Source organism: Chryseobacterium salviniae (assembly GCF_035819015.1).
Classification (GTDB): domain Bacteria; phylum Bacteroidota; class Bacteroidia; order Flavobacteriales; family Weeksellaceae; genus Chryseobacterium; species Chryseobacterium salviniae.
On record NZ_JAYLAA010000022.1, the window covers coordinates 1 to 115,343 of the forward strand.

The following is a 115,343-nucleotide window of genomic DNA, read 5'->3' on the forward strand; positions in this document are numbered from 1 at the left end:
GAGGTGAGGAAGTAAGAAGTGAGAAGTGAGAAGTGAGAAGTAAGAGGGGGATGTTCAGGGTTCAAGATTTAAGATTCAAGATTCAAGGTTCAAAGTTCAGGGTTTTAAGTTGAAGTTTAAGGTTCAATCAAGGTTCAGAGTTTTAAAGTTTAAAGTTTAAAGTTCAGGATATATTGTAGAAAATAAGCTGGCATATCATCATTCACTGGTTTACTTTTTATATTACCCAATTACCAATTACATATTACCCATTACTTATCAACATCCGATACCATTATTCATTCCTATAGTTCAAGGTTTATATCTTACCTTTCACTTCTTACTTCTCACATCTCACTTCTCACCTCTCACATCCTTAGCCCCGATAGCAGCGGTTACCCCACAGCAGGAGCCGGAAAGAAAGGCCTTTGGCAACGCAAAGGCCAGGCGCGAGGAGTAGAAGCGGATAGCAAGAGAAAGCTCCTGAAAAAATGGTGATGCTTTTTTATTGAATTCTCTTCGGGAGATTAGATTGTTGATTTGACTTATAATTTCGAATAAATAAAACAAGTAAGTAAGCTTACTAATAAGTTATTTATTATACTTCAGCAGTTTATTGATCTTAACTCTTGTTTTTAAAGAAACTTTATATGCTTCTTCTCTTAGTTTTTGTATTTTACCCACTGGCTGAAAAAAAGCTTTGCTTTCGTAAGGATTAAACGACAAAAGTTCATTTCCACAGGAAGCAGGATCTAATACATCTTTTTTTTCAATTCTAAGTTCTCCAATTTTAATGTATGGCGAGTTTTTCCACATAACATTTAGCTGATTAACAGGCTGGTTTTTCAGGTTGTAACAAAGCTGTATATAAACATCAGCCGTAAATGGATTTAATTTCAAATAATCTTCAACTGCTTCTTTCATCATTTTATTTTTATTAAATCTTCTATCAGCAGATTGAGGACTCAATTTAATTTTCATCATATAATCTCCAATACGGTATACACCCACGGAATGAAAATCAAAGGAAAGAATAAAATCATTTTTCTTACGCCATAGTTTAATGATGTTCTTTATAAATGAAGGTGTACAAGCAGAAGGAATCACTTTTGCAATTTGCGCAATTAAAGAAAAGCTGCTCCATTTTTTAACATAAAACTGATTTATTGATGTAAAAAGTTTGAGGAAAGTGCTTACGGAATTAATTGGAAATAAAGGGAAATTTACCAATGGATAATTGGCAATAAGATCACCTCGTTCATCTTTTATTTTTACGGCAAAACCGTAAGCAGGAATGTTTTTTTTACTTTTTGTAATTTTCAAATGCGCATTTGACATACGGATGGTAAGATCATAAAACTCTTTATCAAAAAATTGCTGAAGTTCTTGGGGAATTTCTTCACTGATTATTAATCTGCCTTTAGCAACAGCATACGTCTTAGCATGGGCATTTCGCGTGGCATAATTAACGTCGCTTAAAGAAGCAGACTGTTCCACAAAATCGGAAATGCTTTTTTTATTGATTTCAAAAAGTGCTCTTTCCTCGTCAGTCAGCTTATCATAGTCTTTATTATATTTCAATGGGTATGGCATCAGTTTTTTAAATCCAATTATAACGCCAACTTTCGGAAGTTCTGTTAACATAGTATTAAACATATCTGAATTTTTACTGGTTAATTTGATGAACAAAGTCGTATAAGTTTAAGCTGTTGATAATAAACATTTTAGTTCGGTATGGTTTTCAAGCTTAAAAAAAACTTACTGCACCATTTCCCCCGGCATGAAGCTGTAAAATCATATCTTTGTAAAAAATATTTAATTATGGGAGTAGCAGATATGTTATTTAAAAGAAAAAAAGAGCAGGCTGAAAAAAATCTGAAAGAAGGAAAAGAATATATGGAGGAATATGGCAAAAGGGAAACTGTTGTTCAGTTGCCAAGCGGATTGCAATATGAAATCATAAAGGACGGTGAAGGGGAAAAGCCTGGGCCAAGATCTACCGTAAAGTGCCATTATCATGGAACAACGATTAAAGGAAAAGTTTTCGATAGCTCTGTAAAAAGAGGAAAGCCTGCATCTTTCCCATTAAATAAAGTGATTGCGGGTTGGACAGAAGCATTGCAGCTAATGTCTGTCGGGAGCAAGTGGAGGCTTATTATTCCACCTCATTTAGCATATGGAGATCAACAGATCAGTAAAGAGATCGGGCCGAACAGTACACTTATTTTTGAAGTGGAGCTTCTTGAAATTAAGTAAATTCGTTAATATTTGATAATTAACTTTTACGGTATTTTTTTAAAGCAAGAAATTAAATAATAAATGTAATAAAATTTGTTACAATTAAAAATTTATTTATATTTGCAGTATAATTACGATGAACAATACAAGATTTGCTACGGCGATACATATTATGACTTTACTGGCGGAATCTGATCAGGAATGGCTCACTTCAGAATGGCTGGCCGGAAGTATTAATATTAATCCTGTAATGGTTCGTAAAGAAATAAGCGTACTTAGAGAAGCCGGACTTATTATCAGCAGGCAAGGGAAAGAGGGAGGAAGTCACCTTGCAAGAAAAGCTGATGATATAAAAATATCTGAAATTTATTTAGCAGTAAAAAATACAGAAGTATTGGGTAAGAAAAATAATAATCCGAATCCTGCGTGTCCCATAGGAAAAGAAATTAATAATCATCTTTATATATTGTTTTCTGAGACAAATCAGCTGGTTCTTAATTTCTTGGGTAATAAAACACTTCAGAAGTTTCTCGATCGTTTTAAATAAAAAATTTTGTGTATAAATGTAACAAAATATATTACAATTGATTTAAATATAAATATTATGAAAAAAGTAGCAGTAATTGGTGCCACAGGATTTGTAGGAAAACAAGTGGTCAATGAATTATCAAACAGAGGATACGAAGTGGAAGCTATTGTAAGAGACACTTCAAAAGTTCAGGAAAATGAACAAGTGAAAGCAAAAAGTGTTGATATTAATAATATCGACGAACTGGCAGAAGCACTGAAAGGCAATGACGCTGTTATTAATGCTTTTAACGCCGGCTGGACTAATCCTAATCTTTATGAAGATTTTCTGAACGGATCCGTTAATATCGAAAAAGCTGTTGAAAAATCAGGAGTTAAAAGATTTATTACCGTTGGCGGAGCGGGAAGCTTATATATTGATGGAAAACAATTGGTAGACGGCCCTGATTTTCCAGCTGAAATTAAGCCCGGAGCTACGGCAGCAAGAGATTATCTAAATAAAATTAAAGAAAATCATACCTTAGATTGGACTTTCTTTAGCCCTGCCATTGAAATGCACCAGGGAACAGCAGGTGTGAGAACCGGAAAATACAGAACCGCTCTGGAAAATCCTGTGTTCGATGAAAATGGAAGAAGCATTCTTTCTGTAGAAGATGTCGCAGTTGTCCTTGTAGATGAACTGGAGCAGAATAATCATATCAGAGAACGGTTTACGGCAGCTTATTGATAATATTAAAAAAATTTCGGCGGCACCAAAGGTGCCGCCGAAATCCTATCAATATAATAATCATAAGACTATAAACTCATAAACAGCTTCGGATTTACCGGGCTGTTATTTTTATGTACCTCATAATGAAGGTGAGGCCCTGTGGAACGGCCTGAATTTCCGGATTTCGCAATCACCTGTCCTACTTTCACTTTATCATTTACTTTGGCAACAAGCTTGGACAAATGCCCGTAAAGTGTCGCAAGGCCATTCCCATGAGAAACAATAACACAATTCCCGTAACCGCCTTTTTGGCCTGAGAAAATAACGGTTCCTGCAGCAGTGGCCACAACATCAGAACCAAAAGGAACAGCAATGTCTATCCCTTTATGAAACTGCATCTGATCTGCTTCAGCAGGCGGATTGTTCTTCTCTGCCGGTTTTGCATTGGCTGCAGTAGTTGAAGAAATATTTTCGGCAGCAGCTGCAGAACTGGATTGCGGTGTTACCATTACCTTTACCTGCCTTTTTTCACCATAGCTGTCGGTTACTTCAATAACTTTTTCTACAGGTTCTGCTTTTACTTCAGATGCCGTAGCTGCAGGTTTTGCCGCATTATTTTTTACAGCAGCAAAAACAGTTTTGAATGGAATAGGATTTTTTCTGATTCCGAAATTAGATGAAATATATCCTTCCGTAGGCATTCCCAGTGGAACCTGGAGCAGCTTTTTCTGAATATCCATCAGATATTGGCTATATCGGTTGGCTTGTTTGGCAAGATAAACAGAATTCGAAATGCTGTCTTTCTCTAAAACTTCCAGTTTCACATTCGGCACATCTTTTGATTTCAGGAAAGAGTTAAGCTGTGCTACCGTCTGATCTACCAATGTAAGATCAGTCTTCATTTTTAAGTAATCTACACTGTCTTTCTCAGTGTTTATTTTTACAAGGTTTACTTCATAATTCTTGTCATCCCGTTCGGAGTAAAGCTTCGCAATGAAGATTCCCTGTGCAAAAACGACAAGCAAAAGAGTTCCCAAAAGCACATTTACATTCTTTCTGGTGCTTAGAAATTTTTTCATTTTCCTTCTTAGTATAATTACAAAACAGTTTTAAGCCTGCAAATTTAATTAAAAATAAATTTCCACTGATGTTTAGCAAAAAATAAATGCTTTCCTGAATAACGGAAAATTAAACATTTCATTGTTCATTTATATTAATTTTTCAAATAAAATAGCTTTTATCATACCCTGAAAAGAGCTCATCATTCTTTGTTTTAATATATTTGCAGTTCACATTTCTATTATGGCTAAAAAGAAAACGAATACAGAATCGAATCCGAAAAAAAGCAAAAATGATGTTGCCGTAGGCGTGGTAGGAAGCGGAAGTTTTGCAACGGCTATCGTAAAAATGCTGGTAGAAAACTGCAAAACAGTACATTGGTGCGTAAGAAACGAATATGTAAAAGGTGCCATTGAACAGAGAGGACATAACCCTACTTATCTTACCGCAGTTAATTTCAACCTGAAAAACCTAAAGCTTACCACCGACATCAACGAGCTGGTAACCGCCTGTGAAACAATCGTTCTGGCTACACCTTCCATTTATCTTTCTGATACGTTGGATAAAATGACGTGTGATTATAAAAATAAAATTTTTGTTTCTGCCATTAAAGGGATTATACCTAAGGTAAATGATGTGGTTGCCCACTATCTGAGAGATGAATTCAAAATAGGATTCCGAAACCAGGCGGTTATTGCAGGGCCTTGTCACGCAGAAGAAGTCGCTATGGAAAGGCTTTCTTATCTTACGATAGCTACCGTGGAAGAAGAAACATCCGAAAAACTGGTCAATATTTTTAACTCAGATTTTATCAAGGTGCATTCCAGCAAAGACATTTTAGGAAACGAGTACAGTGCAATCCTCAAAAATATTTTTGCGATTGGTGCAGGTATCGCCAGCGGTTTAGGCTACGGAGACAACTTCACCGCAGTTTTTGTATCCAATGCCATCCGTGAAATGGAAACATTCCTGGAATCCATTTACGAAGCACCGAGAGATGTTAATGAAAGTGCGTATCTCGGGGATTTGCTTGTAACTGCTTATTCATTATTCTCAAGAAACAGAAACTTAGGAAACCTTATCGGAAAAGGATATACCGTGAAATCCGCAATCCAGTCGATGAATATGGTTGCGGAAGGATATTACGCTGCAGATTCCATTTATAAAACATCCAAAGATAAAGGTTTACAGCTTCCTATTGTTGATACCATTTACGGAATTCTTTATGAAGGGAAAAATGCTGAAAAACAATTTAAGAAACTAACGACAAAACTTAATTAATTCTAATATATAAAAAGTTCAGCATGATATTTTTGCCGATAACATTACATTATTAGTAACGATATCATGCTAATTTTTTTATTATAAAACCCGTTGTGTATTTTGCTGCCGAGTGAATGATAATTAAATCTTTGTCTTTCTTTATTAAATGAAATGCCATTGTCTATCTTAAAAAAAATAAAGATTTATTATAAAATTTGTCTTTCCCAGCGATAAAGAATTGTAAGGTTAAACAAAGAATTATAAAAATACTGACAATAAAGCTAAACAAAACCGTTTCACTTATTTTTCGAAAAACAATAATTCAAATGCACAACGGGTTATAAAACTCAGCTTAAATTTAACCTGATCGTCCAACCTAAAATCATGTTAAATTCCATAAACAAGTCAAGATTTTAAGAACTTTTCCCGAACTTTGAGATAATAAAATTTAAATTATGTCACAATCGCTTACAAGCAGAACGCCGAAACCCAAATATGACGTTGTTCTCATAGGTGGCGGAATCATGAGTGCCACTTTAGCAACATTATTACATGAATTTGACCCGGATCTTGAAATCGCCATCTTCGAAAGACTGGGAAGATTCGCCAAAGAAAGCACAGCTGCCTGGAATAATGCAGGAACAGGACATTCTGCGTTTTGTGAGCTCAACTATACCCCCGAAAAACCGGATGGCACAATCGATATCTCCAAAGCAGAAAGTATAGCTGAACAATTTGAAATTTCAAAACAATTTTGGTCTTATCTCATTAGCAAAGGATACATACAGCAGCCGAAGGACTTCATCAACTCATGTCCGCACATGAGTCTTGTATTTGGTGAAAAAGACGCCGAATACCTGAAAAAGCGCCATGAAAAAATGTCCGAATCAATTCTGTTTAAAGGAATGGAATTCACAACGGATCATAATAAACTGAAAGAATGGATTCCCCTTGTCATGAGTAAAAGAAACGGTTCCGAAGTAATGGCAGCCACTAAAATGGATATGGGAACGGATGTTAATTTCGGTACCCTTACCAGAAAAATGGGAAGGCATTTGCTGGAAGATTCCAATGTTGAAGTATTCTTATACCATGAAGTAAAAGATATTGATCCTAAAGAAGACGGAACCTGGGATATGAAAGTGAAAGACAGAATTCACAACCATAAGCAGGAAGTGGAAGCAGATTTTGTATTCATCGGAGCAGGAGGTTATTCTTTACCACTTCTGGACAGCTCAGATATAAAAGAAAGTGAAGGATACGGAGGTTTTCCGGTTTCCGGAGAATGGCTGGTAAGTCATAATCAGGAATTGGTGGAAAAACATCATGCAAAGGTATACACCCAGGCAACGGTAGATGCTCCGCCGATGTCCGTTCCTCATTTGGATCTGAGAATTATTGACGGTAAAAAAGCTTTACTGTTTGGGCCTTTCGCTGGGTTTTCAACAAAATTTCTCAAAGAGGGAAGTTATCTTGATCTTCCGGAAAGTGTGAATACAAAAAATATACGATCACTTTTCGGAGCCTGGTGGCACAATATTCCTTTAACGAAATACCTTATTCAGCAGGTAGCGATGACCAAGGCTCAACGAATTCAGCATCTGAGAGAATTTATCAAAGACGCTAAAGAAGAAGACTGGGAACTTAAAGTGGCCGGACAAAGGGTACAGATCATTAAAAAAGACGAAAAAAATGGCGGAAAGCTCGAATTCGGAACCGAAGTAGTGGTTAACAAGAAAGGAACGATAGCCTCGTTATTGGGAGCTTCACCCGGCGCATCAACTGCAGTATATGCTATGCTGAATGTACTGGAAAGATGCTTTCCCGAAAAACTTCATGGAGAATGGAGAGAAAAGCTGATGGAAATGATTCCTTCATACGGGCAAAAACTCAAATTCAACCCTGAGCTTACCGAAAAAATAAGAAATTATACAAAAGAAAAATTAGAACTCGAATATTAAGAAAGTAAGAAGTGAAAAGTAAGAAGGGAGTGGTCAAATGCACTGTCAGTTTACTTTTATACAATCAGCTTCTTATATTTTACTTTTCACGGCTTACTACATTAAAAATATGTCAGAAACCATTACAAAACCTGTTATTGTTAAAGAATTGCTGGAATCCCTTCAGACAGAAATCCAGGAAGAGCAGCAGGTAATTGTGCATTGTTGCTTCCCGGCTTCGCCCTTTTTGGGAAATCTGATCAGGATATGGCATTCTACCTATCTTTTCGATAATCAGTCGAATCACAAAAGCAGGCTGATTCATGCGGAAAATATTACCATTTATCCCAATTGGACTCCGGTACCTTTTATGAGAGACTTTTGGTTTACCCTTATTTTTTCAGGACTTCCCAAAGACTGTAAAAGCTTTGATCTGAAAGAAGTTATTCCCGAAGAAGGAGGATTTTTCGTAGAGTCGATCAAAAGAAACGCTTCCGATATCTACCGTGTGAAAATTTCGGAATCATATTAAGAAAATTCGTTTTGATTAATGAGATTTTCAATGCAATATTCCGTAATCGCAACAATGGTTACAAAAGGATTCACCCCAATTGTCCCGGGAATTAAAGAACCATCCAGCACAAAAAGATGATCATGATTTTTAAGTTTTCCAAATTCATTGGTTGCTTCGCCCAAAACACAGCCTCCTAAAGGATGGTAGCATATATTGGCGCCAAATCCATTTTTAAAAAGCAAATGTGCCCGTGTTCCTCCGTTAGCCTTATTCATTTTTTTAATGAAATAATCTGCATGCTCTTTCATTTTCTGCGTATGGCTTTCATTCCAGTCCAGAAGTAATTTTCCATTTTTATAAGAAACAGAACCTTTTTTATCAACTTTATTAATTTGCAGATACAAAGCCGTCGCAACGTCCATCCCCATTGGTAAAGGAGCAATCTCAGCAAAGAAAGGATATTTCGGGTCATCCCAATTATCAACACCGCCTACAGGGATTGTCGATTGTTGGGCGCCGGTTCCTCCTGAAAGCGGTTTCACCCAGTTTCTTCCCGTCATGAAATTTCCGTTATTGCCCCAGTTTTTACCCACATTTTCATGAAGAGGCAGATTGTTTTCAGCATTTGACTTTAACAGCAATTGTAAGGTTCCCATAGTTCCGGCAGCCAAAATCAGCTTTTTACAGTGAAAAACCTTTTCGACGATCGTTTTTCCGGAAGTATCAATTTGGTTGACATGCAAAGTGTACGATTTATCATCATTCAACGCAATATCATTAACAGAATGAAGATCGAAGATTTTTAAATTTCCGGTATCTAAAGCTTTTTGCAGATAAGTTTTATCCAAGCTGTTCTTTCCATGATTATTTCCATAAATAACTTCCGTTCTAAAAGCAGAACGCGGAACTTCGTTTTTATACTCTTTTTCCATGTAGTTAAAATCATAGACATTAGGAACACGTATTGTTTTGAAGCCTGCTTTATGAGCTTCAGCTTCACCTACTCTGGTAAACTTATAATAAGGACAGTCGTTTAAAAAATCTTCACGGATGATATTTACCTTTAATTCGGTTGTAGCTCTCGGAAAATAAGTATTGTAAAATTTTTCGGAATCAAGACGAGGGAAAACTTCTTCAAAATAATTTTTTTTGGGCGTTACGGCCATTCCGCCATTTACCAATGATCCGCCGCCAACTCCCCGTCCTATCCAGATATTGATATGCTCAAAATCCAGCCGGTCCAACACTCCGGTGAAAGGTTTTAGCCCAAAAATATTAAAAAAAGGGGCAATCGTTTTATTCTTAAGCCAGGCCGCACTTTTATCCGGTTTTAGCATACTGGAGTACGGAATTCCGGATTTTCCCCAATTCATGCCCATTTCAAGCATAATAACTTTTTTCCCGGCTTCGCAGAGACGAAGTGCAGCAACCGCACCTCCATATCCTGAACCAATAATGATGATGGGAGCTTCAATTTCTTCTTTGATCAATGATTTTGGCTGAGCAGCTTTAAACAAATTGGATTGTAAAAAATAAAAGCCACCGACAGCGAGAATGCTGGTTTTTAAAAATTCTTTTCTTTTCATATATATGTTTTTGCTTTGTATCCAAAAAATATGCTAAACTATTTATACTTATTATTGGGAATGTTTTTTCTAAGTTCAGGTTATGAACATTCCTACTGAATTGAACGGATTTTGAGCGATATGAAAATTAAAATATATGAAACTTTAAGAAATTTTTAAGTGAATTTTTCATGTTTGGCTTGATCCTTTCAGCTAAATTTGAGTAATATCAAATAATAAAATATGGAAATTTCTCTCAAGAACCAGGTTGCCATTGTCACCGGTGCTTCCAGCGGAATAGGCACGGGAATTGCAAAATCACTTGCCGCCGCCGGAGCTGCCGTCGTTGTAAATCACTCATCGGAACATTCAGCAGATGAAGCCCGTACCGTTTTGAAGGAAATAACGGAAGCTGGCGGAACAGGAATCACTTATCAATGTGATGTTTCCAGTGAAGAGGAGGTGATCAAAATGTTCCAGGATGTCATTTCACAATTCGGAACCGTTGATATTCTCATCAATAATGCAGGCGTACAGAAAGATGCGAAATTCACGGAAATGACCCTTGATCAATGGAACACGGTAATCAATATCAACCTTACAGGTCAGTTCTTATGTGCCCGCGAAGCCATTAAAGAATTTCTTCGCCGCGGGATTGATACCTCAAAATCGGTTGCGTGTGGAAAAATCATTCACATCAGTTCGGTTCACGAAGTCATTCCCTGGGCCGGACACGCCAATTACGCAGCCAGTAAAGGGGCAATCCGGATGTTGATGCAGACGCTGGCCCAGGAATACGGAGCCGATAAAATCCGTGTCAATTCCATTTGTCCGGGAGCCATACAGACTCCGATTAATAAAAACGCTTGGAGCACTCCCGAAGCCATGGATTCCCTGATGAAGCTTGTTCCGTACAACAGAATCGGCCAACCGGAAGACATTGGAAATCTGGCGGTATTTCTGGCCAGTGATCTGGCAGATTACATATCGGGTGCCAGTATCTTTGTAGACGGAGCAATGACGACCTTCGAAAGCTTTTCTACAGGAGGATAAAATTTGGGCGCACATTTCCGGCTTTCACTACTCGCTTTTTTCTGTTTTATCGGCGGCGGCTTTGCCGCCGCCGATAAAACAGAAAAAGAGCTCAAACAGGCCGTTCAATCCGGGGCGCATGTCCGGCAAAATAGAAAAGGAAGCCATTTCAATATTAATAGAAAATCTCTTTACGGCAATTTAAAAAGCTCAAAGAATGTTCCTTGTATTTCAAAAATAAGTGAAACGGCCTTGTTTATCTTAAAATATGAAAGCATATAATAAAATAATTTGTGTAGCCTTGCGGTTAACAAACAATGTTATTCACTTTAATACTTTCAGAACAGAAAGTATTATAAATCCATCGCTATCAATCATCATTAATCAATCATCAACAGCAGCATGAAAGAAAAAAAAAGACTTTCTGACGTCACCTGGAAAAAATGGGGACCTTATGTGAGCAATCGGGAATGGGGACTGGTACGCGAAGATTATAGTGCAGACGGTGATGCCTGGAATTATACGACCCACGACATGGCAGAAGCAAAAACAAACCGTTGGGGAGAAGAAGGCATCTGCGGAATTTGCGATGATCTTCAGAAGCTGGTATTTTCTTTCGGATTCTGGAACAAAAAGGATAAAATGGTGAAGGAAAGGTTCTTCGGGCTTACCAACGGACAGGGAAATCACGGAGAAGATGTAAAGGAATATTATTATTATCTGGATTCCACTCCTACGCATTCTTATATGAAGATGCTTTACAAATATCCTCAGAATGCATTTCCATATGAAGACCTCATCAAAACAAACGCAGAAAGAAGCAAGCAGGAACCTGAATACGAATTAATTGACACCGGGATTTTTGATAAAAATGAATATTTCGATATTTTTATTGAGTATGCAAAAGTAGATTCTCAGGATATTCTGATTCAGATTACGGTTGTCAATAAATCAGAGAATGCAGTTCCATTGGTCATTCTCCCGACTTTATGGTTCAGGAATACCTGGCGTTGGGGATATGATAATTATATTCCTATGATGAATTCTGAAAAGACGGATCATGTTGCGATTCAACATAAAGATTTAGAAATCAGAAATTTTTATGCAGAAAGCTCTGATCAGGTTGTATTCTGTGATAATGAAACCAACAATGAAAAGCTGTATCAATATCCCAACCAAAGTGATTATACCAAAGACGGAATCAATGAGTTCATCATTACCGGAAATTTACAGTCGGTAAATCCGAAAAATATTGGTACCAAGGCCGCTTTTTTAATTGATGAAAATTTTAACCCAAAAGAAGAAAAAGTTTTTAAATTCAGACTCACCGATAAAGATCTCACAAAACCCTTTTTCGATTTTGATGAAATTTTAAGCCAACGAAAAGAGGAAGCTGATGATTTTTATGAAGAAATTCAGGAAGGAATTGAAACGGAAGATGAAAAGCTTGTACAGCGGCAGGCTTTCGCTGGAATGCTCTGGAGCAAAATGTTTTACCATTACAATGTAGAAAAATGGCTGAAAGGAGATCCTGCACAGCCAAAACCGCCAAAATCACGTGAGAAAATAAGGAATTACGGATGGAAGCACCTCAACAATGAGCACATTATTTCCATGCCTGATAAATGGGAATATCCGTGGTATGCAACGTGGGATCTGGCATTCCATACCATCAGCTTTTCGATGATTGATCCTGATTTTGCCAAGCATCAGCTCAAACTATTTCTTTTTGAATGGTATATGCATCCCAACGGACAGCTTCCGGCTTATGAATGGGATTTTAATGATGTGAATCCTCCTGTTCACGCTTGGGCTGTTTTCCGGGTTTTTAAAATTGATGAATATTTAAAAGGAAAACCCGACCTGCAATTCCTGGAAAGTGCCTTTCAAAAACTGCTGATGAATTTTACCTGGTGGGTCAATAAAAAAGACAATAACGGCAATAATATTTTCGAAGGTGGATTTTTAGGATTGGATAATATTGGGGTTTTCGACCGTAATACACCGCTTCCCGACGGTGAGCACCTTGAGCAGTCGGACGGTACCAGCTGGATGGCAATGTTTGCCCTGAACATGATGAGAATTTCTTTGGAGCTTGCGTTATACAATAATGTCTACGAAGAAATGGCCATTAAGTTTTTTGAACATTTCCTGGCAATTGCCAATTCTCTTGCCAACATGGGTGAAGAATGCTTCAGCCTTTGGGATGATGAAGATGAGTTCTTTTATGATGCGCTTTCATTTGGAGAAAAGGATCATATGTACTTAAAAATAAGAACAATTGTAGGGCTTATTCCAATGTTTGCTGTAGAGGTTATTGATGATGAAATGATAGAAAATCTTCCGAATTTTAAAAAAAGAATGCAGTGGGTTCTGGATAATAAGCCGGAACTTGCTGCTTTAGTATCACATTGGGAAGTAAAAGGGGAAGATTCAAAACATCTGCTCTCCCTTCTCCGTGGCCACCGCTTGAAAAGGCTGCTCCACAGAATGCTGAATCCTGAAGAATTTTTGAGCGATTTCGGAGTTCGGGCCCTTTCTAAAGAGTATGAAAAGAATCCGTTTCATTTGCATCTGAATGGCAAAGATTACACGGTGGAATACACACCTGCTGAAAGTGATAGTAGGCTTTTCGGTGGAAACAGCAACTGGCGCGGCCCGGTATGGTTCCCGATAAATTTTTTAATTATTGAAAGCCTGCAACGCTTTTTCTTTTATTACAGTCCGGATTTTCTGGTAGAATGCCCTACGGGAAGCGGAAAGTTTTTAAATCTTGATCAGATTGCAGATGAACTGAGCAACAGGCTGGCAAAAATATTTTTAAAAGATAAAAATGGTGACCGACCTTTTAACAGACAATATCCAAGATTTCAGGCTGATCCGGATTTTAAGGATTATATTTTATTCTATGAATATTTTCACGGAGATAACGGACGTGGAGTAGGTGCATCCCACCAGACGGGTTGGACCGGCCTGATTGCAAAAACCCTCATGCCAAGATATTCAAAGAAAAAAATTGCTGAATCTGAAACCGAAATGCCGGATGATAAAAAATCTTAGTATTGGTAATGTAATTTTACTCAAAAATCTGCTGAATGATTTCCAGTGATGCTGGAATCCTGAAGTCTGTGATGTGATAATGGTAATACACCAGAATGCTGTCAAGAAAATCTTTTCTGTAGGATGAAGAAATTTTAATCCTGTAAGGATCTTCTGAAGAAAGAATTGCCAGCCATATTGCAGAGATCTCTTCATTAAAAATATGATGCATCAATTCGGAAGAAAAGGTACCTGTTTCCGGATCAAGGAATTTTCCACTATTTATTAGTGGAGCAACGCCTTGAATTTTTAGAATTTTGATAAGGAAAATTAAGTGAGACTGATAGTTTTGGTTTTCAAGTTCATTAATAAATTCTTCGAGGCAGAAAAATAAATGATGATTTTTATTTTCATGCTTTAAATTCTGGTTCAAAAAATCCGAAATGAAAAATACCACCGAATTGCAGCGGATATCAGTATAAATATCATTGCTTTTGATCATTTCAAACCGGGAAATGGTCTGTATTCCGTTCCCCCTCATGGGGAGCAGGGAAAAATTAAGTTTACTCAAAGGAAGCAGCAGGGCTTTTTTCTTATTCTTTTTGGTATAAATACCTTTCAGGAAATAAGACTGAAACCCTTCCTCTTCTGTAAAACAATGTACTACCGCATCATTTTCGCCGTATTTTATATAGGATAATAAAAAGCCGTTTTGTGAATTCATTAATTAACTACCGCAATCTTTGCCGTTGCTTTATCCGAGCCGTCTTCATTGGTCATCAGTACAAAATAAATCCCTGAAGCTACTCTTTTACCTCTTTGATTATTAAGATCCCATTCGTAATATCCTCCTCTTGCCACAGCAGAATGTACCACATTTCCGGCGGCATCTGCAATCCTGATATTGGTAACTTCGGCAAGGCCTTTTATAGTGACTTTTCCTTTAAAATTAGAATAAACTACAGGATTAGGATATACAAGAACATTTCCGAATTCTGAAGTAACATCAGCAACATCGCCTTGATAGGTTACAATTCCGTCATAAGAAACAAAGTATACTTTTCCTGTTTTTCTGTCTACCTTGATATCAGTAATACTGTTGGTCGGTAAGGGAGAATTTTCTTTAGTAAAACGTTTTATGGTTTGCTGGCCGTCTGCAGATAAGTAATACACACCTCCGCCGTCCACAGAAACCCACTTATGATCTCCGGCATCTACTTCAATCTGTAAGATTTGTGAATCTCTGAAAAGTTCTTCGCCCAGACCGTTTTGCTCAATAATAATAGGTTCTACCACAGCACTAGCAGGCGTTTTAACTGCTGAAACAGCATTTGGCAAAACTCTTATTCCCAGGTCTCCGCCAATCCATGCATCTCCGGATTTGTCCAACGCTACTGAAATATTTCCTCCTGAATTAGGGTCAAAACCGTTTGACTGATTCAAAATATAGGCGATGTCGTCTGAAGTATTTACCGTCTTTTTGGCGTCATAAGCTATTAGAGAACTTAATCTCGGGTTAGGGATCCACAATAAGCCTTCATAAAATAATGGTTTTTGCACAGCGCCTATTAATGTTGTATTTTTTATCAGAAAATCGTCTGTTGCCCTGTCGTATGCTCCTACTGCATTAAGCAAACCAAAATCCGGCCCGTCACTGGAAAAAGCCATAGTTACAAAAAGATTATTGGCATCATCAAAAGCCAATCCTACAGCACGTCTTGCAAAAAGATTATCTGTTCCTAGATTATAGTTTTTAGTGAAGGTAAAATCCTTACTGGATGCATTGTACTTCATTTTATACACTCCTCGTCCTGGTGCTGTAATATAATTTGTAAAGAAAACATCATCCGGATTTGCAGGATCTGAAACTACATCAAGCACATTAAATCTCGTCGTATTTCCTATAAAGTAGGATGGATAGATCCATTCCATACCGTTAAAATAATAAAAGCCGGGATTTTTCGGATTGTTAACCGCTGTATTAAATCTGTTTTCTCTTCCTCCTGTAGAAACCAGGATCTGATTTTCCCCATAAAGGCTCATTTTGTAAGCATAATTAAAATAAGGTCCATCCGGCTTGAACGTATTGCTGCTTTCATTTTTTATTCCTGATAATACGGTTCCGCCATAGACACTGCTTCCTACGGTAATTGCGGTATTACATTCTTCACCGAAAGCTACTGTATTGTTGAAGTTTCCGTTTGTATTGAAGGTATAAACCCTATTTAAATCTGTTACAACAATATTATTGCTGTTCACGACAACATCCCGTACATTGGTGAATGTTTGTGAAAGTGGAACCGAAGTCCCGCTGTTGTACAGGTATCCTGTTGTTGCGGATGAAAAGCTTAAAATACCTTCAGAATCAATATGTCTGAATGAGCCTGCCAATTCAGTGGTCCAGGTATTGAAAACCGGAAATGTGGTATTCATTTCGTGGCTTTTCAAACCGGTATTGGTTACCGAAAATACTTTATTGCCGAAAATTGTCGCTTCATTACTCGCTTCGTATATGCCCCCTGATAAAAAGAATGCAGAATCTTTAAATTCTTTTTTCTTAAGATCAAAAATGGAAACTCCGTAACCAACAGAAATAACCGCCATATCTCCTGTTATCGAAATATGGTTGATTCTTTTGCTTCCATTGTATCCTGTAGCAATAGGGATATCTACAACATAAGTGATTCCGTCGGGTGAAATGACGTCCAGAGAACCATTCTGATATCCTATAAGTGCAATTTTATTCTGCGGATTGTAATCGAAAGCTGAAATTTTAACCTCATGCAAGCCGTTTGCTTTGGACAGCTTGGTAATTTCACCTGATGAAATTGTATAATAAAAGATCCCGTTTTCTGCTGCTGCAACTATTTTTCCGTTATCTTCCTTCATGGCGGTAACGTTGTTATAGGAAAACAGGTCTGCCCATTTTTTTGAAGAAATAGTCTGTGCATTTGCAATTTGCAGGGATGCCAAAATACCAAGAGAAATTAAAGAGAGTTTTTTCATGCTTATGCTATTATACTGCTGTCAATTACCTGATTGTTCCAGGCAATATGTTTTATGTTTTTATTAGTGTCAAAAAAGAAATCTATCCGTCCTAACAAAAGCCCTGCCCAGCCTACCTGATTGACAAGAACTTTCTTACCTTGTCTGTTCACGAAAGTCTGGGGTTCCGGAAGGAAAGTATGGGTATGGCCGCCTAAAATGAGGTCGATATTTTCGGTTCTGGCAGCCAGGATTTTATCACTTACTTTATCAGGTTCATCCTTATAATCATAGCCGATGTGTGAAAGGCAGATCACAAGATCACATTTCTGTTCATTTTTAAGAAAATTGGAATAGTGCTGTGCAATATCTATCGGATCGGAATAGACTGTTTCGCCGTACTGTTTCTTGCCGACAAGTCCGTCCAGTTGAATTCCGACACCGAAAATTCCCACCTTAATTCCGTTTTTATTAAAGATTTTATAGTCAGATGTTTTTCCGTCAAGAACCGTATTTTTAAAATCATAGTTAGAACAGATAAAAGGAAACTTCGCATTTGGCAGCACCTTTAAAAATCCGTCCAGTCCGTTGTCAAAATCGTGATTTCCCATGGTGGAAGCGTCATATTTCATCATCGACATTAATCTGAATTCAAGCTCGCCGCCGAAGAAATTGAAATAAGGAGTTCCCTGGAAGATATCTCCGGAATCAAGAAGCAATATATTGGATTCCTGATTCCTGATCTGCTGAATCAGGCTTGCTCTTCTTGCAAAACCTCCTTGATTAGGATTTTTAGTGTAGCTTGCATCAAAAGGTTCAATTCTGCTGTGCTGATCGTTGGTATGAAGAATAGTCAGTTTATTTGCTGATTTAAAATCAACAAATTTCAGTTCTTCCGCCATCATCATATTTGGGGCTAAAGCCATTGCCAAAGTCCCGCCGCCTATTGCTTTTAAAAAACTTTTTCTGTTCATTGCTTCTTACCGATAAAATTTAAACGAATGTCTGTATTGGGATGTACTTCGGGGTTCTTCTTGAAATATTCAATAAAAAGATCTCTGAGTTTTATTCCCGTAGGAATCATTTGTCCCTTTGAGAAAAATTTCATGTTGTCGCCTCCCAAAGCCAGATAATCTGAAGTGGCGATGTAATATTCCTGATCTGCATTCACCGTCTTTCCGTTAATGAGCGACTTGGTAAGCTGTCCGTTGTTGGTTTCAATGTATAAATGCGAAACGGGATTGTTAACCTGTGTTTTCGCATAATAATCAAAAAGTCCCTGTAAATCTGATCCTTTCATTTTTACAATAATCACTTCATTTTCAAAAGGCATTACTTCAAATACATTTTTGAGCAGAATATCTCCTTTCCCGATACTGGTGCGGATTCCCCCAATGTTGATCAGGGCGGCATCTATATCTTTATTCAGGTTTTTTTTAGCCCATTCTTCAGCTCCGTCAAAAGTGTAGTCTGCCAGAAGATTGCCCAGATTGCTGTTGTCTCCCTGTTTGCTAAGATCTGCTCCGGTATAAGAGATTTTCTGGTTCATCTCTTTATCGAGTTTTTGCTTATAAGGTTCAATCACTTTTACAAACTCCTCATCATTTTTTAGCTCATTATTAATAGAAATATTCTTTCTGGTCTCCACATTCGCTACCTGTAACGGAGAAGCCGTTTTACAAGCGGAGAGCGCAGCCAGAGCAATTCCTAATAACAAGAATTTATTTTTCATATGCAGCAATTTATTTTTTTAAAGATCATTATGTAATCGCCAGTGTTGTAGTTTTTGTCTAAACAATTTAGGTATAGCGATTTCATATGAACTTTTTTAGTATATGCAAATATAATTATATGGATTTATAATACTATGAATCAAATAAAAAAACCGCAGAAATTTTCTGCGGTTGAAATTATTTTATTTTCTTAAAAATTCTATATAAAAAAATATATTACGACTACGAGGATTAATATAACGACTTGCCATGTAATTAATCATATTTCGGGACTTAATTTCTTTTGTTTTTCATTATTGTAAATTTATTAAATCAATAAAATATTCCATAATCAATATGTCGGAATTTCTTTATGGATTTCATCAAGAATATTAGGGATTTTATTCCAATTTACCCTTTCTTTTTTTGAAAGACTATCCAGTTCTTTACTATTATAGAATTTTATACAATGATTAAATACTTGTCTTTTTTGATAAATTCCTTTTAAGTCTTCGGGATATTGATTGACGGAATTAATTGAATCATACCTTATTTTTTTTACTTCATTATCAATTATTGGGTTCAATGATTTATCGAAAATTGCTATACCTAACGGATTATAGAATGAATGGTCTTTTTCCCAAAAAATATTCTCAATTTTTTTATCTTCAAACCCTTTTAAAACACATAAGCAAAATGCTCTGTTTTTGTACTCATTTTCCCAGTTATTAAAATTCCAGCTCTTTCTTTCTTCCTTCAGCTCTTTAGATACCGAACAGGATGATAAAATGAATAATGCTAGTATATATTTAATTTTAAAAAGAATATTTCTCATTTTCCTTAAACCAATATTACAATTTTAATTAAAACCGCAGAAATCTCTGCGGTTTTGATTAATAATCACTTTTTAAAAACTGTTTTCTCTTTCCCACTATGATATTCTGAAATTAAAACAATATTAAACAGACCGTTCTTTGTCTGTTTATAGACAGATTTAACAGAGTCAGGTTCACTCTCATAGTTTTTGGAATATTTTATAAAAGTATTTACAATTTCTCTTTTGCTTTTTTTTATTTCAATCTTTCCACCACCCGTCACTTCTCGGTCACTAAATTTTAAAAGAGGGTTAGGAGGCAGGTTTTCATCGACTATTGGAGCCATTCGGGATTTTAAAAAAGTTCTATAAGTTAAATAAGGACCTATAATTCTTTCTTTTCCATTCAGGCGTATACAGTAATTAATTCCATATTCATCAACTTCATAATTATAACCCCCTTTTAAGTAGATTTCATAACTATACTTTCCTATCTTAGCTTTATTAGGATAAATTTCTTGTGCGAAAATATTTGAAAAAGTAAGAATGATTATTAAAGAAAATATTGATTTCATGATATATTATGGTTTAAATTCCCAAATTCTAATTGATTTAATTCCTCCTGGAACACCATGTGCATTTGCTCCTCCAGGAATATGTCCATTTTGAATCAAGTCTACATGCCCGGTGTAGTTAGCTTGACTAGCATCATTGTTCACAATAACATATATACCTGTTTTTCCTTTTAAAAAAGCAGCTATCTTATTTGGATTGTTCGCATCAGCCCCTTCTAATTTATGTGTTGGATTTCCAAAAATTTTTTGCATGGCATCACCTGCTGTAACCGCCCTAATATAATAGTATCGGGGCTGTCCATTTATATCTGCGCCTCTCAAACTTAAACTATTTTGTGGAATCAATATTCCTAGTGCGTTCATTGCAAAAGACCATCTTACAGTGCAAGCATTTCTATAAATACCATTATCTCCACCCTTAGAAATATACAAACTTTTCAAAGGATCCCCAACTAATTCATAAACATCTTTTGCCGGCATTTGTTTAAAATAGCCAGGATATCCAGGATAAGGTAATTTTGGAAAAACACTTACAAATTGAGAATATGTAGGCATCTGTTTTGGTTGGTACTGTATTGTATTTTGTATATAATCTAAATTATCAATATACTCTCCATCTCGTCCTTCCGATTTTGTTATAAACCAATTTTCAAACTGCTCCCAAGAGACATTAGTATTCGCTGATTTAAACTGAATTGCCCACGTAATAAAGTCTTTCAATTGTTGATTAAATACATGAGCATAAAAATAATTATTCAGACCCCAGTAAAAATCCTGGCTATTCTCATTATTAATGGTTTGCTGAAGAACAGGAGATAATGTACTAATGAACTTTACATAGGCAAAATTGTTGGTACAGGTATGGTAGGGGTTAATAAATCTATCGTTCCTGGTTCAGAAGGATTTCCTGAACCTCCTCCTATAATTCCGGTACCGCCACCTCCATTGGTACAGCTTACTTCTTCTATTTTAATGTAAGTTTGCGGTTTCTTAGGATGTGTACATTCGCTCCATTGATCTACATTGTTCGCATTATGCTGTCCGGAGCCGCATTGCACATATACAACTGTTTCCTGATAACATTTACCATTCGCTTCAAATTTTCCGCTTACCAAATTAGCATCAGTAAGCACCGAACTCACTTTTCCTGTATAATTGATCCCGTTTCCTTTTAATAAGTTTGATTTCTCACTCGGCGAAAGATCATAGGTTACAACTTTTGTTTTAATATTTCCATCAGGATGTTCAATGACCACAATATTTTGAAAAGAGCATCTAAATCACTATTTAGGATTTTAAAGGTATATGTTTTCAAATTTCCATAGTCTAGGTATTCGACATGGTTATAATCAATAGAAATCTCTTGTTCATTTTTTAAAGAAAGTTTTTTTAATGAAGCTTTTTGAGCCATAGGATCATTTTTGCTCAGATTAATTGTCTTAAGAGAAATTTTTGATAATCCGTCACAATTTCGTCTTCGGAAGTAACAGTCTCTTGCCTGCAATTTAGGAACACTAATGCCAACAGCATTAGGAAATAAGTTTTTTTCATTTTTGGTTTTATTTTTTAAAGTTGTGAAATTATAATTTTTTTTTAATATTTCAATACAGGGAAAACCCCATATTTTTGTTCGCCGTTGTACGGTTTATTTTTTATCCCGATCGGTTACCTGTTTTCATCATTGTACATTTTTAAATTAAAATTCTTTTTCGCAAAATACATTGCATGACGGCAGCTTCTGCCGTCATACTTTTAGTTATGCCTTTAACAAAATTCGGGAGAGAATAAATGGAAAGGCACGGAGCAAAAAGCCAATCTGACAAAGAGGTACTGCGAAGAACCCAAAGGACAAGAAAGACTCCGCCCGTGCCAATATAGGTACACGGGCGTAAGTCTATCATAATTTGTCCTTTTAAAGAAGATTCGCAGTTTTCTTTGTACAAATTGATAGCTTACGCTTGTTTCGTTAAAATTATGGGTGCTAATATAAAAAATATTTCTATACGAAATCTTTAAATTTTAATTGCTTATTCCTTGTTTTGATTTTCATCCGCAGGCTTTTTTCCTTGAGGTGTTTACCTTTACTGCGCTATTCTTTGGATTGTTGATACTGTGTACTATTTTTGCCTTAGTATTCGTATGATACAGCTTTTTGTATAGAAAATTTTTTATATTTTTCTGTGATTTGAAACTGCTGTTCAGTATTTTTTATCCAGTAATCAATATTGTAGCTTTACTGTAGTATATTTTTATTCCAGTATTGAAGATTCAGAAGTATTATTTCAGATAAAAAATAACAAATAAATAAAAAGTTCTTCTTGTAAATCATTAAATTTGAAAAAAATTATTCTAACAGATGAGCATTTTAAAAGGAGTAGGTGTTGCGTTGGTAACACCCTTTAATGAAGATTTATCCGTAGATTTCGAAAGTCTTACCAAATTGGTGGATTACAACATCGAAAACGGAACCAATTATTTAGTTGTTTTGGGAACTACAGCAGAAGCTGCAACGCTTTCTGCGGATGAGAAGAAACAGGTGGTTGAGCATATCATTAAGGTTACAGATAAACGTGTCCCGCTAGTCCTTGGAATCGGCGGAAACAATACTCTTGAAGTTAAAAAACAAATTGAAGAAACAGATCTTTCTGCATTCGAAGCAGTACTTTCTGTGTCTCCTTACTATAACAAACCGAATCAGGAAGGACTTTATCAGCATTATAAAATGCTGGCTTCGACCGGTAAAAATATCATTATTTATAATGTTCCGTCAAGAACAGGACAAAATATTGAAGCGGAGACAACTCTTCGTCTTGCAAAAGAATTCCCAAATTTATTTATGATTAAGGAAGCGGCCCCGAATATTCTTCAGTATTTTGATATTTTAAGAAAAAAACCTGAAGGTTTTAATCTTGTTTCGGGTGATGACGAATTTACGCTTCCTGTTACGCTTGCGGGAGGAAACGGTGTGATTTCCGTGATCGGTCAGGCTTATCCAAAAGAGTTTTCTACCATGGTGCAGCTTGCATTTGACAGAAAAGTGGATGAAGCTTATGAAATTCATAACAAACTTGTAGAGATAACCAGATTGATTTTTGCCGAAGGAAATCCGTGCGGAATTAAAGTTGTTCTGGCTGAAAAAGGAATTATTAAAAATTATCTGCGGCTTCCTCTTGTGGCAGCTTCGGAAGGGTTGCATGCCAAAATAAAAGCTGAAATGGCGAATATTTAAAGGGATAAAGTTGTGAGAAGTGCGTAATGCTTTTAATTTACTGTTCCTTAAAAAATTACCATAATAAGTACAGGTGAAAGGTTTATAGCTTTCACCTTTTTTAATGAATTAAAAAAAGTTTAATTTCAATAATTTTTTAGATTGAATTTTTTATAAAAATTACACAATGAAATTTATAGAAGCTAAAGAAAAAGATATCCCGTTGATTCAGGACCTTGCAAAACGATCCTGGGAAGTTGCTTATGCTACAATACTTTCGTCTGACCAAATAGAATATATGCTCAGGACGTTGTATTCCCAAAATGAAATCAAAACACATTTAAAAAATCCCAATTACCGCTATTATCTGATTTGTGATGAATCCAACAACTCTTTTGAAGGCTTCATTGGTTATGAGCAAGGCTATCAGGAATATACCACAAAACTTCACCGGATTTATCTTGTGCCTGAAAGCAAAGGAAAAGGAATCGGTAAAGCTGCAATTGATTTTTTAAAAGAAAAAGTATCTTCCGGAAGCGATCGGAGAATTATTCTGAATGTGAATAAAAATAATATGGCAAAAAAATTCTACGAATCTCAGGGGTTTTCTGTATTTGATGAGGTGGTTGTAGATATTGGGAACGGCTACGTAATGGATGATTATCAAATGGAGTTTTTATTTCACGGAGATTTGACTTAAAATTATGTAAAAATAAAATATAATTCTATAAAATGTGATCTATTCTTTTTTTACATCTTTGCATTAGAACCAAGTCACATAAAATAACTATTTCATTTGCCTGGTCTCAAGCCGTTTTTTAAGCTTGATCAGTATATTTTTTTTCATCCTTAGTGTTTAAATTCCTGTATTTATCAATGCAGGAGTTTTTTTTATGATACTCCTAACACTATTTTTATTATATCACTTATAAATGATATAAAATGATTATATTTACCATTAGCATTAAATACATATAATAAGGATGAAAATGTATGTGAAATTTGATTTCAATACCCTCTGCATGAAGGTGCTGGAAGAAAAACTAAAAGACTATGGACTGAAATACAGGCTTCTTAATTTCGGAGAGGTTGAATTATATGAGTCCCTTACCCAGGAACAATGTAAAGTTTTCAGGGAAAATCTTGAAGATTATGGGATTGAAATTGTTGAAGGCCAGAAAACTGCATTGGTACAGAAAATAAAAGACACCATCACGGAATTTGTAAGCTCCGACGAAGCGATACCCGTAAAAGCTTCCATTTATATTTCCGAAAAACTCAATCACAGCTATGGATATTTATCAAACGTTTTTTCAGAAGTTGCTCATTCGTCGATTGAAAATTTTATCATCATCCAGAAGGTAGAATATGCCAAAGAACTCATTATCAGCAGAAGTTTTAACCTCACTGAAATTGCTCAGAGGCTAAATTATTCCAGTGTTGCACATTTGAGTACTCAGTTTAAGAATCTCACCGGAATTACGCCGTCTTATTTCCAGAAAATTATTTCCATGAGAAGAAAAATACAACATCAGAATACCCTTTATTCCAAATCATTATGAACAAAGAATATCTCAATGTGGTTCTGGCAGATCCTGATGAAGGTAATCTTATTCTTCTTAGAAATATATTGCAGGAATTTAAAATTCAGGTCAAAATAAAAGCATTCAGTAATGGAATTGCGCTGATGGATTATCTTGCAAAAGATGACATAGTTCCAGAAGTGATATTTATAAATTATCAACTACCGCTTAAAGATTGTCTCGAATGCCTGAATGAAATTAAATCCCACCAAAAGTTTGATCCTATGACAACCATCATATATTCTGAATTTATATCTGCCGAAGAACAAGAACAAATCCTTCTGAATGGAGCCAACGTCTTTATGAAAAAGCCTGATAACTATAGAGATATGAAGAAAAAAGTTAATGATATTATATCGATAGCTTGGCAATACCACACTTCAGGACTAAATAAAAATTATTTTATCATGAAGGTGTGAAAAAAAGTCACGAATTATTTTGGAATTAAAATTAAAGTTCTATATTTGTACATCAAGTTTCACCTGGGGGTGAAAATAATCAGAAAGTAAATTCTGATTTTCTTACCGGACATTTACAGGAATAAAATAAATTGAATGTGCGCTAAAAGTAATTTAATAATAAACTAAATTATATAATCAAAATGTAGTTAAACAAAATGAATTACGTTAATTTCCGGCCATAGAGCGCAGAAGATCTTTAAACAAAACGGTACAATCATGAAAACTCGAAAGATAAAGAATATTGGTTTATCCGTTCTTTATCAAGCCAAGTTAGTTTTTATAAATAAGCAGGTTGGAAGATAATTCATTTTGTTTTTACTTTATTATCAAAAAAACATCACATCACACCAAAATACATTCACACCACATCACAAAATATTATGATGATGAAGTAATTTCTTCAAATAACAGTTTTATAAGGGGAGCCGCGTAAGGATTAATTTCTTTTCGCGGTTTTTTTATGAGATTTTACTCCATTTGTTTTTACCTTTATATTGCTGGATATAATAATTTTTAAGAATTTGGTTATCCGGATTCGACAATAAGGGATCGGTCTGCAAAATTTTTTCTACTGTATTTTTAGTAAGTTTAATAATAGCCGAGTCATTTATAAGGTCAAGCCTTTTGAAATCTACCACGCCGCTTTGCTGAGTACCGAGAATATCACCCGGCCCGCGAAGCTGCATATCAACCTCCGAAATCTTAAATCCGTCATTGGTTTCTACCATCGTTTTAATACGTGTTCTGCTGTCGCTGGATAATTTGTCGGAAGTCATCAGGATACAGTAGCTTTGTTCCGCACCGCGTCCCACACGTCCCCGAAGCTGATGAAGCTGGGACAATCCGAAGCGTTCTGCACTTTCAATAACCATTACCGAGGCATTGGGAACATTTACCCCTACTTCAATTACCGTAGTTGCAACCATAATCTCCGCTTTTCCGGAAGCAAAATAGCTCATTGCAGAATCTTTTTCTTCCGGTCGCATCTGCCCGTGTAGCATGGTAACGTTGTATCTTGGGAAATTATCCATCACATTTTCAAGCCCGGTCATCAGGTTTTTGTAGTCTAACGTTTCAGATTCTTCAATCAATGGGTACACAAAATACACCTGTCTTCCTTTCTGAATCTCTTCACGGCAGAAGTTGTAGACATAGGCACGGTCTTTTTCTCTTCTATGAGCGGTTACAATAGGTTTTCTCCCCACCGGCAATTCATCAATCACAGAAACATCCAGATCCGAATAAAAACTCATGGCCAGCGTTCTGGGAATTGGAGTAGCAGTCATTACTAAGATATGGGGAGGTATTTTATTTTTCGCCCACAATTTCGCCCTTTGAGCAACCCCGAACCGATGCTGCTCATCAATAATGGCAAGGCCGAGGTTTTTAAATTTCACCTTATCTTCCAGTACCGCATGTGTGCCTATCAGAATGGAAAGTTCACCATTTTCAAGTTCTTCATGAATAATTTTACGGTCAGATTTTTTGGTGGAACCTGTTAAAAGCTTAACATTCACTTCCGTATTTTCCAGAAGCTCTTTGATGCCATTGTAATGTTGTTGGGCAAGAATTTCCGTTGGAGCCATGATGCAGCTCTGAAAGCCGTTATCTTTAGCGATAAGCATCGTAAGCAAAGCAACCATTGTTTTTCCGGAACCCACATCTCCCTGCAGGAGCCTGTTCATCTGGATCGGACGTTTCATATCCTGCCGGATTTCTTTCAATACTCTTTTTTGGGCACCTGTTAAATCAAAAGGAAGATGATGGTTGTAAAAATCATTAAAATAATCACCCACGATCGGGAACGGATTTCCTGCGGCATGACTTTTATGATGAATTTTTTTCAGCCCGTAACCCAGCTGGAAAAAGAATGATTCTTCAAATCTGAGACGGTAATCTGCCTTCTTGAAATGCTCCGCATCTTTCGGAAAATGAATGTTGAGATATGTATGCTGCCTGGATAGGAATTTAAAAGCTTTCATCAGGTAATCCGGAAAATTTTCCTGAATGAGATTCGGAATCTCCATACATATATTTCGCAATACATTCTGAAAAAACTTTTGGTTCAGCCCTCTTTTGGTTAATTTCTCAGAGCTTGGATAAATGGGTTTCAGCCGGTTGTCGCCCTCTTTTTTTTCATCAATTTCTATTTCCGGATGAGGCATTGAATATTGATGGTTAAAAACATTGATTTTCCCGAAAATATAAATTTCCTTGTTGATAGGCAGCTGCTCTTTCATCCATTTGGAATACTGGAACCAAACCAGATCCATTGTTCCCGTATCATCATTGAATTTTGCAGAAAGCCTTTTGGTTTTTCCGGTCTGTATTTCCTGTACATTGGTGATTTTCCCTTTCAGCTGAACATCTGTTGATGCCTCATGAAGCTGCGCAATTTTATGGATTTTGCTTTTATCCAGATACCGCAACGGGAAAAAGTTCAGAAAATCTTCCACGGTGGAAATTCCCAGCACATTCCTGATGAGCCTGGCTTTTTCCGGACCGACGCCTTTTACATATTCTATAGAAGTTTCTAATGTCATTAAGAAGGCACGAATTTCGGGAAAAATTAGAAATTAAAAAAGACTTTCAACGCTGAAAGTCCTGTATTTGCTATTCTTTTATTTTGGATTTAAATTTTGTCTGGTAATCTTCCCATTGCTGCCTAGACCGGATTTTTTTAAACAAATCCTTTGAAATAAATTCCAGGTAAGGTTCCAGTTCTTTTGCGGATAATTCGCCCTGAAGAATCGTAATGGGTCCGCCTTTTTCATCCAGAAATACCGTGCTGGGAACTGCTCCTACATTCATGTATTGGGTGAACTCATGCAGCGAATTCCTTCCTTTCTTATGTTCAGTATTGGGATTTGAAAATTTTCTTCCAAAAATATGAACGGTGTTTTTTTCTTCAGCGTTAAATTTTACCGGATAATAATTCTTATTCAGAATTTCAGCAATAATAGGGTTTCCGTAGGTTTTTTTATCCATAGTTTTACAGGGGCCGCACCAGTCTGCATAAAAATCAATCAGAATTTTTTTCGGATTTTCTTTCTGGGCTTTTAAAGCTTCCTCAATGGTCATCCATTTTACCTGGGCAAACTGTAAGGTGAAAACGAAAAGACAAATTATGCTTATAATTTTCTTCATGATTTGATATTTATGTAAAAATAAGCATAATTGTTATGCTCAACGTACCTCCTGCATTAATTTTTTAACGAAAGGTGAAATCAAAATTAATACAACGCCGGCAATTACGGCATATAATCCTAATTGTTTATATCCATCGGTATAAGTGATCAAAGCATCATAATTGGTGGAGCCTTCTTTCGCCGTAGCCAAGCCGGCACCGATGATTCCTGCTACATATTGTCCGTATGCGGAAGCCAGGAACCACATTCCCATCATCATTCCCTGAAGGTTTTTTGTTGAAAGTTTCGTCATGATGGATAAGCCGATAGGAGAGAGGCATAATTCTCCCAAAGTAATAACCAGCAATGCAATCGTGAAGAAATTCAATGAAGTGATCCCCTGAAGATTGGCAAAAAACCGTGTCGCAAATAGAATATAGTATCCTAATCCTAAGAAAATAAATCCTAACCCGAACTTAATAATGGTATTCGGTTCAATTTTTCTTTTATTTAACCATATCCATAATAATCCGATTAACGGAGCCAGGAAAATAATGAAAAAGGCACCTCCTGAATTATTAACGCCATTAGGATCAAGTCCCAATAAGTCATTATTTAAATTTTTAGCGGCAAAAATACTTAGCGAACCTCCGCTTTGCTCATAAATTCCCCAGAATAAGATGGAGAATAAAATGAAGACTAAAGCTGCCAGAAGTTTGTTGCGTTCTGCAGGTGTTACCTTGGTCATTTCATAAAACAGATAGATTAACGTCAGTGGCCCAATGGTCCACATAAAATAATCGGTATATTCTGTTTTGGCAACCATAATCATGATGATCGGGACAAAAATCAGCGATAAAATATAGACGCCGTATTCCTGCCATTTCGGAATGGGCGCAGATTTGACTTCATTCAAAGGATGCCCCGGCTGCAGGCCGATTGTTCCCAAACTTCTTTGTGTAAAAACAAAATTAATGAGACTGATTACCATTACAACGGCTGCTAATCCAAAAGCGATATTCCATCTCAATCCTTCGGAGATAATGTTGGCAAACATTTCTCCTTTTCCAATCGCAATACAGAAATAACCTCCAAGCAAAGCGCCAAGATTAATTCCTGCATAAAAAAGTGAAAATCCTGCATCAGCTCTTGAATCAGTCGGTTTGTAAAGCTGTCCTACCATTGATGAAATATTCGGTTTAAAAAAACCGGTTCCCACGACGGTAAATGCAATTCCTAAAAAGAAAAATTGGTGAGGATCTGCTGCCAGAATTAAGCTTCCGACAATCATCAGAAGCCCACCCCAGAATAAAGATTTTCGGAAGCCCAAAATTTTATCGGCAAATAATCCTCCGATAAAGGTAAAAGCATACACGAAAGCCTGGGTAGCACCGTATTGAAGATTGGCTTCTTTTTCATGGAAGTTGAGTTGAGAAATCATGAAGAAAACGAGCATTCCGCGCATTCCGTAGAAGCAGAAGCGCTCCCACATTTCGGAGAAAAAGAGGCTCCAGATCTGTCTCGGGTATTTTCCTTTAAAGTTTTGTATTTCGTCTAAGGTTAAACTCATATGGTGATTACTATTTAATTAAGTATTCTTGTTATCAATTGAAATTGGATGTGGCTGATAAAGATTTTAAATTTATCAGAAAAATTCTGTCAACATTTTTTACACGAAAAATTATTGCCTGATCAATTATACATACTGTGTGATTGGTGAAAAAATTCAGTTCATGAACAGAGCCGGTTTTTTATCATCGCTAACTTACAAATTTCTAATGAATGTAAATATATCCTACGTTAAAAATCGGCTGAATAAAATGTAAAATACATTTATGGCCTATTATTGTTTACATTAATTTTTCAATGCTGTGGTAATCGATAAATCCTGATAATGTGAAGATTATGTCCTTCGTTTCCCTCTTGGATACTAAAAAAACAAAAAAAATTGTAAGGATTTTAAAAATAACCTGTCTAAGGCTGTAATAACAATTAAATTAAAAAAATGATAAAAAGAATTTCAATTTTAAGTATCGGTGTTTTGCTTTTAAGCTTATTTTTAGTTTCATGTTCTGATGATAATGACAACTTTACTCCTACCATTGAAGAAAAAGATATGGGTTATGTTTTCACCATGACCAATTCTAGTACTTCTAATGATCTTTTGGTGTATTCAAGAGATGAGAACGGTAATTTGTCTTTAAAATCAAGTGTTGCCACAACCGGAGTAGGATCGGGTGGAGGATTAGGAAGCCAAGGCGCTTTAACTTTAAGTACCGATAAAAAATTCCTTTTTGTAGTTAACGCGGGAGATAATTCTGTATCTTCTTTTAATGTATCTGCAAATAACGTTACTTTGGTAGGGAAATATAATCTTGTAGGCCAAAGACCTGTAAGTGTTGCCCAAAGAGGAAATCTTGTTTATGTATTGAACAGTGCAGGAGCTACAGGAGCTGCTTCTGTTGAAGGTTTTACTTTAAATGGCTCAACTGGTGCATTAAGCCCAATTGCCAATTCTTCAACACCATTATCAATGAATACCAATGCTGCGCAGATCTCCTTTGTATACGATAACGTTATTGTCATTGCTGAAAGAGCGACCAATCTTCTTACTTCCTATGTGTTAAATTCATCTTCTATTCCTACCAATAAGCAGTCTTTCCCATCACAGGCTACGCAGCCTTTTGGGTTTGCAGTGGGTTCCGGCGGGAAAATTTATGTTACTGAAGCCAGTGCAAGCAGTTCGGTTTCAAGCTACTCGGTTTCAAGTACGGGAGTGATAACCAATATCAGTACGCTGACTAATAATCAGGGAGGAGCATGCTGGGCTGTTTTAAATAAATCAGAATCGATTGTTTATTCTACAAATGCAGGGGGTAATACCATATCTTCATTTAATATTACTTCTTCCGGAACACTTTCTGCGACACAGATTGCATTTGATATGGGAGCCGGAAACGGCCCGAATGATGCTGGATTGAGCAGTAATGGAAATTATCTGTATGTATTAGCCGGCGGAAGCGATAAGATTTATGGATACAAGGTAAACTCCAATTCTTTAACTTCAGTTTCAGGAGCTACGATGTTTGTTCCGGGTGCTGCATTCGGCTTGGCAGCTTATTAATTACTATAAAAGTTCAGCTTTGTAATTGAAATAAGGATAGCTATCTCATATTAACTTTAATTTCTTAGTTTTTTATTTTACTATTTTCTATGGTTAATTAACCGGTTGATTTTGGTTAATTACAGCAAAAACCCTCTGGATTCCAGAGGGTTTGCTTTGTTTATTTTAATATTGATTAATTGACACCGTGCATCATTTTCTTTAAGATGGGTGAAATTAAAGCTAAGATTACCGCTGCAATACCACACAATACCACGAATACCATGAAGAATTCGAATAAGTTGTGAATTTCAAATCCTGCAAAAGTAGGATTTTGTAAAGGCAACTGAGCCTTTTCAAATGCCGCTGCCTGATCAGCAGTTAACGTCACTTTTTTATCCAAGACATCCTGAAGGTTTACCCCGATTTGCTCAGCTTTGGTAAATTTATCTCCCGTCGCAGGAATAAGCGCTCCTAATGAACCTGCCAAAGCGTACCCTGCAGCATTGGAAATAAAGAAAACACCATATAATAATGAAGCAAATCTCTTTGGCGCAAGTTTACCTACCAACGATAACCCGATTGGGGAAAGGCACAGCTCACCGCAGGTCTGAATGAAATATAAAAGCATTAACCATTTTATCGCCAATAATCCTGAATTTCCAAGATCTTTTACGTTATAGGCAATAATGAAATAACTTAAAGCGATTAAAGCAAGACCCATGGCCTGTTTCATCGGAGAAACCGGCTCTTTTCCTCTTGCTCTTAATTTATCCCATGCTAAACTAAACGGAACAGCAAGCATTACAACGAAAATCCCGTTGAAGATCTGTACCATTGAAGGAGGCATATTCCATCCGAAGATATTTCTGTCCGTTTGATTATCTGCAATAAATGTTAATGAAGAACCTGCCTGCTCAAAAGCTGCCCAGAAGAAAATAATAAAGAAAGATACAATATAAATAACCCAGATTCTTTGTCTTTCCACTTTATTTTCAGCAGAACTCATGATTAAGAATGCCAGGGAAATACCTGCTGCATAGATGAAAGGATAAATAATTCCTTTGATTAATTGCCCCATTTCTACTGCTTTGAAACCGAATTCACCAACAAGGAGATATCTGAAAACAAAGAACAAAACAATAAATAATACCCCTGTAATTCCTAACGCTGCTCCTGAGAATTTGGCAGTCTGCGTTTCTCCTTCTTCAAAATCTTCACTCGTATTATGTTTCGGCAGCCCTCCTATTGGTCTTCCTTCCGGAGTTACTACATATTTGTTTTTAAGGATAAAGAATGTTACTGTTCCTATGATCATTGCGATGGATGCTGCAAGGAAACCCCATTTGAATGCAAAAATATCTCTCACTCCTGTAGAAGCATCTTTTACATCTCCTAAATAAGGACAGATAAACTGACCCAAAAACGCCCCGATATTGATTCCCATATAGAAAATCGTGAAGGCAGAGTCTAGTTTTGATTTTTCCTGTTTCGGGTAAAGGCTTCCCACCATTGAGGAAATATTCGGCTTGAAGAAACCGTTTCCGAAAATAATGATGAACAAAGCAAGCCACATAAACATCTTTGCGCTGTCAATGCTTCCTGAGAAAGTGGATGCACTGATGAACAATAAAAACTGTCCGATCGCCATTAATGATCCCCCGATCAGAATTGCATTTCTGTTTCCGATGTACTTATCTGCAATGAAACCTCCCAAAAGCGGGGTAAGGTAACATAAAGCTAAAAATCCACCATAGATGATTGCTGCATCAGCTTCTTTTATCAATAAGGAATTTACCATGAAGAGCGTTAAAAGTGCTCTCATTCCATAAAAGTTGAAACGCTCCCACATTTCTGTTCCGAATAGAACCCACAAACCTTTCGGATGCCTGGATCCTTTATTCTCTACAAACTCATCCTGTTTCGGACTTAATGCTTCAATATTATCCATTTTTATTGTTAATTTTTGTTAAGACTGACAAATATAGTTTTTTTTGTGTTTTCGGCAAGGTTTTAATTTTATATTTAATAAAAAAGCCGCAGAATTACTCCACAGCTTTGTTTTCATTATTGTTAGAAAAATTAATGTCCTTTTTCCTTCATGATTTTGTTTAATCTTTTCAGCATGGATAAGCCTAAAAGCGTGGCAAATATCAATAAAGCGAAATTCACCAGGAAATAATTCATTTTATTATCATAGCTGTACCATGTACTTGCTAAAATCCCTGAAAGCTTGTTTCCCACAGAGTTTGCCAGAAAAAATCCACCCATCATTAAAGCGGTAATCCTTGCCGGGGAAAGTTTGGAAACAAACGACAATCCCATCGGCGAAAGGCAAAGCTCTCCAATTGTAATTACGCCGTATCCTGCAACCAGCCACCACGGCGAAACTTTCACAGCACCATTGTCTCCTGCCCAGACTGCAAGAACCATCACCAGACAAGACAATGCAGAGATGAACAATCCTAACACGATTTTTGTTGGAGTTAAAGGCTCTTTCCCGCGCCTTCTTAAAAATGCCCAGAAGGCAACAATAACGGGCGTTAAGGCAATTACCCAAAAAGGATTGATGGATTGGAATAATTCAGTGTTGTATAAATAGGTTTTGGCTTCAGGATTTTTTTCTAATGCAGCTCTTTTTTCAGGAGAAATATTTTTAAAATACACATCTTTTCCCTGCATTTTAATGGCTTTTCCGTCTTTATCTTTCTGCGACTGGAACTGATCATCATACACAGGAACTTCCTTGTCTTCATAGCTTTTTCCTTCAACCATATAAATTCCCTCCAATGGCTTTTCCATAGCAGCAGGAACGCTTCTGTCGGTGTAATAATTGGCCCATCTTGTTAAAGCCGTTCCGTTTTGCTTGAAAACTGCCCAGAAAAACATGCTGATTAAGAAAACCGATAATAAGGCTCCGATAGAAGATTTTTCGTCCGGTTTTGCTTTAAAATATAACGATGCGTAAAAATAAATAACAGGAATGCATGCGAAAATAAAAGCATCCGTACTATCACTTCCGAAAATATTTCCGGGAATAATCCAACCGATTACTCCGGCAATAATTGCAGGTAAAAAAACTTTAACCAAGATTTCAGAAAGTTTGGTATCCCCTTCCTGTACAGGTTTCATCTGAGCTGCATGAATATAATGTTTTCTGCCGATGGTGAAAATTACCAGTCCGATCAGCATCCCGACTCCTGCCGTAATGAAAGCTTCACCCCAACCGAATTTATTCCGCATAAATGCCGCAATAATATTACAGATAAATGCCCCGATGTTGATTCCCATATAGAAAATATTGTAACCGGAATCTTTATTGGCTTTATACGGTTCTTCAGAATATAAATTGCCAAGCAAGGTTGAAATGGTAGGTTTAAAAAAGCCATTTCCGATAATGATTAAGGCTAAAGAAGAGTAAAATAGGGTGAGATCTTTGAAAACACCCATCCCAATGTAGCCGGCCGCCATTAAAATTCCTCCCAGATAAATGGATTTGATATATCCTAAAACCCTGTCTGCAAGGAATCCGCCGATGAAAGGTGTTAAATAGGTAAGCGCAATATAAGTCCCGAAGATATCGTCTGCAGTCTTGTCGGGAAGTCCGAGGCCGCCTTTTATTCCGGTTGGCTCAATGACATACAGTACAAAAATTCCGAGGATAAGATAATACCCGAAACGCTCCCACATTTCCGTAAAGAAGAGGAAAGGCAATCCCTTAGGATGTTTAGTCTTCATAGTAGATAAATTTCAAATTTCACAAATATAGAATTTTAAAAATAATAATGGGATTTTATTAACTTTGAATAAAATAAGATGAAATGGAAATTACATTGAAAGATTTGGAAAACAATATCAGAACACTTCCGGAGAACTTTTACGAGGAAGTAAATGATTTTATTGATTTTTTGAAGCATAAACATTTTAAAGACAAACAATACGAAGTTCCAGAATGGCAAAAAGAGGAGGTAAGAAGAAGGATTAAATATTCTCAAAATAATCCTCAAAGTTTTGTTTCTGAATCTGAAATGGATGATTACTTAAGAAGTTTAGAAGATGGCGACTAAATTAATTTATAACCGTTTTGTTAGAGATGATCTTAAGGAAATCAATGAGTGGTATAAAGAATAAATAAAGAATTGTGGAATAGTTTTACTAAGGAATTTCGTCTGAAAATCAATCTCATTAAAGAGAATCCTTTATCGTTTGAATTGAAATATAATAATATTAGAATTGTTTTCTAAAGAAATTTTCCTATGGAATTCATTATTCATACAATACAGAAGAAAACATAATTGAAATATATTCCGTATTCCATACTTCCAGAGATCCGGAAATATAGAAATACAGAAAATAAAAATCCGAATCTTGCATTGAAGATTCGGATTTTTTTAAGGTTAAATTTTTTCTGAATTACAAATTCTCCAAAATAAAATCAGTCATTTTCTGATACAGCTGTGGTCTTGTCTGCCCACCATAAATTCCGTGGTTTTTATCAGGATAAGCCATAAAATCAAACTGTTTTTTGTTCTGAATCAACGCTTCTGAAAATTCCATGGAATTTTGAAAATGTACGTTGTCGTCGGCTGTACCGTGAATCAGGAGGAATTTTCCTTTCAATAAATTTGCATACTCAGTAGGCGAGTTTTTATCATATCCGTCCGGGTTTTCCTGTGGTGTTCTCAGGAATCTTTCGGTGTAAACAGAATCATAAAATCTCCAGTTGGTAACCGGTGCCACAGCAATTCCCATTTTGAAAACATCTGCACCTTTAGTCATCGCTAAGCTCGTCATATAACCACCGAAGCTCCATCCGAACATTCCGATTCTGGATTTATCAATATACGATTGATTTCCGAACCATTTTGCCGCAGCAATCTGATCTTCAATCTCGTATTTCCCTAAATTCATGTATGTTACTTTCTTGAACTTCGCACCTTTATAACCTGTTCCGCGTCCGTCTACGCAGGCTACAACATACCCTTTCTGCGCCAGCATTTCAAACCAAAGCGCGTTTCCATTATCCCAGGAATTGGCCACCTGCTGAGATCCCGGACCGGAATACTGGAACATGAACAACGGATATTTTTTATTTTTATCAAAATTTTTAGGTTTAATAATCCATGCATTCATCTGGTCTCCGGCTTCGTTGGGAATCGTGAAAAATTCTTTTTCAACAAAGTTATCCGCTTTCAGCTTCTGAAGCTGCGCATCATTATTCTGAAGTTCTTTTACTACTTTTCCGTTTCCGTCCTTTAAGACAAAAGTATAAGGTCTTGAAGCAGTAGATGAGGTTTCAATGAAATAATTATAGTTTTTACTGAAATTGGCAGAATTATTTCCTTCGGCATTGGAGATCAGCTGGGATTTTCCATTTTCAATATTTACTTTGGAAATTACTTTATTGATGCTTCCTTTTTCCGTGGTCTGAACGTAAATTTCTTTTGTTTTTGGATTAAAACCATAATAATCGGTTACTTCCCAATTTCCTTTGGTTACCTGCTTTTTCAGCTTCCCGTCTTTTTCGTACCAATACAGATGGCGGTTTCCGTCTCTTTCGGAACCCCAGAGGAAAGAATCGTCTTCCAGGAATTCCAACGTAGGACTGTCGGTATCAATCCACTTTTCATCTGTTTCAGTAAATAATTTCTGTACCGCTCCGGTTTTGGTATTTACTTTCAGAACATCGGATGCATTCTGAATTCTTTCGGAAGTAATTAAAACAATTTCATCTGGTTTTGCGGTCTGAATGACGTTAGGAATATAATAATTTTTAAACGAGCTTAAATTTAAACCCATTGTTTTCCCATTGTCAAGACGATACATCTGTGCCGAAACTTTGGAATTTTTTTCTCCTGCTTTCGGGTATTTATATCTCATTTCCGATGGGTAAAGCGTTTTACCGTAAATCGGGATAAAGATTTCCGGCACTTCACTTTCATCTGATTTTACAAAAACAATCGCGTCTGAATTTTTTGTCCATTCATATTGTCTGGCGTGCCCGAATTCCTCTTCATACACCCAGTCTGCAAGTCCGTTGATGATTGAATTTTTCTTACCGTCTGTTGTAATCTGTGTAATTTTTCCTGAATTTAAATCCTGGTAAAATAAATTGTTATCAGCGATAAATGCAACTTTGGTAGCGTCCGGTGAAAATCTCGGTTCCTGGACAAATTTTCCATCATACAAAGCAACCGTTTTTCCGGATTTTAAATCTTTAACTTCAAATTTTCCAAGAAAAGAATGTCTGTAAATGGGTTCGCTTTCTTTCAGCAAAAGAATTTTAGATTCGTCTTCAGAAAATTCATAGCTTTCAAACTGTCCATCCACAATATTGCCTTCCTTCTGAGAAGTTTTGTAAGAATATTTAGCAATACCTCCCTGCTCAATAACCAGGTAATTTTCCCCGTTTTTCATGGAAGTGATTCCGGCAATGCCTTTTCCACGGTAATATCCTGAATATATTTTATCCAAAGTGATCTCCTGTGCGGCTACGCTTTGAAAAGCAGCAGCGATGGTAAGTGTTAATATGAATTTTTTCATTTTTTATTTTAAAGCTTTCAAATATAACAATTTTATCAATGGCATAAAAAGCATTTAAAATTGATCTTTTGGCAGAAAAATTGAATAGTTAAGGTATAATCAATATCATATAATAATTATGGAAACGAATGCTTTTGACCAAAAACTAAACCGCTACGAATTAGACAGCACCATTGTATACACAGGATTTTCAAGCTTTAAAGATGCCGAGGAATACGCTCAGCAAAAAAATGGTGAATTGGTGGAAGTAGGTTTCAAAGACGGTAATGACAACCCTGAAATTTCTAATGAAGCCGGTTTAATTGACAAAAAGCTGCATTTTTTTGTTGATGCAGGCAAGGAATATAAATTCATTCATTCATCAGATCCCGGATTCAAAGAGTATGCAGATGAATTGCAGAAAATAAAAGCAAAATTAATGCAGTCTCCACCTGATGAAAGATACCTCACCAATTTCGAAATAGAAAATACGGAAGATCCGATTGTGGTAATTAAAAACGATCATTTTGAATCGGTAACTTCAAGAGAACGATCAAAATATCTGAAACACGCTAAAGTGTATGAGATAGCAGTTTCGGTACCCAAATCTTAAAATATAATAATATGAGCAAAAACAAATATTCAGACAAAGCTCAGGACAAAGTAGAGAAAGTAATGCACGAATTCAAGGAAGGAAAATTAAAATCATCTTCCGGAGATAAAGTGAAAAGCAGAAAGCAGGCCGTAGCCATAGGAATTTCTGAAGCGAGAGAAGAAGGCTTAAAAGTGCCTAAAGAAAAAAAGAAAAAAAATTAATTTATAAGAAAACGGCTTGAAATTTTCAAGCCGTTTTTTATATTTGATTATGTAAGGTCTTTTTGTGACGAAATGAGGCATACTTTTACCCTTAGGCAAAGATTACTTTTCATAATTATAAAGAATCTGATAGTACTCATCTGCCATTCTGTCGCTGTTAAACTGATCTTTAACATCGTTCATCGAATTGTACTGTATCTTTCTCCATTTATTCGGATTATCATAATAAGCAGGAAGGATTTCATTTTCAAGAAGTTCATACAGCTTATTCATATCATAGTTATCCTGTTCATAGACACTCATATTTTCATAATCTCCTTTTGGTACAACGAAAGAGTTTTCTCCGTGTTTCGCAAATTCCGGGATCCAGCCGTCGTCTGTAGAAAGATTTACGGAGCCGTTCATCGCAGCAGTCATTCCTGATGTTCCGGAAGCTTCTCTCGGAACTCTTGGGTTATTTAACCAAAGATCAGAACCTTGTTTCAGTAATTTGCTTAATGCAAGCTCATATCCTGTAAGAACGGCCATGTTTTTCTTGTTTTTACTTTCCTCTACCAGAAGATTAAAGATTGAAATGGCAGAATAATCCATTGGATAGGGTTTTCCGGCAAAAATAATCTGTACCGGATGTTTCGGATTGTTCAGGAGTTTGTAAAATCTTTCCTTATCCTGCAAAAGAAGATCTGCTCTTTTGTAGCCTGCGAATCTCCTTGCCCATACAATGGTAAAAATATTAGGGTTGAAAAGATTGCCTGTCTGATCTGCAACAACTTTAAAAAGTCTTTTTTTAAGATGTTTTTTACGGTAATCGAAAACTGTTTCATCGTTTTCATCTTTGGCATTATACAAAGGCTTGTCGGACCAATACTTAAATTCCTGTGCATTGGTGATGGATGTAATTTTACATATTCCTTCATACTTGCTCCACATGGTTCTGGAAACATCACCATGAAGCTGAGAAACACCATTGGCAATATGTGCCATTTTCAGGGCACACAAAGAATGGTTGAACCGATCATCGCTTGAACCTTCTATTCTCTTCACGTCGTCCATACTGAAGCCTGAAAAATAAGACATTTCATAACAAAGTCTCAGGCTGTGTTTTTCATTGCCGGCTTCTTCAGGAGTATGGGTAGTAAATACCAGCTTTTCTTTTACCTTGTTCAGGTCTCCGCTGTATTTTTTTAGGAGGTGAAATGCTGCGGGAAGCCCGTGCGCTTCATTCAGGTGATAAATATCCCTTTCCAGATTCATCTCGTCGAGCAGTTTTGCGCCGCCTTTTCCTAAAAGAATATATTGGGCCAGCTTGGTAGACTCGTTGGCGTCATAAAGTTTATGGCAAATTGTTTTTGAAATATGGTCATTTTCCGGAACATCCGTAGAAAGCAAAAACATCGGCGCTGTCTGGAAAATTTCAGGATCCAGGTACCATACCTTTACCCAAACCGGTGCGCTGTGGATTTCGATCTGGAATTTTAAGCCCGTATCTTCAAGAAAACTGTACATCTTTTTTGTCCAGACCGGTTGTAAGGTCTGATCGTGGTTTCTTGCCTGGTCATAATATCCGAATTTCCACAAAATCCCAATTCCTACAAGATCCTGTTTCAGGTTATAGGCACTCCGCATATGCGATCCTGCCAGAAATCCAAGACCTCCGGAATATATTTTAAGAACCTGCTCTATGGCAAATTCCATTGAAAAATAAGCTACTTTTTTAGAGTATTTGGGATTGGTGCCAAAAGGCATTTTAAAGTTTCTAAAATCCATCACAGTTTTATATTTGAAATCCAAAGGTATTAATTATGAAAGTAAACTAAATGTTAAATATCAAATAAATTATTTTAAAAGAAAATATAGCATTGAATTTTTACCTATCTTTAAATTGTAAATTTTTGATAATCAAAACTTCATGGCATGAAACCGAAAGTTTTATGTGTTCCATAGCAATAAAAATAAGCACATGAAAAAGACCTTTTCTGATGAAGATTTAATTAAAAATCTAAGCCTTTATTATCTGAACCGGCATTTGAAAAAAAAGCCGATCGAAAAATATCACCGTACCATAGATCAGTCTCCTTTGCACGACCGGGAAAAGTATAAGAAAAAAACAGAGATACTACTGCTCAATTCTTTTATGCATCATTTCCCTGAAATTAAATTTGAAGATTTAACCTGCGAAAGCCCGGATTTTATAGCCAAATTAAACGACAAGAAAATCGGGATCGAACTCACCGAAGTAATCAATCATCTTGAAATGAAGAAGATTGAAAGCAGCTTAAACAAAATTTTCCGTCAGGCAGAAATACTATTAGAACAGGAAGACACTACGAAATATCGTGGTGTTTATTTTTTAGAATTCCATCCCAATATCCGCCCCGATACCCTCGAAAACCAACAGGAAATTATTCTCAATATCTATAAAAGCATCAAACGTGGAAAAGCCTGTGGTTGTGTAAAAAGTATCAGGAAATCTTTTCACCGGAGAAATGTTTTTATCACTCACGAATATAATATGAATCTCTTTGATGAATTATGCTCTGAAAAAATTGTAGAACTTATCGAAAAAAAGAATGAGAAATTTCCGTATTACGATACTTCTGTAGACGAATGCTGGCTTGTTATCGTTTCGGATATGAATTCGATTGCTTCCCGGTATACTTTTATTCAGGATAAAGAACATTTGCAAAAGGTAAAAAGCCCTTTTCATAAAATCTTTCATGTCGAAAACCTTTGCGGAAATATCACAAGTATAAAGTGATTCATTAAATATGCTTCATTGTTTTTAGATTTATGATGAATTATGTTAAATAAAAGTAACATAATAGGTGCGAAATGTTTATATTTGATATAAACAAATCACTGAAAATAACCAAATTGAAAAAACATGAAGAAATATTTACTCTTTTTTTTACTATTATTATCCCGAACACTTTTTTCCCAAGCCGACTGCTCAACGGCACTCACCGTTTGCGGAAATTCAAATATTACCTACTCACCATCGGGAATTGGTGCACTCAATGAAAATCTTGGAGGATGTCTTACTACAGGTGAGCATAATTCCATCTGGTACAAAATCACCATAGCAACAGGCGGAACACTTACTTTTGATCTTGTTCCAAGTGATCCGGATGCCGATTACGATTGGGCAGTTTATGGCCCGAACGTCAACTGTGGAAGCTTGGGAGCGCCAATACGCTGTAATGCAGCCACCGTAATAGGTGTGGGAGCTTCAACAGGACTGAATATGACCAGCACAATTACCAGCGCAGCAGGAGGATCTCCAACACCGTACTGCAAATATCTGGATGTGCTGCCCGGACAAACTTATTATCTGTACATTGACAATTGGGTAGATGTTTTCAATCCTACAATGGCTCCGTTTTCGCTCACCTGGGGCGGAACGGCAACGCTTGCCTCTCCGTTTACCAATCCTAATATTCAGACACAGCCTTTTACGCCACCGGGAGCTCCGGCTGCAAATCCTGCAGATCCGCGGGAAATTATCATCTGCCAGAATCCGGCTGTTTTCGATTTCAGCACGTTAACGGCAGGAATTCTGAATGGCAATTCTAATTTTCAAATAACATATCACACTTCCCAGAATGATGCCCTTTCAGGAGCAAACCCTATTCTTACGCCACAAACAATGAATTTGACGTTAACGTACTACTACAGTATTCATTATCAGGATCCGGCTGATCCTAATAATCCTATAAATTCCTGCAGGCAGACCGGAGCGTTTAAATTCAAGCAGGGAAGTATTACCGGAAATAATGTTACCCTTTACAGCTGTAATAACAATAATGCGGGAACGGCTACTTTTAACCTGACTTCTGCAGCGGTTTTCGCAGATCCTGCCGCTACAAAAAAATATTATAATACGCTAAGTGATCTCAATGCAGGAATCAATGAAATTACAAGTCCAGCAGCGTTTGTTTCTGCTGAAGGAATTGTTTACGTGAAAATTACTTCGCAGTACGGCTGTATAGCTGTAGCAGAGATTACTTTAAAATTCTATCCTGTTGTCATCGTAACAGAAGCCACGCTGAGGTCTTGTTTTATCGAATCAAACCCTTCTACTGCTTCATTCAATTTAACAACGGCTCCGGTGACCACTCAAACGGGAACGAAAACTTATTTTCCTTCTCTTGCCGATGCTAAAAATAATACCAATCCAATTGCAAATCCAGCCAATTACATTGCATCCAATGGAATTGTTTTTATAAAAGTAACCAACGGAAACGGCTGTTATGCGATCGCTAAAGTTAATCTTATTGTTCTTCCGCCTGTGTATTCTAATGTTCTTCAGGATAAAATCATCTGCATGGAAGATAAAACAACACTGGATGCCGGCCCGGGCTTCACTTCCTATGAATGGAGTACAGGAGCTACAACACAAACAATATCCAATGTTGGAGTGGGAACGTATTGGGTAAAACTGAAAACGGGAGATTGTACCACAGTGCAAACTGTAAAAATTTATGCTTCGGAACAACCTGTAATCTCTTCTGTGGATATTGCAAACACTACGGTAACGGTAAATGTCACAGGAGGAACAGGCCCTTACAGCTATTCTACAGACGGTGTCAACTGGCAGGAATCTAATATATTTAACAATATCCCAAGAGGTGATCATCATGTCTTTGTTAAAGATGGCTACAATTGTGATCCTATTGATATTATGATTGTTGTGCCGAATTTAGTGAATGTTATAACCCCGAACGGAGACGGCGTTAATGATATGATTGATTATTCTGCACTGGGAAATAAACAGAATCTTGTATTTAATATTTTCGACCGGTACGGAAATAAAATCTTTCAGGCAGACAAAATGAACGGATATCAATGGAACGGAACTACGGGTGGTAAAAAAGTCCCAACCGGGACTTATTGGTATTCCGTAACCTGGAATGAAAATGATAAAAAGAACACATTAATCAAGTATTCAGGTTGGGTAATGGTGAAAAACAGAGATTGATCTAAATATTAAAACTGCCTCGAAAGAGGTGGTTTTTATTTTAAATATATTTTTTTCAGCCTTAAATGTTTATGAAAAAAATAACAGGAATTTAAACAATAGACCGAATCGATTTACGATTTGTATTAAATTGATTATCTTTGCACCCACAAAATTCAAGGATTAATAAATGTCTCAATTTCACAGAACTGCCGCATTTCATACCTTAGGCTGCAAATTAAATTTTGCGGAAACTTCTACCATTGCCCGTCAATTGACAGATGCAGGATACGAAAAGGTAAGTTTTGATGAAAAAGCGAATATTTATGTGATCAACACCTGTTCGGTTACGGAAAATGCCGATCGTGAATGCAAGCTTCACGTCAAAAGAGCCATGAAAGCCAATCCGGAAGGACTGGTTGTGATTGTAGGATGCTATGCTCAGCTGAAACCGGAAGAAATTTCTCAGATTGAAGGAGTAGATCTTGTGTTGGGGGCTAAAGAAAAATTCAATATTTTAAGTTATCTTGATGATCTTGAAAAGACTGAAAGCGAAGGTATTGTTCATTCCTGTGAAATTGAAGAAACAGATTTCTTTATCGGAAGCTATTCTATCGGAGACAGAACCAGAGCTTTTCTAAAGGTTCAGGATGGCTGTGACTATAAATGTACCTACTGTACGATTCCTTTGGCAAGAGGGATTTCCCGTTCCGACACCATTGAAAATGTATTAAAAAATGCCAGGGAAATTTCCCAGAGAGATATCAAAGAAATTGTTTTGACCGGAGTTAATATCGGAGATTATGGCAAAGGTGAGTTCGGAAACAAAAGACATGAGCATACCTTTCTGGATTTAATTTCCGAGTTGGATAAAGTGGAAGGGATTGAAAGAATCCGTATCTCTTCCATCGAACCTAATCTACTGAAAGACGAAAGTATAGAACTGGTTTCGAAAAGCAGAAGCTTTGTTCCGCATTTTCACATTCCGCTGCAATCGGGAAGTGATGAACTGTTGAAAAAAATGAAGCGCCGTTACCTTACCAAACTATATAAAGACAGAGTTGCTAAAATTCGTGAAGTAATGCCTCACGCTGCAATTGGTGTTGATGTTATTGTAGGATTTCCGGGGGAAACGGAAGAGCTGTTCATGGAAACGTACAACTTTCTGAATGAGCTTCCGATTACCTATCTTCACGTTTTCACCTATTCTGAAAGAGAAAATACCGAGGCTGCCGCAATGGAGGGTATTGTGCCGGTTCCCGAAAGAAAGAAACGCAATAAAATGCTCAGAATCCTTTCTGAAAAGAAAAAGATGGCATTCTACCAGACCCAGCTTGGAAAAACGCTTCCCGTACTTTGGGAACATGAAAATAAAGACGGAAAAATGTTCGGCTTCACAGAAAATTATGTTCGGGTACAGAAAGATTATGATGCCGCATCTGTTAACCAGATTGAATTTTTAAACTTAGAAAAAATCCTGTCAGATGGCACGGTTTCTGTGCAATCTTCCTACGAAAATTTTTTAGCTAAAGCGTAGGCTTTCTGCTAAATTTCTACTACATTTAATCTTTAACTTCAAATCTAACATTCATGAGAGATAAGTTTTTATCTTGGGGATTGGTCTTGGTAATCGTTACATGGATTGTAGCATTGCTGATCAGGGCACATTACTGGATCCCTATTCTTTTGACGGCCATTTATGCATTAGGAGTATACAATACCTATCAGACCAAGCATGCCATTCTAAGAAACTTTCCTGTATTAGGCTATTTCAGGTATTTTTTCGAAAGTATTTCACCGGAGATGCAGCAGTATTTTATTGAAAGGGAAACAGACGGGAAACCATTCCCAAGAAACCAGCGTTCTGCAGTGTACCGAAGAGCCAAAAATTTAGGCGATACCGTTGCTTTCGGAACACAGCTGGAGATCAACCACCGCAAATATGAAGGAATTAAACATTCCATTTATGCAAAGTCTCCTGCGGAAGAACTTCCGAGAGTCTGGGTTGGAGGAGAACAGTGTACACAGCCTTACCATGCGTCCTTGCTTAATATTTCAGCAATGAGTTTCGGATCTTTAAGTGACCGTGCCCAAATTTCTTTGAACAGAGGTGCTAAAAAAGGAAACTTTTATCACAATACGGGAGAAGGAGGTATTTCACCTTACCATCTTGAAGGTGGAGATCTTTGCTGGCAGATCGGTACAGGTTACTTTGGCTGCAGGGATGATGAAGGGAAATTTAATCCTGAGCTATTTATAAAATATTCCAATCTTCCCAATGTGAAAATGATTGAAATTAAACTTTCACAAGGAGCAAAGCCCGGTCATGGCGGCGTTTTACCGGGGGTGAAGAATACTCCGGAGATTGCCAAGATCCGTCACGTTACGCCGGGAATGACCATTATCTCACCGCCGTCGCATTCTTCGTTTTCCGATGCGGCAGGATTGCTGAGATTTGTACAGCAGCTGCGTGAACTTTCAGGAGGAAAGCCCGTAGGATTTAAATTGTGTATTGGCGATACTAAAGAATTTGAAGATATCTGTGTCCAGATGAATGTATTGAAAATTTATCCGGATTTCATTACAGTGGATGGAGCAGAAGGAGGAACCGGTGCTGCTCCGCCAGAGTTTTCAGACGGTGTGGGAATGCCCTTAGAACCGGCTTTGATTTTTGTAAACAGAACCCTTAAAAATTACAATCTGAGAAATAAACTGCGCATCATTGCCAGTGGAAAAGTTTTAACAAGTCTCGATATCCTGAGAGCTATTGCCATGGGAGCAGATATGTGCAACAACGCAAGAGGCTTTATGTTTTCCTTGGGTTGTATCCAGGCATTGAGATGTAATTCCAATAATTGCCCTACAGGTGTTGCAACTCAGGATAAAATGCTGATTAAAGGATTGGATGTTACTGACAAAGCGGAAAGAGTATACCATTTCCATAAAAATACTTTGCACACCTGTAATGAGCTGATTGCAGCTGCGGGCCGAAGTTCTTATGAAGAAGTGGATGCAACCATGTTCATGAGGGGTGACGAGTTTGATCATCTTTCTGACCACTATTTCCCGGATATTTTAGGAAATGTAAAGCATAAAGCAGAATATTAGCAATAAAAAAACGCTTCAAAACCTGAAGCGTTTTTTATTATTTATCGTTAGCCGGTCTTACATTGGCTTTATAAATTTCAAAATTGAAAACAAAGCAGTTGTTTTTAAGCGAAAGCCCTGTATAATTGTAATGCGAGTCTCTGGCAAATGCGGCTCTTGAAGGGATAATGATTACACCCTGTAAGTTGTACGCATCGCCATCATTTTTATTTTCATATCCTTTAAAATATTTCAAACCTTCCTGAAGTCCTTCAATTTCATAATAGCTTCTTTGCTTTGCAGCATCAGTTGTAGCGGTTTCAAGAACGTTATCTTTTACATAGTAGTAAGGCGGATCGGTAACCGGTGACCCGGAACCATCAATGGTATTTAAAAGAGTTCCAGCGCTTCCAAAAGAAACATTTCCGTCACTTTCTGCTGCGAGATAGTAGTTGGCTCTCATCATTACTCTGATCTGGGTAGCATTGTCTGAAGCAGAATTAGTTTCAAGCGTAACACCGGGAGATGGCTGTGCTCCGTTTCTTACGATGTAAATTACCCCTGAAGGAAGTTTTACCGGATTTAGCTCGGAAAGCTTTTTCTCATTATCATCGGAAGCATCTGTAGAGCTGAAAGCTTTTATATTTCCCTGCGCATCAAGATAATTATTTTCCATAAACTTTTGAATAGCCTGATCGTCATAAGAATTTCTTACCGACACGTCTTCAGGTTCTATAAAAGTTTCAACCTCATCATCCTTTTTACATGCAGAAAAACAGAGAGATCCCGCAAGGATATATAAAAATATTTTTTTCATTTCAAAAACTTTAATTACTTTACAAATAATATAACGGCAAAAGTATAAAAAAATATGAGAATAGATAAATTTTTATGGAGCATTCGTTTTTATAAGACCAGAACCGTCGCTACGGAAGAGATTAAAAAGAACAGGGTTTCTATTGGTGAATCGGTGGTGAAGTCTTCTAAAGAGGTAAAAGAAGGAGATGTGATAAAGATCCGTAAAAATCAGATTGATTATAAAATTAAGGTAATCCAGATTCCTAAAAGCAGGATCGGGGCAAAGCTGGTTCCGCTCCACATTAAAGATGTAACCGATAAAGAACAGTACGAGCTTTTAAAAATGCGTAAAATGTCTCAGGATTATTACAGGATTAAAGGAGAGGGAAGGCCCACGAAAAAAGACAGAAGGGATATGGATGATTATGTGGAAAACGATATTGCTTCCGATTTTACCGACTGGGACGATTTTTTCGGAGAGAAGGATGGTGATGATTCCGAAAATAATGAATCGTTATAAAGCTCTATAGATAGAGCTTTTCTATTATCTCGGCTACAATATCTTCAGGCGGTCTGGAGTCTGTGGCAACATGAAATTGTGCCTTGCTGTAAAAAGCATTGCGCTCAAACAAATGCTTTGCGATGAATTCCGGAAGGTCTTCATCAGGAATATTGGCGATAAGCGGGCGTTTTTCCTTTTGTTTGGATAATCTTTCCGTTAAAGTTCCTACGGAAGCTCTTAGAAAAACACTTTTCGAGTTGATGTTGATAATTTCCATATTATTATAATATGCCGGAGTTCCCCCGCCCAGGCTCAGTACCAGGTTTTCTTCCGTGGCCAGAATTTCTTCCAATGCTTCTCTTTCCAGCTTTCTAAAATAAATTTCTCCCTTTTTTGCGAATATTTCAGGAATGGTTAATTTATTTCGCTTGGAAATCTCTTTATCAAGATCAATAAGGCTGAAATTTAGTTTTTTGCTTAATATTTTGGAAATGTGAGTTTTGCCACTTCCCATGTATCCGACCAGTGAAATTATCATGAATTTTTTTTAAACAAATTTGCGAAAAAGTTTTGAGAAATAAAAAAAAGCTATATCTTTGCACCACTTAAAACAAGGGACATTATCATAATGAAAACTTGATGATAAAGTGGCCGACTCGGTAGCTCAGCTGGTAGAGCAATACACTTTTAATGTATGGGTCCTGGGTTCGAATCCCAGCCGGGTCACGAGCAAAAAATTACTTGATCTTTGTAATTTTATTTGCCTGCGTGGTGAAATTGGTAGACACGCCATCTTGAGGGGGTGGTTTCCTAAGGATGTGCTGGTTCGAGTCCAGTCGCAGGCACAATGCAGAAAATTGAAATAGTTAATACTGAAAATAAAAATTTTATTTATATTTATCATTATTGATTGTGAACGACTCGGTAGCTCAGCTGGTAGAGCAATACACTTTTAATGTATGGGTCCTGGGTTCGAATCCCAGCCGGGTCACAAGTTTACTGAAAAGTAAATTTTTTTCATATTAATATTTTGTGATTTGGTGTTTCAAAGGCTTCCTTCAGGAGGCCTTTGATTTTTAATGGCGTTTTTTTTGATTGTACTCCTGAGGGCCAGGCAACTGATAGATCTTTTGTTGCAAACTATTAGGATTAATAATTATTTAATTTAAATCAAAAAGCGTCACTTGGGAAGCAACGCTTTTGTATTTAATGTTATCGGTCTAACCTTTGTTTCTCGACCTTAATTAATCCAGGTGCATATTATCAATCAATCGTACTCCATCTACCACAACCACAATAAATGCCCTGAAATTTCTGTCTTTGTAGAAAAAGTCTGTTTCTTTCAGCGTCTTTTCATCTGCAATCAGGAAATACTCAAGCTGCATTCCTCTCTGATGATCGAAAATATCCTGTACACGCTGTTTTATTTCAGGAACCGTTAAAACACGGAACCATTCATTTACTTTTTTCAAGGTTTCATAAATGATTTTAGAGTCTTCCCTACGGTTTTTGTCAAGCCTTTGGTTTCTTGAGCTTAAAGCCAGTCCGTTTTCTGCCCGGAAAATAGGAACACCTTTTACTTTAATCGGAAGCTTTTTCTTTTCAGTCATTTTTTTGATAATGGCAAGCTGTTGAAAATCTTTTTCACCAAAATAGGCATTATCCGGTTTTACCTGCCTGAAAAGTTCTTCTACAACGGTTCCTACCCCGTTAAAATGCCCCGGCCTGGATTTTCCCTCCATCTCCTCTTCAAGCCCGCCGAAATCATACTGCTGGCTTTCTGTTTTTTCAGGATAAATATCAGAAACTTCCGGAATATAAACTGCATCTACAATCCCGGATTTTTCAAGTATTGAAATGTCGCGGTTAATGTCTCTGGGATATTTTTCAAGATCTTCGGGATTGTTGAATTGGGTTGGGTTAACAAAAATTGATGAAACCACCAGGTCATTCTCTTCCCTTGCTGTTTTATAGAGCGAAAGATGGCCGTCATGCAGGGCTCCCATCGTAGGTGCAAAGCCTATTTTTTTGCCCATTTCTTTCTGTCTTTCAATGAAATCCTGCAGAATTTTCTTGCTTTTTAAAACTTCCATAGTTTATTTTAATAGTAATTCAAAAATACTAAAAATATCATATAATTATCATACACCTGCACGTTGTTTTTATAATTTAAGAGACCGAATTGTCGTAAAAAAATGTTAATTAAAGTAATGTTGAATGTTTTTTCGTAATTTTGCGCATTAAAGCATTTTTACAAAAATTAGATAGAAGTTTATGCCGAATCAAAAAATACTGTACATTACTACAGAAATGTATCCATATCAGGAAGATACAAATATGGCTACAGTGGTAAACAAAATGGCACTTAAGATGCACAATGAAGGCAATGATGTAAGAGTTTTTATGCCAAGATTTGGACAAATAAGTGAAAGGAAATTCCAGCTTCATGAGGTGATCCGCCTTTCGGGAATGAATATCATTATCAACGATCTGGATCAGCCTCTTATTATTAAAGTAGCATCGCTTCCCGGGGAAAGACTTCAGGTATACTTTATCGACAATGAAGAATATTTCAAAAGAAAACAATATTATTTTGATGATGAGGGAAATTCTTTCGATGATAACGACGAAAGAGCTATTTTCTTTGCCAGAGGCGTAATCGAAACCATTAAGAAGCTCAACTGGGTTCCTGATGTTATTCATCTTAACGGGTGGATGTCTTCCTTTGTTCCTATTTATTTAAAAACATACTACGAATCCGATACCTACTTTAAGGATGCTAAAATTGTTCTTTCTTTATATAATGAGAAAGATGCACCTTTGGCTTCAAATATCGACGAAAAGCTGAAGTTTGATAATATTTCAGGCCTTAAAGCGTTAGATAACCCAAGCGTTAAAACTTTCGTTGCCGAAAGTATGGGCTATGTAGATATGGTGGTAAAAGGCGATGAATTTCTTGATGAAGACCTTGATAAGGCTTTCAATGAAACATCAACCCCTAAATCGGAATATCTCGACGTAGATTCTATTAATCAACTTTATTAAAAACACATTTTTAATGATTCATAATGTTAAAAAAACAATCACCGCATTTTCTATGGTGGTTTTGGGAAGTATATTACTTTACAATTGTGAGCCGGATGCGGATACTTTGGGAGAGCAGCTGTTTCTGGACGGAGCTGCGCAAGGTAAAGAGGAACCATTTGATGTTATCGCTTACAATATCAATAATAACGATACAATTCGTACAGATGCCGCAAAACTTACTTATGGAGTTCTGGGTGCCTTTAATGAAAGCCAGTTCGGGATGCAGAAGGCATCTTATCTTACACAGGTTAAATTATCTACATATGATCCTGACTTCGGAACCAATGCAACGGTAGATTCTGTGGTACTTGTAGTAAAACCGAGATTTGCGTCAGATTCTGTTAAAACAAATACCGTAGACGATAATTTCACCTACACTACAGCTGCAGACGGAGCTGTTAATGCTAAAAAAGTAGTCAATACATATCCTGTTCTAAAATTCGGGAAAGCAAAGAGATCACTTACATTAAAAGTTCATCAGGTAGAAACATTCCTGAAATCTGCTTCAGACACGGTAAAATCTAATCAGACTTATGATATTAGTAATGAATTGGGGTCAAAAGTAATTAACGGTAACGTAAGTTCAGTAGCCATCACAAAAGATGATGGTGGATCCGCTTTATTTACTTCTTCAACACCAGGTATCAGAATTCCTTTGGATAAAGATTTTTTCCAGACTAAAATTATTGCTAAAAAAGATCAGCCTGAGCTTCAGGATGCTTCCAATTTTATCCGTTATTTTAAAGGATTAAGAGTTTCTGTTGCTGAATCGGATGGATATCTTTTCCAGTTTTCTCCCAACGATATGGAGATGATCATGTACTATAAATATGATAAAACAGAAAATGGTACTACAACAAGACCTCAAACTTCTTACTCATTCGCATTAGGCACAGGAAATGCACATATCGGTCAATACCAATATGAAAGAACGGGCTCCGCAGTAAAAAATGCCGGATATAACAGTGTAACAGGTGATGCAAAACTTTACGCACAGGCGATGGGAGGGAATTCTATCGGAATTAAAATTCCTGAATCTACTATTACTAAACTTAAAGATAAAGTATCAAAAGATAAGGTAGGAATCATCAGTGCCAAAATAAGAATCTATATAGATCCTTTATGGAACGATACCAATTATGCAAAGCCTACAGAATTTACATTGCTGCGCAGATATATCGATCCAAGTTCTGAGAATCCTGCTAAGGTTAAATCGAATTTCACCAACGATTTGTTAAAACTGGCAGGAGTACCCGGATATACAATTTTTAAAGCTTACAATATAGACAAAGATAATACGTATTATGACTTTATCGTTACACAATCAATAAAAGAGATGATTGAGCCGGAGAGCAAACCTTCAACTGATAAAACCGAAACAAAATATTTCAAAATAGATTTAGGATCATTTGAAAGAAATGCAGATGGGACAAGTCTTGTGGGCTACAAATCTACTACTGCTTCATATGATACCAGAAGAGCGGTATTTATAGGAAATGATGCGGCAAAGCCTAAGGAAAATACACAGCTTTTTGTTACTTACGGAACAAAATAAAAATTTGAACAACAATACACTTACAATCAGAAAAACACTTAAACACTTGATATAATTATGTGCGGAATCGTTGGATATACAGGTTTTCAAGACGCTTACGATATAGTAATTAATGGTCTTAGAAGATTAGAATACAGAGGCTACGACAGTGCCGGAATTGTTTTGGAAGACGGAAATAACAAACTTGAAGTTGAAAAAACGAAAGGTAAAGTTGAGGATCTTGTAAATATTTCCAGTCAGTTAAAAGGAAAAGCTAAAATCGGGATGGGACATACCCGTTGGGCAACCCACGGAGTTCCGAGTGACAGAAACTCTCACCCTCACTTGTCTAATAACGGTAAGCTTGCCATTATTCACAATGGAATCATAGAAAATTATGATACCATTAAGACAATGCTTACGGAAAAAGGATTCACCTTCAAATCTGAAACCGATACCGAAGTTTTGGTAAATCTTGTTCAGTATTTTATGGATCTTAACGCAGAAACAGATTTTCCCACTGCTGTAAGATATGCTTTAAATGAAGTATACGGAGCTTATGCTATTACCGTAATGCACGAAGACTATCCTGGAGTACTTGTTGTAGGAAGATTAGGCTCTCCTCTGGCTATCGGAATCGGGGATAAAGAATATTTCATCGCTTCAGATGCATCTCCTTTCGTTGAATTTACAAAAGAAGCTATTTATCTTGAAGAAGGCCATATGGCTACTATTTCACTGGAAAACGGAGTAGATATAAGAACAATTACAGAGAACTCCAAAATCATACCTGAAATACAGAAGCTTAAACTAAGTCTGGAACAGATTGAAAAAAGCGGATATGAGCATTTTATGCTGAAAGAAATTTTCGAACAGCCAAAATCTGTTCATGATACCATGAGAGGAAGATTGCTCGTAGACGAAGGAGTTATCAAGATGGCCGGAATCTGGGATCATATCGAAAGATTCAAAAATGCCAACAGAATTATTATCATTGCCTGCGGAACTTCATGGCATGCAGGCCTTATCGGTGAATATCTTATTGAAGAATATGCAAGAATTCCTGTTGAGGTAGAATATGCATCTGAATTCAGATACAGAAACCCAATTATCACAGATAAAGACGTTGTTATTGCAATTTCCCAGTCCGGGGAAACTGCAGATACAATGGCAGCCCTTAAACTGGCAAAAGAAAGAGGTGCATTTATTTACGGGATCTGTAATGTTGTAGATTCTTCTATTGCAAGAATTACAGATGCAGGATCTTATACACACGCCGGACCTGAAATCGGGGTAGCTTCTACAAAAGCTTTCACGGCGCAGCTTACGATTCTCTCTTTAATTGCTCTTAAATTAGGGAAGCATAACGGGAATTTAGGAAACGCAGAGTTCATGAGCTTAATTGCTGAATTGGATGCTATTCCTAAAAAGATTGAAGATGTATTAAGTTCAACCCATGAGCTTGTGCAAAATATTGCCAAAGATTTCGTCAATGCTACCAACTTCCTGTATCTCGGAAGAGGGTACAATTATCCTGCTGCGCTGGAAGGGGCTTTAAAGCTTAAGGAGATTTCCTACATCCATGCAGAAGGATATCCTGCTGCGGAAATGAAACACGGCCCGATTGCTTTGATTGATGAAAATATGCCGATTGTTATCATCGCTCCGAAAAAAGGACATTATGATAAGATCGTAAGCAACGTTCAGGAAATCAAGGCAAGAAAAGGAAAAGTAATATCGGTGGTAAATATTGGAGATACACAGGTAAGCGAAATGTCAGACTATGTGATCGAAATCCCTGAAACGTCAGAATGTTTCTCGCCGATTATCGCATCAGTGCCTTTACAGCTCTTAGCATATTATATTGCAGTGTACAGAGGAGCCAATGTAGACCAGCCGAGAAACCTCGCAAAATCTGTAACTGTGGAATAAAAAATACTTGTAAATAAAATAAATTTAGATTTCTTTCGTTATTTCAAAAAAAATCTTAAAAGTTTCTTAAAAAAATTATATATTTACGGCTTAATTATAAAAATTAACATGAAAAGGATATTTCTTTTATTATTGTCTGCGTCAGTAGCGTCGGTATCTTGTTCAGGTGGTGGTACTTCTTCTGTGGGGAAACCAGGAACAAAAGGAGAGTTGATACCAAGAGAAAAAACAAAATCATTTGTTGCAGAAAGACCATACGGCATGGTTGCAATTCCTGCAGGATCATTTGTTGCGGGGCTAACTGATCAGGACTTTACAGACAGTCCTGAAAAAGCTCAGGCAAAAACAGTTACTGTTTCCTCTTTCTTCATGGATGAAGCAGAAACTACAAATGCTGAGTACAGAGTATTTATCAACTATGTAAGAGATTCTATCGCAAGAACACTTCTTGCTGAAGCTGCCGGTGAAGGCGGTGAAGGTAAGGGAAGAGGAACAAGCATAGGAGATTACGCATACCTTGCTCAAAAAGAAGAAAATTTAACACCATATCAGGAATATTTAGAAGCACAGGGAGGCGGAGACGAAAGTACTTTCGATCCTACCAAAAAAATTGACTGGAAAGTTCCATTGCATTGGAACACCTCCAAATACCCGGATGTAGAATATGCAGAAGTTCTTGAATCTATGTATTTACCTGCTTCTTCGAGAGTAGGTAATGAAAGAATCCTTGATGTTAGCAAGCTTAAGTATACATACAGATGGGGAGACATGGATGTAGCCATGGCTGAAAAAGAAAGAGGCGTAAACTATTTAAGAAGTGAAAGCATCGCTATCTATCCCGACACAACAGTTTGGGTAAAAGATTTCCACTTTGCTTACAACGAGCCATTGTTCGAACAGTATTTCTGGCACAAAGCTTACAAGGATTATCCTGTTGTAGGAGTTACCTGGGATCAGGCAAGAGCATACTGTAACTTCAGATCTAAATTGAAATCCGACTATAACGAAAGTTTAAAAAGAAGAAAGCAAAGACCATTGCAATTCAGACTTCCAACGGAAATAGAATGGGAATATGCTGCAAGAGGAGGAATGCAAAATGCTACTTACCCTTGGGGAGGTCCTTACTTAATGGACGACAGAGGTTGCTACCTGGCAAACTTCAAGCCTAAGAGAGGAGATTACATGGAAGACAACAAAAAAGGTACTTATACATATACTGCTCCGGTGAAGAAATTTAAAAAGAACGGTTATGGATTATATGATATGGCCGGAAACGTCTCTGAATGGACGGCATCTGCTTACAACAACTCTTCATATGGTTTCTCATCTACTTTAAATCCTTCTACAAAAGACCTTGTTGATACAAAAAGATCAGTAAGAGGTGGTTCTTGGAAAGATGTGGGATACATGTTGATGAACGGTACAAGAGACTGGGAGAGAAAAGATTCAGCAAGAAGCTATATCGGGTTCAGAACCGTACAAGACATTCCTGAAGCTGCTGTTAAGCCAAGAAAAATTAACAGATAATTTTCAGACCATTTTATTTTTCAATAACAATTTTATTTAACATTAAAAAAACTAACTTATATGTTTAAGACTAAAGATGCTTGGATGAATTTCTTCTATTCATTCGGTGCGGCAATTGTAATTCTTGGAGCTTGGCTTAAAATTACTCACATCAACATTGGACCTATCACAGGTAACGTTGCTCTTACAGTGGGACTTATTACAGAAGCGATTATCTTCATTATCTTCGCTTTCGACCCGCCAAAAACTGAAGAATCTTATGCTTGGGAAAACGTATATCCGGAATTATTAGACAAACATGCAAATCCAAACCCTTTGCATTCTAATATATCAGCTAAAAATACAATCGATCATTTTGCCGAACTTGAAAACTCTCTTTCAGGAAAATTAGACAAAATGCTTCAGGATGCTAAATTGGATGTTCAGCTATTCGAAAGATTAAGATCAGGAATTGATAAATTTTCAAGCTCTGTAGACCAGATCAACCAAACAGTAGACGTTTCTGCTTCTACTCACAAATATAACGAGCAGTTAAACAAAGCAGCTCAGCACATGGAAAGCATGAATGCTCTTTACGCAATGCAGCTGGAAAACGGGCAAAGACAGTCTGATTTTGCTAAAAAATATGTAGAAGATATGCAGAAGTCTGCTGAACATTCAGAAAAATTCAATCAGGAATTACAAGGTTTAACAGCTAACTTAAATAACTTAAACAGAGTTTATGGCGGTATGTTAACTGCTATGAAATCTTAATCCTTAACCATTTCTAAATTTAACTACTTAACTAAAACAAAAAAGAATGGCACAAGGAAAACAGACACCTCGTCAGAAGATGATCAACCTCATGTATTTGGTGTTCATCGCGATGATGGCTCTAAATATTGATGCGGAAATCATCAGATCATATTATGACTCTACGGTTGCTTTGAAAGATACACGTTTATTAACAGAAAGAAAAAACGAAGATATCTTTGAAAAAACATTAGAGGCCAAAGCTCAGCAGGTACCGGATACCTACGCTCAGCCCTGGCAGCAATATCTGCAGCTCAAGCAGAAAATTAATGCGCTGGTACAACATGCAGATCAGATTAAGGATAAACTAAAAAAAGAATCTGAGTTCGTAGATAAAGACCCTAAAACAGGAAAATTAGTTGACGTAAGTGAAAACTTTTCAGCGCTTAATAATAACGAAGCAACAACAACTTATTTCTTTAAAGATGGAGATGAAAATTCTGCATCAAAAGGAGCTATGGAGCTGAAAGAAAAAATTGATGACGTTAGAAACTACATCAATGCTACTTTCGGAGGAAATTCCCAGTTAAAAGATTTAATTGACAGAGCCAATAAATCATTAATCGCTGAATATCCTAAAGGACAGTCGCCAAACAATAAAACATGGCTGCAGAATAAGTTCTATCACCAGCCGCTTATTGCAGCATTGTCTAATCTTGAGATTATTCAGAATGATGCAAGAAACGTTCAGTCTGATGCATTAGCCTTATTATTACAGGAAAAAGTAGATGCAAGCATCAAGTTTACAAGTTATGAAGCCATCGTATCGGCGCCTGTAGATGTTGTTGCAGGTAAGCCTGCTGAAGCAGTTGTAATGTTAGGAAACTATTCAAACAGTAATAAAATTACTATGAGTCCTGGTATAAATGTAGAAAATGGAAAAGGAAAAGCTTCACTTAATACAAGTGGTATTGGACCAAAAACATTTAGTGGAAGCATTACATTAACAGATGCGACTGGAAAAGCTCAAAACTTCCCGTTCACCCATATTTATAATGTGATTGCTGGTCCTCAGGAAGTGAAACTTCAGAAAGGTTTATTGCTTTCTGCGGATAAAATGAACGTAATGTACAGAGGTCTTGATAACCCGGTTTCAGGTTCTATCTTAGGTGCGGATAATGCTAAGCTTTCATTATCAGCTCCGGGAGCTGCGGTTAAAAGTACAGGCCCAGGTAAATGGAATGTAAAACCAGGTGCCGGAAATATTCTTAAGATTACACTATCCGGAACAGATCCTTATGGAAAATCAATTTCTCAGGTATTTGAATATAGAATTAAAAACGTACCTCCACCACAAGGACAGATCAGAGGTAAAAATATTTTGACGATGCCTGCGGGATCGGTTGAAAATCAATCACTGTCTGCAGTAATTCCTGACTTTGACTTCCCGGTATCATTCAACGTAACTTCGTTCATGGTAAGAGTGCCTGGTAGAGCGGCTTTACAAATTCAGGGTAACTCATTACAGAATGCTTCAGGATTGTTTAGAAATCTAAGACCTGGAGACGGTGTTTATATCTTTGATATTAAAGCAACAGCTGTTGGTTTAGGAGATCAGAGAGTTGGAAATATCTCACCAGTATTAATTAATATCCAATAAAATTAATAGAGTATTATGAAAAAATATATTAGCAGTTTTTTAGTATTAGTTTCGGGATTTGCATTTTCCCAAACTATCCTGAATGCTTCTTCGCCTGAAGAATTCAGAAAAATGAGAGCTGAGAACAAAATGAAAGTTGGAGATACAATCGTCGACAAAACCGTAAAACCTTTGGAATATGGTTATGTTGATGAGAAGGATATCCTGAAAAGCATGTTTGTTTGGGAGGTTATTGATATGAATGACAAAATCAATCAGCCTTTCTATTATAACAATCCGGATGGATTATTATCTTCTGAAACAAAATCTTTATATAAACTTTTACTTGATGGCGCCCTAAGCGGTGAAATTACGGAGGTTTATGATGATGAGAATTTCGTGCAAAGACTTACTCCTCAACAAATTAAAGATAGGTTGGTGAGTGTTCGTGTTGATGATGAAGCTGTAAACATCCTCAACAGTGGACGTCAATTAACTGAGCAGGAGAAAAAGGAACTTACTGACGTTTATGAAACAACTACCGAAAAAGTTAAAGTTTTAAAAGTTTTCGGAATGTGGTTCATTGATAAGAGAGACGGACAGTTGAAGTACAGACCTCTTGGAATTGCTGCAATGGGGCCAGATCCGCAAATGATTGGTAGAGTAGGTCCTGATGGACAACCTATCGAAGGTGCTAATGATCTTATCGACCTTTTCTGGGTATATTATCCGAATGCAAGAGAGATTTTGGCTAACAATTATGTTTACAACAGAAAAAATACCTCTGCAGATCTCTCTTTCGATGATTTAATTAATGCAAGAAGATTTTCTTCTGTGATCTTCAAGTCTTCAACAGGGCTTGGTGACGGCGTAATCAGAGACTATATCCCGAGAGATGCTGACGAACAGCTGGAAGAAAGTGACAGAATCAAAGATCAGATTCTGCAAATGGAAAATAATATGTGGAATTACTAACATTTCACTTGACAATTATAGAAAACCTGAGTATTTTTACTCAGGTTTTTTTGTTATGGAAAATGTAGACTATATTATTGTGGGAGACGGTTATGCTTCACTTTTCTTTGCCCACCAGCTCATAAAAAATAATAAATCATTTGTTATATTTTCGGATGAAAAAAAGAGTGCTTCCCGTGTTTCAGCAGGTATTATTAATCCGGTTGTGCTGAAAAAGTTTACCACATTTTGGAAAGCTCAGGAACAAATCGTTTTTTTAAAGAAAACGTTAGATGAAATTGAAAAATATACCGGCCAGAATTATTTAATCGACGCACCGATTCACAGAATTTTTCATGATGAGAATGAGCAAAAGCTTTGGCTCAAAAAATCAGCAAATGATGATCTTGTTTATTTTTTGGACAAAAATTTCGCTCATTTAGAAGGTGTTAAAAACGATTTTAATTCAGGAAAGGTGAATCAGTCTGCCAGACTTGATGTTAACGGATTTTTCATGGGTTTATTTGATTTTTTAAGAAATAACCGGCAGATCATCAATGAAAAATTTATTTATTCTACTATCAACACATCTGACCATACTTATAAAAATTTTAAATACAACCATATTGTGTTCTGCGAAGGAATGGGTGTGAAAAATAATCCTTTCTTTTCTGATATTCCTGTCGTGCCCAACAAAGGGCACCACATTAAAGTTAAACTCTTCCAGCATTTGCCAGAAAATATTACCATAAAGAAAAAGCATTTCCTTTTTCCACTTAATGACAATACTTATTTTTATGGCGGAACTTATGATCGGGAGCAGCTTCATTATGATGTAGATGCTTCAGCGGTAGAGCAGCTTACAAACGGCTTAAAAGAATTTTACCCTCACAATTTTGATATCGAACAAGTAAACTTTGGATTCCGGCCTACCGTAAAAGACCGAAGACCGATTATCGGAAGACATCCTCAACAACCCAACATGTATGTTTTTAACGGACTTGGTGCAAGAGGAATTCTAAATGGATGCTATTTTTCTAAAAGCTTATATGATTTTATTGAAAACGGAATTCCTCTTCATGACGAAATTGCTCTTAAAAGATTTTTCCCACAATAGTTGTAATCTTAACATAGCGGCACAGAAATTTCTTATCCTGAATAAAAGATAAGTTATGAACGAAAATATTCTTGGGATTATTGCCGGAATCCTTACATCCATATCAATGATTCCACAACTAGTAAAAGTATTGAAGGAAAAAAATGCTGAAGACCTTTCATGGACGATGATTCTGGTACTTATTTCAGGGTTGTCTCTCTGGGTTTGGTACGGATTTATAAAAAACGAGCTGCCAATTATACTTTCCAACGCCTTTGCGGTTGTCGTAAACATCATTTTACTTATATGCTGCATGATTTATAAAAAGAAAAAATAAAAAACACTTTCGATGCACAAAAGTGTTTTTCAGATATATTATCTATTGTTGGTGCAGTTTAGTAGGACGCCATTTTTGTGCCGGAAGATGTCTTGTCCGTTTTATGATGAAATAAAACCATATTGTATCCTTTTCTTAAAAACGTTATCTCTCCGCGTATATCAGAATACTGATAGTCGGGATTTCCTGCCGTGTATTCAGGAAGCTCATCGCTTTTCTTCATTTCATACGTTTTTCCATTAAGGCGTACTATTACCGTATTTTTAGTCTCATTCAGGGTGACTTCCAGCTTGTCACCATACTGATCTGTAAACACGTTTTTTGTAATTTTATCCTTGCTTACAGCTTCTGTACTGTTAAGATTTTCCTGATTTACCTCTTCTTCCTTTGCCTGATGCTTACATGATGTTAAAGCAAAAGCCAAAACAATGGCAATAATGGGGAATATATTTTTCATAATTGTTGTTTTTAGCAATTTATGTATTGATGTTAATTAGTTATAAATTTACGGCTTTATTAAAGATAATATGTTAAATTTTTATAAAATATTATTAATAATTCTTCTTTTGATAATAACTCCAATTATCTAAGTTTAATATATCACAGTAAAAATAAATTGACTTAGCGCAATCTCTTATCTACAAACAAATTCCGCAGAACACTAAAAAAGCAGTTAAAGATAACTCACAATTTTAATGATGAAATTCAGGGTGAAATTCCTCTAAATCTTCATTAATATTTTATGAAATATTAACATTTTAACGCAATTTTTAATGTTTCAACCTTAAGCAAATCGGATGCCACAACCATGTAAAAGTGAAATTATTTTTTATAATGCTCTGAAAATTAAAAATTTGAATATTTGTAATGACAGTAAATTATGATCTCAGATCCCAATTCAGTTAATTTAAAGTAGTGTTAAATAATGTTAATGCTCCTTATTAAATCAATTTTTACTTGAACAATAGCTGATCGAAAACCTAAATTTGTGCATTGAAAATTATGAGAAATTATATCGTATATTTTTTGACGGGTCTTTTTCTGCTCTTTGTAGTGGAAAACAAAATTAATGTCAGAACATTACACAATAATTACACTCATACTTCCCATCATTTACCCAAAAAAGCGAACCGCTTAAATCAAACTTGCGAGAAACTTTCAATACAGCAGGCTGCCGATGATGCGAGCAATATTTATTCGCTGGAGCTTGCAGAAGACGATTTCCAGTTGTCCGATACTTTTCAAGCAATGGTCGCTTTCGCCAGTGTTTTCACCTTGGTTTATATTTTTGGCTTAAAAAGTTTCAAAAAACTAAAATCAGCGACCCACAGCTGTATATCAGAATATTCTTCTGTTAAAAAATTCATTCTGATCCGCTCTATCAGAATTTAAAATTCACATTTTCGAACCCGTTTTTTGCCGATTAGCTATTCGGTGGGAAAATCGTGTGTTGTAATTGCCGGCAATCAATTATTCCGTCAATCCTCTTATTGCCATTTCCTATTTAAAACATTAACGATTTATATAACCTCTATAATTATGATTAAAAGAGTTATCGCAGGCATTGCGCTAAGCAGTCTTTTATTGTTCAGCTGTAACAAGAAAAAAGAAGAAAAAGAAGAAACTGCTGTCTATCCGGTAACCTCACCTGTTGTGATGGATACCGTGATTGATAAAGATTATGTAGCTCAGATCCGGTCTGTAAAGAACATTGAAGTTCGCGCACAGGAAAAAGGATTCCTTGAAAAAATCTATGTGGATGAAGGTCAGTACGTGCATCAGGGGCAAACTTTATTCCGTATTATGCCTCAGTTGTACCAGGCAGAATTGATGAAAGCAAGGGCAGAAGTTGCCCAAGCAACAATTGAACTGAAAAATGCAAGCACACTGGCCAGTAATAATATTGTTTCCAAAAACGAGCGGGCCATGGCGAAAGCAAAACTGGATGCCGCAAATGCCGAAGCAAAGCTGGCGCAGATTCATCTTTCTTTTACTGACATCAAAGCACCGTTTTCAGGGATTATCGACAGAATTCCGTTGAAACTGGGAAGTTTGGTAGATGAAGGGGATTTATTAACCTCCCTTTCGGATAACAACGATATTTACACTTATTTTAATGTTTCCGAACCGGAATATCTGAATTACCAGAGAAATGTAGCTTCAAGAGGAAGCAATATGGTAGATCTGGTTATGGCAAACGGCGATATCTTCACACAGAAAGGACAGATTCAGACGATTGAAGGGGAGTTCGACAGTGAGACCGGAAATATCGCTTTCAGAGCTAAATTCCCCAATCCGGATAAACTTCTGAGAAACGGAGAAACCGGGAAAGTAAAAATGACCTTACCATTGAAAAATGCATTAATCATTCCGCAAAAAGCGACGTATGAAATCCAGGATCAGAAATATATTTTTGTAGTGGATAAAAACGGCGTAGCGAGATCTAAAAATATAAAAATTGCCTACGAACTTCCGGATGTTTATGTAGTGGCTTCAGGACTTTCAACAGGAGACAGAATCTTACTGGAAGGCGTTCAGAAAGTAAAAGATGATCAGAAAGTTCAGGTTAAACAACAGGATCCGAAAAAAGTTCTTCAATCATTAAAATTAAAAGCAGAGTAAAAATACGATAATTGATAAGCGATAAATGATGCCGACTCGCTGTCTATCATCTTTTTCGTCTATTATCTATTTCTAAAAAATATAATATTACATGTTTAAGAAATTCATCCGCAGACCTGTTCTGTCTATCGTAATCTCTTTGATTATCGTATTTATGGGAGTTTTATCTTTGATAAAATTACCCATCACACAGTTCCCGTCCATTTCTCCTCCAAAAGTAAATATCACCGCGGAATATCCCGGAGCCAACAACGAATTGCTCATCAAATCTGTTGTAATTCCTTTGGAGAGAGGACTAAATGGGGTGCCGGGAATGAAATATATGACTTCTGATGCCGGAAACGACGGGGAAGCATCCATTCAGGTAGTCTTTGATTTGGGCACCGACCCGAATGTTGCCGCCGTAAATGTTCAGAACCGTGTCTCTTCAGTGGTAAACAAACTTCCGCCGCTGGTAGTGCGGGAAGGGGTTAAAATTACCCGTGAAGAACCCAATATGTTGATGTACATCAACCTGTACAGTGACGATCCTAAAGCTGACCAGAAATTCCTTTTCAACTATGCAGACATCAATGTAATGTCTGAATTGAGAAGAGTGAGCGGTGTCGGTTTCGCAGATATCCTCGGAACAAGGGAATATGCCATGCGTATCTGGCTGAAACCCGATCGGTTAACGGCATACAGCATTTCAGCGGATGAAGTGATGGAATCCCTAAATCAGCAGAGCTTAGAAGCTTCTCCGGGGAAAACAGGAGAAAGTTCAGGGAAAAGATCGCAGTCATTTGAATATATTCTAAAATATCCGGGACGTTTTAATAATGAAAAAGATTACGGAAATATCATTCTTAAAGCAAAACCGGACGGCGAATTTATCAGACTGAAAGATGTGGCAGATATAGAATTCGGTTCATCCATGTATGATATTTATTCTACCTTGAACGGAAAACCTTCGGCAGCGATCACGGTAAAACAATCGTATGGTTCTAACGCAAGCGACGTTATCAAAAATGTAAAATCATTGATGGCTGAATTGGAGAAAACCACCTTCCCGAAAGGAATGCATTATGATATCAGCTATGACGTATCAAAATTTTTGGATGCTTCTATTGAAAAAGTTGTTCATACACTTTTTGAAGCCTTCATTTTAGTGGCAATCGTGGTATTTTTATTCCTGGGAGACTGGCGTTCAACCTTAATTCCTGCTTTGGCAGTTCCGGTATCTTTGGTAGGAACTTTCGCGGTCATGTCCGCTTTCGGAATTACTTTAAATATGATTTCGCTCTTTGCCCTTGTAATGGCAATCGGGGTTGTGGTGGATGATGCGATTGTGGTTATTGAAGCGGTTCACGCCAAGATGGAAGAGAAGCATTTATCTCCGCTAAAAGCGACTGAAGAAGCAATGCACGAAATCAGCGGGGCAATTATCGCAATTACTCTGGTAATGGCATCCGTATTCATTCCGATTGCCTTCATGTCTGGTCCGGTTGGAGTTTTCTACCGTCAGTTTTCCATCACCATGGCTTCTGCAATTATTCTTTCTGGGGTTGTGGCTTTAACTTTGACTCCGGCTTTATGTGCTTTAATTTTAAAAAATAACCACGGAAAAGCCAAAAGAAGAACTCCGATTACCATTTTCCTTGATAAATTCAACGGATTATTTACAAAAGGAGCGAACAAATATGAAGGAATGCTAAACAAAACGGTGAAGAAAAAAACAATCACTTTGCCATTATTATTGGCGTTCTGTGCCTGTACATTCTTTTTAAGCAATTCATTGCCTTCCGGATTTATTCCTGCGGAAGATCAGGGAATGATTTATGCCATTATTCAGACTCCTCCGGGTTCTACACTGGAAAGAACCAACCAGATTGCTAAAGAACTATTAAGAAAATCTGAAGATATTGACGGCGTACAGTCTGTTTCTTCACTGGCAGGTTATGAAATCTTAACGGAAGGTACCGGTTCGAACTCGGGAACCTGTCTGATCAACCTTAAAAGCTGGGAAGACCGTAAAGAATCTGCGGCGGAAATCATAGAAAAGCTTGAAGAAAAAGCAAAAAATATTCCGGGTGCCAATATAGAATTCTTCCAGCCGCCTTCCATTCCGGGATACGGTGCAGCAGGTGGTTTCGAGCTTCGTCTGTTGGATAAAGCGGGAAGTGGCGATTATCATAAAATGGAGCAGGTAAGTAATGATTTCGTAAAAGAACTGAAAAAACGACCTGAATTGGGTTCCGCATTTACCTTCTACTCTGCAAGTTTCCCTCAGTATATGTTGAGGGTGGATAATGATCTTGCCGAGCAAAAAGGAGTGACGATTGAAAATGCAATGGATAATTTATCCACATTAATCGGTTCCAACTACGAAACAAGTTTCATCCGTTTCGACAGGCCTTATAAAGTGATCGTTCAGGCTGGTCCCCAATATAGGGCGTTGCCGAGTGATTTGTTAAAGCTTTATGTTAAAAATGATAAAGATGAGATGGTTCCGTATTCAGATTTTATGCATCTGGAAAAAGTGTACGGTCTTTCCGAGATTACCAGACATAATATGTACAATTCCGCCGAGGTGAGCGGTACTCCTGCTCCCGGGTACAGTTCCGGACAGGCCATTGCCGCCATCAAAGAAGTTGCAGATAAAACCCTTCCGAGAGGTTTCGGGATCGATTGGGCAGGTATTTCCAAGGACGAGGTAAGCCGTGGGAACGAAGCGATTTTCATTTTCTTAGTGTGTTTAGGATTCGTTTACCTGATTCTTTCGGCTCAGTATGAAAGTTTTATTCTTCCGCTGCCGGTAATTTTATCATTGCCTACAGGTATTTTCGGGGCGTTTTTATGCCTGAAATTATTAGGATTGGAGAACAATATCTATGCTCAGGTTGCCATGGTTATGCTGATTGGCCTCTTAGGTAAAAATGCTGTATTGATCGTAGAATTTGCCGTTCAGAAGAAGGCAGAGGAAGGAATTCCGGTGGCACAGGCAGCAATTGAAGGAGCGGCAATCCGTTTCCGTCCGATTTTAATGACCTCTTTCGCATTCATTGCAGGGCTGATTCCATTGGTAATGGCAACAGGCCCCGGAGCGATAGGTAACCGTACCATTGGTACCGCTGCAGCAGGGGGGATGTTTTTAGGAACTGTTTTCGGGCTGATGATTATTCCGGGATTATATTACATTTTCGGAACGATTGCAGAAAAGTCAAGACTGGCGAGATATGAAGAGGAAAATCCTTTAACAGAACAAACAGAACCATACCAACACGATGACAAACATGAAGATTTATAATAAAAGATATATAGCTGCCATTGCCTTATCGCTTGTTTTAGCAGGCTGCAAGGCGCCAATGGCAACTGTCATAAAGGACGAGGTGAAAGAAAATGTTCCTCAGAATTTTAATCAGGAAGAGCAGGGCGATGCCAACAACAACAGCGGAACAACTCCATGGAGACAATTTTTTACTGATCCTAATTTAGTGTCTCTTATTGAAACTGCCTTAAAAAATAATCAGGAATTAATGATCACTTTGCAGGAAATTGAAATCGCAAAAAGCGGTGTTTTAGCGAAAAAAGGAAGGTTAACACCTACTGTTTCCGCAGGAATAGGAGCAGGCGTTTCCAAAGTAGGCCGTTACACCAGCGAAGGAGCAGGTGATGCAAGTACGGAAATAGAACCCGGAAAAGAAATGCCGGATCCGCTGGGTAATTTTGAAGGAGGATTAACGGCCAACTGGGAAGTCGATATCTGGAAAAAATTGAGAACAGAGAAGGAATCAGCGATAGCACATTATCTCTCAACGGTAGAAGGAAAGAACTTTGTACTTTCTAATTTAATTGAAGAAATTGCAGATAATTATTATGAGCTTTTGGCATTGGACAACCAGCTTGATATCATTCAGCAGTATACGAAGCTGCAGCAGAGAGCTTTGGAGATTTCAAAAATCCAGAAAGAAGCGGCGGCGGCAACTGAATTGGCAGTGAAAAAATTTGAAGCGGAACTGGCAAAGTCTAAAGCGACAGAATACACCATCCGTCAGGAAATTACTGAAAAAGAAAACGAAATCAATGCGCTTTGCGGACGTTTTCCGCAGCCGATTGTAAGGTCAAAAGAAGATTTCATGTCGATGATTCCTCAGACGGTTTATACGGGAATTCCGTCTCAGCTTCTGGCAAACCGTCCCGATATTAAGCAGGCCGAGCTGGAACTGAAGGCTGCAAAGCTTGATGTTGAAGCAGCGAGAAAGGAATTTTATCCGACTTTGGAAATTTCTACAACATTGGGTCTGGAAGCGTTCAAACCTTCTTATCTGGTGAAATTACCGGAATCAATGGCAGCAAGTCTTGCAGGTGAGCTGGCTGGTCCGCTTATTAACAAAAGTGCGATCAAAGCCAATTTCCAAACGGCAGATGCAAGACAGATCCAGACTTTGTACGAATATGACAAAACGATTCTGAATGCATACCTGGATGTTGCCAATTTAATGTCTAAAGTGAAAAATATAGATCAGTATTACAAGCTAAAGTCTGATGAAACCAAGGCTTTGGAACAATCGATAGATATTGCTAACCAGCTCTTCAGGAACTCAAGGGCAGATTATCTTGAAGTTCTTCTTAATCAGAGAGATGCCCTGGATGCGAAAATGGAACTGGTGGAAGCTAAACAAAAACAACTGAGTACGGTTGTGGACATTTATAAGAGCTTAGGCGGAGGCTGGAAGTAATTATAAATCCTTAATGTTTTAAAAAGAAAAGAGACTGATCCCTTTTGGGCAGTCTCTTTTCGATTAAAACTGAAAACTTTAATAGAGAAGGCCCACTTGAAAAAGCCTTTTGTTAATTTACCTGTCTCTATGAACAGCTAAATTATCCGGTTAGTTTTTATAGAAAATGGTATTAGTTTTTTAAATTTAATTTTCAAAAAACAGCCTCCCTCAAAAGTAATTTCCCTGTTAAGGAAGGCGGTAAGATTATTGAATCATCATGTTTCTGGTTATTGACTTTTACCCTTAGTGGATATTTTTAATTTTTTACTTTAATATCTTTATCTGTTTGTATTTTTTTTATTTTCCTTCTTGTATCTTGGTTTCAAAATTATCAGGTTAAATCCGGATATGAAAGTTATTGTTGTCATTATTCATAAATTATGACGTCTTTATTGATAGTTATAAAATATTTAATCTATTGATTTTCAATTTTTATATTTGTAAAATAGAAATAATTCGATAGGAGATATTATTTCAAACTTGTTTGAGAAAAACCGCCTGTTTTTCGTAATTTTGAACGCTGTTTACATTGAATAATACTAAGGTGACCAAAAAACTACTGTTTATATTTTGTACCATATGCGTCCAATATTTCCTGTCTCAGGAATTATATAGTGACTATTATAAGCTGAGAAAAAAATATGAAGACCTGGAAGAAAACGATCAGAAGGCATTTTCTTATCTGCAGCTTTATATCAGCAAAGCTAAAAAGGAAAAGAATTATGAAAAATTAGTTCAGGGATATAAAGATGCTGTTTTTTATACACCTCTTGATGAACATAAGCTGAAATACACCGACAGCATGATCTGGGCGGCCAATCTTTCGAAAGACAAAGATCTTATGATAGTTGCTCATATGGATAAAGGAGTAATTTATTACTACAACTATAAAAAATACCAGCTTGCTCTTAATGAATATCTTGAGGCCTATGAATACTCAAAAAATACAACAAACGAATACCTGAAACACCAGAACCTTTATCATATAGGGGTGGTGAAAAGCTATTTAGGGTATTATGATGAAGCAGCCGATTTATTCAGCAAATGTCTTTTATATTATAAAGAGAAATCGAAATCCGACATCCATCCTAATTTAATTTACAATAATAAAAAAGGATACCTCAACAGCCTTCACCAGCTGATTATCTGTTACCGGCATTTAGGAAAATATAAGGAAATGGATGCTGCTGTTGAAAAAGGACTGTCGGAAGCGGGTGACGACAAAGATTATATACAGGAAAAAGGATATTTTATTCTTTCAAAAGGCATTTCCGAATATAGGAAAAAGAAGTATGAAAAGGCTTTGTCGGATCTTTACCTATCTCTTCCTTCCATCCGGAAAAGCAGGGATTTCGCAAGGCTTTCCGTTAATTATTTTTTTATAGGAAAAAGTTATCTCGGGATGAATGATGCACAAAAATCGGTTGTTTATTTCAGAAAGATTGATTCCATTTTTAATAAGCATCAGTTTATTCTTCCTGAACTCAGGGAAAATTATGAGATCCTTATCAATTACAGCAAAAAAAATAAAGACCAGGCAAAACAGCTGTATTATACGGGGCAGCTGTTGAAAGCAGACAGCATCATGTCGAGAGATTTTAGCTATCTTTCTCCAAAAATCCATAAAGATTACGACACCAAAACGTTGCTGGAAGAAAAAAATAAGCTCCAGAAAATGAATTATCTGGTAACCGTAATTGTAATTCTCTTAATTATCTGGGCCATTGGCCTCATCATGCTTTTTGCCAAAAGACAAAAAAAGGCGAAAGAAATTAAGCAACAATACATATTGCTTGAAGAAAAATTTGTAAAGAACCATGCTGCTGAAATATCCAGTGCCATCGTTGAAGAAAAGCGGATGCACCTGCATGAAGGTAAGGTTGAAGAGCTCCTCCGTAAACTGAAAAAGTTTGAAACTAAAAAAGGTTTTATACAGAAAGGGCTTACCCTTAATCGGCTTGCCCAGCAACTTGGAACCAATTCCAGCTATCTTTCTCAGGTAATCAATGAGCACAAGGGCGGGAATTTTAATAAATATCTCAGCCAGCTAAGAATCAATTATATCACGAATCTTCTTTTTGAGGATAAAAAGTATTTGAAATACAATATTGAAACACTTGCCAAAGAATGCGGAATTGCTTCACGCCAAAACTTCTCGGATCTTTTTTATGAAATCAACGGGATACGCCCTACGGATTTTATTAAAAAGAGAATGCAGGAGATGGAGGGTAATACATAATAATCTTTCCTATTTATATCCTGAGTCTTAGGTTTATATTAATGAATAATAACATCAGCAAATTCTGTATTTGTTTATTTTTGTAAAAAAACTAGTACCAATGAAAACTAAACTTTTCATTCATTCTATCTTTCAAAATATTTTTTCAATTAAGTATAATACGACAAGTTTTGTCGCGGTGTAGAATTATTTTTACATCGAATAAAATTAAACTTACAATGCATAGCGCTTTATTATATAAATTTATCGCCAAAATAATATTTAGCTGTGAAGTATCATTATAGATTTATATAATAATGATAATCTTTTATAGTCAGTTAGTTATCAAGTAATTAGTAAATTAAATATATGTTACATTAAAAATTAAATTACATGAAAAAAGCAATTTCAATTATTTCATTATTAACATTTGAATTATTATTTTCTCAGGATATTCCATTTGATAAATTGTATGGAAACAGTGATCCTATACATTATTATTTAGCGCGTTATCCAGTTCCCGGAAGTAGTGGACTGGATATAAATTGGTATGGAGGCATAAGGTTGCAAACAAGTGACGGATTAGGTATTCAATTGCTTAAAAATGGGAATGTAGGCATTGGTAATGCTGATCCCATAGAAAAGCTTGATGTTCTTGGAAATATCAGAATCGGAAGCACTCATTCCACAGAAGGAATCAATGCCTTATCAATCAGATATCAAAATGGTTCACTAAGTAACTGGGGTTCTTTAAGAAGTTCATCCGCTACTTTTATGAGTTTTGGAGTAAAAGCTGACAATACGGTTTCTGACGGTTGGTTATCAAGCGATTCATCACTGAACAGCAGACTTGCAATGACAATGAGCAATGGAGGCTTTTCATTCTTATCAACGAACCAACAGTCCACAGCAATTAATTCTCCGGTAACAATGACCGAGGTAATGAAAATAACAACAGCCGGTAATGCTGCTCTTCAAGGAAAATTTGAGGCTAAAGAAATAAAAGTAACGCTTACTCCAACTGCAGACTTTGTTTTTGAGAATAATTACAATCTTCCTAAGCTTGAAGATGTTGAAAAGCATATCAAAGAGAAAAAACATCTTCCTGAAATCGCTTCGGCAAAAGAAATGGAAAAAGAAGGCGTAAATGTGGGTGAATTCCAGATTAAACTTTTGCAGAAGATTGAAGAGCTTACGCTATATACTATTGAGCAGGAAAAAAGCCTGAAAAAGCTTAAAGAAGAAAATCTGCAATTACATAAACAATCAGAAGAAATCGCAGAGCTCAAAAAACAGGTTCAGCAATTAATTTCAGAGAAAAAATGAGCGCTATGAAAAGAAAAATACTATCTCTGCTTTCTTTGACAATAGGATTTTTGGGATTTTCACAAACAGAAGTTTATTTTAAGTATGATGAAGCCGGAAATCAAAGATACCGCGGAACCAATTCGGCTGCTAAAACAGCTCCGGAAGAATCAAAAAAAGTTGAAGAAGTAAAAGTGACAACTGTAAAAGAAGAATCTGTCATTGATGAAAAGGCTTTCTGGAAGCAGGTCAGATTATATCCTGTTCCGGTTAATGATTACCTTACAATAGATTGGACAGAAGAAGTAGACGGGCTTATCGAATCTGTTTCATTATACCAGCACAGTACGGTACACTGGAAGTTCCAGCAGCAGAATATCCCGGATCTTAACAGGAAGCTGAAAATCAACATGACCGGCTATGATTGGGGAGTCTATGTAATACACTTTACATTAAAAGACGGAAGAGCATTCAGTAAAAATATCACCAAACGATAAAAACTTACAACCAAAATAATTATTAAGAACCATGAAAATAAAAATATTTTCATCATTTATACTGTCATTATTTGCAGTCATGGGCTTTTCCCAGACCATCCTGTATCAGGCAGAAACTACTACAAGAACAGTACAGGATCCGCAGACGGTCGTATTGGCTCAGGGATTTCAAGCATCAGGAAGTATATCGAATCCCTTTGTGGCAAAGATTGGACCTGGAACGGGAAACCCGGGTGGCGGTCCTACAGATTCTAATGCGGGTGCGAATAATCCTTCGGGAACGACAACATCTTCGACGGATCAAAAATTTCACGATACGAAGGGAAATATTGAAGTAAATGGAGGAGGACAGTTACAATTTACTTTACCTATAGCACTTCCTCCGGGAATAAAAACAGTGGCCCCACAATTAAATCTTGTATATACTAGCGGCGGTGGAAATGGCATTGCAGGGTATGGTTGGACTTTAATGGGAATTACTTCTATTTCCAGAATGGGCAGAAACATTGATAAGGATAAAGAAGCTAAGGAAATTAAAATTGATTATTCTGATTATTATAGCTTTAATGGACAGAGATTGATTTTAAAGTCAGGAGAATATGGTAAAGATGGTGCAGAATATGTCACTGAAAAATATTCGAATATTAAAATTAAATCAATGGGTACCCGAAATGGAATTCAGGGACCTATGCTTTTTCATGTGACATTTGAAGACGGATCTCAAGCTTGGTATGGAGATACTGTTTCTGATGATCCTGGGCATGTAAGTGCTGGAAGAACTACCATGGAATATAATATGGTAAAATGGATGGATGTACAAGGTAACTATATTACTTATGAATATGAAAAGAATGCTGCTATAACATCTTTAACAGCAATATCAGGTGAAGTCACGAAAATAAAAACAATTAAATGGGGTGGTAATGAAAAGGCAAATAAACCTCATTTTAATGAAATTCAATTTATTTATAATCTGGATAGAAATGTAAAAGAACTTTCTTATCATCAAGGATATTATTATAGTCAGAATAAACTTTTGAATGAAATTATCGTAAAAGCAAATTCAGCTGTTTTTAAAAGTTACAAGATTGCATATACTAACAATAATACCAGTTATCAGTTTGTAGACACTATTATTGAAACCAATGCTAATGGAGAGTCAGCCAATCCGATTAAATTTGACAGGAAAATTGATAATTCCACAATTAAAGGGAGTGAAATTTCTAATAATTTAAATTTAGATAATAAAAATATTTCTGATTTTGATGGAGACGGAAATCTCGATTTATTATATTATCAGACAGCAAGTAATGGTTATTACGAATGTTTAGATTATGACGATTACGGACATTGTGATAGAGAAGGAGATTATATAGAAGGTACTGTTGGTGGTACTTATATTACCTATAATAATTTTTTTGGTGCAAATTCTGTAAAAGTTTCTGATCTTAATCTTACAGGTGCCTTAGCTATTAATGCCACATTGGCAAATGATAAGATGCGACCGATAAAGTCTCTTTACACCCACAAAATAGAAGCGAATCAAATTAAATTTGATAAATATATTCTTGAAAACACTCAATATGTACTTAATCAGACTAAACTAGTTCCGTCATCATTGTATGATAAAACGTATACTCAACCCAGAGAAAAGCTTACTGACCCATACTATACAATTAGATCGTATGTAAGAGAATTCAGGGATGTGGATGTAAATGGAGATGGCTTGTCAGAAGTTTTATTTTCTGTAGAAAGTATCTCGACATTTTATCCTGGAGGTGGACATGGCGGATCGTTGGATCCTATAGAAGACCCTTCAATAGATCCGGGTACTGGCTCGGGATCTGGTTCTGGTGGTACATCAAATCCCCCGGCAACAATAACATCATACACAAGCTATGATTTTTATATTCTCAACCCAAATACTTCGATAAATGATGCTCACTGGGTTGGTTCTGGAACACGAGATATTCTTAAGGAAGCAATAGCAATGGATTTTGAAGGGGATGGAAAAGAAAATCTTGTGGAAATTACAAATAATTGGATCAATAGCAATTTCTTTGTAATAAATCAAGAGAACAAATATGTAATGCAAACTAATTATATTGGTTTCAGCGGAGAAAAGGCAGGAATTGTTTTTGGAGATTTCAATGGTGATAGTAAGATGGATTTTATTGTTCCTCAAGGTACCGAAACGTCAAATTGGAAACTTTATATAAATCCTGGCAAAACACTACCTGCAGGAAGTAGTTCACCAACTTTCAGAATACAGGATCTTAACAATTTCTCTTACTATACCAAAGAGCCGATAATAGTTGATAATACTTATCAAAGGCAGGTTGCAATCTGGCATTTTGCTAAAGATTTAAATGGAGATGGTAAAAGTGATTTGGTTCGCTTTGAGTCACAGATTTTTAAAGCTCACAAATGCTGCAAAGATTTAGATTCAAGAAGAGGTTTCAAGGTGATGGAATCAACAGGTGTTGATGCCAACGGAAATATTAAGTTTGAGACAAAATATGAAGAAGATCCTTGGGGAATGTACTCTGAGATCGGATCACATTGGATTCCAATAAATGTTTCGCTTCGTATCAACAAAGAAGATAATATCTTTTTTGTAAAGGTTGAAAACCATTTGTTTAAATACAGTTATTATGATGTAAAAAATAGAGAAAGAATTTATGCTATCAATCAAGGGGGAATAAAAACAGAAATTCAGTATAATGAACTGGATATAAATGATCCTGCAACACCAAATTTTTACAAACCAACTACAATTCAGACTTATCCGTATGTTCAGGTTGAACATATGCCGCAAAACTTTATTGTTACCCAGCTTAGGGAGGAGGGAAGAAAACAGGATTTCAAATATCGAGATCTAATCATTAATTTGCATGGTAAAGGAGTTATCGGGTACAGACAAGCGGCAAGATCCACATGGTATGCGGAAGGCTTTGAAAATACAAAAATATGGTCAGGAGCTGAAATTGATCCTTTCAATGAAGGAGTAACTCTTAAAGAATGGTCTATTAAAGCCAATGATGATACTAAAATATTTCCGACTAATATTTCTGAAAGTAATAATGAACTTTTGAATTTTAAATCAATAAACTATAAGAAAGATGAATTATTAAATGGACAGGTAATTACTAATAATATAGGCGTAGATAAGGCAAAAATTGTAACGGCGGTGGTTCCAATATCTACAATTGCCAAAGAGTTTTTAACAGGGAAAGTAACAGCAAATACTATTGCTTATGGTGATTACTACCTGCCACAACAAACCATATCCAACATCAATAATAATTACGGAATAACAACTTCAACTATTGAGTATGCTCATAATCCGGCTGGTCTTGGTTCTGATTATTTCATTGGCCGTTTGAAATCAAAAATAGAAACGGTTCAGGCGTATGGAGATACCAAATCAGGCAAAGTTGAATATACTTATGATGGTAATTTAATAAAAACTCAGAAAAACTGGAATAGAGATAATACAGGTTATGTATTAGAAACCTACGATTATGATGGTTTTGGTAATATTATAAAAACAGTTTCCAGCAATAGTGTTGATGCATTAACACAGACAATAATTGCTGAGTATGATGCAAAAGGAAGATTTGTTGTAAAGAAAACAGACAATTTGGGTCTCGAAACTAATATTGCTTATAACAGTTTTGGACAAATAACTCTGCAGACCGATCCTTTAGGAAATACCCTTGAAAACACATATGATGGTTGGGGAAAACTTTTAAAATCCAAAACAAATTTAGAAGGTACTACAACTTACCAATATATAAGAGATGCTAATTCCAATATCACCTTGATCCAATATCACTCTAATGGGAATATAACAAAAAAGTATACCAATAGATTAGGACAGGATTATAAGGTTGTAACGAAAGGTTTTGGTCAGAACACCTATGTTGCTAAATATTCTGTATATGATAAATTAGGAAGAAAGAGTAGGGAAACAGAACCTTATTTTGATCAGAATACTGAAGAATTACCAATCGATATTCAGTGGAATGTTAATACCTATGACGATAGTGTTTATCCTACTAAGGTAACCACTACTGGTTTGGCAAAAATAGATGGGCAGGGGCTTGTCACATCATTTATAGGTAAAAAAATGGAGTCTTACATATCAGGAAATACAACCACGGTAAAAGAAGTTAACGGATATGGAAGAATTACAACTAAAACTACTGATGCTTTAGGAAATGTGGTTACTTCAACAGATAAAGGCGGAAGTATTACATTCTCATATAATGCAGCAGGAGATCAGGTAAAGGTACAATATGGAGGAAATATCGTCACAACTAAGTATGATACTTGGGGGCGTAGATCAGAATTTTATGATCCCTCCAACGGATTATATAAATATGAATATAACGGATTCGGACAACCTAAAAAAATAATCAGTCCTAAAGGAACGAAAGAATTTATTTACAATACTTTAGGACAGCTTATCAGTCAAAAGGAACTTTCTACAACAGATGGCGGACAGGCAACTGATAAAACCATTACTTATGCCTATGACAATAAAGGAAGACTTACTTCTAAAAACGGAACTTCTAAAGGAAAGACTTACAGTTCGAATATTGCTTTTGATCAGCAGGGAAGGGTAGTATCATCTTCTGAGAGTAGTAATGAAAGATATTTTATCCAGAAAGGGATTGCTTATGATGACAAAGGAAGAGTTGTTTCATATGAAAAAAGCTTATACTCTTCCGGTGTTCTTACCAAAGTAAATGTTGAAAATATATACAGTGCCTGGAGTGGTGAGTTGTATCAGATCAAAGATAAAACTTCCGAAAAAATATTGTGGACACTTTTGGAAACCAATAGTAAAGGGCAGATATTGAAAGCGAATCTGGGAAAATCCAGAATTTTCAACAACTACGATGATAGTGGGATGTTAACTGGGATTGATCACCAGTACTGGCAACAGATGCAAGGTACTTCCGGTATTCTTCAAGTCAATTATTCATTTGATGCGATCAAAAATGAGCTGAAAAGCAGAAGTACATTAGGAGATTTCAACATTTTGGAAAGTTTTGATTATGATGATAATAACAGGTTAGTCAGCTGGACAAATCCTGTAACAGGAGTCAAACCAGCCAACAGAAACGTTTATGATGCCAAAGGAAGAATTCTTGAGAATGATCAGGTGGGTATCATAAAATATGAAAATTCAGCTAAGATCTATCAGCCAACAGGAATGACACTCAACGCAGCGGGAACCCAAAATTATAACAACGATCTCATCCAAAGCATTGCCTACAATGAAAACAATGATCCGGTATTTATAGATGGTGAAAAAGGTAATGTAGCATTCCAGTACGGCTTGACAAGCATGAGACAGCGTGTAACTTATGGAGGTAACTTCAGCATAGACGGAGATGGTAAGTTCACTAAATTTTATAGTGAAGATGGAAGTTTTGAAGTGGTAAAAGATAATACTACCGGTAAGGAAAAACATATTCTATATATTGGAGGCAATCCGTATGATTCAAATATTATATATTTAAAGAACTTTACTGAGAATACGGGTTCTTATAAATTCTTACACAAAGATTATTTAGGGAGTATTTTAGCGATTAGTGATGAGGCAGGTAATAAACTGGAACAAAGACATTTTGATGCATGGGGGAATTTTACCCATCTTCGAATAGGAACCGGACCTATTATAACAGATAAGAATATAATTGATAATTCTGCGTTATTGATAGATAGAGGGTATACCAGTCATGAACATTTTGCAGAAGTAGGAATTATTCACATGAACGGAAGGTTGTATGATCCGTTATTAAGAAGATTCTTAAATGCAGATGAGAATATTCAGGATCCTACCAATACGCAGAATTACAACAAGTACGGATATGTAATGAACAATCCGTTAATGTTTAACGATCCTACCGGAGAAGAGCTTGTCACCTTATTCGGCATCACTATGGCAGCAATTGTTAAGGCTATCATTATTGGTGCAGCAGTTGGATTGGCAGCTTATACAACAAGTCTTGCGGTAACAGGTAATTTTGATCAATGGAACTTATTGGGAGCCTTTAAGGCAACCTTTACCGGAGCCATCTCAGGAGCTGTTACATTCGGAATAGGAAGTTTATTTTCAGGCTCCGGCGGATGTATAACAACTGCGGCGCAGATGATCAAAGAAACTGTTGGGCAGGTAGGATTTGTTATGATACAAGCGGGAACACATGCTATTGCACAGGGAATATTAAGTGCTGTACAGGGAGAAAACTTTTTAACTTCCGCTGCTTCCGGTCTTTTAGGAAGCTTAGGTGCGTCTGCTTTTGGAGCAATTGCTAAAGGTGCCGCTAATACTACGGTAGGAACAGTGCTCTTTGGGGCATTTTCCGGAGGTGTCGGTGCCGAGCTTTCCGGAGGGAATTTCTGGCAGGGCGCTGTGATTGGAGGTATTGTGGCCGGATTGAACCATGAATTGCATAAGTTTAGTAGACCAAAGTATGTTATTGCAGGTATTTATGGAGCTGGAGGTGATGAAGCTAGTGATAACCCTCGTCTAAAAAAAATAGTAGAAAAGCAAGGAGGCAAAATGTTTACAAGTTCTTGGGGAACAAATGATCAAGAAATTATAGATTATTTGGTAAATGGTTACGAGGAAGGAAAATTAATAAAAATTTATGGACATAGTAGAGGTGGCGCAGCAGCAGTAAGAATTTCGAATAAATTAGGTGAAATGAATATTTATGTTGACGAAGTAAATTTATTTGATCCAGTAAGTTTGGGTGGAGATTTTGTATTTACTCATAATAATGTATTGCGCGTTAATAATTATTATCAAAGAAATCCTACAGATTGGTTAGGTAAGAAAGGCTTTTATAATGCAGATAATCCATTTCAAGGAAGTCCGGTAAGAAGAAGTGCCAAGTTCTCATATCCTATTATCAATCAAACTAATTATACAGGTCAATATTATAAACAAGGTGTACCAGTTAGTCATTTGAATATTATAAGAAAAGCATATGGTTTATAAGTTAATAATACTTTCATTTTTTAGTGTATTTATAATAGGTTGTAATGATAAAAAATCAGACTTAAAGAATCAGATTATTATATTTGTAAAAGTTATAGATTCTGAAACTAAACAACCGCGAGTTAAAGATACTGTAACGATAAGAAAAGGGAAATGGGGAATTCCTAGAAGATATGTTGAAATAGGACGATACGTTACGGATTCTTTGGGAATTGTTTCCTTTAAAATCAATAAGGAAAATCGTTATAGTTTTGAAACTGATGGACCAAATTTTGCTTTTGGTTCAGACGAATATGGTGAGGGAGAACTAAAAAATAATCAAGTGATTGTAATAAAAGTTATTCCTCCTGATAAAAAACATTTTAAAATTGAATAACAAAAAATTCTTTTACTAGCGCAAGTTTCTCATTTGCGCCTCAAGGTAAGAAGCCGTCTCATTTTACGAGACGGCTTCTTTTCATTACATTAAAGCCAATCGGACAAACCAAAAATCAGCTATATTTGTAATTCCCTGTAAGACATTACAAAAATTAAAACCACCAAATCCACCATGAAAAAACTCATCTTCATCCTCATAAGCCTTCTCATTCTCCTGATCATCATTGTTATAATTAAAACGTTCACCTATCCTTTTAAGAAAGCAAGCACCCAAACTGCTAAAAGCTGGAAAATGGTGAAAGATAATTCTGCTATTCAAAGGCTGTCGGGCGGCTTGAAAATCCCGACAGTTTCCTCGGGTGAAATGGGAGCATTCAATTATTCACCATTTGATACGATTAAAGAATATCTCAAAACTTCTTATCCGCTGATTTATCAGAATACAGAATTTGTCGAGACCAATACCTACGGTTTGGTATTCCGGTTAAAAGGCAGCAATCCTTCCCTTGATCCCATTTTATTTCTGTCACACACCGATGTGGTTCCTTCCGGAGATGCTGAAATAAAAGGTAAAAGTGAAAATATCTTCAGACCGGATGATAAACCTTTGCCTGCCGTATCAGATGTTTCGGAAAAATGGGATTTCGGACCGTTTTCCGGGGCTGTAGCGAATGGAAGGATTTACGGAAGAGGCTCCATCGATATGAAAGGAATGCTGTTCTCCCTTCTGGAATCTATGAATAACTTAATAAAAACAAAGCATGTTCCCCAACGGGATATTTATCTTGCCTTCGGATTTGATGAAGAAGTGGGCGGACAGCAGGGCGCCGTAAAGATTGCGGAATATTTTAAGACTAAAAATATACAGTTTGATGCCGTCTACGACGAAGGCGGCTTAATTCTGGAAAAAGGAAGCGTTTCGGGAATCGATTCAGATATCGCAGTAATCGGATGTGCCGAAAAAGGTTTTCTTTCCGTTAAAATAAAAGTAAAAGGTCTTGGCGGACATTCTTCTATGCCTCCTGCCGAAAGTGCTATCGGAAAAGCAGCGATTATCATGCAACGTCTTGAAAATGATCAGATGAAACCTTTCATGACACCACTTATCAATCAGTTTTTCACCAATGTTGGCGGCTCCATGCCTTTTGTGAACAGAATGGCTATCGCTAATCAATGGCTCCTGAAACCTGTGCTTCTTTCACAGCTTACAAAAAATAGTTCCACTAATGCGCTGGTTCGTACAACGACTGCTTTAACCATGATGAAGGGAAGCGATGCGCCTAATGTCCTTTCGCCCGAAGTAGAATTCGTGGTGAATTTCAGGCTTCTTCCCGGCAATACCGTAAACGATGTGAAAAAGCACATTGCAAATGCAACTAAAGGATTTGATGTGGAAATCGAAGAGATTGACACGGTAAAAGAAGCTTCTGCCGTTTCTCCTACCCATATAAAAGCTTATAAACTGATAGAATCTGCTATTAAGGAAATTCATCCGACAGCAATTGCAACACCTTACCTTACCGTGGGCGGTACAGATGCATACAAATACCAGATTGTCAGCAAAAATATTTACCGATTTATGCCGATAAAAATTAACAACGCCGAAAAGCAGTCCATCCACAGCACTAACGAATATCTCAGCATAGAAAATTACATGAAGATGATCCATTACTTTGAATATATCATGAGAAATTATGATCAATAATAAGTAATGATGAATAAGTAATAAATAATACGGTTAGTATTAACGATACGTCTTCCTGAGCGTGTAGCAGTCGAAAGATCTTCTAAATATACACCAAAAAAACAGGCGATCTCAGCATTAAAATCAATTCAAATCAAAAAAAATTAAAACAAAAAAATAATACGTCAAGTTTTGTCGCTTTACGCTATTAGCTTTGTCATATCAAAACAGCAAAGTTATGGAACTGCCATTATATTTAAGTTTTAACGAATTTGAAAACCGATATTACGACAATCTGGAAAAGTGGTTTGAAGAATACCGAAACACCTCCGAAACCGATTATCTGAAAGCGCTTGGAGAAATGTACAGTCCGTATTTGTATTATAATTTTGCCAATGACAGGGTGCAGGCGGATGCTACGATTCAGATTAAAGAATGTTCTTTTCCGTACCATGATAAAATCGGGATTTCTTTCTGTACGAATTGTGAAGATGGGAAAACTGCCAAAAGCACAAAAAATTTGCATCCTATTTTCGAGTGGAAAACAATCAGCATGATGGAATATGCGCAACATATTTTAGATAAAATCAACAGGCATATCCAAACCAATAAAGCTAAAGCTGATCAAAATATCCTGAACTATATCAATGATTACCATATTATCACTTCAAGAGACGGAGCAGGATATTGCGTCAACTACAATCAGCATCAGTCCGTACTCCCGTTTTTAAAAGCCTACCTTCCTGTTTACGGACAAACGGTTGATATCAGCATTTACAGGGACTTTATATCCTCTTTGGTTCAGATCGCAGAATTCATTGATAAAAAATTAAAGGAAGTATATGCTTTCGAAAATACCATTTATACCCGGCTGAAATCGGACGCTAAATTCAGGGTACAGACGAGTCACCACTTCCTTACAATTTGCAATTAAAACTAATACCAAATTCATATAGCTAAATTATAGTTTGAAATGGGTTGAGATTTTCAAACGCACCGCCTGACTTCAAAAAAGTCAGGCGGTTTTTTTTGAAAAAAATTATTAATTACCAATAACAATCCAGTCCTGCCCGTCACTTTGAATCTGGTAGCGCTGTCCGGAAGATATGGTAGTGATTGTAGCATTTGAAACATCATCATAAACTATAGCCCCTCCGGTTACCGTTATTGATTTTGCGCTGATTCCGTTGCTTCCGATCAGGATATAAATTCGGCCTTTGCATGTATTCGGGTTTGGCAAAACTATTGATGAAATCTGGTTAAATATCCGTATCGTGTAATGATCATTTGTTACCGTAAAAGCGCCGGTAGAAGTTCCGGTTGTATCATACTTCATAGACACAGAACCTTCAGCCTGAAGACTGGAGTGCGGTACACTGGTTCCTACACCGATTCTTCCGGTGCCTGTAACTACGACATCTTTTGTGTTGGTACCATCCCCGTCATAAAAAAATGCAAATCTGTTCGAAGCCGTTCCTACATTAGGCTGGTAAAAACCATAATAATTCGTAAATCCCGAAAGGCTGCTGTGTATTCCTGAATAAAAACCGTAATAATTGGTAACCGCTCCATTAATCTGCCCCGTAAATTCATTTGAAAATCCCATTATTTCAGTAGCATTGGACGCTGACCTAAAGTCGTAAGTATTGGTAAAGCCTTTAAAACTCGTGATATCCGTTACTTCTCCGCGGTATTCATTTAAAGTTCCGACAACATTAGGATAGTTGGCAGTCTGAACATTCCAGAGCCTGTTTCGGATAGCCCTGAAGGTGTTGGAAATTGTTGATCCGTTTCTCAGATAAAGTAAATTTTCAATTCCGAAAACATTTGCGGCTGAAGATCCGCTTTGTACGTCAAGCGTATTATTCAGAGAAATGACAGAACCGGTGTAAGACGAAGCAGGATTAAGGCTCATATTTACGTTGGTGAAAGAGCTTCCGGCAACTTCACTGCCAATCCTCATTCGTGTAATATTGTTTGTTCGGATTGCCAGGCTTTTATTGTCGGTGTTTCCCAAAAAGTGTGTAGTGTCGGAAGTTCCGGCATTTCCACTGGTATTCCAAATGTCGTTGTTTTCCAGTCTTTTCCATATACTTCCGTTGAAATAATAAAATCCTTCCGAATATACAGACGTATCTGTGTTCCATACCAGGAGTGATTTCTGAGGGTTGGCTACAGGATTGGTAGTTAAATTAACCCGGGGAATTAGTAAGCCTTTGCTAGTAGCCTGAAGATCTAAAACAGAAGAAGGATCGGGATTTGTTGTCCCTATTCCTACCTGAGAATAAAGCATGAAGCTTTTAAAACTCATTAGAATAAAAATTTTTCTCATATCATGTATTTTTATCAAAGAAAAGAAATTGGCTTTAATTATGCAATTTTTATTTTACAAATTTAACAGTCTGGCAATCAATGTATAATAAAATGTCATAAAAAAGATACATCTCGCAAGTGCGATATTTGATAAAAGAAAATTTTAGAAAATGAATTTCTTGGTTAAATAAAAAAAAACGCTGATTAATAATCAACGTTTTTGCAGAGAGGAAGGGATTCGAACCCTCGATACAGTTACCCGTATACTACCTTTCCAGGGTAGCTCCTTCAACCACTCGGACACCTCTCTATTTGAGATTGCAAAAATAAGGGAATTTATTGAATATGCAAATTATTATTACAATTAGTAGGAAATTTCTCCACAAAGGCTTTTTGAAAAATTAACTGCGAAGCTTCCATCGTAATTTGGATTGTCAATTAGATGCATCGCTTTTGTAATAGCGCTTTCAGCGGTCATGTCTCTTCCGCTGATGGCTCCGATTCTGGAAAAAACATTGCTGTTTTCATACTTCCCGAAGGAGATTCCTCCTGAAATACACTGGCTTACCACTACGATTTCCGTTCCGTTGTTACGGATCTGCTGTAACGTTTCCACCGTTTTATCGCTGCTGAAAATGGTTCCCGAGCCAAAAACCTGAAGGATCAGTACTTTCATTTTTGGGATTTCCTTAAAATGGTTAAGGTTCATTCCGGGAAAAATTCTCCAAAAAATAATATCTTCCGAAATATGGTCATCCACATGAAATTCAATGCCGGGTTCACAGCGGTGAAGATTTTCTTTTATAATATTAAGATGCACTCCCGATTGCCCTAAAATCGGATAGTTCGGACTGGCGTATGCATCAAAGTATTCAGCAGAATATTTCAGCGTACGGTTTCCACGAAGCAATTTGTATTCAAAATAAATGGCTACTTCCTGAATAACGGCCTCATTGTTTTCATATAAGCTTGCATAATAAAGGCTGGTTAAAAGGTTTTCCTTTGCGTCTGTTCTCAGATCGCCTATGGGAAGCTGAGAGCCGGTAAGAATCACCGGCTTTTTAAGTCCTTTCAGCATAAAACTCAGTGCTGAAGCTGTATAAGACATTGTATCTGTTCCGTGAAGAATTAAGAAACCGTCATAATTGTGATAATTTTTATGAATATAATGAGCGATAATTTTCCACTCTTCCGGGCCCATATCGGATGAATCCAGCGGTTTTGAAAAAGGGTGAACGAAAACTTCACATTCCATCAGCGTCATTTCCGGCATTTTTTCAAAAATATTTCCAAAATCAAATGCACGGAGGCTTCCGGTTTCATAATCTTTTTCCATACCGATGGTTCCGCCAGTATAGATTAAAAGGACTTTTCGTTTCATAGATGATTTTTATTAGATTTTCAAACCCTGTTCAGAAGGATTCCTCAAAATTACGTTAATTTGCAAAGATTTGAAAATGAATGGAAGATTTAGCAAAAACTTTTGACTATTTAAAGCAGTTCCTGACGGAGGAAAGACTTTCTAAAATTGAACATTTCTCTGTAGAAAGTTCGGATTTTGTTTTACCCGTGGTGGAAGATATTTACCAGTTCCGTAATGCAGCGGCAATTGTACGTTCGGTGGAAGCCTGCGGTTTTCATAAGGTGGTGGCTTTACAGGAGGAATACAGTTTTGAACCTAACCTTCGTGTCACTAAAGGCGCAGATACCTGGGTTGATGTTGAAAAACTTCCCCGAAATATGGAGTCTTTTCAAAAAATCAGGGACAGGGGTTATAAAATAGTCGCCGTTTCGCTGGAAAATGATGCTGTAATGCTTCCGGATTATCAGATCACAGAACCTGTTGCTCTCGTTTTCGGAACCGAAATGGAAGGCGTTTCCCGTGAAATCCTTGATTTTGCCGATGAAATACTGGCCATTCCGATGTATGGTTTTACGAAAAGCTTCAATGTTTCGGTGGCAGCTTCAATCTGCATGTATGAACTAAAGCAGAAACTCATTAAATCAAATATCAACTATAAGCTAAATGATGAAAAGCTGTTAAAAATGAAAATCCGTTGGGCCGTTAATTCTATCCGAAGCGGGCAGCAGATTTTTGAGAAGTATCTTAAAGATCATTGTCTTGAAAAGGTTTTTGAAAGCTAATCATCTCTTTACATTCATTTCTCTTAAAAAGATGATATTATTCTATATGTTTATTCAGAGAGTATTTCTAATTTCTCTTTGCATTTAATATTATTTTCCAACCTGAAAAGAAAAAACCGCATCTCTATTATTATACGACAAGTTTTGTCGTTTACCGGTTATATCTTTGCTAAATATTTAAAATACCATTCTAATTAATATTTATAATATTATTCACAAAAATTTGATATTGTATATCTTTTAAAAGTAACATAAAAACAATATTTTTGCGACAGTTTTAAATTAATAATCAACACAACTCGAAATAAACATTAGGAATGAATAAAATCTACTCAGGAGCATTTTTCTTGTGCTCTGTTCTGGGCATTTCTGCCCAGGAAGTGGTCTGGCAGAAAGACATTAAATCCTCCACGCAGGATTTTCTTTCCCAGGTTACCACGACCATTGATCAGCAATATCTGATAACCGGCAGTTCTATCCAGACAGGAAATGGCATGCCCAAAGCTGGAAGTAAAAGCCAGATGCCAAATGCCAACAGGCAGCAGCCCAACAACGGCTACGATTTTCATTTGGTTAAATTAAATCAGCAGGGAGAAGAAGTCTGGGAAAAATATTTCTCGGGACAAAACCACGATTTCTTATCGGCTACGGTGAATACGCAGGAAGGAGGCTTTCTTTTGGCAGGTACCTCGTTCAGCGGAAAAGGCTTAGACAAGAAAGAAGATTCCAAAGGCGGATCGGATATCTGGCTTATTAGAATTAATGAATTCGGCGATGAACTGTGGCAGAAAACCATAGGCAGTGCTTCGGATGAAGAAGCCAGAGCGGTAATTCAGACGACGGATATGGGATTTTTTGTGGCGGGAAATAGAACGACAGGTTCCCTTCGAGAGCCTCAGGGAACGGTTGGTTACGGATCCAAAGATGTTCTTATTGTACGACTTGATAAAAACGGAAAGGAATTATCGCAGCTTATTCTAGGCGGAAAAGGATTAGATGAAGTTGAGAAGATGATTCCTACGAAAGACGGAGGTGCATTATTGGGAGTGTATTCCAGAAGCGGAGCTCTGACTATGAATGATAATGGTTCTCAGAATCAAGGTTCAGCATCCGGAATCAATCATCAATCATCAGCCATCAATCATGCTAAAGCCAGCGGCAATTTCGGTGAGGGCGATTACTGGATTATCAAGCTGAATAAAGAGGGCAAAGTAGAATGGGAAAAGAATTTCGGCGGAACAGGAGATGATCATTTAAGAACGCTTGCATTAACCTCTACAGGTTATTTAATTGGCGGAGAATCAAGATCGGAAAGATCCGGAAATAAAACCGTGGGCATTGAAGAAGGAACGGATTTATGGCTGATTTCTTTAAACGAAAGAGGGGAAGAGCTCTGGCAGAAATCCTACAATTTTAAAAATAGGGATGTTCTGATGGGAATGAGCGTGCTGCATGCTTCAGATGATAAGTCATCAAAAGGCATTTTACTGGGAGGTTACACCCAGGCAGAAGGAAGAATAGAAAGCGATGATGAAACGTTTTGGATGCTGTATTTGGATCAGAACGGGAATGAACAGTGGCGAAAGCATGTGAAAGGAGAATCGCGAAAAAGAGAGGAAAGGCTTTCTGATATCAAGCTGAACAAGGATGGCTCCATAATTCTGGCGGGAACGAGTGCTGAAGAATTGGGGAAAGAAAACTGGAAGATTGTAAAACTGGGGGATAAGCAGATTGACCAGCTTATTGAAAAGCAGGATATCAGGATCTACCCGAATCCGGTGAGTGATTATGCATATGTGGAGATCGGAATCCCTTCGACAAGCTCAGGGCAGGGGTTTGAGGCCGAAATCGTGGTGTACGACATGGGCGGAAGACAGCTTCAGAGCTTAAAAACTAAAAATAAGGTGACCAAGATCAATACCCAGAATCTGGTTCAGGGAGCGTATCTGGTGACCGTGAAAACGAATGATAACAAAACGGCGAATGCTAAACTGATTAAGAAATAAAATGAAGAAATATGTATTTAAAGCACTTTTTAGTGTGATTTTAGGTGCAACACTATCATATGCACAAAATACTGGAAATGTAAAATCACCCCAGACTTACCAATTAGAAAAGTATGGGAATATACCTGTCAACCTGAATACCGGGAGCAATGCTTACGGAATTAATCTTTACAACTATCCTGATATTTATATGAATGAAGGTTTTAGCATAGATTTAAAATATTATGGGACAGGATATGTTCCGTCAAAAAAATCAAACTATGTTGGTTTAGATTGGTCTTTGCATTTTGGAGGATCCATTAGTAGAGATGTGCGGGGAATTCCTGATGACTTTTTTCCTGAGGCCAGATCTTCCTCGAATGTATATGGATATCTTGCAGGTGTTAGAAATTGTAATCAAAATAACTATCAGATTTATACTAATAACTACAATGCATATATTGATAAAGGTGTTAAAGTAGGAATTATTTGTGGTTCAAACACACATGAACTAGAACCGGATAAATTCAACTTTAATTTTATGGATAAAAGCGGATATTTTTTTATTGGTAATAACGGAATACCTATTATTGTATCACAGGATAAAGGTTTAAAAATTGATATTTCTGAATTATCTGATAGCCAACCTTTTAAATCCTTGAATGATGGGTCTCAATGTCTGACTAAACGATCAGTCATTACAATTACTGACGGAAAGGGAATAAAATATTTTTTCGGAGGCGATTATGAAAATTTAGACATATACTATCCGCTGGTTGATCAGGCTACTGAAAGGAAATTTATTATTAACTCCTGGAACCTTTTCAAAATAGAATATCCTAATGCTAATGTAATTGAAGTAAAATATAGAAAAGAAACAATTAATACTCTGGATCGAAATTTCTGTTTTGACCGCAGTTTTCTTACTAACGTACAGGAGCCTTTTCAATTGATGCTTGAGCAGACCTTTATAAATAGCCAGGAAATAAATGCTGAAAATATAAACTATAATACAAGCACTGGAAATGTGTTTTATGATGGGACGGTATACTGGGGTAGCAGTAGCAGCAATAGTGATTCAGGAATTAAACAAAAGGTTGCGGCTACAAAGAAAAGTCTGCCTCAGAGTATCTTAATCAATGGAGTGGAAATTGCGTATTTTTCTTACGAACGATTTGATAAATATGCAACTTGGTCTATTCCTTCTTATAAGCTTACAAATATTCAGTTAAGAAACCAAGTTGGGCAAGGAACCAAAGATGTAAAACTCAGTTATTACCGCTATAAAGATGTTTTTTTTCTGGAAAAAATTCAACAGTATAGAAAATCGAAGTTTTCGTTTGATTACCTGCAAGAATATTCTTTTGATTACTATAGTAAAAATGCCTTACCTGAAGAAAGTACTATGGGAATAGATTATTGGGGGTATTGGAACGGTAAAGTTAATAATAAGCTAATACCTAATTTTACCGTAAATAAGGAGACTGATGAATATTCGTTTACGGAACCGATCAGAGATACTGACCCAAGTTATTGCTCTACAGCTTTATTAAAGTCAATTACCTATCCTACAAAAGGAAGAACTGAATTCTTATATGAACCACATAATTATTCACAAAAATTAGACAGAACCTTGTCTTCGGAATTTAAGAATACTTTAATTTCTTCAGCTGGGAACATTGGCGGAGGACGTGTGCAAAAAGTGATTAATTATACAGAAGCAGGAGCTGTAGCAGATACTAAGGAATATAAATATGTTAAGAATTATACACCAGGCGGAACAAATAATGTCTCCAGTGGTATTTTGTCTAATTATTATCGAAATCTTATTTATTTAGCTGCTACAAATTTTTTTAGTAAATATGAAAGACTTGATGTTTATTCGGATAACATTATTGAAACGGCAATGAATTCATTTCCTGTTTTATATTCTGAAGTAACAGAAGTATTAAGCAATGGGGGCTTTGTTAAAAATTATTTTACGGATTATTTAACGCATCCTGATAATAATGAAGTAAAAACTATTGACAATAATAATTCGCCGGTACCGTTTACCTTTTTTCCTAATAATATAAAAAATATATCACTTCCCTACTTTTCGGCAGGATTTAAAAGAGGTCATATATTCAAACAGGAATTTTATGACAATAATTTTGTTAAACTTAAAGAAATCAATACCCAGTTTGAGGATGTGGCTAAAGTCTTAGAATTAACAAATTATGCAACAAACGTTTCAGGTATTTATGAACGCAATCACTATATCAAGCAGTTTGGAGGTACTTTTGCACCTGTAGTATCTACCATTAGTGAATATTCGTCTTCTGGAATATATACTTCACAGGAAAAGTATACCTACTCTCCAGACATTCCTCAGGTTCTTTCAAGTACAGAGACTACAGATTCTGATGGAGTGAGCATTTATACCGATTATGCCTATCCAAGCAATGGCACATTGATGAAGAATGCCAATATGGTTGAGATTCCTACATTAATAGCTACCAGGAAAAATGGTAAAATCATTAATATGAGCGGAATTGTGTTTGATAAAAATGCTTCAACGAACAATCTGTTGCTTCCTGTTTCAAAACTTACGGGCGAAATTAACACTGGTGCAACAATGACGGATGTTACCTTCGATTTATATGATGATAGAGGCAACATATTGCAGTATACGTCTGCAGATGGCATTCCGGTAACCATGTTATGGGGGTATAACCAAACATTGCCGGTAATAAAAATTGAAGGGATTACTTATGCTGCGCTGGCAGGAATCTTAGGCTTTGCCAATACTAATACTGGATACAAAACACTTCAGGCAATAAGTGCTACTGCTTCTTATTCAGAAAGTTATGAGACTCAGACACTGATCCCTCTTCTGGATAATATCAGATCTAATGCCTTATTAAAAGATTATCCTATTACAACTTATACTCATAAGCCGCTGGTAGGAGTTTCCAGTATTACTCCGCCTTCCGGAATCAGAGAATATTACAGGTATGACAATGCAAACCGATTACAAAAAATAGTAAACAGCGAAGGAAAAATCCTGAAGAAATTTGAATTCAACTACAAGCAATAAAATTTATGAAAAAAAATATAATCTTATCAACAATATTGTTTGCAGTAGGGCTGTTTCCCGCACAGACAATTACACCCAGTATTTCCGAAAATTATATACTAACTAAAAGTTATATTGCAAAAGATGGAGATACGATTTCTAAACCTCCCGTAACAAATATCCAATACTTCGATGGGCTTGGAAGACTAAAACAAAGTGTGGATGTAAAAGTTACCCCGCAAGGTAGAGATCTTGTAAATCATATTGAATATGATGCGGCAGGAAGGCAGGTTAAAGACTATCTCCCGATTCCCCAGACAGTAAGCCAAAATGGAGCAATATATTCAAACCCTTTAAATTCCTCTTTTTATGGGAGTGAAAAAATATATGGTGAGAAAATATTGGAAAATTCTCCGATGGACAGGATTAAACAGCAGGTAAATGTCGGAAGTGCATGGACATCAAAGCCGGTAACCTATCAATATGAAACCAACGTATCAAACGAGGTGAAAAATATAAGGATACAGACTTTGCAATTAGCTGACGGCACAGAGAACTCTTATTTGGCAAAAGGAACTTCTTATTTGGCAGGAACCTTACTGAAAAATGTTGTAATAGATGAGGATGGGAATAAAACCATTACATTTACTGATAGAACAGGTAATACTGTATTGGTAAGAAAAGTATTGACTACTTCTGAAAATCAGGACACGTACTATCTCTATAACAACCAAAAGCAGCTGGTATATGTGATATCACCCTTAGCATCCAAAAAGATCAATGAGTTACCTGGTCCGGCAATCACTCAGGTGCCTGATGATATCATCACACAGTTGTGTTATCAGTATAAATATGACGGCAGAAACCGTTTAATTGAAAAAAAGCTTCCTGGCAAAGGATGGGAATATATGTTGTACGACAGACAGGATAGACTGGTGGGAACCCAGGATACTGTTCTGAAAGCAAAAGGACAATGGCTGTACACTAAATATGATCAATTCGGGAGAGTGGCAATTACCGGAATCGGAACAGGAGAAGAGAGAAGTGTGGAACAGGTTACTGTTGATAGTTTCGGATCAAACAATGTTACCCGGATTAATACTCCGTTTTTTAACAGACAGGGAATGGATGTGTATTATAATAATCCGGACGGAAGTTATCCCGAGTCGTCCCATTGGGTAACCTTGTTGTCTTTAAAATATTATGATTCCTACCCGGCATACGGCTTTAACCCAATGTTCCCAACAAGCATTTTAGGAGAACCTACTCTTACCGAAACGCCCACCGCAGAAGGATTAAGCACCAAGAGCCTTCCGGTGATGAGTTTGGTGAAAAATATTGAAGATGACAATTGGACGAAGAATTACACCTACTACGACAAAAAGGGCAGAGCCATTGGAAGCTATTCCATTAATCATTTAGGCGGCCGTACCCAGACAGAATCCAAACTGGATTTTGCAGGCGTTGTCCAGCAGAACATTACCCGCCACAAAAGGTTGAGCACGGATACGGATAAAGTGATCACCGAAAACTTTACCTATGATACCCAGAACAGGCTTTTAACCCATACCCATAAGGTTGACAACAATCCGGCAGAATATCTAGCACAAAACAGCTATAACGAACTCTCACAGCTTTCAGGAAAGAAAGTCGGAGGGACATCTCCATCCGTTCCGTTACAGGATGTAAGCTATACCTATAATATCCGTGGCTGGATGACCCAGATCAATGATGTTGCTAATCTTAACGGAAAACTTTTCGGATATAAGATTAAATATAATGATCCTGAAAATGCGGCAGCTAAATTTAATGGGAATATTGCTGAAGTTGACTGGATCACGGGAACAGTAACCAATGGTTCCAAACGGAGATATTCTTATCAGTATGACAATCTCAACAGGCTTCTGCAGGGAACATATTCAGAACCGGGATCATCGGTACTAAGCAATGATTACTACAACGAAATTCTGAGCTATGATCTCAATGGAAATATCAGTACGCTGAAAAGATTCTCAAGACCAGGCTCCGGAACTACTGCCGAGAAAATTGATGATCTGGTGTATAATTATACCGGTAACCGATTGGATATGGTCACACTTCCTGTCGGCGTTGCTAATAACCCGTCTGGTTATAATGCACTTCAAAATAGCATTACGTATGATGTAAATGGCAACATGACCAGTAATCTCGATAAAAGAATTTCAGAGATTGGTTATAATTTTATGAATCTTCCATCAGTAATTACTGTTGGGAGCGGGAAATCAGCATCTCAGACGAATTATCTTTACAGGGCAGATGGAATGAAAGTAGAAAAAACCATTTTTCAAAATAATGTTGCCAACACTACTCTGTATCTTGATGGTTTCCAATACCAGTTTTCCCAAGGTTCCGTAGCTGGATCTGAACTGAAATTTGTACCTACTTCCGGAGGATATTTTAATTTTGAAAATAATAGGTATATTTACAACTACACAGATCATTTAGGAAATACAAGGGTAAGCTACTTCCACAATGGCAGCGGAATAGAAGTTCTTGAAGAAAACAACTACTATCCTTTCGGGTTGAAGCATGAAGGGTATAATGTATTGACGGGAAATCCTTCTTATCAGTATAAGTACAACGGTAAGGAGCTCCAGGAGACCGGAATGTATGACTACGGCTGGAGATTTTACATGCCAGATATTGGAAGATGGGGTGTTGTGGATCCGTTGGCTGAAATGTATAGAAGATATTCACCATATAATTACACGGTAAATAATCCTATTAATTTTACAGATCCGGACGGAAGATGGGTTAAAGGCGCTGGATTTTTTAATAACCTTTTTAAATCTGATGCTAGAATTCATGCAGAGCAATGGGCAGATCAATTAGGTTCCGGATATTATAATGTAACTGTCAATAGAGGAAATAATGGGACTTGGGATGTTACCTCTCATACACTTATATCCAGTGTTAAAGATACTTTTAATTCCAAAGGACTAGCTAATACCCTTTATATACCTTATTCTCAGGGAGGAGGCTTAGGTACTGTTCCATCATCTGGGGATCCTTGGGGGCCAAAATTTAGTTCTGTTCCTGAATCTCGTGGTAAAACGGATATTCAGATGCAAGTTTCGGAGCATCCTTTTGTACAAGCTGCTGCCATTGGCTTACTGACTGGAGGAGTTGGGAATATAATTAGAAATGCATCACAACCTGCAAATTATGTTTATAGAGCTTTAACCAATGCAAATGCTGAATCATTAGCTGCTGGTGAAGGAATATATGGTAAGGCAGTAAATGGTACTTGGAGTTTAGAGGAACATTTAATACGAGGTTCTAGTCCAAAATCATTTCTAAATGATCCATGGATATCAACTACTACTGATTTAAATGTAGCAAAGTCATTTTCTAGTGGTAATGGTATAATAAGAATAAATTTATCTAAGATGGCGCCAGGTGCAGTAATAGAAAATGGGGGAATGATATTGCCTAGATCATCTGCTGGATATCACTATTCTATCTGGCAGCAAGAAGTTTCTATTTTAGGAAGAGTTCCTCAAAATGCAATAAAAGTTATTAAATAAATGAATACAATAAAATTTTATAAAACAGACGAGTCTTACGGTTTTTTTTCTAATTTTTCCCCACATCCGGTTTTTATTAAAAATGAACTGTGGCCAACAACAGAACATTACTTTCAAGCTAGCAAATTTGAAGATAATGTTATAAGAAATAAAATTAGAAATATAAAATCACCTATGGAAGCTGCTAATGAAGGTAGAAATCGAAATAATAAACTCCGTCAAAACTGGGAAGATATTAAGGATAAAATAATGTATGAAGGATTATATTTTAAATTTTTGCAACATCCTAAACTTAGAAAAGAATTAATTTTGACAGGAGATAATATTTTAATTGAACATACTACAAATGATAATTATTGGGGTGATGGTGGAGATGGATTGGGAAAAAATAAATTAGGCATTTTATTAATGAATCTCAGAAAGGATATTAAAAATATATCGCCCGATCCCGATCTCATTCTTCCTCCTTGGATTCCTTTTCCTTCTATTGATCAAAATGATTTATTTTGGAGAATGGGATTAGGAGAAGACTATCTTATAGAGTGGTCAAAATACTATTTACGATTAACGGACAATATTATTTATGAGAGAAATTTTCCTGAAAATAAAGACTGGGAAGGTATTTATGATTAAACTCGATCTCCCTTAGCTGGTGTGAGCGTTTCGCTCGTATCTATAGATAAAACAAAAACCCTCGCAAAATTGCGAGAGTTTTTGTTTTATAATGCAGCTACATTTTTATTAAAGAAATCTTTAAATTTTTTGGTAGTGAGCATTTTATCAACCACTTTAAACTGAGATGCTTCCCCGCTGGTACGAGCGTCTCGCTCCCTGATAACAAAAAAAACCACCGCTTTGCGGTGGGTTCTTTTATTTATAAGATGGAACGTTTTGTTAAAAAACTCACTCAAAATCCTGCAAACTACTGTAATTCCACGCCGCTACAAAAATTCCCGCCGTTTCCGTTCTTAATCGCTGATTGCCCAAAGAAACAGCCTTTACGTGATGCTCCGCCAATAATTCGATTTCCCTTTCAGAAAAATCACCTTCCGGACCGATGAGGAAAGTCACTTGGTCAAGCTTCGGGATATCGCTTAAAGCAATCCGGTAAAGGTTTTCGTGACAGTGAGCCACAAAGGTATTTTCGGGGCGGATTATTTTTAAAAAATCCTGGAGCTTAACGCTGTCATTAATAACCGGAAAATGAAACCTCAGGCTTTGCTTGGATGCGGCAATTGCCTGTTTTCTCAGTTTGTCGATATTCAGGTTTTTGCGTTCCGTTTTTTCGGTTTGTAAAATAGTAATCTCAGAAATTCCCATTTCTACGGCTTTCTCTGTAAAAAACTCGATACGGTCAATGTTTTTCGTGGGAGCAATCGCAATATGTAATTTTGGATGAAAATCAGGCAGGCCGGTTTTAATTTCATCAACTGAAATTGTTGCTTTCTTCCCTTCAATCACCAGCTTTCCGGAAGCGAGATTTCCTTTCCCGTCGGTAATAAAGATCTCTTCACCCTCCTTCATCCGCAGCACCTTTACAATGTGTTGTTGTTCTTCATCATTGATCGTTACTTTACCCTCTTCAATTTCTCCGTAAAATAATTTCATTACAAATCGTATTTCGCCGTTGCACTCGTTCTCAAATCCGTAAATTCTCCTCTTTCAAATTTCAGCTGCGCCACCATCGCAATCATCGCTGCGTTGTCTGTGGTATACTCGAATTTCGGAATGTAAATATTCCAGCCGAGCTTTTCCTGATTCTCCTGCATCGCTTTTCTCAAACCCGAATTGGCAGAAACACCGCCTGCAATAGCCACTTCATTAATATGTAAATCTTTCGCAGCCTTCTCAAGCTTGTTCATCAGGATTTCTACAATGGCTTTTTGCACCGAAGCACACAGATCATTAATATTATTTTTAACAAAATCCGGATCTTTTTTTACTTCTTTCTGAATAAAATACAATACGGAAGTTTTTATTCCGCTGAAAGAATAATCATAATTTTCCAGCCTCGGTTTGTTAAATGTAAATGCATCAGGATTACCTTCCTTAGCAAGCCTGTCAATGATTGGTCCTGCTGGGTAATCAAGGTCGAAAATCTTTCCGATTTTATCAAAAGCTTCGCCGGCAGCATCATCGGTTGTTTTCCCGATAATTTCCATGTCAAAATAGTCTTTTACCAGGACGATCATCGTGTGTCCGCCGCTTACGGTAAGGCATAAAAAAGGGAACTTGGGCGGCATAGGATTTGCATCCTCAATGAAATGCGCTAAAATATGTGCCTGAAGGTGGTTTACTTCAATCAGCGGAACGTCTAAGCTCATTGCCAAAGACTTAGCAAAGGAAGTTCCCACAAGAAGAGATCCCAAAAGACCGGGACCCCGGGTAAAACCTATCGCGGAAATTGCATTTTGTTGTATATTTGCTTTAGTTAGAGATTTTTCAACAACCGGAATAATATTTTGCTGATGAGCACGTGAAGCAAGCTCAGGAACAACACCGCCATATTCTTTATGGATTGCCTGATTTGCAGCAATGTTCGACAGAATAGAATTTCCCTTGATAATAGCTGCTGATGTATCGTCGCAGGACGATTCAATACCTAAAATTATAGAGTCGCTCATAATAATGGCAAAGTTAGAGAATAATAACGAGAATGAGAACAAAAAATCAGTAGCTGAAAACTTAGGTAATCAGGTACAAAAAGCCGTTGAAAATGCCGGAGATAAAGTGAAGGAGACCGTAAAAGAAGCTTCTGAGCTTGCTTCTGATGCGATTAAGCATCCGGTAGAAACTGCCGAAGAATTCGGGAAACAGGCCGTGAAAGACGTTACCAGCTATTCATGGTGGGCCCGCCTGCTTTTGATTCTTTTCTGGCTCGGGCTCGGTCTGGTGGCTGCCATTTTTATTGCAATAAACCTGCCCGTTACCAAACAATGGGCTGCAGATCAGGCGCTGCAGGTTGTAAACAGGGATTTCAAAGCACAAATGTCAACAGAAAGCGTTGAAGTCAATTTTTTCGGAAACGTAAAAGTTAAAGGATTAAAAATCAAAGACTACAAAGGATACGATTTTATTCAGTCCAGAGAATTTATTGCCAATTCAAACTGGCTTTCTTTATTTAGCAACATTACCAAAAAAAATTCGCTAAGTTTTAATTCTCTTACGCTAAAAAATGCCGATGTTAAAGTAATTACCTACAAAGGCGACAGCATATCAAACTTTATCCGTTTTACCCAGCTTTTTGACAGCGGTAAAAAAAGAGATCCCAACAAACCTCCTTTTCAGCTGGATTCAAGACTACAGATCCTCGATTCTAAAGTTTCCATTGTGAATTTAAATTCCCCCGGAGAAAAAGGAAAATGGTTAACGGCAACCAACTTTAATCTGAAAGCACCGAATGTAAAAGTTAACGGGAGAAATATTTCCGCGCTCATCAATAATATGTCGTTCACAACAACAAGATGGGGCAAATCTCATTTCGTCGATACGTTTTCAACGGAACTTTCCATGACACCGGATTATCTTTCTTTGAAAGATCTTACTTTAAATACAGATCATTCACTTTTGCAGGGCGATATAAAATTTAACCTTCATGATGACGGTTCCTGGGCAGATTTTGCCGATAAGGTAAAATGGGAAATGAATCTCATGCAGGGAAGCCAATTGAGCGGATATGACATCAGCTATTTCGTGACCAACTGGGATAATTTCAAGCCCTTTAATATTTCAGGGAAAATGGCCGGTCCGCTGAATAATTTCAGACTGGATAATTTCCTCATAAGAAATCCTGATGTTAATATTGCGACTAAATCAATGAAGGTCGACAGATTATTAAAAGGTAACTTTTTAATCGAAACTCCTGATCTTTCCGCAGATTTTACCTATAAAGACCTGAAAGCCATGATGCCTTCATTCATCGCAACAAAGATGAAGAACTTTGCGGATGACTTTGGCAAATTAAAATACAACGGAACAGCAAGCGTTAATCCTAATAAAGTATATGTAGCCAGCGGTAACCTCATGACCGGAATAGGGCAGGCAAAAATTACTCAGTTTTCATTAACGGAGTACAGCTCGTCAATGCCGAAATACGTCGGAATTGCCGAAGTGAAAGATTTAAATACTTCCGTGATTACAAAAAATAAATCGGTTGGTTTGATTTCCGGAAGATTCGATATCAACGGGCAGAGCTTCGATGTCAACACCATGAAACTGACCACGAAATCCAGAATTACCAGTGTTGAAATCATGAATAAAGAAATCAATAACGTTTATCTGGAAGGTATTCTTGATCATAAAAAATACAACGGCCTCATCACCGTAAACGATGAACAGGCAAAAGCCAATATCAAAGGATTAATTGATTTCAGCACTTCAAGAATTATGATGAATGTAAATGCTGATGTTAATTATCTGAATATGAATTATTTTACCAATACTCCCGGAACCCAGATCGTGAGCGGAAAGGTGAATGGTAAAATGGCTATGTCTTCAATCAATGATCTTACATTGGATGTTGATGCAAACGGAATAAGTTTTGCGACAGCCACTCAGAAATATTATATTCCTACAGCCAAACTGAAAACATTTATGGAAAACGGCGGCCGTGTAATTGATGTAGATGCGCCCGGAGCCGTAAACGGAAAAATATCAGGAAGATACAACCTTGGAGATCTTCCAGGAATGATAGAAAACGGCTTGAACAGAATTTTGGTGGGCCCCGCTCCGAGAAAAATATACAGAGGACAGAGCTTTGCCATGGATTTTGATGTTGAGCAAGGTTTGGTAAGCTATTTCCTTCCTGATCTTAAATTACCGCAGGGCGCAAAAGTAGAAGGGCAGTACGATGGAAATTCAAATAATTTGATTTTAAATCTCGATGCCGCTTCTTTAAAGTACATCATGACCAAAACCCGTGAAATCACGGAAGCTGACAGAGCGCTTGCAGCAGCCAATCCTGCTTACACTATTAACGAGAGAGATAATGTTACCAGGGACAGCGCAATGGTAGACAGCGTGATGGTGAGAATCAATACCGCCAATCTTGATGAGCAGATTTTTGCGAAAATCAACAGGTTACAGTACAACAAAAATATTCTCAAGGATGTTACACTAAGCGGAAGAAATGAGAACAATACGATCCTTCATTTAGCAGCAAAATTTAAACACGGAAGTCCAGAAGATGAGCTTGATGATACGATGAAGGATTATGCGATCAATATCAACCAGTCAACCAATGCGGGAGGCGACTTTATATTCAGGTTTGAGCCTACGGAAGTGAAATTTAACGAAGTAACATGGGCGATTGATACCAGCCCTGAACTGGATCATTCCATTACCTACCGTAAAAATGAAAAAGATTTTGACATCAGGAACCTGAGGATTTATTCTGAAAATAGCTCATTGCTGGTTAAAGAAGCGCAATTCAAATCAGCTAAAGATTTTTATGTGGATGCCGAAGTCAATGATTTTTCCATAGAAAAGCTCCTGGAAATGCAGCCGGGGGGTAATACGATGAATATTAAAGGCCTTGCCAACGGTAGTGTGCAAATCCGCATGGATAAAAGTACGCTCCAGCCTTTGGTGGATATGACGATTGATGATATCATGATGAACGGAAACGATATGGGTGATATTACAATTTCTGCAACCAACGGATTTTCTTTAAATGTCTATGATGTGGACATCAGGGTGAATTCTGCAGGAGTGATAGGAAATAACAGCCTTCATGTAACCGGAATCGTAAACAATAATACTTCTTCACCTACCATAGATCTTACGGCAGAAATGCGTGAATTTGATATTGCTTTTGCACAGCAGTTTGTGACCACTGTTTTTGGAAATTTAAGAGGTAAAGCTACCGGAGATCTTAAGATCAGCGGAAAATTCAGCAATCTGGATTACAGTGGAGATATTGCTTTAAAAGGTTTCGGGCTAAAGCTTTTATTTACAGGAGTAGATTATTCTTTTGATGATACCGTAATTCCGCTTACAAAGGGTCTTGCTATTCTCAATAATATCGGAGTTCATGACGGAAGAACAAACTCCAGCGGAAACATATCGGGAGCGATTCAGTTCGAAACCCTTTCTTCAATGGGGGTCAACCTTGTAATGCGTGCGGATAATCTATTGGTTCTGAATACCACTCAAAAAGATTACGACCTGTTCTGGGGAAGGGTGTACGGACAGGGAGACCTCTATGTGGATGGTCCGGTTTCAGGTTTAAGCCTTTCGACTCCGAATATGAAAGCATTAAGCGGAAGTACTTTCACCTTCAATTCGGGATCTACTTCCAATGTTGAAGAATTTAAAATGCTGAGGTTCCTGAAAGAAGGTAAAGATGGTCTCGTCACTTTAGAAGAAAAGAAAAAGACCGGAGCCAACATGAATATTGATTTTGCGCTGGACGTCGACAAAGGAACTACGGTAAACGTACTGATAGGGGATGAGGTAGGAAATATTACGGTAAAAGGCGCGGCCGAAAAGCTGCGTTTCCAGATGAGCAGACAGGGAAATATTGCCATGAACGGAACCTATAAAGTAGAAAACGGAACTTTCGTTTCAAAAGCCATTCTTAATAAAACCTTCCAGATTGAAAAAGGCAGCAGTATCCGTTGGGATGGTGATGCCATGAAACCTGCACTGGATATTACAGCCAACTATGTAAGAATGGTTTCCAATGCCGGAGAATACCTGAATATGGGAAGCCTTCAGCCAATCAGTATTTTGCTCCAGGCTAATATTACACAGTCTCTTGTAGATCCTAAAGTTGATCTGGATGTTACCGCACTGGATGTTTCCAGCCAGGTTAAAGAAACACTGGCCGCAAAAATGAGCCAGGAAGGGGAAAAGGTTTTGCAATTCGGATCTGTACTGCTTCTAAACAGTTTTAACGTTTCTAAAACCGGAGGAGTAGATGTTGACGTGGCAGGTGTTGCCGAATCTTCCGGATACAACCTTCTTCTAAAACAGCTGGGTTCTGTGCTTAATACCATGAGTAATGAATTCCAGATTGACCTTAATTATGTGAAAGGAGACCAGTATTCCAATACAGGAGACCGTGCCAATGCAGGGGTGAGTTTTGCGCTTTCGCCGAGAATAAAAGTGAAAACCGGTTTGGGAATTCCTCTCACCAGAACAGAAAATACCGAAGCCAATTATCTTTCCGGAGAAGGAACGATTGAATATGATATTTCCAAAAAGAATGACGGAAGCCTTGTATTAAGAGGATATTCAAAACCATCCAATATCGGCGTTGTTAATGGTGCAGGATCAAACGGTGCTGCCAATCAGGCGTATGGCGGAGGTATTGTATGGAGCAAGAGCTTCAATTCCTTATTTAAAAAGAAGAAAAAAGATAAAAAAGCACCTGAAGAGAAAACAGAAATAAAAACAGATTCTACAATATCAAATGCGAAATAATTCTAAATTTATAATGATTTTTCTTATATGTGTTAATTATTGTTAATATTTAATATAATTTTTTTAGTTAAATTATTTTTTATAAATTTGCAAAAAATACATTGTTTTTTTAAGAAAATTGTAATTTAACTAATATGAACTATCAACTGGACGAAATAGACAAGAAAATTCTTGATTTCTTAGTAGAAAACACAAGAATGCCTTTTACAGAAATTGCTAAACAGATGGATGTTTCCGCTGGTACAATTCACGTAAGAGTGAAAAAGATGGAGGATGCAGGTATTATTTTGGGATCATCTCTTAACATCGATTATGGAAAATTAGACTATCATTTTACGGCTTTCATAGGAATTCTTCTGACGAAATCCAACAGAACTCAGGAAGTTTTAAAAGAGCTGTCTACCATTCCAAATGTAATTGAAGCAAGCGTTATTTCCGGAAAATATAATATCTTCTGTAAAGTAAGAGCTAAAAATACAGACGACGCAAAAAGAATCATTTATCAAATCGATGATATTCAGGATGTAATGAGAACAGAAAGTATGATTTCCATGGAAGAATACTTAAGCGACAAAAACAGACTGATTAACGCTATTTCCGTATAATCGCTTTACAAAACAAATTATACTAAAGAACTTATGAAATCTCTCATAAGTTCTTTATTTTTGTACCTATGGAAGAATACAGCTATTTTGATGAAGATCCTAAAAAAGGATGGGGCTTTATCCTCGCATTTGCAGCCCTGATGCTATTTACCCTGATGGGATTCGGGATTGATCTTGACGAGTATTTACAGCACGAATACCTTAATATCCCAAGATGGTATTTCTACGTGATTTTTGCCGTTGATGCTTTGATGGCGATAAGTTTAGTGCTCATGTTTTTCTACAGAAAAATCGGCATTTTTGCCTTTCCTGCGCTGCTGGTTTTACATTTCTTTATGCACAATTATTACCTGTCTACATTCCTGTATACAGATGTAACCAATCTTTTCCTTTTCACAGGTTTCGGAATGCTGGCGATTATCCCCAAATGGAAGTTTTTCAGGTGATTTTTGTAAAAAGATAAAAGATAAAGATAAAAGATAAAGATAAAAGATATTAATAAACATCAATAGGAGCGGGCTTTAGCCCGCTTTCTTATTTTAGTATGAGGGCTCGGCTTTAGCCAAAACTTACTATTGATTTTAAATTTAAAAGTAAAAAAGTCCTCAACACTGAGGACTTTTTTAATATGTCGAATTTTATATAACTAAGCTAAAATTCTTTTCACCGCTTCTTTCACCGCAGCCGAATCAATCTTGTATTTCTTCATCAGTTCAGCAGGTGTTGCAGATTCTCCGAAAGTATCATTCACCGCTACAAATTCCTGTTTTGTCGGTCTTCTTCTTGCCAACATTCCGGCAATAGATTCTCCCATTCCTCCAAGATAATTATGTTCTTCAGCCGTTACGATCTTTCCTGTTTTTTCAACTGATTTTAAGATAATTTCTTCATCTAAAGGCTTAATCGTGTGGATGTTTATTACCTCACATGAAATTCCTTCTTTTTCAAGCTCATCTGCAGCAACCAGCGATTCCCAAACCAGGTGGCCTGTTGCAACAATCGTTACATCAGTCCCTTCCTGAAGCAAAATTCCTTTTCCGATCTCGAAAGGCATATCTTCAGGCATAAAAACAGGAACGGTTGGTCTTCCGAATCTTAAATAAACAGGGCCTTCATGTTCAGCAATAGCAATCGTCGCTGCTTTGGTCTGGTTGTAATCGCAAGGGTTGATTACCGTCATTCCCGGAAGCATTTTCATCATTCCGATATCTTCCAGAACCTGGTGTGTTGCACCGTCTTCCCCTAAAGTAAGGCCTGCGTGGGAAGCACAAATTTTTACATTCTTATTGGAATATGCAATAGACTGACGAATCTGATCGTACACCCTCGAAGTGGAAAAGTTCGCGAAAGTTCCCGTAAAAGGAATTTTTCCCGTGATGCTTAATCCTGCTGCCATACCCATCATATTCGCTTCCGCAATACCCACCTGGAAGAATCTTTCGGGAGCTTTTTCTATGAATTTCTCCATTTTCAGAGATCCGATAAGGTCTGCGCAAAGTGCTACAACATTGGGGTTTTTATCTGCAAGCTCAGCCAATCCGGCTCCGAATCCTGAACGTGTATCTTTTTTTTCTGTATATGTAAATTTCATTTTTTCTAACTATTAATTAAGATTACTTATTATCAATTGCTCATTACTTATAATTAATAATCAGCCGGAGCTTCTAGATACAATTGTTTGAAAGCGGTATCCAATTGCTCGTCATTAGGAGCTTTCCCATGCCAGGCGTGGGTTCCCATCATATAATCTACTCCGTTACCCATGATGGTGTGAAGAATAATGGCAACAGGTTTTCCTTTTCCTGTTTCGGTTTTTGCTTTTTCAAGAATTGCAATTACCGCTTCAAGATCGTTACCGTTTTTCTCCTCCAAAACCATCCACCCGAACGCTTCCAGCTTGGCGTGAAGATTTCCTAAAGAAAGCACATTATCTGTACTTCCGTCAATTTGTTGTCCGTTATAATCAATAGTAGAAATGATATTGTCAACTTTTTTGGAAGCTGCATACATAAAAGCCTCCCAGTTTTGCCCTTCCTGTAATTCACCGTCGCCCTGTAAAGTATATACTAAAGAACTATCACCATCTATTTTCTTACCCTGAGCCGCACCTAAAGCAACAGAAAGTCCCTGTCCCAAAGAACCTGAAGCCACTCTCACACCCGGAAGCCCTTCATGAGTGGTAGGGTGTCCCTGTAATCTGGAGTCTAATTTTCTGAAAGTTCTCAGTTCATCAGCAGGGAAAAACCCGAACCTTGCCAAAGTAGAATAGAAAACAGGAGAAATATGCCCGTTTGAAAGATAGAAATGGTCTTCGTTTTTACCTTCCATGGTGAAAGGAAGATTATAGTTCATTACCTTTCCGTAAAGGGCTGTGAAAAATTCGGTACAGCCTAAGCTTCCTCCCGGATGACCGGAATTCACAGCATGAACCATTCTTAAAATGTCTCTTCTGATCTGCGTGGTAAGAGATTTTAGCTCTTCGATGCTTTTACTCATTATATAAGATTTATTTTAAAGCGAATTTACAATTTTTTAGCGGCTTACGGAAATGTAAAAACCCGGATTTGTTTCCGGATTTTAATCTCTTGGCGTATTTTAATGATAAGTATTTTTAATTAAAAATCAATGGTTTTTATAATGTAACGATCTGATAAGTATTATTTTAAATTTTTACGATACATTAATTGTTCATTTGAAACGATAAGATAATGCAAATACATCAGAATTAAATTACTTTTCTCCTGATCAGCCAAAGTCCGATAAAAGTAAGCAGTCCGTTAATAATTAAAAGCTCCAAACCGATTTTAAATTCCCCGAAAATTTTTTCCTGGTATTTGTCAATAAAGAAAGAAATTACCGGTGCTGCAATACAGACAAAAGGAACCAGCTTATCTTTCACCTTATATTTTGTGAAAATCCCGAAAGCGAATAATCCTAAAAGAGGGCCGTACGTAAATCCGGCAAGCTTCAGAATCAGCCCGATCATGGAATTATCATTAATTACTTTAAAGATAATTACCATTACCAAAAAAGATAAAGCAACCAGAAGGTGGACGTTTTTCCTGAATTTTTCCTTTTTCCCGTCGTCCCAGTGTGTTTTTTCCCGCATTCCGAAAATATCGATGCAGAGCGATGAAGTTAAAGCTGTCATTGCACCATCCGCACTTGGAAATAAGGCAGAAATTAAAGCAATGATAAAAATAATGGAAATAAATGGCGGCATGTGATTCAGCGCGATATCCGGAAACAGTTGGTCGCCTGCGCTTGAAACGTTTTCCTGGACACCGTAAAGGTGAAGAAGGCCTCCCATATAAAGGAATAATGAAATGACTCCCAATAAGATAAATCCTAAAGTCACCATATTTTTCTGAGAATCTTTCAGTCTTGTTACCGAAAGGCTTTTCTGCATCATCTCCTGATCAATTCCTGTCATGGTAATGGTAATAAAAGCACCCGCAAGGATCTGTTTAATAAAGAAACTTTTCTGATTCGGATCAAAATCAAAAATTTTTGTGTAGCCTTTTTCGTTCATTGCTGTAAAGCTTTCTCCCACATTCAGTCCAAGATGGTTGAGCATATAAACCGTACATATAATCAGTCCCAGAAGCATACAGGAAGTCTGTAAAGTATCTGTCCATACAATGGTTTTTACGCCACCTTCATACGTGTAAAGAATAATCATGCCCAAGATAATAAGGGTAGTCACAATAAAAGGAACATCCAGACTATCAAGAATGGAAATCTGTAGAATATTCACCACAAGGTATAATCTCGCCGTAGCACCCACCAATCTTGAAACAATAAAGATCCATGCACCGGATTTATAAGAAAGCTGTCCCATTCTCTGCTGAAGATAGCCGTAAATAGAGGTCAGTTTCAATCTGTAATATAAGGGAAGAAGAACGTAGGCAACAACAATGTAACCAATGAGATAGCCTAAGGTAATTTGTAAATAGGAAAATTTGTCATTTCCCACTGATCCGGGAACACTTACAAAGGTAACCCCAGATAAAGAGGTGCCGATCATTCCAAAGGCAACAAGCATCCAGTTACTTTTGCGGTTTCCTATAAAGAAACTTTCATTATCACTTCCTTTTCCGGTTTTGTATGCTACCCAAAGAAGCAATGCGAAGTATATAATGATAATGGATAATAAAATAATCGGAGACATGTTCTGTTTAAATTAAATTTTAGCAAATATAGTTTTTTTATATTCTGCTCAAAAAAAATAAAAACCTTCCGGATTTGTCCCGAAAGGTAGTTTTAAAAAATTAAGGTTAATTTAATCTCAGCCTTGATCTTAAGCTAATCCTAAGCCTGTGCCTGATTCACCAGCACGTCCTGAAGCTCCTCATGTTTCTGGAAGGTGGCTTTTGCAAAAGGACACAGCGGAATGATTGTCTTTCCGTTCTTTCTGGCAAAATCTACCGAGGCCAGTAGCATTTCTTTGCCAACGCCTTTTCCGTTGTAGGCTTCCTCCACTTCGGTGTGATCTATGATGAATCTTTCTTCTCCCGCCCAGGTATACGTCATTAAGCCTGCACGCTTGCCATCTATAAAGGCTTCAAAATTTCCGTTTTTTTCGTTGTTGCTATGTTTTACTTCAATCATTGTTATGAAAATTTGGTTAATATTTCAATATCGTTGGTTAGTATTTTATGAATAGGGCATGCATCTGCAATAGCTCTTAATCTTTTGATCTGTTCTTCATCAAGAATAGTGCCTTCAAAAGTAATGTCTCTTTTAAAAATTGCTCTTTTGGTTAAAGGAAAATTTTCAAGTTCTACTTCTACATTAATGGTTTCAACGCTCCATTCTTTTCGGTCGATGTACATTCTCAGGGTAGCCGCAGTACAGCTTGCCAGTGATGTTGCCAGAATCTCAAATGGGTTGAAGCCTTTGTTTCCGCCGCCTTTATCCACCGGCTCGTCGGTGATCAATATGTTTTCCCCGGCGACAACTTCGGTGTAATATCTTTCTTTGCCTAAGCTTGCTTTTACGGTGATGGCCATTATATTGCTGTATTGAATTTATAACTTAATGCTCCGGAAGGGCAATGATCAATTTGGTTTCTGAGTTCTTCTGCTGTTGCATTTTCAGGTTTCACCCAGGGTCTTTCCTTAGGATTGTACACCTTAGGAAGCATTTTTACGCAAGCTCCTGCGTGAATACATTTTTTTGGCTGCCAGATGACTGTTATTTCTCCTGCTGCATATTCGTGTGTTTCCATATCATTTTGGTTTAAAGTTTTTCTATTTTCTTTCCGGATTCAGCTATGTTGATGACACTTTCATTGAAAGTTTCGGACTTCTTTGGAAATCAGTTTCTGATCTGATTTTGAAAATTTAATATTTTATCTTTCAGTTCCTTCAGCAATGCGGGATCAATGACACCGGTTTCCATGTCGAAATTCTCGTAGAATTTTGGCAGTGAAAAAGTCTCTTTTACATCACCTCCGAAGTTCGGGAAAAATGTTTTGGCCGTATTCATTACATTTCCGCCGCCGTATCCTCCCGGAGAGGTTGACATCAAAAGCATTGGCTTGTTTTGAAAGACTTTTACGTTAATTCTTGAAGCCCAGTCGAAGACGTTTTTAAAAGCAGCACTGTATGATCTGTTATGTTCGGCAAGAGAACAGATGATGGCTTCACATTCTTCAATCACTTTTAAAAAATGATAAGCTTCATCCGGAAAGCCTTTCTTTTCGCGGTCTACAGAAAATACAGGCATGTCGAAATCATTTAAATCAATTAAATTAATTTCATGATCCTGAAAATCTTTTAAGACAAATTTTACAAGTTCCCTATTAATAGACGTGGAAGAAGTACTTCCGGCAAATGCTAATATTTTCATAGTTTATTTTTTTCTTCCTATGGCTTTCTGTTTAAAATGGCTTTCGGAAGCGGTACATAATCTTCCTCATCTCCCGGAACCAAAGGAAAAGCTTCATGATTCTGGTCGTTCCAGTTTACTTTTGCCTGTTCTATCAGTTCCCGGTCGGAATTTACAAAATTCCAGAATATAAAACGTTCTTCATCGAAAGGCTCGCCTCCGAAAAGATAAACCGTTCCGTTTTCACTCATATCAAATTCACAGAGTTTGGTGTCTTTGGCAATCATGAGCTGTTTGGAACCGTAAGAATTTCCGTCGGTAGAAACCGTTCCGTCCAGCACATACATGGCTGCTTCGCCGTAAAGATCTTTCCCGATGCTGATCTTTTTGGGATCTTTTGTTTTAATTTCAATAAAAAATAATTTACTGTGAACCGGAACCGGAGATCTTCTTCCGAACGCTTCTCCGGCAATCAGCTTATAATGAATGCCATCTTCTTCCCAAACCGGAATGTCGTTGGCTTCAGTATGATGAAAACTAGGTTCGGATTGTTCGAGATGTTTTGGTAAGCCCACCCAGATTTGGAATCCGTGAAGTCTTTTGTCGGAATGTCTCAGGTATTCCGGTGTTCTTTCCGAATGCACAACACCTTTTCCGGCAGTCATCCAGTTTACGGCTCCGGGCTGAATTTCAATCGCGCTTCCTATGCTGTCTCTGTGAAAGATTGAGCCTTCCAGAAGATAGGTTAATGTGGAAAGGCCAATATGCGGATGCGGCGGAACATCAAGATTTTGGTAATCCTTAAGATCGGCAGGACCCATGTGATCGATAAAAACAAAAGGCCCAACTGCTCTTTTTTCTCGGAAAGGGAGAAGCCTTCCCACCAGAAAATTTCCTATATCTGCAGATTTTTCTTCTATAATAAGTCCGATATTTGACATGATAATTAATTTTTTAAAAGCTAATGTATTTAAATTTTAGTGTGTTTAAGTATTCAGCAGGTTAAATTTGGCTGTACCCATGGAATCTTTCGTCTACCACACGTTTCCATTCGGGGTTTTTTCTGATGAACGACTGTATGTAAGGGCAAAAAGGCAATGCTTTTTTATGATGATCTTCAATAAAATGAAGTACTTTTTCCACAACAGCTTCTGCTGCACCGGTTCCGGCAATGAGAAGATCTGCTTCTGTATGGTTCAGGGCAACCTGGTTCCCCATCTGTCGGTAATCGATAAAGGCATGGTTTCCGTTGTATTCAATTTCAAATCGATCGCCGGTATCCTGCAAGGGAATAGGTTCGAATTCTGGTTTCATAGTTAATTGTTAAATTTTATAAGAATATGTCATGTCAGAAACTCAATTCTGAAACTTTCGTATTATAAAATGACAGGATTCTATAAACATTTTTCATAAAAATAAGGAAAAATAATAAACCGATTTTAGTTCTGGATTAAATTAATCCTCAAGATAGCCAAATCTTCCGAGATTATAGTCTTCAAAAGCCTGCATGATTTCCTTTCTCGAATTCATCACGAAAGGACCATGCGCATGAATGGGTTCGTTGAAAGGCATTCCGCTGATGATAAGTATTATACTGTTTTCTACTGCTTCCACTGTAAACGTTTCGCCTTGATTTTTAAACAAAACAAAATGATTAACCGGAATTTTCTCTTCATTATTGATAGCAGCGCCTCCCTCAATGATTAAAGCTGCCGTATTAAAATCGGCTGGAAAATTAAATTCAGCTTTTCCGTTTTTTTTCAGTTTTGCATTCATCACATGAACAGGGCTGAATGTAGAGGCCGGCCCTTTATAATGCTGATAGGTTCCTGCAATGATTTCAACAAAACCATTTTCGCCGAGGTCAACTTTTGTCATATCTGCATTACGGATGGCCTGGTATTTCGGGCAGCTCATTTTGTATACTGATGGTAGATTCACCCAAAGCTGAACCATCTGAAAAATTCCGCCTGTTTTGGCCCATTCCTTTTCGTGGTATTCTTTATGAAGAATTCCTTTAGCCGCTGTCATCCACTGTACATCGCCCTCACTGATAATGCCTCCTCCGCCTGCACTGTCGTGATGCTGTACACATCCGCTGTAAGCTATTGTAACGGTTTCAAAACCACGGTGCGGATGAACACCAACACCTCGTGGCTGATCTGTTCCGTTAAAATGAAACTTTGCATTGTAATCCAGCATGATGAAAGGATCCATTCTTTTCATATCTATTCCCTGAGTTCCCGGAATAAAATTGTGAACCCGGAAACCATCGCCTACAAAATGTGCAGGCTTTGGAGCTATGATCTTTTCTATTTGCTTAGTTGCCATAATTGTTGGTGTTTATGGCAAAAATAGATTAAGAAAAATCGTTGCGCATTGACCTGTGGTAATATCGGTTAGTTGGCTCAACGGATAATATTTTAACCGCAAAAGTTGTAATATATAAGAGAATTAGTTTATCAGCTTTAGAAAGAAGAATAAGTTTTTAGATTAAAAGATTTTCATTATATAATCATTCATATCAAAATTATTCTTCCTTAGATTTCATATTTTTTCCATCCGAAATATGAAGTCTCCTGAAAACAAATCCTGAAATAATGGTGAGAATCCCGATCGTAAGAAATGTATAACGAAACGCGTTATGGGGTTCACCATGAATAATTTCGGTGTTTTCAAAAATCTTTAAGACAATCAGTCCGAAAGCAATCCCAAATCCGATAGCAAGCTGTTGGTTAACGGATATGAGAGAATTTCCGCTGCTGGTCTGGAAATTACGGAGGTCTGCAATGGAAATCGTATTCATTGAAGTAAACTGGATTGAATTAAAAAATCCCAATACTGCAATTATGGGAACAAACCAATACAGAGAAGTATTTATATCAGGAATCGCAAGCAGGCAAATCAGTGTACCGATGATAAAAGTGTTGGTCATTAGCGTTTGCCGGTATCCAAATTTATCCAATATTTTTATGACATAGGATTTTCCGAAGATCGCTGTAAGGGCCATCGGAGCAATAATCCATCCTGATGTAACTGCCGATTGTCCGTATGCAATCTGAATCATTAACGGCAATAATAATGGAACAGAACTGATTCCCAGTCTTGTTGCGAGATTTCCCACAATTCCTACTCTAAAGGTTCTTACCTGGAATAAATTCAACGGGAAAATCGGGCTTTTATCTTTTTTCGCATGACGGTAATAGTAATACATGAAGAGAAATCCTAAAATAAAAACAATGAGAACCGGTGTTATATTCTGAAGATTTCCAAAAAGCTCAAGCGAAATGGAAAGAAGGAGGGAAGCGGCAGCGAAAATCAGGAAGCCTTTGAGGTCGAAATCAACATCTGCTGATTTATAATTGGGCATAAACTTTAATCCTAACGTTATTCCCAGAATACCGATCGGAATGTTAATGAGGAAAATCCAGTGCCATGAAAGGTAATCCACCATATATCCTCCGACAAGCGGGCCGAGAACCGGGCCGATTAATGCGGGAATAATGGCAAAATTCATCGCTTTTAGCAATTCATTTTTATCGAATGTTTTAATGAGAGCCAGTTTCCCTACAGGTGTCATAAGGCTTCCGCCGATACCCTGTACTACCCTTGAAATAACCAGGTGCGTAAGATTTTGTGAAAGGGCACAGAAGAGAGAACCCAAGCTGAATAATACGATAGAAAAAATGAAAATCTTTTTTGTGCCGAACCGGTCTGCCAGAAATCCGCTCGCCGGCATGAATACAGCTAACGTCAAAACATAGCTGATGATGGCATTCTGCATATTCAGCGGCGATTCTTTCAGGTCTCGGGCGATAGCAGGAAGTGAGGTGTTGAGAACTGTGGAGTCCAGCATCTGCATAAAAATTGCGGTTGCTAAAATCAGGGGTAATATTTTCTTTATCGAATTGGGTTGCGGAACAGCTTCTGACATTCTTTCTGATTACTGAAGTTTCTCCAGATTTATTTAGTTCAAAGAATTAAAATCTTAGTGTAACAGCAATATTTATTCCTTTAGATTTATTTTATTAAAAAATCGAGATTTTTGACACCAATAAAAAAGTCCCGCAGATGTTGCAGGACTTTTAATTTTATTTTCTTGGTTTTTCAACTCCTTTCCATTCGTCGCCAGCTTTTCTGTACTGGCTCAGTTCAAAGGTTTTGAAATCTTTTGTTTTGTACTCGATATTGTCGGTATTTTGCTCAAAAGGCATGATGTAGTAATAATCTGCATCCGTCCTGTCTGTCTTTGTTCCTTTTTTTACGGAAGGAACATATTTTGAGAATTTGTAGCCAGGGAGATATTGTTTTAATCTTGTATAGAAGGCTTTATTTTCTTTTTCATCCGGGATGATATTAACGATATTGAAATCGTCTTTCTTCTTATCGATCCACAGATAATAGGTTGTGTCTTCGCCTGTATTTCTGTTATTGGAGTTGAAAGCAAAAAGTTCTTTCGGCACAAGCTCCTTGATTTTTTCGGCGTCAACCTTTGTATAATATTGTCCTTTTGAAGGGTCTACATAAGTTTCAAGGTTGTACATCAAAACCGAGTTGTTCTCAAGGTTTTTATTTTTGAAATATTGGTTCAAAGATAATTCTGCAGTTTCTCTTAGTTCTTTTCCTCTGTCATCAAGCTTTTTGGTAAGATTCTGGGGGTTTACTTTCTTTACAAATTCGTATAAAACTTTCGGCTTTATATCTTTCAGGTGAGGGTATGTTTTCAGCTGTTCAGCTTTTACCAGCCAGTAGTATTGTTGATAAAAGTCTTCTTTATCTGCATCCTTCACGCTTTTATACGTCATTGCGAGCTTTTTGGAGCTAAGATATTTGCCATATTTTCCCTGTCCGAAAGCCAAAGTCATGGATAATAAAGCAAATAAGAGAGTAATGTTTCTTCTCATTTTTTTATAATTGATTTTTTCGTTTTCCAAATATAATTATTTATTAGATAATATTTTTTATTAACGGTTAAAATCTAACAATATTATTATCGTTACTGCAAAAGAAAATCCTGTATTGCTACAGGATTGATAAATTTTTATGTAAGTTGGATATTTTTAAGGTTTAGGATGTAGCTTTAAAATTGATAATATGGTATTTATAAAAATATCATGTATGGAAATAAAAATAATTTAAAAACCTAAAACCTCTTATACTCTCAAACTCTATTCCCGTAGGAAGTTTCATGCACTTTTACAGCTCTTCCGCTTGGGTCATTCATATTTTTAAAAGCTTCATCCCATTCCAGAGCAATGGGGGTTGAGCACGCCACGGAGGGTACGGACGGAACTGTAGCAGCGGCAGTTTCGCTTGGGAAATGTTCTTCAAAAATACAGCGGTAACGGTATTCTTCCTTATTCTGCGGAGTATTCAAAGGAAATCTGAATCGGGCGTTCGCCATCATTTCATCGGTCACTTCTTTTTCGGCAACCTCTTTCAGTGTATCAATCCATGAATATCCGACTCCATCCGAAAACTGCTCTTTTTGTCTCCAGGCGATAGATTCGGGAAGGAGGTCTTCGAAAGCTTTTCTCAATACCCATTTTTCAATCTTTCCTTCGGCGGCATTTACCATCTTGTCCTTCGGATTAATGGTCATCGCAATATCCATGAATTCTTTATCTAAAAAAGGAACGCGGCCTTCAATACCCCAGCTCATTAGTGCTTTGTTGGCGCGGAGACAGTCGTAGAGATGAAGTTTTCCCAGTTTTCTTACGGTTTCATCGTGAAATTCTTTCGCATTAGGTGCTTTATGAAAATATAAATATCCGCCGAATAATTCGTCAGAACCTTCTCCTGAAAGCACCATTTTGATTCCCATGGATTTAATAACTCTTGCCAGAAGATACATGGGTGTGGAAGCTCTTACCGTAGTAACATCATATGTTTCCAGGTGATAAATTACATCACGGATTGCATCAAGGCCTTCCTGAACGGTAAAGTTTACCTCATGATGAACCGACCCTATATGCTCTGCCGCTTTTTGAGCTGCTGCGAGATCCGGAGAACCAATAAGACCTACCGCAAAGCTGTGCAGTCTTGGATACCAGGCTTCCTGAGTGTCTCCGCTTTCCACCCTTTGTCTTGCATATTTTGCGGTTACTGCAGAAATTACGGAAGAATCGAGGCCACCGGAAAGCAGCACGCCATAAGGAACGTCGCTCATCAGCTGTCTGTGTACCGCATCTTCCAGCCCTTTTCTTAATGCATCAATATTTGTTTCGTTATCTTTAACTGCGTCATAGTTTTCCCATTCTCTTTTATACCATTGCTGAAGTTCACTTCCGTCTTTGCTGTACACCAAATGTCCGGGTAAAAAGGTTTCAATTTTTTTGCAGATTCCTTCCAATGCTTTCAGTTCGGAAGCTATGTAGTAGTTTCCGTTTTTGTCCCATCCCTGGTACAGCGGGCAAATTCCCATATGATCGCGGGCGATGAGGTAGATGTCGTTCTCGGTATCGTAGAGTGAGAAGGCGAAAATACCGTTCAGTTTTTCAATAAAATCTTTTCCGTATTTTCTGTAAAGCGCTAAGATCACTTCACAGTCCGACTGTGTCTGGAATTCGTAATCCGGGAATTCCTGCTTTAATTCTCTATGGTTATAAATCTCCCCGTTTACGGCAAGAACAACTTTTCCGTCTTTGGTAAAAAGGGGCTGCTTTCCTGATGTAGGATCTACAATGGCAAGTCTCTCGTGGGAGAACACTACTTCTTCATTCTGGAAAACCCCGCTCCAGTCTGGCCCTCGGTGGCGGATCTTTTTAGACATTTCAAGAACCTGGGGTCTTAATATTTCAGTTTTTTGTTTAGCGTCAAACAGACATACAATTCCACACATTATTTTATCATTTAATTTGAAACAAAAATATTGGTGTGGTTAATAATAAACAATAAAAAAAATCAATAAGTGTATATTTTTAACTTAATGGTTTATTATTTAGTAAAATTTTAATTATATGTGAAAATTTGTA

Annotated in this window: 88 protein-coding genes and 4 tRNA genes; 52 read left to right on the top strand and 40 right to left on the bottom strand. The window is 37.1% G+C overall.

The window, feature by feature from the left end; translation table 11 throughout:
* Positions 1–570: 570 nt before the first annotated feature.
* The gene (locus SOP96_RS06375; protein WP_326320162.1) at positions 571–1,635 is read right to left on the bottom strand and encodes a catalase family protein; all 1,065 of its coding nucleotides are present in this window, start codon (positions 1,633–1,635) and stop codon (positions 571–573) included.
* A gap of 165 nt (positions 1,636–1,800) precedes the next feature.
* On the opposite strand from SOP96_RS06375, the gene SOP96_RS06380 reads away from it, so the two are divergent.
* The 3 genes from SOP96_RS06380 (at position 1,801) to SOP96_RS06390 (ending at position 3,472) form a co-directional block, all read left to right on the top strand.
* A complete protein-coding gene (locus SOP96_RS06380) occupies positions 1,801–2,235 on the top strand; it encodes an FKBP-type peptidyl-prolyl cis-trans isomerase (RefSeq protein WP_326320163.1) in 435 nt (144 codons plus the stop codon).
* Between the two features lie 118 nt (positions 2,236–2,353).
* A complete protein-coding gene (locus SOP96_RS06385) occupies positions 2,354–2,764 on the top strand; it encodes an Rrf2 family transcriptional regulator (protein ID WP_326320164.1) in 411 nt (136 codons plus the stop codon).
* A 57-nt stretch (positions 2,765–2,821) separates the two neighbouring features.
* Positions 2,822–3,472 carry an NAD(P)-dependent oxidoreductase gene (locus SOP96_RS06390; protein ID WP_326320165.1) on the top strand — a complete coding sequence of 217 codons (651 nt, stop codon included), beginning with the start codon at positions 2,822–2,824 and terminating at the stop codon, positions 3,470–3,472.
* Positions 3,473–3,540: 68 nt separating this feature from the next.
* On the opposite strand, the gene SOP96_RS06395 is transcribed toward SOP96_RS06390, so the two are convergent.
* Positions 3,541–4,533, bottom strand: coding sequence for a M23 family metallopeptidase (locus SOP96_RS06395; RefSeq protein WP_326320166.1), 993 nt, complete (start codon positions 4,531–4,533; stop codon positions 3,541–3,543).
* A 223-nt stretch (positions 4,534–4,756) separates the two neighbouring features.
* Between SOP96_RS06395 and SOP96_RS06400 the strand changes: the two genes are divergently transcribed.
* The 3 genes from SOP96_RS06400 (at position 4,757) to SOP96_RS06410 (ending at position 8,248) form a co-directional block, all read left to right on the top strand.
* Complete coding sequence (locus SOP96_RS06400; RefSeq protein ID WP_326320167.1) at positions 4,757–5,794, top strand: NAD(P)H-dependent glycerol-3-phosphate dehydrogenase; 1,038 nt, start codon at positions 4,757–4,759, stop codon at positions 5,792–5,794.
* Between the two features lie 437 nt (positions 5,795–6,231).
* A complete protein-coding gene (gene mqo / locus SOP96_RS06405) occupies positions 6,232–7,737 on the top strand; it encodes a malate dehydrogenase (quinone) (protein ID WP_326320168.1) in 1,506 nt (501 codons plus the stop codon).
* Between the two features lie 109 nt (positions 7,738–7,846).
* Complete coding sequence (locus tag SOP96_RS06410; RefSeq protein WP_326320169.1) at positions 7,847–8,248, top strand: hypothetical protein; 402 nt, start codon at positions 7,847–7,849, stop codon at positions 8,246–8,248.
* Here the strand turns inward: SOP96_RS06410 and SOP96_RS06415 are convergent.
* Complete coding sequence (locus tag SOP96_RS06415; protein ID WP_326320170.1) at positions 8,245–9,816, bottom strand: GMC family oxidoreductase N-terminal domain-containing protein; 1,572 nt, start codon at positions 9,814–9,816, stop codon at positions 8,245–8,247. The genes SOP96_RS06410 and SOP96_RS06415 overlap by 4 nt on opposite strands.
* Before the next feature lie 222 nt (positions 9,817–10,038).
* Between SOP96_RS06415 and SOP96_RS06420 the strand changes: the two genes are divergently transcribed.
* Both SOP96_RS06420 and SOP96_RS06425 read left to right on the top strand, forming a co-directional pair.
* Positions 10,039–10,848: a glucose 1-dehydrogenase gene (locus SOP96_RS06420; protein ID WP_326320171.1), complete on the top strand. Its 810-nt coding sequence runs from the start codon at positions 10,039–10,041 to the stop codon at positions 10,846–10,848.
* A gap of 381 nt (positions 10,849–11,229) precedes the next feature.
* The gene (locus tag SOP96_RS06425; protein ID WP_326320172.1) at positions 11,230–13,887 is read left to right on the top strand and encodes an MGH1-like glycoside hydrolase domain-containing protein; all 2,658 of its coding nucleotides are present in this window, start codon (positions 11,230–11,232) and stop codon (positions 13,885–13,887) included.
* 16 nt (positions 13,888–13,903) lie between these two features.
* Here the strand turns inward: SOP96_RS06425 and recO are convergent, their stop codons facing one another.
* The 8 genes from recO to SOP96_RS06465 all read right to left on the bottom strand — a co-directional run bounded on the left by recO (position 13,904) and on the right by SOP96_RS06465 (position 21,208).
* Positions 13,904–14,590 carry a DNA repair protein RecO gene (gene recO / locus SOP96_RS06430; protein ID WP_326320173.1) on the bottom strand — a complete coding sequence of 229 codons (687 nt, stop codon included), beginning with the start codon at positions 14,588–14,590 and terminating at the stop codon, positions 13,904–13,906.
* Complete coding sequence (gene porZ / locus SOP96_RS06435; RefSeq protein ID WP_326320174.1) at positions 14,590–16,872, bottom strand: type IX secretion system anionic LPS delivery protein PorZ; 2,283 nt, start codon at positions 16,870–16,872, stop codon at positions 14,590–14,592. Before porZ ends, recO begins: the two co-directional genes overlap by 1 nt.
* 2 nt (positions 16,873–16,874) lie before the next feature.
* Positions 16,875–17,825 carry a bifunctional metallophosphatase/5'-nucleotidase gene (locus SOP96_RS06440; protein WP_326320175.1) on the bottom strand — a complete coding sequence of 317 codons (951 nt, stop codon included), beginning with the start codon at positions 17,823–17,825 and terminating at the stop codon, positions 16,875–16,877.
* Positions 17,822–18,583 carry a 5'-nucleotidase C-terminal domain-containing protein gene (locus SOP96_RS06445; protein WP_326320176.1) on the bottom strand — a complete coding sequence of 254 codons (762 nt, stop codon included), beginning with the start codon at positions 18,581–18,583 and terminating at the stop codon, positions 17,822–17,824. Before SOP96_RS06445 ends, SOP96_RS06440 begins: the two co-directional genes overlap by 4 nt.
* Positions 18,584–18,915: 332 nt before the next feature.
* Positions 18,916–19,398 carry a hypothetical protein gene (locus SOP96_RS06450; RefSeq protein WP_326320177.1) on the bottom strand — a complete coding sequence of 161 codons (483 nt, stop codon included), beginning with the start codon at positions 19,396–19,398 and terminating at the stop codon, positions 18,916–18,918.
* A 65-nt stretch (positions 19,399–19,463) separates the two neighbouring features.
* Positions 19,464–19,952, bottom strand: coding sequence for a hypothetical protein (locus SOP96_RS06455; protein ID WP_326320178.1), 489 nt, complete (start codon positions 19,950–19,952; stop codon positions 19,464–19,466).
* Between the two features lie 6 nt (positions 19,953–19,958).
* The gene (locus tag SOP96_RS06460; protein WP_326320179.1) at positions 19,959–20,672 is read right to left on the bottom strand and encodes a T6SS effector amidase Tae4 family protein; all 714 of its coding nucleotides are present in this window, start codon (positions 20,670–20,672) and stop codon (positions 19,959–19,961) included.
* Positions 20,673–20,785: 113 nt separating this feature from the next.
* Positions 20,786–21,208 carry a hypothetical protein gene (locus tag SOP96_RS06465; RefSeq protein WP_326320180.1) on the bottom strand — a complete coding sequence of 141 codons (423 nt, stop codon included), beginning with the start codon at positions 21,206–21,208 and terminating at the stop codon, positions 20,786–20,788.
* A 1,100-nt stretch (positions 21,209–22,308) separates the two neighbouring features.
* Here SOP96_RS06465 and dapA point away from each other — a divergent pair.
* The 4 genes from dapA to SOP96_RS06485 all read left to right on the top strand — a co-directional run bounded on the left by dapA (position 22,309) and on the right by SOP96_RS06485 (position 25,162).
* Positions 22,309–23,181: a 4-hydroxy-tetrahydrodipicolinate synthase gene (gene dapA / locus SOP96_RS06470; protein ID WP_326320181.1), complete on the top strand. Its 873-nt coding sequence runs from the start codon at positions 22,309–22,311 to the stop codon at positions 23,179–23,181.
* 166 nt (positions 23,182–23,347) lie between these two features.
* Positions 23,348–23,860, top strand: coding sequence for a GNAT family N-acetyltransferase (locus SOP96_RS06475; protein WP_326320182.1), 513 nt, complete (start codon positions 23,348–23,350; stop codon positions 23,858–23,860).
* Between the two features lie 283 nt (positions 23,861–24,143).
* Positions 24,144–24,722 (top strand): helix-turn-helix domain-containing protein, encoded by a 579-nt coding sequence (locus SOP96_RS06480; protein WP_326320183.1) that lies wholly within the window; start codon positions 24,144–24,146, stop codon positions 24,720–24,722.
* Positions 24,719–25,162, top strand: a complete 444-nt coding sequence (locus SOP96_RS06485) for a response regulator (RefSeq protein ID WP_326320184.1) — start codon at positions 24,719–24,721, stop codon at positions 25,160–25,162. The genes SOP96_RS06480 and SOP96_RS06485 overlap by 4 nt, the downstream gene beginning before the upstream one ends.
* Positions 25,163–25,662: 500 nt before the next feature.
* On the opposite strand, the gene recG is transcribed toward SOP96_RS06485, so the two are convergent.
* The 3 genes from recG to SOP96_RS06500 all read right to left on the bottom strand — a co-directional run bounded on the left by recG (position 25,663) and on the right by SOP96_RS06500 (position 29,902).
* Positions 25,663–27,747: an ATP-dependent DNA helicase RecG gene (recG, locus tag SOP96_RS06490; RefSeq protein ID WP_326320185.1), complete on the bottom strand. Its 2,085-nt coding sequence runs from the start codon at positions 27,745–27,747 to the stop codon at positions 25,663–25,665.
* A 70-nt stretch (positions 27,748–27,817) separates the two neighbouring features.
* Complete coding sequence (locus tag SOP96_RS06495) at positions 27,818–28,351, bottom strand: thioredoxin family protein (protein ID WP_326320186.1); 534 nt, start codon at positions 28,349–28,351, stop codon at positions 27,818–27,820.
* 39 nt (positions 28,352–28,390) lie between these two features.
* Positions 28,391–29,902: a peptide MFS transporter gene (locus tag SOP96_RS06500; RefSeq protein WP_326320187.1), complete on the bottom strand. Its 1,512-nt coding sequence runs from the start codon at positions 29,900–29,902 to the stop codon at positions 28,391–28,393.
* A 435-nt stretch (positions 29,903–30,337) separates the two neighbouring features.
* Between SOP96_RS06500 and SOP96_RS06505 the strand changes: the two genes are divergently transcribed.
* Positions 30,338–31,456 (top strand): beta-propeller fold lactonase family protein, encoded by a 1,119-nt coding sequence (locus SOP96_RS06505; RefSeq protein WP_326320188.1) that lies wholly within the window; start codon positions 30,338–30,340, stop codon positions 31,454–31,456.
* Between the two features lie 175 nt (positions 31,457–31,631).
* Here the strand turns inward: SOP96_RS06505 and SOP96_RS06510 are convergent, their stop codons facing one another.
* Together SOP96_RS06510 and SOP96_RS06515 are read right to left on the bottom strand one after the other, a co-directional pair.
* Positions 31,632–33,386: a peptide MFS transporter gene (locus SOP96_RS06510; RefSeq protein WP_326320189.1), complete on the bottom strand. Its 1,755-nt coding sequence runs from the start codon at positions 33,384–33,386 to the stop codon at positions 31,632–31,634.
* A 131-nt stretch (positions 33,387–33,517) separates the two neighbouring features.
* On the bottom strand, positions 33,518–35,173 hold the full coding sequence (locus SOP96_RS06515; RefSeq protein ID WP_326320190.1) for a peptide MFS transporter: 1,656 nt from the start codon (positions 35,171–35,173) through the stop codon (positions 33,518–33,520).
* Between the two features lie 83 nt (positions 35,174–35,256).
* On the opposite strand from SOP96_RS06515, the gene SOP96_RS06520 reads away from it, so the two are divergent.
* Positions 35,257–35,502: a hypothetical protein gene (locus SOP96_RS06520; protein ID WP_326320191.1), complete on the top strand. Its 246-nt coding sequence runs from the start codon at positions 35,257–35,259 to the stop codon at positions 35,500–35,502.
* Between the two features lie 346 nt (positions 35,503–35,848).
* Here SOP96_RS06520 and SOP96_RS06525 read toward each other — a convergent pair whose 3' ends face one another.
* Positions 35,849–37,978: a S9 family peptidase gene (locus tag SOP96_RS06525; RefSeq protein ID WP_326320192.1), complete on the bottom strand. Its 2,130-nt coding sequence runs from the start codon at positions 37,976–37,978 to the stop codon at positions 35,849–35,851.
* Positions 37,979–38,096: 118 nt separating this feature from the next.
* Between SOP96_RS06525 and SOP96_RS06530 the strand changes: the two genes are divergently transcribed.
* Together SOP96_RS06530 and SOP96_RS06535 are read left to right on the top strand one after the other, a co-directional pair.
* The gene (locus SOP96_RS06530; protein ID WP_326320193.1) at positions 38,097–38,570 is read left to right on the top strand and encodes a hypothetical protein; all 474 of its coding nucleotides are present in this window, start codon (positions 38,097–38,099) and stop codon (positions 38,568–38,570) included.
* Positions 38,571–38,581: 11 nt separating this feature from the next.
* Positions 38,582–38,773 carry a DUF6496 domain-containing protein gene (locus SOP96_RS06535; RefSeq protein ID WP_326320194.1) on the top strand — a complete coding sequence of 64 codons (192 nt, stop codon included), beginning with the start codon at positions 38,582–38,584 and terminating at the stop codon, positions 38,771–38,773.
* Between the two features lie 102 nt (positions 38,774–38,875).
* Here the strand turns inward: SOP96_RS06535 and glgP are convergent, their stop codons facing one another.
* Positions 38,876–40,540 carry an alpha-glucan family phosphorylase gene (gene glgP / locus SOP96_RS06540; protein ID WP_326320195.1) on the bottom strand — a complete coding sequence of 555 codons (1,665 nt, stop codon included), beginning with the start codon at positions 40,538–40,540 and terminating at the stop codon, positions 38,876–38,878.
* 193 nt (positions 40,541–40,733) lie between these two features.
* Here glgP and SOP96_RS06545 point away from each other — a divergent pair, with 193 nt between their 5' ends.
* The 4 genes from SOP96_RS06545 (at position 40,734) to SOP96_RS06560 (ending at position 46,838) form a co-directional block, all read left to right on the top strand.
* Positions 40,734–41,531 carry a hypothetical protein gene (locus tag SOP96_RS06545; RefSeq protein ID WP_326320196.1) on the top strand — a complete coding sequence of 266 codons (798 nt, stop codon included), beginning with the start codon at positions 40,734–40,736 and terminating at the stop codon, positions 41,529–41,531.
* A 126-nt stretch (positions 41,532–41,657) separates the two neighbouring features.
* A complete protein-coding gene (locus tag SOP96_RS06550; RefSeq protein WP_326320197.1) occupies positions 41,658–43,751 on the top strand; it encodes a T9SS type B sorting domain-containing protein in 2,094 nt (697 codons plus the stop codon).
* 169 nt (positions 43,752–43,920) lie between these two features.
* Positions 43,921–45,267 carry a tRNA (N(6)-L-threonylcarbamoyladenosine(37)-C(2))-methylthiotransferase MtaB gene (mtaB, locus tag SOP96_RS06555; RefSeq protein WP_326320198.1) on the top strand — a complete coding sequence of 449 codons (1,347 nt, stop codon included), beginning with the start codon at positions 43,921–43,923 and terminating at the stop codon, positions 45,265–45,267.
* Between the two features lie 53 nt (positions 45,268–45,320).
* Positions 45,321–46,838, top strand: coding sequence for an FMN-binding glutamate synthase family protein (locus SOP96_RS06560; RefSeq protein WP_326320199.1), 1,518 nt, complete (start codon positions 45,321–45,323; stop codon positions 46,836–46,838).
* A gap of 37 nt (positions 46,839–46,875) precedes the next feature.
* Here the strand turns inward: SOP96_RS06560 and SOP96_RS06565 are convergent, their stop codons facing one another.
* Positions 46,876–47,634 (bottom strand): hypothetical protein, encoded by a 759-nt coding sequence (locus SOP96_RS06565; protein WP_326320200.1) that lies wholly within the window; start codon positions 47,632–47,634, stop codon positions 46,876–46,878.
* Positions 47,635–47,688: 54 nt separating this feature from the next.
* On the opposite strand from SOP96_RS06565, the gene SOP96_RS06570 reads away from it, so the two are divergent.
* Complete coding sequence (locus tag SOP96_RS06570) at positions 47,689–48,135, top strand: RNA-binding S4 domain-containing protein (protein ID WP_326320201.1); 447 nt, start codon at positions 47,689–47,691, stop codon at positions 48,133–48,135.
* 4 nt (positions 48,136–48,139) lie between these two features.
* Here the strand turns inward: SOP96_RS06570 and SOP96_RS06575 are convergent, their stop codons facing one another.
* The gene (locus tag SOP96_RS06575; protein WP_326320202.1) at positions 48,140–48,655 is read right to left on the bottom strand and encodes a shikimate kinase; all 516 of its coding nucleotides are present in this window, start codon (positions 48,653–48,655) and stop codon (positions 48,140–48,142) included.
* A gap of 115 nt (positions 48,656–48,770) precedes the next feature.
* Here SOP96_RS06575 and SOP96_RS06580 point away from each other — a divergent pair.
* From SOP96_RS06580 to SOP96_RS06590, 3 genes are all read left to right on the top strand, one after another.
* Positions 48,771–48,843: transfer RNA gene (locus SOP96_RS06580), tRNA-Lys, on the top strand.
* A gap of 36 nt (positions 48,844–48,879) precedes the next feature.
* A tRNA-Leu gene (locus tag SOP96_RS06585) sits at positions 48,880–48,962 on the top strand.
* 73 nt (positions 48,963–49,035) lie between these two features.
* Positions 49,036–49,108: transfer RNA gene (locus tag SOP96_RS06590), tRNA-Lys, on the top strand.
* Positions 49,109–49,361: 253 nt separating this feature from the next.
* On the opposite strand, the gene panC is transcribed toward SOP96_RS06590, so the two are convergent.
* Positions 49,362–50,210, bottom strand: a complete 849-nt coding sequence (panC, locus tag SOP96_RS06595) for a pantoate--beta-alanine ligase (RefSeq protein ID WP_326320203.1) — start codon at positions 50,208–50,210, stop codon at positions 49,362–49,364.
* 181 nt (positions 50,211–50,391) lie between these two features.
* Here panC and SOP96_RS06600 point away from each other — a divergent pair, with 181 nt between their 5' ends.
* The 9 genes from SOP96_RS06600 to SOP96_RS06640 all read left to right on the top strand — a co-directional run bounded on the left by SOP96_RS06600 (position 50,392) and on the right by SOP96_RS06640 (position 60,955).
* Entirely contained in the window at positions 50,392–51,162 is a 771-nt protein-coding gene (locus tag SOP96_RS06600) for a glycogen/starch synthase (RefSeq protein WP_326320204.1), read from the top strand.
* Between the two features lie 13 nt (positions 51,163–51,175).
* Positions 51,176–52,759 carry a DUF4270 family protein gene (locus SOP96_RS06605; RefSeq protein WP_326320205.1) on the top strand — a complete coding sequence of 528 codons (1,584 nt, stop codon included), beginning with the start codon at positions 51,176–51,178 and terminating at the stop codon, positions 52,757–52,759.
* A 57-nt stretch (positions 52,760–52,816) separates the two neighbouring features.
* Positions 52,817–54,670 carry a glutamine--fructose-6-phosphate transaminase (isomerizing) gene (gene glmS / locus SOP96_RS06610; protein WP_326320206.1) on the top strand — a complete coding sequence of 618 codons (1,854 nt, stop codon included), beginning with the start codon at positions 52,817–52,819 and terminating at the stop codon, positions 54,668–54,670.
* A 108-nt stretch (positions 54,671–54,778) separates the two neighbouring features.
* Positions 54,779–56,197 carry a T9SS ring complex lipoprotein PorK/GldK gene (gene porK / locus SOP96_RS06615; protein ID WP_326320207.1) on the top strand — a complete coding sequence of 473 codons (1,419 nt, stop codon included), beginning with the start codon at positions 54,779–54,781 and terminating at the stop codon, positions 56,195–56,197.
* Between the two features lie 60 nt (positions 56,198–56,257).
* Positions 56,258–56,950 (top strand): type IX secretion system motor protein PorL/GldL, encoded by a 693-nt coding sequence (porL, locus tag SOP96_RS06620; protein ID WP_326320208.1) that lies wholly within the window; start codon positions 56,258–56,260, stop codon positions 56,948–56,950.
* A gap of 46 nt (positions 56,951–56,996) precedes the next feature.
* Complete coding sequence (gene porM / locus SOP96_RS06625) at positions 56,997–58,589, top strand: type IX secretion system motor protein PorM/GldM (RefSeq protein ID WP_326320209.1); 1,593 nt, start codon at positions 56,997–56,999, stop codon at positions 58,587–58,589.
* Positions 58,590–58,604: 15 nt separating this feature from the next.
* A complete protein-coding gene (porN, locus tag SOP96_RS06630) occupies positions 58,605–59,543 on the top strand; it encodes a type IX secretion system ring subunit PorN/GldN (protein WP_326320210.1) in 939 nt (312 codons plus the stop codon).
* 55 nt (positions 59,544–59,598) lie between these two features.
* The gene (locus SOP96_RS06635; protein ID WP_326320211.1) at positions 59,599–60,639 is read left to right on the top strand and encodes an NAD(P)/FAD-dependent oxidoreductase; all 1,041 of its coding nucleotides are present in this window, start codon (positions 59,599–59,601) and stop codon (positions 60,637–60,639) included.
* A gap of 55 nt (positions 60,640–60,694) precedes the next feature.
* A complete protein-coding gene (locus SOP96_RS06640) occupies positions 60,695–60,955 on the top strand; it encodes a SemiSWEET transporter (protein WP_326320212.1) in 261 nt (86 codons plus the stop codon).
* A 58-nt stretch (positions 60,956–61,013) separates the two neighbouring features.
* On the opposite strand, the gene SOP96_RS06645 is transcribed toward SOP96_RS06640, so the two are convergent.
* Positions 61,014–61,412: a hypothetical protein gene (locus SOP96_RS06645; RefSeq protein WP_326320213.1), complete on the bottom strand. Its 399-nt coding sequence runs from the start codon at positions 61,410–61,412 to the stop codon at positions 61,014–61,016.
* Positions 61,413–61,957: 545 nt separating this feature from the next.
* On the opposite strand from SOP96_RS06645, the gene SOP96_RS06650 reads away from it, so the two are divergent.
* The 11 genes from SOP96_RS06650 (at position 61,958) to SOP96_RS06700 (ending at position 82,374) form a co-directional block, all read left to right on the top strand.
* Entirely contained in the window at positions 61,958–62,347 is a 390-nt protein-coding gene (locus tag SOP96_RS06650; protein ID WP_326320214.1) for a hypothetical protein, read from the top strand.
* 147 nt (positions 62,348–62,494) lie between these two features.
* Positions 62,495–63,577 (top strand): efflux RND transporter periplasmic adaptor subunit, encoded by a 1,083-nt coding sequence (locus SOP96_RS06655; RefSeq protein ID WP_326320215.1) that lies wholly within the window; start codon positions 62,495–62,497, stop codon positions 63,575–63,577.
* 91 nt (positions 63,578–63,668) lie between these two features.
* Complete coding sequence (locus SOP96_RS06660) at positions 63,669–66,863, top strand: efflux RND transporter permease subunit (RefSeq protein ID WP_326320216.1); 3,195 nt, start codon at positions 63,669–63,671, stop codon at positions 66,861–66,863.
* Complete coding sequence (locus SOP96_RS06665) at positions 66,850–68,295, top strand: TolC family protein (protein ID WP_326320217.1); 1,446 nt, start codon at positions 66,850–66,852, stop codon at positions 68,293–68,295. Before SOP96_RS06660 ends, SOP96_RS06665 begins: the two co-directional genes overlap by 14 nt.
* Before the next feature lie 586 nt (positions 68,296–68,881).
* The gene (locus SOP96_RS06670) at positions 68,882–70,576 is read left to right on the top strand and encodes an AraC family transcriptional regulator (RefSeq protein ID WP_326320218.1); all 1,695 of its coding nucleotides are present in this window, start codon (positions 68,882–68,884) and stop codon (positions 70,574–70,576) included.
* Between the two features lie 372 nt (positions 70,577–70,948).
* A complete protein-coding gene (locus tag SOP96_RS06675) occupies positions 70,949–71,881 on the top strand; it encodes a hypothetical protein (protein WP_326320219.1) in 933 nt (310 codons plus the stop codon).
* Between the two features lie 5 nt (positions 71,882–71,886).
* The gene (locus SOP96_RS06680) at positions 71,887–72,357 is read left to right on the top strand and encodes a hypothetical protein (protein WP_326320220.1); all 471 of its coding nucleotides are present in this window, start codon (positions 71,887–71,889) and stop codon (positions 72,355–72,357) included.
* A gap of 31 nt (positions 72,358–72,388) precedes the next feature.
* Positions 72,389–79,378 carry an RHS repeat-associated core domain-containing protein gene (locus tag SOP96_RS06685; RefSeq protein ID WP_326320221.1) on the top strand — a complete coding sequence of 2,330 codons (6,990 nt, stop codon included), beginning with the start codon at positions 72,389–72,391 and terminating at the stop codon, positions 79,376–79,378.
* Entirely contained in the window at positions 79,368–79,754 is a 387-nt protein-coding gene (locus SOP96_RS06690; protein WP_326320222.1) for a hypothetical protein, read from the top strand. The genes SOP96_RS06685 and SOP96_RS06690 overlap by 11 nt, the downstream gene beginning before the upstream one ends.
* A gap of 174 nt (positions 79,755–79,928) precedes the next feature.
* The gene (locus SOP96_RS06695) at positions 79,929–81,461 is read left to right on the top strand and encodes a M20/M25/M40 family metallo-hydrolase (protein ID WP_326320223.1); all 1,533 of its coding nucleotides are present in this window, start codon (positions 79,929–79,931) and stop codon (positions 81,459–81,461) included.
* Positions 81,462–81,678: 217 nt separating this feature from the next.
* Positions 81,679–82,374 carry a hypothetical protein gene (locus tag SOP96_RS06700; RefSeq protein ID WP_326320224.1) on the top strand — a complete coding sequence of 232 codons (696 nt, stop codon included), beginning with the start codon at positions 81,679–81,681 and terminating at the stop codon, positions 82,372–82,374.
* Between the two features lie 108 nt (positions 82,375–82,482).
* Here SOP96_RS06700 and SOP96_RS06705 read toward each other — a convergent pair whose 3' ends face one another.
* The 3 genes from SOP96_RS06705 to SOP96_RS06715 form a co-directional block, all read right to left on the bottom strand.
* Positions 82,483–83,772 (bottom strand): hypothetical protein, encoded by a 1,290-nt coding sequence (locus SOP96_RS06705; RefSeq protein WP_326320225.1) that lies wholly within the window; start codon positions 83,770–83,772, stop codon positions 82,483–82,485.
* A gap of 204 nt (positions 83,773–83,976) precedes the next feature.
* Positions 83,977–84,063 (bottom strand) — tRNA-Ser (locus SOP96_RS06710).
* Between the two features lie 54 nt (positions 84,064–84,117).
* Complete coding sequence (locus tag SOP96_RS06715) at positions 84,118–85,134, bottom strand: asparaginase (protein WP_326320226.1); 1,017 nt, start codon at positions 85,132–85,134, stop codon at positions 84,118–84,120.
* Positions 85,135–85,214: 80 nt separating this feature from the next.
* On the opposite strand from SOP96_RS06715, the gene SOP96_RS06720 reads away from it, so the two are divergent.
* The 5 genes from SOP96_RS06720 (at position 85,215) to SOP96_RS06740 (ending at position 95,140) form a co-directional block, all read left to right on the top strand.
* A complete protein-coding gene (locus SOP96_RS06720; RefSeq protein WP_326320227.1) occupies positions 85,215–85,898 on the top strand; it encodes a TrmH family RNA methyltransferase in 684 nt (227 codons plus the stop codon).
* A gap of 317 nt (positions 85,899–86,215) precedes the next feature.
* On the top strand, positions 86,216–87,904 hold the full coding sequence (locus SOP96_RS06725) for a T9SS type A sorting domain-containing protein (protein WP_326320228.1): 1,689 nt from the start codon (positions 86,216–86,218) through the stop codon (positions 87,902–87,904).
* 1 nt (position 87,905) lies between these two features.
* A complete protein-coding gene (locus SOP96_RS06730; RefSeq protein WP_326320229.1) occupies positions 87,906–90,962 on the top strand; it encodes a hypothetical protein in 3,057 nt (1,018 codons plus the stop codon).
* 5 nt (positions 90,963–90,967) lie between these two features.
* Positions 90,968–94,507, top strand: a complete 3,540-nt coding sequence (locus SOP96_RS06735) for a DUF6443 domain-containing protein (protein ID WP_326320230.1) — start codon at positions 90,968–90,970, stop codon at positions 94,505–94,507.
* Positions 94,508–95,140, top strand: coding sequence for an NADAR family protein (locus SOP96_RS06740; protein WP_283423573.1), 633 nt, complete (start codon positions 94,508–94,510; stop codon positions 95,138–95,140).
* A 270-nt stretch (positions 95,141–95,410) separates the two neighbouring features.
* Here the strand turns inward: SOP96_RS06740 and SOP96_RS06745 are convergent, their stop codons facing one another.
* Both SOP96_RS06745 and tsaD read right to left on the bottom strand, forming a co-directional pair.
* Positions 95,411–96,115, bottom strand: a complete 705-nt coding sequence (locus SOP96_RS06745) for an RsmE family RNA methyltransferase (RefSeq protein WP_326320231.1) — start codon at positions 96,113–96,115, stop codon at positions 95,411–95,413.
* Positions 96,115–97,131: a tRNA (adenosine(37)-N6)-threonylcarbamoyltransferase complex transferase subunit TsaD gene (tsaD, locus tag SOP96_RS06750; RefSeq protein ID WP_326320232.1), complete on the bottom strand. Its 1,017-nt coding sequence runs from the start codon at positions 97,129–97,131 to the stop codon at positions 96,115–96,117. Before tsaD ends, SOP96_RS06745 begins: the two co-directional genes overlap by 1 nt.
* Positions 97,132–97,135: 4 nt before the next feature.
* Here tsaD and SOP96_RS06755 point away from each other — a divergent pair, with 4 nt between their 5' ends.
* The 3 genes from SOP96_RS06755 (at position 97,136) to SOP96_RS06765 (ending at position 102,983) form a co-directional block, all read left to right on the top strand.
* Complete coding sequence (locus SOP96_RS06755) at positions 97,136–101,932, top strand: translocation/assembly module TamB domain-containing protein (protein WP_326320233.1); 4,797 nt, start codon at positions 97,136–97,138, stop codon at positions 101,930–101,932.
* Positions 101,933–102,066: 134 nt separating this feature from the next.
* Positions 102,067–102,537: an Lrp/AsnC family transcriptional regulator gene (locus tag SOP96_RS06760; RefSeq protein WP_029298841.1), complete on the top strand. Its 471-nt coding sequence runs from the start codon at positions 102,067–102,069 to the stop codon at positions 102,535–102,537.
* Between the two features lie 68 nt (positions 102,538–102,605).
* On the top strand, positions 102,606–102,983 hold the full coding sequence (locus tag SOP96_RS06765) for a hypothetical protein (protein ID WP_326320234.1): 378 nt from the start codon (positions 102,606–102,608) through the stop codon (positions 102,981–102,983).
* A 200-nt stretch (positions 102,984–103,183) separates the two neighbouring features.
* Here the strand turns inward: SOP96_RS06765 and SOP96_RS06770 are convergent, their stop codons facing one another.
* From SOP96_RS06770 to asnB, 13 genes are all read right to left on the bottom strand, one after another.
* Positions 103,184–104,128 (bottom strand): transketolase family protein, encoded by a 945-nt coding sequence (locus SOP96_RS06770; protein ID WP_326320235.1) that lies wholly within the window; start codon positions 104,126–104,128, stop codon positions 103,184–103,186.
* A gap of 53 nt (positions 104,129–104,181) precedes the next feature.
* Positions 104,182–105,033 (bottom strand): transketolase, encoded by an 852-nt coding sequence (locus SOP96_RS06775; RefSeq protein ID WP_326320236.1) that lies wholly within the window; start codon positions 105,031–105,033, stop codon positions 104,182–104,184.
* Positions 105,034–105,262: 229 nt separating this feature from the next.
* Positions 105,263–106,708 (bottom strand): sodium:solute symporter, encoded by a 1,446-nt coding sequence (locus tag SOP96_RS06780; protein WP_326320237.1) that lies wholly within the window; start codon positions 106,706–106,708, stop codon positions 105,263–105,265.
* Between the two features lie 140 nt (positions 106,709–106,848).
* A complete protein-coding gene (locus tag SOP96_RS06785; protein ID WP_326320238.1) occupies positions 106,849–107,148 on the bottom strand; it encodes a GNAT family N-acetyltransferase in 300 nt (99 codons plus the stop codon).
* A 2-nt stretch (positions 107,149–107,150) separates the two neighbouring features.
* Positions 107,151–107,549 (bottom strand): OsmC family protein, encoded by a 399-nt coding sequence (locus SOP96_RS06790; protein ID WP_326320239.1) that lies wholly within the window; start codon positions 107,547–107,549, stop codon positions 107,151–107,153.
* The gene (locus SOP96_RS06795; RefSeq protein WP_326320240.1) at positions 107,549–107,767 is read right to left on the bottom strand and encodes a (4Fe-4S)-binding protein; all 219 of its coding nucleotides are present in this window, start codon (positions 107,765–107,767) and stop codon (positions 107,549–107,551) included. The genes SOP96_RS06790 and SOP96_RS06795 overlap by 1 nt, the downstream gene beginning before the upstream one ends.
* An 89-nt stretch (positions 107,768–107,856) precedes the next feature.
* Positions 107,857–108,390: an NADPH-dependent FMN reductase gene (locus tag SOP96_RS06800; protein ID WP_326320241.1), complete on the bottom strand. Its 534-nt coding sequence runs from the start codon at positions 108,388–108,390 to the stop codon at positions 107,857–107,859.
* Positions 108,391–108,407: 17 nt separating this feature from the next.
* Positions 108,408–109,310, bottom strand: a complete 903-nt coding sequence (locus tag SOP96_RS06805) for a pirin family protein (RefSeq protein ID WP_326320242.1) — start codon at positions 109,308–109,310, stop codon at positions 108,408–108,410.
* 61 nt (positions 109,311–109,371) lie between these two features.
* Positions 109,372–109,683 carry a GNAT family N-acetyltransferase gene (locus SOP96_RS06810; RefSeq protein WP_326320243.1) on the bottom strand — a complete coding sequence of 104 codons (312 nt, stop codon included), beginning with the start codon at positions 109,681–109,683 and terminating at the stop codon, positions 109,372–109,374.
* A 141-nt stretch (positions 109,684–109,824) separates the two neighbouring features.
* Complete coding sequence (locus SOP96_RS06815) at positions 109,825–110,700, bottom strand: pirin family protein (protein WP_326320244.1); 876 nt, start codon at positions 110,698–110,700, stop codon at positions 109,825–109,827.
* A gap of 199 nt (positions 110,701–110,899) precedes the next feature.
* Positions 110,900–112,303, bottom strand: a complete 1,404-nt coding sequence (locus tag SOP96_RS06820) for an MFS transporter (protein ID WP_326320245.1) — start codon at positions 112,301–112,303, stop codon at positions 110,900–110,902.
* Positions 112,304–112,460: 157 nt separating this feature from the next.
* The gene (locus tag SOP96_RS06825; protein ID WP_326320246.1) at positions 112,461–113,303 is read right to left on the bottom strand and encodes a hypothetical protein; all 843 of its coding nucleotides are present in this window, start codon (positions 113,301–113,303) and stop codon (positions 112,461–112,463) included.
* A gap of 227 nt (positions 113,304–113,530) precedes the next feature.
* Positions 113,531–115,210: an asparagine synthase B gene (gene asnB / locus SOP96_RS06830; protein ID WP_326320247.1), complete on the bottom strand. Its 1,680-nt coding sequence runs from the start codon at positions 115,208–115,210 to the stop codon at positions 113,531–113,533.
* Positions 115,211–115,343: the final 133 nt, after the last annotated feature.

Coding starts and splice junctions, on each gene's coding strand:
- SOP96_RS06790 (WP_326320239.1), bottom strand. CDS start 107,549: ATGGCCATCACCGTAAAAGCAAGCTTAGGCAAAGAAAGATATTACACC.
- SOP96_RS06600 (WP_326320204.1), top strand. CDS start 50,392: ATGCCGAATCAAAAAATACTGTACATTACTACAGAAATGTATCCATAT.
- SOP96_RS06485 (WP_326320184.1), top strand. CDS start 24,719: ATGAACAAAGAATATCTCAATGTGGTTCTGGCAGATCCTGATGAAGGT.
- SOP96_RS06740 (WP_283423573.1), top strand. CDS start 94,508: ATGAATACAATAAAATTTTATAAAACAGACGAGTCTTACGGTTTTTTT.
- SOP96_RS06770 (WP_326320235.1), bottom strand. CDS start 104,128: ATGAAATTTACATATACAGAAAAAAAAGATACACGTTCAGGATTCGGA.
- SOP96_RS06530 (WP_326320193.1), top strand. CDS start 38,097: ATGGAAACGAATGCTTTTGACCAAAAACTAAACCGCTACGAATTAGAC.
- SOP96_RS06480 (WP_326320183.1), top strand. CDS start 24,144: ATGAAAATGTATGTGAAATTTGATTTCAATACCCTCTGCATGAAGGTG.
- SOP96_RS06695 (WP_326320223.1), top strand. CDS start 79,929: ATGAAAAAACTCATCTTCATCCTCATAAGCCTTCTCATTCTCCTGATC.
- SOP96_RS06575 (WP_326320202.1), bottom strand. CDS start 48,655: ATGATAATTTCACTGGTCGGATACATGGGAAGTGGCAAAACTCACATT.
- SOP96_RS06745 (WP_326320231.1), bottom strand. CDS start 96,115: ATGAAATTATTTTACGGAGAAATTGAAGAGGGTAAAGTAACGATCAAT.
- SOP96_RS06505 (WP_326320188.1), top strand. CDS start 30,338: ATGATAAAAAGAATTTCAATTTTAAGTATCGGTGTTTTGCTTTTAAGC.
- SOP96_RS06475 (WP_326320182.1), top strand. CDS start 23,348: ATGAAATTTATAGAAGCTAAAGAAAAAGATATCCCGTTGATTCAGGAC.
- mtaB (WP_326320198.1), top strand. CDS start 43,921: ATGTCTCAATTTCACAGAACTGCCGCATTTCATACCTTAGGCTGCAAA.
- SOP96_RS06390 (WP_326320165.1), top strand. CDS start 2,822: ATGAAAAAAGTAGCAGTAATTGGTGCCACAGGATTTGTAGGAAAACAA.
- SOP96_RS06780 (WP_326320237.1), bottom strand. CDS start 106,708: ATGTCTCCGATTATTTTATTATCCATTATCATTATATACTTCGCATTG.
- SOP96_RS06560 (WP_326320199.1), top strand. CDS start 45,321: ATGAGAGATAAGTTTTTATCTTGGGGATTGGTCTTGGTAATCGTTACA.
- porM (WP_326320209.1), top strand. CDS start 56,997: ATGGCACAAGGAAAACAGACACCTCGTCAGAAGATGATCAACCTCATG.
- porN (WP_326320210.1), top strand. CDS start 58,605: ATGAAAAAATATATTAGCAGTTTTTTAGTATTAGTTTCGGGATTTGCA.
- SOP96_RS06675 (WP_326320219.1), top strand. CDS start 70,949: ATGAAAAAAGCAATTTCAATTATTTCATTATTAACATTTGAATTATTA.
- SOP96_RS06450 (WP_326320177.1), bottom strand. CDS start 19,398: ATGAGAAATATTCTTTTTAAAATTAAATATATACTAGCATTATTCATT.
- SOP96_RS06730 (WP_326320229.1), top strand. CDS start 87,906: ATGAAGAAATATGTATTTAAAGCACTTTTTAGTGTGATTTTAGGTGCA.
- asnB (WP_326320247.1), bottom strand. CDS start 115,210: ATGTGTGGAATTGTATGTCTGTTTGACGCTAAACAAAAAACTGAAATA.
- SOP96_RS06775 (WP_326320236.1), bottom strand. CDS start 105,033: ATGAGTAAAAGCATCGAAGAGCTAAAATCTCTTACCACGCAGATCAGA.
- SOP96_RS06715 (WP_326320226.1), bottom strand. CDS start 85,134: ATGAAACGAAAAGTCCTTTTAATCTATACTGGCGGAACCATCGGTATG.
- SOP96_RS06690 (WP_326320222.1), top strand. CDS start 79,368: ATGGTTTATAAGTTAATAATACTTTCATTTTTTAGTGTATTTATAATA.
- SOP96_RS06510 (WP_326320189.1), bottom strand. CDS start 33,386: ATGGATAATATTGAAGCATTAAGTCCGAAACAGGATGAGTTTGTAGAG.
- SOP96_RS06380 (WP_326320163.1), top strand. CDS start 1,801: ATGGGAGTAGCAGATATGTTATTTAAAAGAAAAAAAGAGCAGGCTGAA.
- SOP96_RS06815 (WP_326320244.1), bottom strand. CDS start 110,700: ATGGCAACTAAGCAAATAGAAAAGATCATAGCTCCAAAGCCTGCACAT.
- SOP96_RS06725 (WP_326320228.1), top strand. CDS start 86,216: ATGAATAAAATCTACTCAGGAGCATTTTTCTTGTGCTCTGTTCTGGGC.
- tsaD (WP_326320232.1), bottom strand. CDS start 97,131: ATGAGCGACTCTATAATTTTAGGTATTGAATCGTCCTGCGACGATACA.
- SOP96_RS06765 (WP_326320234.1), top strand. CDS start 102,606: ATGGAAGAATACAGCTATTTTGATGAAGATCCTAAAAAAGGATGGGGC.
- SOP96_RS06645 (WP_326320213.1), bottom strand. CDS start 61,412: ATGAAAAATATATTCCCCATTATTGCCATTGTTTTGGCTTTTGCTTTA.
- SOP96_RS06500 (WP_326320187.1), bottom strand. CDS start 29,902: ATGAGTTTAACCTTAGACGAAATACAAAACTTTAAAGGAAAATACCCG.
- SOP96_RS06655 (WP_326320215.1), top strand. CDS start 62,495: ATGATTAAAAGAGTTATCGCAGGCATTGCGCTAAGCAGTCTTTTATTG.
- porZ (WP_326320174.1), bottom strand. CDS start 16,872: ATGAAAAAACTCTCTTTAATTTCTCTTGGTATTTTGGCATCCCTGCAA.
- SOP96_RS06395 (WP_326320166.1), bottom strand. CDS start 4,533: ATGAAAAAATTTCTAAGCACCAGAAAGAATGTAAATGTGCTTTTGGGA.
- SOP96_RS06760 (WP_029298841.1), top strand. CDS start 102,067: ATGAACTATCAACTGGACGAAATAGACAAGAAAATTCTTGATTTCTTA.
- SOP96_RS06565 (WP_326320200.1), bottom strand. CDS start 47,634: ATGAAAAAAATATTTTTATATATCCTTGCGGGATCTCTCTGTTTTTCT.
- SOP96_RS06665 (WP_326320217.1), top strand. CDS start 66,850: ATGAAGATTTATAATAAAAGATATATAGCTGCCATTGCCTTATCGCTT.
- porL (WP_326320208.1), top strand. CDS start 56,258: ATGTTTAAGACTAAAGATGCTTGGATGAATTTCTTCTATTCATTCGGT.
- SOP96_RS06650 (WP_326320214.1), top strand. CDS start 61,958: ATGAGAAATTATATCGTATATTTTTTGACGGGTCTTTTTCTGCTCTTT.
- SOP96_RS06810 (WP_326320243.1), bottom strand. CDS start 109,683: ATGAAACCAGAATTCGAACCTATTCCCTTGCAGGATACCGGCGATCGA.
- SOP96_RS06400 (WP_326320167.1), top strand. CDS start 4,757: ATGGCTAAAAAGAAAACGAATACAGAATCGAATCCGAAAAAAAGCAAA.
- glmS (WP_326320206.1), top strand. CDS start 52,817: ATGTGCGGAATCGTTGGATATACAGGTTTTCAAGACGCTTACGATATA.
- SOP96_RS06805 (WP_326320242.1), bottom strand. CDS start 109,310: ATGTCAAATATCGGACTTATTATAGAAGAAAAATCTGCAGATATAGGA.
- SOP96_RS06425 (WP_326320172.1), top strand. CDS start 11,230: ATGAAAGAAAAAAAAAGACTTTCTGACGTCACCTGGAAAAAATGGGGA.
- panC (WP_326320203.1), bottom strand. CDS start 50,210: ATGGAAGTTTTAAAAAGCAAGAAAATTCTGCAGGATTTCATTGAAAGA.
- SOP96_RS06755 (WP_326320233.1), top strand. CDS start 97,136: ATGGCAAAGTTAGAGAATAATAACGAGAATGAGAACAAAAAATCAGTA.
- SOP96_RS06515 (WP_326320190.1), bottom strand. CDS start 35,173: ATGAAGACTAAACATCCTAAGGGATTGCCTTTCCTCTTCTTTACGGAA.
- SOP96_RS06375 (WP_326320162.1), bottom strand. CDS start 1,635: ATGTTTAATACTATGTTAACAGAACTTCCGAAAGTTGGCGTTATAATT.
- SOP96_RS06415 (WP_326320170.1), bottom strand. CDS start 9,816: ATGAAAAGAAAAGAATTTTTAAAAACCAGCATTCTCGCTGTCGGTGGC.
- porK (WP_326320207.1), top strand. CDS start 54,779: ATGAAAAGGATATTTCTTTTATTATTGTCTGCGTCAGTAGCGTCGGTA.
- SOP96_RS06635 (WP_326320211.1), top strand. CDS start 59,599: ATGGAAAATGTAGACTATATTATTGTGGGAGACGGTTATGCTTCACTT.
- SOP96_RS06605 (WP_326320205.1), top strand. CDS start 51,176: ATGATTCATAATGTTAAAAAAACAATCACCGCATTTTCTATGGTGGTT.
- recO (WP_326320173.1), bottom strand. CDS start 14,590: ATGAATTCACAAAACGGCTTTTTATTATCCTATATAAAATACGGCGAA.
- glgP (WP_326320195.1), bottom strand. CDS start 40,540: ATGGATTTTAGAAACTTTAAAATGCCTTTTGGCACCAATCCCAAATAC.
- SOP96_RS06385 (WP_326320164.1), top strand. CDS start 2,354: ATGAACAATACAAGATTTGCTACGGCGATACATATTATGACTTTACTG.
- SOP96_RS06800 (WP_326320241.1), bottom strand. CDS start 108,390: ATGAAAATATTAGCATTTGCCGGAAGTACTTCTTCCACGTCTATTAAT.
- recG (WP_326320185.1), bottom strand. CDS start 27,747: ATGACATTAGAAACTTCTATAGAATATGTAAAAGGCGTCGGTCCGGAA.
- SOP96_RS06495 (WP_326320186.1), bottom strand. CDS start 28,351: ATGAAGAAAATTATAAGCATAATTTGTCTTTTCGTTTTCACCTTACAG.
- dapA (WP_326320181.1), top strand. CDS start 22,309: ATGAGCATTTTAAAAGGAGTAGGTGTTGCGTTGGTAACACCCTTTAAT.
- SOP96_RS06795 (WP_326320240.1), bottom strand. CDS start 107,767: ATGGAAACACACGAATATGCAGCAGGAGAAATAACAGTCATCTGGCAG.
- SOP96_RS06640 (WP_326320212.1), top strand. CDS start 60,695: ATGAACGAAAATATTCTTGGGATTATTGCCGGAATCCTTACATCCATA.
- mqo (WP_326320168.1), top strand. CDS start 6,232: ATGTCACAATCGCTTACAAGCAGAACGCCGAAACCCAAATATGACGTT.
- SOP96_RS06685 (WP_326320221.1), top strand. CDS start 72,389: ATGAAAATAAAAATATTTTCATCATTTATACTGTCATTATTTGCAGTC.
- SOP96_RS06420 (WP_326320171.1), top strand. CDS start 10,039: ATGGAAATTTCTCTCAAGAACCAGGTTGCCATTGTCACCGGTGCTTCC.
- SOP96_RS06570 (WP_326320201.1), top strand. CDS start 47,689: ATGAGAATAGATAAATTTTTATGGAGCATTCGTTTTTATAAGACCAGA.
- SOP96_RS06545 (WP_326320196.1), top strand. CDS start 40,734: ATGAAAAAGACCTTTTCTGATGAAGATTTAATTAAAAATCTAAGCCTT.
- SOP96_RS06720 (WP_326320227.1), top strand. CDS start 85,215: ATGGAAGATTTAGCAAAAACTTTTGACTATTTAAAGCAGTTCCTGACG.
- SOP96_RS06550 (WP_326320197.1), top strand. CDS start 41,658: ATGAAGAAATATTTACTCTTTTTTTTACTATTATTATCCCGAACACTT.
- SOP96_RS06535 (WP_326320194.1), top strand. CDS start 38,582: ATGAGCAAAAACAAATATTCAGACAAAGCTCAGGACAAAGTAGAGAAA.
- SOP96_RS06820 (WP_326320245.1), bottom strand. CDS start 112,303: ATGTCAGAAGCTGTTCCGCAACCCAATTCGATAAAGAAAATATTACCC.
- SOP96_RS06705 (WP_326320225.1), bottom strand. CDS start 83,772: ATGAGAAAAATTTTTATTCTAATGAGTTTTAAAAGCTTCATGCTTTAT.
- SOP96_RS06735 (WP_326320230.1), top strand. CDS start 90,968: ATGAAAAAAAATATAATCTTATCAACAATATTGTTTGCAGTAGGGCTG.
- SOP96_RS06785 (WP_326320238.1), bottom strand. CDS start 107,148: ATGATTGAAGTAAAACATAGCAACAACGAAAAAAACGGAAATTTTGAA.
- SOP96_RS06440 (WP_326320175.1), bottom strand. CDS start 17,825: ATGAACAGAAAAAGTTTTTTAAAAGCAATAGGCGGCGGGACTTTGGCA.
- SOP96_RS06700 (WP_326320224.1), top strand. CDS start 81,679: ATGGAACTGCCATTATATTTAAGTTTTAACGAATTTGAAAACCGATAT.
- SOP96_RS06410 (WP_326320169.1), top strand. CDS start 7,847: ATGTCAGAAACCATTACAAAACCTGTTATTGTTAAAGAATTGCTGGAA.
- SOP96_RS06445 (WP_326320176.1), bottom strand. CDS start 18,583: ATGAAAAATAAATTCTTGTTATTAGGAATTGCTCTGGCTGCGCTCTCC.
- SOP96_RS06525 (WP_326320192.1), bottom strand. CDS start 37,978: ATGAAAAAATTCATATTAACACTTACCATCGCTGCTGCTTTTCAAAGC.
- SOP96_RS06455 (WP_326320178.1), bottom strand. CDS start 19,952: ATGAAATCAATATTTTCTTTAATAATCATTCTTACTTTTTCAAATATT.
- SOP96_RS06520 (WP_326320191.1), top strand. CDS start 35,257: ATGGAAATTACATTGAAAGATTTGGAAAACAATATCAGAACACTTCCG.
- SOP96_RS06660 (WP_326320216.1), top strand. CDS start 63,669: ATGTTTAAGAAATTCATCCGCAGACCTGTTCTGTCTATCGTAATCTCT.
- SOP96_RS06680 (WP_326320220.1), top strand. CDS start 71,887: ATGAAAAGAAAAATACTATCTCTGCTTTCTTTGACAATAGGATTTTTG.